The 112,825-nt window shown below is 46.0% G+C and carries 121 protein-coding genes, 1 other RNA gene and 1 pseudogene (2 of these 123 running past the window's edge); 68 read left to right on the forward strand and 55 right to left on the reverse strand.

Going from position 1 to position 112,825, the window contains the following annotated elements; translation table 11 throughout:
• The 6 genes from ICV90_RS03185 to ICV90_RS03210 form a co-directional block, all read right to left on the reverse strand.
• Positions 1-516: the 5' portion of a branched-chain amino acid ABC transporter permease gene (locus ICV90_RS03185; RefSeq protein WP_215359646.1), read on the reverse strand. It extends 444 nt beyond the left edge of the window; 516 of the gene's 960 nt are visible here — the first part of the coding sequence; it begins with the start codon at positions 514-516; the stop codon falls past the left edge of the window.
• 14 nt (positions 517-530) lie between these two features.
• Entirely contained in the window at positions 531-1,415 is an 885-nt protein-coding gene (locus tag ICV90_RS03190) for a branched-chain amino acid ABC transporter permease (protein WP_215359648.1), read from the reverse strand.
• An 87-nt stretch (positions 1,416-1,502) separates the two neighbouring features.
• Positions 1,503-2,738: an ABC transporter substrate-binding protein gene (locus ICV90_RS03195; RefSeq protein ID WP_251367780.1), complete on the reverse strand. Its 1,236-nt coding sequence runs from the start codon at positions 2,736-2,738 to the stop codon at positions 1,503-1,505.
• 75 nt (positions 2,739-2,813) lie between these two features.
• Positions 2,814-4,055, reverse strand: coding sequence for an FAD binding domain-containing protein (locus ICV90_RS03200; RefSeq protein WP_215359650.1), 1,242 nt, complete (start codon positions 4,053-4,055; stop codon positions 2,814-2,816).
• A 9-nt stretch (positions 4,056-4,064) separates the two neighbouring features.
• Complete coding sequence (locus ICV90_RS03205) at positions 4,065-4,523, reverse strand: glyoxalase (RefSeq protein WP_215359652.1); 459 nt, start codon at positions 4,521-4,523, stop codon at positions 4,065-4,067.
• Between the two features lie 14 nt (positions 4,524-4,537).
• Entirely contained in the window at positions 4,538-5,230 is a 693-nt protein-coding gene (locus ICV90_RS03210; protein WP_215359654.1) for a TetR/AcrR family transcriptional regulator, read from the reverse strand.
• Between the two features lie 112 nt (positions 5,231-5,342).
• Between ICV90_RS03210 and ICV90_RS03215 the strand changes: the two genes are divergently transcribed.
• From ICV90_RS03215 to ICV90_RS03240, 6 genes are all read left to right on the forward strand, one after another.
• On the forward strand, positions 5,343-5,819 hold the full coding sequence (locus ICV90_RS03215) for a CoxG family protein (protein ID WP_072582970.1): 477 nt from the start codon (positions 5,343-5,345) through the stop codon (positions 5,817-5,819).
• Positions 5,820-5,895: 76 nt separating this feature from the next.
• A complete protein-coding gene (locus ICV90_RS03220; RefSeq protein ID WP_215359656.1) occupies positions 5,896-6,750 on the forward strand; it encodes a xanthine dehydrogenase family protein subunit M in 855 nt (284 codons plus the stop codon).
• A gap of 42 nt (positions 6,751-6,792) precedes the next feature.
• Positions 6,793-7,302, forward strand: a complete 510-nt coding sequence (locus ICV90_RS03225) for a (2Fe-2S)-binding protein (RefSeq protein WP_215359658.1) — start codon at positions 6,793-6,795, stop codon at positions 7,300-7,302.
• A 20-nt stretch (positions 7,303-7,322) separates the two neighbouring features.
• Complete coding sequence (locus ICV90_RS03230; RefSeq protein WP_215359660.1) at positions 7,323-9,719, forward strand: xanthine dehydrogenase family protein molybdopterin-binding subunit; 2,397 nt, start codon at positions 7,323-7,325, stop codon at positions 9,717-9,719.
• Positions 9,720-9,848: 129 nt separating this feature from the next.
• Positions 9,849-10,625, forward strand: a complete 777-nt coding sequence (locus tag ICV90_RS03235; RefSeq protein ID WP_215359662.1) for a 3-hydroxybutyrate dehydrogenase — start codon at positions 9,849-9,851, stop codon at positions 10,623-10,625.
• A gap of 107 nt (positions 10,626-10,732) precedes the next feature.
• Positions 10,733-11,326 (forward strand): urate hydroxylase PuuD, encoded by a 594-nt coding sequence (locus ICV90_RS03240; RefSeq protein ID WP_215359664.1) that lies wholly within the window; start codon positions 10,733-10,735, stop codon positions 11,324-11,326.
• 76 nt (positions 11,327-11,402) lie between these two features.
• Here ICV90_RS03240 and ICV90_RS03245 read toward each other — a convergent pair whose 3' ends face one another.
• Genes ICV90_RS03245 through ICV90_RS03255 form a run of 3 tightly spaced genes read right to left on the reverse strand, consistent with a single transcriptional unit; the run spans position 11,403 to position 13,343 of the window.
• A complete protein-coding gene (locus ICV90_RS03245) occupies positions 11,403-12,572 on the reverse strand; it encodes an NAD(P)/FAD-dependent oxidoreductase (protein ID WP_215359665.1) in 1,170 nt (389 codons plus the stop codon).
• Positions 12,573-12,629: 57 nt separating this feature from the next.
• Complete coding sequence (locus ICV90_RS03250; protein WP_068321654.1) at positions 12,630-12,797, reverse strand: rubredoxin; 168 nt, start codon at positions 12,795-12,797, stop codon at positions 12,630-12,632.
• Between the two features lie 60 nt (positions 12,798-12,857).
• A complete protein-coding gene (locus ICV90_RS03255; RefSeq protein ID WP_215359667.1) occupies positions 12,858-13,343 on the reverse strand; it encodes a rubrerythrin family protein in 486 nt (161 codons plus the stop codon).
• Between the two features lie 144 nt (positions 13,344-13,487).
• Between ICV90_RS03255 and ICV90_RS03260 the strand changes: the two genes are divergently transcribed.
• Together ICV90_RS03260 and ICV90_RS03265 are read left to right on the forward strand one after the other, a co-directional pair.
• Positions 13,488-14,393 (forward strand): hydrogen peroxide-inducible genes activator, encoded by a 906-nt coding sequence (locus tag ICV90_RS03260; RefSeq protein WP_215359670.1) that lies wholly within the window; start codon positions 13,488-13,490, stop codon positions 14,391-14,393.
• A gap of 71 nt (positions 14,394-14,464) precedes the next feature.
• Positions 14,465-15,565, forward strand: coding sequence for an alkene reductase (locus ICV90_RS03265; RefSeq protein ID WP_215359672.1), 1,101 nt, complete (start codon positions 14,465-14,467; stop codon positions 15,563-15,565).
• Between the two features lie 56 nt (positions 15,566-15,621).
• Here the strand turns inward: ICV90_RS03265 and ICV90_RS03270 are convergent, their stop codons facing one another.
• From ICV90_RS03270 to ICV90_RS03290, 5 genes are all read right to left on the reverse strand, one after another.
• Positions 15,622-15,798, reverse strand: coding sequence for a hypothetical protein (locus tag ICV90_RS03270; RefSeq protein ID WP_215359674.1), 177 nt, complete (start codon positions 15,796-15,798; stop codon positions 15,622-15,624).
• A 1-nt stretch (position 15,799) separates the two neighbouring features.
• Entirely contained in the window at positions 15,800-16,336 is a 537-nt protein-coding gene (locus ICV90_RS03275; RefSeq protein WP_215359676.1) for a cytochrome b, read from the reverse strand.
• Positions 16,337-16,431: 95 nt separating this feature from the next.
• Positions 16,432-16,623, reverse strand: coding sequence for a hypothetical protein (locus ICV90_RS03280; protein ID WP_215359678.1), 192 nt, complete (start codon positions 16,621-16,623; stop codon positions 16,432-16,434).
• Positions 16,624-16,646: 23 nt separating this feature from the next.
• Positions 16,647-17,399 (reverse strand): hypothetical protein, encoded by a 753-nt coding sequence (locus tag ICV90_RS03285; RefSeq protein ID WP_251367781.1) that lies wholly within the window; start codon positions 17,397-17,399, stop codon positions 16,647-16,649.
• A gap of 48 nt (positions 17,400-17,447) precedes the next feature.
• Positions 17,448-18,593, reverse strand: a complete 1,146-nt coding sequence (locus ICV90_RS03290) for an alpha-hydroxy acid oxidase (protein ID WP_072582955.1) — start codon at positions 18,591-18,593, stop codon at positions 17,448-17,450.
• 148 nt (positions 18,594-18,741) lie between these two features.
• Between ICV90_RS03290 and ICV90_RS03295 the strand changes: the two genes are divergently transcribed.
• Positions 18,742-19,644, forward strand: a complete 903-nt coding sequence (locus ICV90_RS03295; RefSeq protein WP_215359679.1) for a DMT family transporter — start codon at positions 18,742-18,744, stop codon at positions 19,642-19,644.
• A gap of 115 nt (positions 19,645-19,759) precedes the next feature.
• Complete coding sequence (locus ICV90_RS03300) at positions 19,760-20,908, forward strand: aminotransferase class V-fold PLP-dependent enzyme (RefSeq protein WP_215359681.1); 1,149 nt, start codon at positions 19,760-19,762, stop codon at positions 20,906-20,908.
• An 85-nt stretch (positions 20,909-20,993) separates the two neighbouring features.
• Here the strand turns inward: ICV90_RS03300 and ICV90_RS03305 are convergent, their stop codons facing one another.
• The gene (locus tag ICV90_RS03305; RefSeq protein WP_215359683.1) at positions 20,994-21,623 is read right to left on the reverse strand and encodes an FABP family protein; all 630 of its coding nucleotides are present in this window, start codon (positions 21,621-21,623) and stop codon (positions 20,994-20,996) included.
• Positions 21,624-21,704: 81 nt separating this feature from the next.
• Between ICV90_RS03305 and ICV90_RS03310 the strand changes: the two genes are divergently transcribed.
• A complete protein-coding gene (locus tag ICV90_RS03310) occupies positions 21,705-21,983 on the forward strand; it encodes a protein tyrosine phosphatase (RefSeq protein ID WP_215359685.1) in 279 nt (92 codons plus the stop codon).
• Positions 21,984-22,003: 20 nt separating this feature from the next.
• Here the strand turns inward: ICV90_RS03310 and ICV90_RS03315 are convergent, their stop codons facing one another.
• Positions 22,004-22,981 carry a DMT family transporter gene (locus ICV90_RS03315; RefSeq protein WP_215359686.1) on the reverse strand — a complete coding sequence of 326 codons (978 nt, stop codon included), beginning with the start codon at positions 22,979-22,981 and terminating at the stop codon, positions 22,004-22,006.
• A 6-nt stretch (positions 22,982-22,987) separates the two neighbouring features.
• Positions 22,988-23,872, reverse strand: a complete 885-nt coding sequence (locus tag ICV90_RS03320; protein ID WP_215359688.1) for an NAD(P)H-hydrate dehydratase — start codon at positions 23,870-23,872, stop codon at positions 22,988-22,990.
• Between the two features lie 65 nt (positions 23,873-23,937).
• Between ICV90_RS03320 and ICV90_RS03325 the strand changes: the two genes are divergently transcribed.
• Positions 23,938-25,353, forward strand: coding sequence for an MBL fold metallo-hydrolase RNA specificity domain-containing protein (locus tag ICV90_RS03325; RefSeq protein WP_215359689.1), 1,416 nt, complete (start codon positions 23,938-23,940; stop codon positions 25,351-25,353).
• A 14-nt stretch (positions 25,354-25,367) separates the two neighbouring features.
• Here the strand turns inward: ICV90_RS03325 and ICV90_RS03330 are convergent, their stop codons facing one another.
• Together ICV90_RS03330 and ICV90_RS03335 are read right to left on the reverse strand one after the other, a co-directional pair.
• Positions 25,368-26,105, reverse strand: a complete 738-nt coding sequence (locus tag ICV90_RS03330; protein WP_215359691.1) for an ABC transporter substrate-binding protein — start codon at positions 26,103-26,105, stop codon at positions 25,368-25,370.
• Between the two features lie 139 nt (positions 26,106-26,244).
• On the reverse strand, positions 26,245-26,448 hold the full coding sequence (locus tag ICV90_RS03335) for a hypothetical protein (RefSeq protein WP_215359693.1): 204 nt from the start codon (positions 26,446-26,448) through the stop codon (positions 26,245-26,247).
• A gap of 166 nt (positions 26,449-26,614) precedes the next feature.
• On the opposite strand from ICV90_RS03335, the gene ICV90_RS03340 reads away from it, so the two are divergent.
• From ICV90_RS03340 to ICV90_RS03350, 3 genes are read left to right on the forward strand one after another with little or no spacing between them, the layout of a single operon-like run.
• A complete protein-coding gene (locus ICV90_RS03340; RefSeq protein WP_215359695.1) occupies positions 26,615-27,472 on the forward strand; it encodes an LOG family protein in 858 nt (285 codons plus the stop codon).
• Between the two features lie 26 nt (positions 27,473-27,498).
• Positions 27,499-28,011: a hypothetical protein gene (locus ICV90_RS03345; protein WP_215359697.1), complete on the forward strand. Its 513-nt coding sequence runs from the start codon at positions 27,499-27,501 to the stop codon at positions 28,009-28,011.
• Between the two features lie 3 nt (positions 28,012-28,014).
• A complete protein-coding gene (locus ICV90_RS03350; RefSeq protein ID WP_215359699.1) occupies positions 28,015-29,232 on the forward strand; it encodes an aminoacetone oxidase family FAD-binding enzyme in 1,218 nt (405 codons plus the stop codon).
• A 20-nt stretch (positions 29,233-29,252) separates the two neighbouring features.
• Here ICV90_RS03350 and ICV90_RS03355 read toward each other — a convergent pair whose 3' ends face one another.
• Both ICV90_RS03355 and ICV90_RS03360 read right to left on the reverse strand, forming a co-directional pair.
• Positions 29,253-30,011, reverse strand: coding sequence for a TerC family protein (locus ICV90_RS03355; RefSeq protein WP_215359701.1), 759 nt, complete (start codon positions 30,009-30,011; stop codon positions 29,253-29,255).
• Between the two features lie 80 nt (positions 30,012-30,091).
• Positions 30,092-30,481, reverse strand: a complete 390-nt coding sequence (locus ICV90_RS03360; RefSeq protein WP_215359702.1) for a group II truncated hemoglobin — start codon at positions 30,479-30,481, stop codon at positions 30,092-30,094.
• A gap of 104 nt (positions 30,482-30,585) precedes the next feature.
• Between ICV90_RS03360 and ICV90_RS03365 the strand changes: the two genes are divergently transcribed.
• The gene (locus ICV90_RS03365; protein WP_215359704.1) at positions 30,586-31,110 is read left to right on the forward strand and encodes a hypothetical protein; all 525 of its coding nucleotides are present in this window, start codon (positions 30,586-30,588) and stop codon (positions 31,108-31,110) included.
• Between the two features lie 54 nt (positions 31,111-31,164).
• On the opposite strand, the gene ICV90_RS03370 is transcribed toward ICV90_RS03365, so the two are convergent.
• Entirely contained in the window at positions 31,165-31,386 is a 222-nt protein-coding gene (locus tag ICV90_RS03370) for a TIGR02450 family Trp-rich protein (RefSeq protein ID WP_215359706.1), read from the reverse strand.
• A 22-nt stretch (positions 31,387-31,408) separates the two neighbouring features.
• Positions 31,409-31,594 carry a hypothetical protein gene (locus ICV90_RS03375; RefSeq protein WP_215359708.1) on the reverse strand — a complete coding sequence of 62 codons (186 nt, stop codon included), beginning with the start codon at positions 31,592-31,594 and terminating at the stop codon, positions 31,409-31,411.
• A 266-nt stretch (positions 31,595-31,860) separates the two neighbouring features.
• Here ICV90_RS03375 and ICV90_RS03380 point away from each other — a divergent pair, with 266 nt between their 5' ends.
• On the forward strand, positions 31,861-32,910 hold the full coding sequence (locus ICV90_RS03380; protein WP_215359710.1) for a fumarylacetoacetate hydrolase family protein: 1,050 nt from the start codon (positions 31,861-31,863) through the stop codon (positions 32,908-32,910).
• A gap of 39 nt (positions 32,911-32,949) precedes the next feature.
• Here ICV90_RS03380 and ICV90_RS03385 read toward each other — a convergent pair whose 3' ends face one another.
• Positions 32,950-34,539, reverse strand: a complete 1,590-nt coding sequence (locus ICV90_RS03385) for a rhodanese homology domain-containing protein (RefSeq protein WP_215359712.1) — start codon at positions 34,537-34,539, stop codon at positions 32,950-32,952.
• Positions 34,540-34,899: 360 nt separating this feature from the next.
• Here ICV90_RS03385 and ICV90_RS03390 point away from each other — a divergent pair, with 360 nt between their 5' ends.
• Positions 34,900-35,088, forward strand: a complete 189-nt coding sequence (locus tag ICV90_RS03390) for a hypothetical protein (RefSeq protein WP_072582937.1) — start codon at positions 34,900-34,902, stop codon at positions 35,086-35,088.
• Between the two features lie 81 nt (positions 35,089-35,169).
• Here the strand turns inward: ICV90_RS03390 and ICV90_RS03395 are convergent, their stop codons facing one another.
• Complete coding sequence (locus tag ICV90_RS03395; RefSeq protein ID WP_251367782.1) at positions 35,170-35,463, reverse strand: DUF1330 domain-containing protein; 294 nt, start codon at positions 35,461-35,463, stop codon at positions 35,170-35,172.
• Positions 35,464-35,520: 57 nt separating this feature from the next.
• Between ICV90_RS03395 and ICV90_RS03400 the strand changes: the two genes are divergently transcribed.
• Both ICV90_RS03400 and mmsB read left to right on the forward strand, forming a co-directional pair.
• Complete coding sequence (locus ICV90_RS03400) at positions 35,521-35,790, forward strand: cupin (RefSeq protein ID WP_215359714.1); 270 nt, start codon at positions 35,521-35,523, stop codon at positions 35,788-35,790.
• A 25-nt stretch (positions 35,791-35,815) separates the two neighbouring features.
• Entirely contained in the window at positions 35,816-36,694 is an 879-nt protein-coding gene (gene mmsB / locus ICV90_RS03405) for a 3-hydroxyisobutyrate dehydrogenase (protein ID WP_251367783.1), read from the forward strand.
• A 13-nt stretch (positions 36,695-36,707) separates the two neighbouring features.
• Here the strand turns inward: mmsB and selD are convergent, their stop codons facing one another.
• The 7 genes from selD to ICV90_RS03440 all read right to left on the reverse strand — a co-directional run bounded on the left by selD (position 36,708) and on the right by ICV90_RS03440 (position 42,424).
• Positions 36,708-37,778, reverse strand: coding sequence for a selenide, water dikinase SelD (selD, locus tag ICV90_RS03410; protein WP_215359717.1), 1,071 nt, complete (start codon positions 37,776-37,778; stop codon positions 36,708-36,710).
• Between the two features lie 34 nt (positions 37,779-37,812).
• A complete protein-coding gene (locus ICV90_RS03415; RefSeq protein WP_215359719.1) occupies positions 37,813-38,352 on the reverse strand; it encodes a TlpA disulfide reductase family protein in 540 nt (179 codons plus the stop codon).
• A 31-nt stretch (positions 38,353-38,383) separates the two neighbouring features.
• The gene (locus ICV90_RS03420) at positions 38,384-39,493 is read right to left on the reverse strand and encodes a transglutaminase family protein (protein WP_215359721.1); all 1,110 of its coding nucleotides are present in this window, start codon (positions 39,491-39,493) and stop codon (positions 38,384-38,386) included.
• Positions 39,494-39,546: 53 nt separating this feature from the next.
• A complete protein-coding gene (locus ICV90_RS03425; protein ID WP_215359723.1) occupies positions 39,547-40,812 on the reverse strand; it encodes a DEAD/DEAH box helicase in 1,266 nt (421 codons plus the stop codon).
• Positions 40,813-40,947: 135 nt separating this feature from the next.
• Entirely contained in the window at positions 40,948-41,526 is a 579-nt protein-coding gene (locus ICV90_RS03430) for a hypothetical protein (RefSeq protein ID WP_215359725.1), read from the reverse strand.
• A 20-nt stretch (positions 41,527-41,546) separates the two neighbouring features.
• The gene (locus ICV90_RS03435; protein WP_215359727.1) at positions 41,547-41,981 is read right to left on the reverse strand and encodes a YbgC/FadM family acyl-CoA thioesterase; all 435 of its coding nucleotides are present in this window, start codon (positions 41,979-41,981) and stop codon (positions 41,547-41,549) included.
• An 11-nt stretch (positions 41,982-41,992) separates the two neighbouring features.
• Positions 41,993-42,424, reverse strand: coding sequence for a GNAT family N-acetyltransferase (locus ICV90_RS03440; RefSeq protein WP_251367784.1), 432 nt, complete (start codon positions 42,422-42,424; stop codon positions 41,993-41,995).
• 162 nt (positions 42,425-42,586) lie between these two features.
• Here ICV90_RS03440 and ICV90_RS03445 point away from each other — a divergent pair, with 162 nt between their 5' ends.
• A complete protein-coding gene (locus tag ICV90_RS03445; protein WP_251367785.1) occupies positions 42,587-43,168 on the forward strand; it encodes a hypothetical protein in 582 nt (193 codons plus the stop codon).
• Positions 43,169-43,253: 85 nt separating this feature from the next.
• Here ICV90_RS03445 and ICV90_RS03450 read toward each other — a convergent pair whose 3' ends face one another.
• Positions 43,254-44,069, reverse strand: a complete 816-nt coding sequence (locus tag ICV90_RS03450) for a substrate-binding domain-containing protein (RefSeq protein ID WP_371743887.1) — start codon at positions 44,067-44,069, stop codon at positions 43,254-43,256.
• Positions 44,070-44,154: 85 nt separating this feature from the next.
• Here ICV90_RS03450 and ICV90_RS03455 point away from each other — a divergent pair, with 85 nt between their 5' ends.
• Positions 44,155-45,177: a substrate-binding domain-containing protein gene (locus ICV90_RS03455; protein ID WP_215359732.1), complete on the forward strand. Its 1,023-nt coding sequence runs from the start codon at positions 44,155-44,157 to the stop codon at positions 45,175-45,177.
• Between the two features lie 49 nt (positions 45,178-45,226).
• Positions 45,227-45,985 (forward strand): molybdate ABC transporter substrate-binding protein, encoded by a 759-nt coding sequence (gene modA, locus ICV90_RS03460; RefSeq protein WP_215359734.1) that lies wholly within the window; start codon positions 45,227-45,229, stop codon positions 45,983-45,985.
• Positions 45,986-45,992: 7 nt separating this feature from the next.
• Here modA and ICV90_RS03465 read toward each other — a convergent pair whose 3' ends face one another.
• The 3 genes from ICV90_RS03465 to ICV90_RS03475 form a co-directional block, all read right to left on the reverse strand.
• Positions 45,993-46,619, reverse strand: a complete 627-nt coding sequence (locus tag ICV90_RS03465) for an FMN-binding negative transcriptional regulator (protein WP_215359736.1) — start codon at positions 46,617-46,619, stop codon at positions 45,993-45,995.
• Between the two features lie 68 nt (positions 46,620-46,687).
• Entirely contained in the window at positions 46,688-47,452 is a 765-nt protein-coding gene (locus ICV90_RS03470; RefSeq protein ID WP_215359738.1) for a hypothetical protein, read from the reverse strand.
• A complete protein-coding gene (locus ICV90_RS03475) occupies positions 47,449-47,790 on the reverse strand; it encodes a cupredoxin domain-containing protein (RefSeq protein ID WP_215359740.1) in 342 nt (113 codons plus the stop codon). The genes ICV90_RS03470 and ICV90_RS03475 overlap by 4 nt, the downstream gene beginning before the upstream one ends.
• Positions 47,791-47,881: 91 nt before the next feature.
• Between ICV90_RS03475 and ICV90_RS03480 the strand changes: the two genes are divergently transcribed.
• The 3 genes from ICV90_RS03480 (at position 47,882) to ICV90_RS03490 (ending at position 51,174) form a co-directional block, all read left to right on the forward strand.
• Positions 47,882-48,127, forward strand: coding sequence for a FeoA family protein (locus tag ICV90_RS03480; protein WP_215359742.1), 246 nt, complete (start codon positions 47,882-47,884; stop codon positions 48,125-48,127).
• Complete coding sequence (locus ICV90_RS03485) at positions 48,120-50,033, forward strand: ferrous iron transporter B (protein ID WP_215359743.1); 1,914 nt, start codon at positions 48,120-48,122, stop codon at positions 50,031-50,033. The genes ICV90_RS03480 and ICV90_RS03485 overlap by 8 nt, the downstream gene beginning before the upstream one ends.
• Before the next feature lie 97 nt (positions 50,034-50,130).
• The gene (locus ICV90_RS03490; RefSeq protein ID WP_215359745.1) at positions 50,131-51,174 is read left to right on the forward strand and encodes a fumarylacetoacetate hydrolase family protein; all 1,044 of its coding nucleotides are present in this window, start codon (positions 50,131-50,133) and stop codon (positions 51,172-51,174) included.
• A gap of 52 nt (positions 51,175-51,226) precedes the next feature.
• Here ICV90_RS03490 and ICV90_RS03495 read toward each other — a convergent pair whose 3' ends face one another.
• The gene (locus ICV90_RS03495) at positions 51,227-52,114 is read right to left on the reverse strand and encodes a fumarylacetoacetate hydrolase family protein (RefSeq protein ID WP_215359747.1); all 888 of its coding nucleotides are present in this window, start codon (positions 52,112-52,114) and stop codon (positions 51,227-51,229) included.
• 113 nt (positions 52,115-52,227) lie between these two features.
• Between ICV90_RS03495 and ICV90_RS03500 the strand changes: the two genes are divergently transcribed.
• The 3 genes from ICV90_RS03500 to ICV90_RS03510 all read left to right on the forward strand — a co-directional run bounded on the left by ICV90_RS03500 (position 52,228) and on the right by ICV90_RS03510 (position 54,830).
• Positions 52,228-53,214, forward strand: coding sequence for a tripartite tricarboxylate transporter substrate binding protein (locus ICV90_RS03500; protein WP_215359749.1), 987 nt, complete (start codon positions 52,228-52,230; stop codon positions 53,212-53,214).
• On the forward strand, positions 53,214-54,011 hold the full coding sequence (locus tag ICV90_RS03505) for a class II aldolase/adducin family protein (protein WP_215359751.1): 798 nt from the start codon (positions 53,214-53,216) through the stop codon (positions 54,009-54,011). Before ICV90_RS03500 ends, ICV90_RS03505 begins: the two co-directional genes overlap by 1 nt.
• Before the next feature lie 69 nt (positions 54,012-54,080).
• Complete coding sequence (locus ICV90_RS03510; protein ID WP_215359753.1) at positions 54,081-54,830, forward strand: transporter; 750 nt, start codon at positions 54,081-54,083, stop codon at positions 54,828-54,830.
• A gap of 12 nt (positions 54,831-54,842) precedes the next feature.
• On the opposite strand, the gene ICV90_RS03515 is transcribed toward ICV90_RS03510, so the two are convergent.
• The 5 genes from ICV90_RS03515 to ICV90_RS03535 form a co-directional block, all read right to left on the reverse strand.
• Complete coding sequence (locus ICV90_RS03515; protein WP_215359755.1) at positions 54,843-55,274, reverse strand: DUF6152 family protein; 432 nt, start codon at positions 55,272-55,274, stop codon at positions 54,843-54,845.
• Positions 55,275-55,307: 33 nt separating this feature from the next.
• Positions 55,308-56,135, reverse strand: a complete 828-nt coding sequence (locus ICV90_RS03520; RefSeq protein ID WP_215359757.1) for a hypothetical protein — start codon at positions 56,133-56,135, stop codon at positions 55,308-55,310.
• Positions 56,136-56,152: 17 nt separating this feature from the next.
• Positions 56,153-56,659 (reverse strand): DUF6644 family protein, encoded by a 507-nt coding sequence (locus ICV90_RS03525; protein WP_215359759.1) that lies wholly within the window; start codon positions 56,657-56,659, stop codon positions 56,153-56,155.
• A gap of 33 nt (positions 56,660-56,692) precedes the next feature.
• A complete protein-coding gene (locus ICV90_RS03530) occupies positions 56,693-57,178 on the reverse strand; it encodes a DUF6644 family protein (RefSeq protein WP_215359761.1) in 486 nt (161 codons plus the stop codon).
• A gap of 262 nt (positions 57,179-57,440) precedes the next feature.
• Positions 57,441-58,442, reverse strand: coding sequence for a tripartite tricarboxylate transporter substrate binding protein (locus ICV90_RS03535; RefSeq protein ID WP_215359763.1), 1,002 nt, complete (start codon positions 58,440-58,442; stop codon positions 57,441-57,443).
• A 106-nt stretch (positions 58,443-58,548) separates the two neighbouring features.
• Here ICV90_RS03535 and ICV90_RS03540 point away from each other — a divergent pair, with 106 nt between their 5' ends.
• The 3 genes from ICV90_RS03540 to ICV90_RS03550 are packed head-to-tail and all read left to right on the forward strand — an operon-like array spanning position 58,549 to position 60,629.
• Positions 58,549-58,830 carry a SemiSWEET transporter gene (locus ICV90_RS03540; RefSeq protein WP_215359765.1) on the forward strand — a complete coding sequence of 94 codons (282 nt, stop codon included), beginning with the start codon at positions 58,549-58,551 and terminating at the stop codon, positions 58,828-58,830.
• A 35-nt stretch (positions 58,831-58,865) separates the two neighbouring features.
• The gene (locus tag ICV90_RS03545) at positions 58,866-59,558 is read left to right on the forward strand and encodes a fumarylacetoacetate hydrolase family protein (protein WP_215359767.1); all 693 of its coding nucleotides are present in this window, start codon (positions 58,866-58,868) and stop codon (positions 59,556-59,558) included.
• 21 nt (positions 59,559-59,579) lie between these two features.
• Positions 59,580-60,629 (forward strand): alpha/beta fold hydrolase, encoded by a 1,050-nt coding sequence (locus tag ICV90_RS03550; RefSeq protein WP_215360342.1) that lies wholly within the window; start codon positions 59,580-59,582, stop codon positions 60,627-60,629.
• Positions 60,630-60,643: 14 nt separating this feature from the next.
• Here ICV90_RS03550 and ICV90_RS03555 read toward each other — a convergent pair whose 3' ends face one another.
• On the reverse strand, positions 60,644-61,423 hold the full coding sequence (locus tag ICV90_RS03555; RefSeq protein ID WP_215359769.1) for an enoyl-CoA hydratase/isomerase family protein: 780 nt from the start codon (positions 61,421-61,423) through the stop codon (positions 60,644-60,646).
• A gap of 87 nt (positions 61,424-61,510) precedes the next feature.
• On the opposite strand from ICV90_RS03555, the gene ICV90_RS03560 reads away from it, so the two are divergent.
• The 7 genes from ICV90_RS03560 to ICV90_RS03590 all read left to right on the forward strand — a co-directional run bounded on the left by ICV90_RS03560 (position 61,511) and on the right by ICV90_RS03590 (position 67,254).
• Complete coding sequence (locus ICV90_RS03560) at positions 61,511-61,669, forward strand: DUF5993 family protein (protein ID WP_158009030.1); 159 nt, start codon at positions 61,511-61,513, stop codon at positions 61,667-61,669.
• Positions 61,670-61,675: 6 nt separating this feature from the next.
• Complete coding sequence (locus ICV90_RS03565; RefSeq protein ID WP_215359771.1) at positions 61,676-62,239, forward strand: disulfide bond formation protein B; 564 nt, start codon at positions 61,676-61,678, stop codon at positions 62,237-62,239.
• Positions 62,240-62,273: 34 nt separating this feature from the next.
• Positions 62,274-63,272 (forward strand): tripartite tricarboxylate transporter substrate binding protein, encoded by a 999-nt coding sequence (locus tag ICV90_RS03570; RefSeq protein ID WP_215359773.1) that lies wholly within the window; start codon positions 62,274-62,276, stop codon positions 63,270-63,272.
• A 92-nt stretch (positions 63,273-63,364) separates the two neighbouring features.
• A complete protein-coding gene (locus ICV90_RS03575; RefSeq protein WP_251367786.1) occupies positions 63,365-65,176 on the forward strand; it encodes a COG3014 family protein in 1,812 nt (603 codons plus the stop codon).
• A gap of 11 nt (positions 65,177-65,187) precedes the next feature.
• Entirely contained in the window at positions 65,188-65,544 is a 357-nt protein-coding gene (locus tag ICV90_RS03580) for a YcfL family protein (protein ID WP_215359777.1), read from the forward strand.
• Positions 65,545-65,596: 52 nt separating this feature from the next.
• A complete protein-coding gene (lpoB, locus tag ICV90_RS03585) occupies positions 65,597-66,181 on the forward strand; it encodes a penicillin-binding protein activator LpoB (RefSeq protein ID WP_371743868.1) in 585 nt (194 codons plus the stop codon).
• A 35-nt stretch (positions 66,182-66,216) separates the two neighbouring features.
• A complete protein-coding gene (locus tag ICV90_RS03590) occupies positions 66,217-67,254 on the forward strand; it encodes a hypothetical protein (protein WP_215359781.1) in 1,038 nt (345 codons plus the stop codon).
• 20 nt (positions 67,255-67,274) lie between these two features.
• Here ICV90_RS03590 and ICV90_RS03595 read toward each other — a convergent pair whose 3' ends face one another.
• The 5 genes from ICV90_RS03595 to trxA all read right to left on the reverse strand — a co-directional run bounded on the left by ICV90_RS03595 (position 67,275) and on the right by trxA (position 72,819).
• Positions 67,275-68,666 (reverse strand): MATE family efflux transporter, encoded by a 1,392-nt coding sequence (locus ICV90_RS03595; RefSeq protein WP_215359783.1) that lies wholly within the window; start codon positions 68,664-68,666, stop codon positions 67,275-67,277.
• Between the two features lie 3 nt (positions 68,667-68,669).
• Positions 68,670-70,388, reverse strand: a complete 1,719-nt coding sequence (locus ICV90_RS03600; protein WP_215359785.1) for a glycosyltransferase family 39 protein — start codon at positions 70,386-70,388, stop codon at positions 68,670-68,672.
• A gap of 89 nt (positions 70,389-70,477) precedes the next feature.
• Positions 70,478-70,825 carry a type B 50S ribosomal protein L31 gene (locus ICV90_RS03605; RefSeq protein ID WP_072582141.1) on the reverse strand — a complete coding sequence of 116 codons (348 nt, stop codon included), beginning with the start codon at positions 70,823-70,825 and terminating at the stop codon, positions 70,478-70,480.
• A 156-nt stretch (positions 70,826-70,981) separates the two neighbouring features.
• The gene (gene rho, locus ICV90_RS03610) at positions 70,982-72,244 is read right to left on the reverse strand and encodes a transcription termination factor Rho (RefSeq protein WP_011903147.1); all 1,263 of its coding nucleotides are present in this window, start codon (positions 72,242-72,244) and stop codon (positions 70,982-70,984) included.
• A 248-nt stretch (positions 72,245-72,492) separates the two neighbouring features.
• Entirely contained in the window at positions 72,493-72,819 is a 327-nt protein-coding gene (gene trxA, locus ICV90_RS03615) for a thioredoxin TrxA (protein WP_062309025.1), read from the reverse strand.
• 110 nt (positions 72,820-72,929) lie between these two features.
• Between trxA and ICV90_RS03620 the strand changes: the two genes are divergently transcribed.
• A complete protein-coding gene (locus ICV90_RS03620) occupies positions 72,930-75,896 on the forward strand; it encodes a PD-(D/E)XK nuclease family protein (RefSeq protein WP_215359787.1) in 2,967 nt (988 codons plus the stop codon).
• A complete protein-coding gene (locus ICV90_RS03625) occupies positions 75,893-79,426 on the forward strand; it encodes an exodeoxyribonuclease V subunit beta (protein ID WP_251367787.1) in 3,534 nt (1,177 codons plus the stop codon). Before ICV90_RS03620 ends, ICV90_RS03625 begins: the two co-directional genes overlap by 4 nt.
• A 4-nt stretch (positions 79,427-79,430) precedes the next feature.
• On the opposite strand, the gene ICV90_RS03630 is transcribed toward ICV90_RS03625, so the two are convergent.
• Positions 79,431-79,778 (reverse strand): BrnA antitoxin family protein, encoded by a 348-nt coding sequence (locus tag ICV90_RS03630; RefSeq protein WP_215359789.1) that lies wholly within the window; start codon positions 79,776-79,778, stop codon positions 79,431-79,433.
• Entirely contained in the window at positions 79,759-80,031 is a 273-nt protein-coding gene (locus ICV90_RS03635; RefSeq protein WP_215359791.1) for a BrnT family toxin, read from the reverse strand. Before ICV90_RS03635 ends, ICV90_RS03630 begins: the two co-directional genes overlap by 20 nt.
• Positions 80,032-80,126: 95 nt before the next feature.
• Here ICV90_RS03635 and ICV90_RS03640 point away from each other — a divergent pair, with 95 nt between their 5' ends.
• Positions 80,127-80,273, forward strand: a complete 147-nt coding sequence (locus tag ICV90_RS03640) for a hypothetical protein (protein ID WP_215359793.1) — start codon at positions 80,127-80,129, stop codon at positions 80,271-80,273.
• Positions 80,274-80,343: 70 nt separating this feature from the next.
• Here ICV90_RS03640 and ICV90_RS03645 read toward each other — a convergent pair whose 3' ends face one another.
• Together ICV90_RS03645 and ICV90_RS03650 are read right to left on the reverse strand one after the other, a co-directional pair.
• Positions 80,344-81,306 carry a tripartite tricarboxylate transporter substrate binding protein gene (locus tag ICV90_RS03645; protein ID WP_215359794.1) on the reverse strand — a complete coding sequence of 321 codons (963 nt, stop codon included), beginning with the start codon at positions 81,304-81,306 and terminating at the stop codon, positions 80,344-80,346.
• On the reverse strand, positions 81,303-82,370 hold the full coding sequence (locus ICV90_RS03650; protein WP_215359796.1) for a tartrate dehydrogenase: 1,068 nt from the start codon (positions 82,368-82,370) through the stop codon (positions 81,303-81,305). Before ICV90_RS03650 ends, ICV90_RS03645 begins: the two co-directional genes overlap by 4 nt.
• 252 nt (positions 82,371-82,622) lie before the next feature.
• Here ICV90_RS03650 and ICV90_RS03655 point away from each other — a divergent pair, with 252 nt between their 5' ends.
• The 3 genes from ICV90_RS03655 (at position 82,623) to ICV90_RS10325 (ending at position 84,613) form a co-directional block, all read left to right on the forward strand.
• Positions 82,623-83,096, forward strand: coding sequence for a LexA family transcriptional regulator (locus ICV90_RS03655; protein ID WP_251367788.1), 474 nt, complete (start codon positions 82,623-82,625; stop codon positions 83,094-83,096).
• 1 nt (position 83,097) lies between these two features.
• Positions 83,098-84,414, forward strand: a complete 1,317-nt coding sequence (locus ICV90_RS03660; protein ID WP_251367789.1) for a Y-family DNA polymerase — start codon at positions 83,098-83,100, stop codon at positions 84,412-84,414.
• 67 nt (positions 84,415-84,481) lie between these two features.
• Positions 84,482-84,613: a hypothetical protein gene (locus ICV90_RS10325; protein WP_255407106.1), complete on the forward strand. Its 132-nt coding sequence runs from the start codon at positions 84,482-84,484 to the stop codon at positions 84,611-84,613.
• Positions 84,614-84,680: 67 nt separating this feature from the next.
• Here ICV90_RS10325 and ICV90_RS03665 read toward each other — a convergent pair whose 3' ends face one another.
• The gene (locus tag ICV90_RS03665; RefSeq protein WP_215359802.1) at positions 84,681-85,340 is read right to left on the reverse strand and encodes a putative quorum-sensing-regulated virulence factor; all 660 of its coding nucleotides are present in this window, start codon (positions 85,338-85,340) and stop codon (positions 84,681-84,683) included.
• A gap of 185 nt (positions 85,341-85,525) precedes the next feature.
• On the opposite strand from ICV90_RS03665, the gene ICV90_RS03670 reads away from it, so the two are divergent.
• Positions 85,526-86,515, forward strand: a complete 990-nt coding sequence (locus ICV90_RS03670; protein ID WP_215359804.1) for a sulfurtransferase — start codon at positions 85,526-85,528, stop codon at positions 86,513-86,515.
• 290 nt (positions 86,516-86,805) lie between these two features.
• Here ICV90_RS03670 and ffs read toward each other — a convergent pair.
• Positions 86,806-86,904, reverse strand: an RNA gene (ffs, locus tag ICV90_RS03675) — signal recognition particle sRNA small type.
• A 32-nt stretch (positions 86,905-86,936) separates the two neighbouring features.
• On the opposite strand from ffs, the gene dnaX reads away from it, so the two are divergent.
• The 13 genes and pseudogenes from dnaX to ICV90_RS03740 all read left to right on the forward strand — a co-directional run bounded on the left by dnaX (position 86,937) and on the right by ICV90_RS03740 (position 102,457).
• Entirely contained in the window at positions 86,937-88,598 is a 1,662-nt protein-coding gene (gene dnaX, locus ICV90_RS03680; protein WP_215359806.1) for a DNA polymerase III subunit gamma/tau, read from the forward strand.
• Positions 88,599-88,649: 51 nt separating this feature from the next.
• Positions 88,650-88,973 carry a YbaB/EbfC family nucleoid-associated protein gene (locus ICV90_RS03685; RefSeq protein ID WP_215359808.1) on the forward strand — a complete coding sequence of 108 codons (324 nt, stop codon included), beginning with the start codon at positions 88,650-88,652 and terminating at the stop codon, positions 88,971-88,973.
• A gap of 33 nt (positions 88,974-89,006) precedes the next feature.
• The gene (gene recR, locus ICV90_RS03690; protein WP_215359810.1) at positions 89,007-89,621 is read left to right on the forward strand and encodes a recombination mediator RecR; all 615 of its coding nucleotides are present in this window, start codon (positions 89,007-89,009) and stop codon (positions 89,619-89,621) included.
• Positions 89,622-89,863: 242 nt separating this feature from the next.
• Positions 89,864-91,279 carry a carbohydrate porin gene (locus ICV90_RS03695; RefSeq protein WP_215359812.1) on the forward strand — a complete coding sequence of 472 codons (1,416 nt, stop codon included), beginning with the start codon at positions 89,864-89,866 and terminating at the stop codon, positions 91,277-91,279.
• 186 nt (positions 91,280-91,465) lie between these two features.
• Complete coding sequence (locus ICV90_RS03700; RefSeq protein WP_215359814.1) at positions 91,466-92,995, forward strand: TolC family protein; 1,530 nt, start codon at positions 91,466-91,468, stop codon at positions 92,993-92,995.
• 9 nt (positions 92,996-93,004) lie between these two features.
• Positions 93,005-94,264 carry an efflux RND transporter periplasmic adaptor subunit gene (locus tag ICV90_RS03705; protein ID WP_215359816.1) on the forward strand — a complete coding sequence of 420 codons (1,260 nt, stop codon included), beginning with the start codon at positions 93,005-93,007 and terminating at the stop codon, positions 94,262-94,264.
• On the forward strand, positions 94,265-97,342 hold the full coding sequence (locus ICV90_RS03710; RefSeq protein WP_215359818.1) for an efflux RND transporter permease subunit: 3,078 nt from the start codon (positions 94,265-94,267) through the stop codon (positions 97,340-97,342).
• 2 nt (positions 97,343-97,344) lie between these two features.
• Positions 97,345-98,130 carry a 5'/3'-nucleotidase SurE gene (gene surE, locus ICV90_RS03715; protein WP_215359820.1) on the forward strand — a complete coding sequence of 262 codons (786 nt, stop codon included), beginning with the start codon at positions 97,345-97,347 and terminating at the stop codon, positions 98,128-98,130.
• A 29-nt stretch (positions 98,131-98,159) separates the two neighbouring features.
• Positions 98,160-98,783, forward strand: a pseudogene (locus ICV90_RS03720) (protein-L-isoaspartate(D-aspartate) O-methyltransferase); the annotation flags it as partial.
• A 76-nt stretch (positions 98,784-98,859) separates the two neighbouring features.
• Entirely contained in the window at positions 98,860-99,582 is a 723-nt protein-coding gene (locus ICV90_RS03725) for a peptidoglycan DD-metalloendopeptidase family protein (RefSeq protein ID WP_251367790.1), read from the forward strand.
• Between the two features lie 24 nt (positions 99,583-99,606).
• The gene (locus ICV90_RS03730; RefSeq protein ID WP_215359826.1) at positions 99,607-100,428 is read left to right on the forward strand and encodes a 3'-5' exonuclease; all 822 of its coding nucleotides are present in this window, start codon (positions 99,607-99,609) and stop codon (positions 100,426-100,428) included.
• Positions 100,421-101,848: a 23S rRNA (uracil(1939)-C(5))-methyltransferase RlmD gene (gene rlmD, locus ICV90_RS03735; RefSeq protein ID WP_215360346.1), complete on the forward strand. Its 1,428-nt coding sequence runs from the start codon at positions 100,421-100,423 to the stop codon at positions 101,846-101,848. Before ICV90_RS03730 ends, rlmD begins: the two co-directional genes overlap by 8 nt.
• A gap of 54 nt (positions 101,849-101,902) precedes the next feature.
• Positions 101,903-102,457 (forward strand): outer membrane protein, encoded by a 555-nt coding sequence (locus ICV90_RS03740; protein ID WP_215359828.1) that lies wholly within the window; start codon positions 101,903-101,905, stop codon positions 102,455-102,457.
• A gap of 355 nt (positions 102,458-102,812) precedes the next feature.
• On the opposite strand, the gene ICV90_RS03745 is transcribed toward ICV90_RS03740, so the two are convergent.
• Positions 102,813-103,514, reverse strand: coding sequence for a Bax inhibitor-1 family protein (locus ICV90_RS03745; protein ID WP_215359830.1), 702 nt, complete (start codon positions 103,512-103,514; stop codon positions 102,813-102,815).
• Positions 103,515-103,775: 261 nt separating this feature from the next.
• On the opposite strand from ICV90_RS03745, the gene ndk reads away from it, so the two are divergent.
• The 9 genes from ndk to hflX all read left to right on the forward strand — a co-directional run.
• The gene (gene ndk / locus ICV90_RS03750; RefSeq protein WP_071465494.1) at positions 103,776-104,201 is read left to right on the forward strand and encodes a nucleoside-diphosphate kinase; all 426 of its coding nucleotides are present in this window, start codon (positions 103,776-103,778) and stop codon (positions 104,199-104,201) included.
• A gap of 46 nt (positions 104,202-104,247) precedes the next feature.
• Positions 104,248-105,480 carry a 23S rRNA (adenine(2503)-C(2))-methyltransferase RlmN gene (gene rlmN, locus ICV90_RS03755; protein ID WP_215359832.1) on the forward strand — a complete coding sequence of 411 codons (1,233 nt, stop codon included), beginning with the start codon at positions 104,248-104,250 and terminating at the stop codon, positions 105,478-105,480.
• Between the two features lie 29 nt (positions 105,481-105,509).
• Positions 105,510-106,778: a flavodoxin-dependent (E)-4-hydroxy-3-methylbut-2-enyl-diphosphate synthase gene (ispG, locus tag ICV90_RS03760; protein ID WP_215359834.1), complete on the forward strand. Its 1,269-nt coding sequence runs from the start codon at positions 105,510-105,512 to the stop codon at positions 106,776-106,778.
• 17 nt (positions 106,779-106,795) lie between these two features.
• Positions 106,796-108,124, forward strand: a complete 1,329-nt coding sequence (hisS, locus tag ICV90_RS03765; protein ID WP_215359836.1) for a histidine--tRNA ligase — start codon at positions 106,796-106,798, stop codon at positions 108,122-108,124.
• A gap of 48 nt (positions 108,125-108,172) precedes the next feature.
• A complete protein-coding gene (locus tag ICV90_RS03770; protein ID WP_215359838.1) occupies positions 108,173-108,832 on the forward strand; it encodes a tetratricopeptide repeat protein in 660 nt (219 codons plus the stop codon).
• Positions 108,832-109,989: an outer membrane protein assembly factor BamB gene (bamB, locus tag ICV90_RS03775; protein WP_215359840.1), complete on the forward strand. Its 1,158-nt coding sequence runs from the start codon at positions 108,832-108,834 to the stop codon at positions 109,987-109,989. Before ICV90_RS03770 ends, bamB begins: the two co-directional genes overlap by 1 nt.
• The gene (gene der / locus ICV90_RS03780; protein WP_072582172.1) at positions 109,986-111,350 is read left to right on the forward strand and encodes a ribosome biogenesis GTPase Der; all 1,365 of its coding nucleotides are present in this window, start codon (positions 109,986-109,988) and stop codon (positions 111,348-111,350) included. Before bamB ends, der begins: the two co-directional genes overlap by 4 nt.
• A gap of 181 nt (positions 111,351-111,531) precedes the next feature.
• Entirely contained in the window at positions 111,532-111,774 is a 243-nt protein-coding gene (hfq, locus tag ICV90_RS03785) for an RNA chaperone Hfq (protein ID WP_068321135.1), read from the forward strand.
• Positions 111,734-112,825 carry the 5' portion of a GTPase HflX gene (gene hflX / locus ICV90_RS03790; protein WP_256441486.1) on the forward strand. Its footprint extends 183 nt past the window's final position, so only the first 1,092 of its 1,275 coding nucleotides appear in the window; it begins with the start codon at positions 111,734-111,736; the stop codon falls past the right edge of the window. The genes hfq and hflX overlap by 41 nt, the downstream gene beginning before the upstream one ends.

A 112,825-nucleotide genomic window follows, 5' to 3' on the forward strand; every position in this document is an offset into this window, starting at 1 on the left:
CACCACAAAGAAAAGAATGATGTAGTACTTCACCAATGGATTTAAGAAGTCAACTGGGATGCCTAAGATATTGAATTCATCCACTCGGACGCCACGTAAGCCATTCTCGCCACCGGTAAGGCTCTCTGCCTTATAGAAGATGTAATACACAATTTGACCAAGCGCTAAGGTCACCATGGAGAAGTAGATGCCACGGGTACGAATAGCGAGGTAACCCATGATGAGGCCACCAATAGCGGCACCAATAATGCCAACCAAAATAGCGGCACCCCAAGGCACCCCATAGTGAACAATGGCTATGCCGGTCATGTAGCTGCCAATACCTAGAAAGGCTGCGTGACCAAAGGATAGTAGGCCCATGTAACCAAACAGTAAGTTAAAGCCCATGGCGAATAAACCAAAGATCAAAATATTGATCGCCAGGGCTTCGTACGGCATGATGAATGGGAAGATTGCTAAGAACAGCGTACTAGCTAGTACGCGATGACGTGCAATAAGTTGGAAAAATGAATTCATAAATATACGGAGCCTTAGCCCATCGCTCCTGCTTTACCAAATAAACCTTGTGGGCGAATTAACAGCACTACAGCCATCAGTACAAAAATGGAAAGCTCTGCTAAGTCGGGGAAGAAGAGGGAGGTCATGCTGTAGACCACACCCACTAACAAGCCAGCGACCACTGCGCCAACGGGTGAGCCCATGCCGCCAACAACAGTCACTACAAATGATTCTGCCAGAATGGGAATGCCCATTTCTGGATTGACTGAGCGCGTTGGTGAGGCCAGGATTCCTGAAAGACCGGCAATTGCGCAGCCCAAGCCAAAGACCAAAAGCCACACCTTGGCAATATCAACACCAAGCACTTTCACGATCTCTTGATCGGCAGCGCCAGCTTTAATGATGAGGCCGTAACGCGTCTTTTGAATGAAGAACCAAACGCCCAAAATAACGACGGCAGTTGCTGCAATGAGGAAGAGGCGATATTTAGGGAAGTAACCAATGCCTACATTGACCGTTCCGCCAAGACCCTCTGGGGTGATTGAAGGTAAGCCTTCGATGCCAAAGGTAACACGCATTACTTCAATCAGGACGTATGAAAGCCCAAAGGTAAGTAGCAAAGGGTAGTCCAAGCCGCGGCCATAGAGTGGCCTGACTAAAAAGCGCTCAGTGACAAGCCCTATGCCGCCTGTAAGCAATGGCGTTAGTACTAGGCTGAACCAAAAACTTCCAGTGATGCCTAAGAAGTACACGCCTAAAAATGCGCCCACCATAAAGAAGGCGCCATGTGCAAAGTTCACTACGTTAAGCATGCCAAAAATAAGGCATAGGCCAAGGGCTAAAAGTGCATAAATGCTGCCCAAGGCGATGCCCGTAAGCAGTTGCATGCAGAGAAGTTCGAATGAAAGACCGGTCATAAATGTACTCAGAAAAAACTCCCCTTTACCAAACGGTGCGGGGGAGTGGATCAGGGTGAATGTGTCATCCACCCTGAAATTTTAAAATTAGGCTTTGTGACCTAGTTCCGCGCATGAACGCATATTTTTCTCAGTAGTAGGTTCAATCGTCAAAATATTGAAGACGTCATACTTGTCTTTCATATTCTTAGATTTAGACTCTACGATGATGACGGTTTGCACGGCCTGATGGTCGCACTTACGATAGTACTCAGGCCCCTTGTACCAGTCGTACTTCATATTCTCCATTGCTGTAACCACTTTTAGGGTGTCAGTAGATTTTGCAATCTTCACCCCAGCCAAGACGCTCTTCACTCCAGCGTAGCCTAGTGCGCCGTAGTCAGACGGTACGGAGCCGTTATACATTTTGCGGAAAGCATCGTTAAATGTTTTTGCAGTTGGGATACGATCTTCTAGACCCCAGTAATAAGATGTGCCACCAATAATGCCTTCGAAGGCTTCAGGGCCACCAGCAAGACGAGAGGTATAGAGGAGTACTGGCGTAACAATCTTCATACTGGATTTAAGGCCAAAGTCAGTACATTGTTTTGCTGCATTGACCAAGTCGCGACCAAAGTTACAGAGCACCAAAATATCTGGATTCAAAGCTTTGATACGTGGTAAGAAGGCGGAGTAATCGGATGCGCCTAATGGGTGACGGATGTCAGCCAGAGTAGTAGCACCCATTTCTTTGCCAGCACGCTCAAACGCACGCACCATTTCATGGCCGTAAGCATAGTCAGCTGTTAAGAACACAATTTTTTTACCAAAACGGGGGATGGAGTAACGCGCTACAGCGCCAGCCGTCATCGTTGGGTTCAGGGCTTCGTGGAATGTATAGACGCTCCAGTCTTTAGCTTCGTTAATTGCATCAGATTGGCTGATGGAGTTAAAGAGAACCTTACGCTCCTTACAAACAGCATTGATCGAGAGTTGTGTCGCGGCAGAAAGTGAGCCAACTACAAAGTTCACTTTGTCTTTTTCAATTAATTCTAATGTGCGTGTTGCCGCTTCGCCAGGGTTGAGTTTGTCGTCACGTACCAAGAGTTCTGCTTTGCGTCCATTGAAGCCGCCTGCATCGTTAAATTCTTTAATGGCTAATTCAGCGGCTTTCACCTGATCCTGAGCTTCTGCTGAGAAGGGCCCTGTCAACGGCGTCGGAAAGCCGATCTTGATAGTGTCAGCCTGAGCATTTGCTACGTTTAACCAAAGTGGGGTGCTTGCTGCTGCGGCTCCACCAATCAACATCTTGCGTCTCGTTTGATTCGTTACTTTTTGTTTCATGGTTGTCTCCTCCATATAAAACTTTGTTAAATAAGAATACTTTTTATTTTTTTAAATCTTAACTGAATGCGCTTTTTAATGGGCGGATTCAGGCACTGCTTTCCCTTGAGCTAATAGATCGCTGATATCAATCGCGGTTTCCGCCATCACAGTATCGGCATTTCTTTTTAACTTCTCGTTATCCCTATTACCCTTGCTTCCTTGGGCTTGCATATAGCGACCCAAATACTGGGCTCTAGCCACTACTTGTTGACCTAGCTTTAAGCGCTCTTCACTATATGCATTGAGTGCTGCTGGAGTAGCGCCATGCGCGGCAATATGCTTGGCTATCACAATAGCTTCATCACCAGCCTTAGTGACGCCCATTCCTACGTGCGGTCTACCAACAAAAGCAGCATCACCCATGAGTGCGATTCTGCCAAAGACAATTTGTTCGGAGCGTACGTCATAAATGGCTTGTAAAAATGGGGCAGCTGTTTTTTCTAATATTTCTGCGTACTGTGGCGCCAAGATCTCCTGTGCGACTTTACGCATGTGGGCAATATGCTTCCATGACACCTTGAGGGGCGGAATGCCGGTGGGGTAATAATGGCCATCATCGTCTGTGAGAAGGCTTATTAATTCTTCATGCTCTGAAGCTGGGCGATACCAAACAAAGTTATAGCGACGCTTTCCTGGGCGCGTGTCATTGCCAGAGCCAGCAACTGGGTAACCCAGCATTTGCTCGCCATTGGGCAAACAAAAGCCAAAGCGATTAAATAGAGTGTCTAAGGTATTCCTTGATAAGCAGGCTTCATCACACACGCCACGCCAAGCTATATAGCCGGCATATTCAGGTTGAATCTGTGGTGCGACTTGCGCTCGCACTGCAGAGCGTATCCCATCGGATGCAATGAGCAATTCAGCATCATATTGGCTGCCACCTTCACAAAGCACCTGTACAGCGTTCGCATCTTGCGTAACCGACTTCACGGTCTTGCCCTGAAGGTAGCGCTCGCTTGGAAAGCTTTCTTTGAGCATGTGATACAGGCGACTCCAAGAGGTTAATACTTGAGGTAATTCCATTTCGCCCAAGCTTTGACCATCAGCACCCAAAGTGACACGCTTAGTCACAGGTACGCCGAGTGTTTCATCAACAGTCACTCCAGCAGCGCGCAGCGCTTCAGCCAAAGCATCATGGGTCACAATGCCGGCACCACGACCGTCCAAGGATCCAACAGTCTTTTCTAGCAAAGTAACGTCATGCCCTTGGCGCAGCAAAATATTTGCCACAAACAAACCACCAAGAGAGCCGCCTACAACTAGAATTTTTGCCATCAATAGCCCCTATGCCGCTTTCGCATCCAGAGCAGCTTTTTCTTCAGCCGGGTAATTGAGTTCAATAACCACTCCATTAGGATCATCCAAAAAGATTTGGTGAAGCTTTAATACGGGGACAGTGCGCTCGCGATAAGAAACATTGAGTTTCTTTAGGAGGGCAATTTTTTCTTCTAGACCAGTCGCAAAAAAAGCAATGTGATCTACTGCGCCAGATCCATGGAGTGTGCTGGGGTCGCGTTCACCTAAATATTTTTTCAGTCCGTTCGGATCATTTTTGTCGATAGCAATGAGGTGCAAGACCGCATTAGCCCAACTACTCTCATCACCGTTGTATAGCCATACGCCTGGGAAAGGGAATTCAGGTCTTGGACCAATAGTTAAGCCAAGGAACTTGCTAAAAAATTCAGTCGTTTTTTCAATCTCTAGACTGCGGATGGAGAAGTGATTCAGGCTTAGATTAGACATGGGTACCTTTTGAATTAAGCAAACAATGATTTAGCAGAATGGAGGTAAGACTGCACTCGGTCGCGAATGATTTCTTGTTCTGTATTGGGGCTTTCGGCGGCGTATATGGCTTGTCCATAGATCCAGCGTCTCATGCCGATATAGAAAACGCCACCATGCAATCCCATGAGAAATTCAAGCTCACGCTGGGTGGGCTTTGATGTATCAGGCCTACCGCAATACTTGCGAGTTTCGCGAATGAGTCTTGGTAATAAGCGCGTGCGCAAGAGCTCGAAAAAGCGATCGCTAATAGAGTGATCACTTAAGCCAGAAAAAATTAAAATGCGCACAAAGTCATAAGTTAAGACTGTGTTGGAGTAGTCCAAATAGAATGCATTGAATTTTTCTTCGGGAGTGAGGGAGTCATCATCCAGCAGCTCTTCCCACTCTGGCTTCCAGCGAGATTCAAAGACCTCTTTATAAACCTCCTGAATCAGCGCATCTTTGGTGGGGAAGTAGTGATAGAGCAGGGTATGAGTGATGCCCAACTCTTTGGATAAATTTCTTAATTGGCCATCGATACCATTTCTAGCGAAGAACTGAATGGCGCTGTCCAGTATTTGGCGTTTACGCTCGGCTGTCCCCATTCTTTTTCTAGTGGGCGCCATGGATCCTTCTGAAATTTCAGCAGTATTTGGGCTAGTAACGCTATCTTCAGTAAAACGCATGGATTCTCAGGGTTTATCCGAATTTGGACTTATTGACCAAAAGTTAAATAATGGTACATTGTTGAACAATTGGTAGATAAGACTCTATTCGTACAAACCCCAAGGAGATCAAATGGAATTAAATGGCGAGCAACTCATATCCGCTCCAATCCCTGAAGTATGGAAGGGTTTGAACGATATTGATGTGTTGGCCAAGTCCATTCCAGGCTGCGAGGAGATCAGTCGCATCTCCCCAGAAGAGATTCATGCCAAGGTGATGTTCAAAATTGGGCCGGTTAGAGCCCGTTTTGCAGGGAAATTGCTTCTAAGTGACATCATCCCGGACCAGTCTTGCTCTATGGCCTTTGAAGGGTCTGGTGGGGCGGCAGGGTTTGCCAAAGGGAAGTCACGAGTGGAGCTAAAGCAAGCCGAAGGAGGTACTTTGGTCTCTTATACGACGGAAGCTTCGATTGGTGGCAAGTTAGGTCAAATTGGCGGTCGCTTAATTAGCGCATCGGCAAAAAAGATTGCAGATGATTTTTTTCAGAAATTTGCAAAAGAATTAGGCGGGGAGACAGTGGCGTTGGAGTCAGACGCTGGTGGTAAATAAAAAAGCGGTAACAAAAAAGTAGCGCAAAAAATAAAAAGCTAGAAAAGCTTAATACATTGGTGGTGGAGGAGACTTAATGAAATCTGCAGCATTCGATTATGTAAAGCCCAAGGCCTTACAAGAGGCCTTGTCTTTGCTTGAGCAGGGCGGCGATGATGCGCAATTAATTGCGGGTGGGCAAACTTTATTGGCCACTTTGAATATGCGTTTGTCTGAGCCCACAGTGTTAATCGATATCACCGATATCGCTGAGCTCAAAGGTATTTCTGTTGTTGGCGATAGTTTGCGTATTGGCGCTCTAGTGACTCATACTGAAATTGAAGATTCAGAATTAGTCGCAAAACATGCCCCACTTTTAAAAGCAGCAGCCCCGCATATTGCCCATCGCGCCATTCGTAATCTAGGAACCTGGGGTGGCTCACTGGCATATGGTGACCCAGCGGCTGAATGGCCCGCTTGCAGCTTGACTTTACGGGCGACGATGATCATTCATGGTCCAGCGGGCGAGCGCCGAATTTCTGCAAACGATTTTTTCATTGACCTGTATACGACCTCATTAGAGCCCGATGAAATTCTCGTGGCGACTGAGATTCCATTGGCAAGCAAGCAAGAAGTTTTCTATTTTCATGAGCTGGCTAGACGTCATGGCGATTACGCAGTCGCTGGTTTAGCTGCAGTTGCACAGAAGCAAGGTGATGTTTTGACTCACTGCGCCTTTACATTCTTCTCTGTTGGTGCCACGCCAGTAATGGCAACTAAAGCGCAGGATTTAATCAACGGCCAAAAACTCAACGATGAGTTAATTGCTAAGGCCGTAGCCGAAGCGCGTAATGAAATCGAAGCTATTGCAGACATTACTAATAGCGCAGAAGCGAAACAACATTTAATTGGTGTATTGCTTGAGCGTGGACTCAAGCACATGATTGCTTAATACTCAAACAGCAAGCATAGGCAAAAGAATTCGGAGATCAAAATGAGTTTGAAGAAAAAAATTTCAATGACCGTGAATGGTCGACTCGTCAACGCAGAGATTGAGCCACGCAGACACCTGGTGGATTTTTTACGCGAAGATTTACATTTAAAAGGCCCTCACTTGGGTTGTGAGCAGGGCGCGTGTGGAGCTTGTACCGTCAAGGTGGATGGGCAAATCATTCGCGGATGCCTATTTCTGGCAGTTCAGGCCGATGGCAGCGTAGTCGAGACCGTGGAAGGTCTTACTAAAAACGGTGTTTTGACAGATCTACAAGAATCTTTCATGCGCCACAACGCTATGCAGTGTGGTTTCTGCTCCTCTGGCATGTTGTTAGCTGCAGCAGAGTTGATTGAGAAACAACCAAAAGCAACGCGCGAACAAGTGCGCGAATGGATCTCAGGTAATTACTGTCGTTGCACTGGTTACCACTCTATCGTCGATGCAATCGTCGATGTGTTAGATGCTCGTGCCAAGGGCCAAAAAATTAAGCCTGTCCTTGCTAACGCCTAAGGTATTAAGGAAAACGTATTATGAATAAGCCAAGTGATTTAAAAGGAATGGTGCTGGATCCTGTAACAAATGATCAGCGATACATAGGTCATAGCGAACCAAGACATGGAGCTCGTCGTCTGCTTGAAGGTCAGGGCACTTACATTGACGATATTCAATTGCCTCGTATGGCGCATGTGGTGTTTTGGCGCTCTCCAGTAGCACACATGAAAATCGGCAAAATTCATACAGAGTATGCTAGCAAGATGCCCGGTGTTCTTGCGGTTGTAGATGGCGTGCAAATGGCGAAAATTTGTAAGCCTTGGGTAGCCACTTTAGGTCACCTAGCTGGTATGAAGTCTGCCCCTCAACACGCCTTAGCAATTGATCGTGCTTGTTGGCAGGGTGAGCCGGTGGTGGCGGTCGTTGCAGAAACTAGAGCGCAGGCGGAAGATGCTTTGCAGCATATCGATGTTGAGTGGGAAGAGTTGCCGGCAGTCGTTTCCATGGAAACCGCGCTTGATGCAGATACTCCGGTTATTCATCCCGACCTTGGTGATAATTTATGTTTTACCCGTAGCCTCGATGTCGGTAATGTAGATGAAGTATTTGCAACTGCCGACGTAGTTGCAGAAGCCACCTTTGGATTTGGCCGTCATACCGGTGTCACGCTCGAGCCGCGCTGTCAAATTGCAGATTACAACCCAGGTGATCGTCGCCTTACTGTGTACCACTCGCAACAAGCGCCACACATGATGCAAGATTTGTATTGCCGTCAGTTTGGGCTTTCAGAATCAGATGTACATGTCATTTGCAAGGATGTGGGCGGATCTTTTGGTATTAAGGTTCACGCCTATCCAGATGATTTCGCTACCGTAGGGCTAGCCATGATGCTTGAGCGCCCCGTGAAGTTTGTTGCAGACCGTCTTGAATCATTCACTAGTGATATTCATGCGCGTGAGCATCGCATTAAAGGACGTATAGCCGCCAATAAGGCGGGCGATATCTTGGCCTTTGAGATCGATGATCTGACTGCAATTGGTCCATACTCCATGTTCCCTAGAACTAGTGCTATTGAAGGCAATCAAGTCGTGAACTTGGTCGGTGGTCCTTATAAGCATCAAAACTATCGCGCTAAGCTGAATGTCGTTTTTCAGAATAAAACACCAACCTGTCAGTATCGTGGCGTAGGCCATCCGATTGCTTGTGCTGTGACCGAAGGCTTGGTAGATTTGGCTGCGCAAAAATTGCAAATGGATCCACTCGAGTTTCGTAAGCGCAACGTGATTCCGGATGACGCTTATCCCTGCTCCGGAATTTCTGGAATTAAGTTAGAAGTTCTCTCGCATGAACAATGTTTGCGAACCATTGAAAAAATGATGGACTATTCCGCCCTGCGCAAAGAGCAGGCTGAGTTGCGCAAAAAAGGAATCTATCGCGGCATTGGATTTGCAACATTGATTGAGTTAACTAATCCAAGTCCCGCTTTTTATGGAGTGGGTGGCGCACGTATTGCCTCGCAGGATGGCGCTACTGTTCGCATGGATCCTAGCGGTGTGGTTTCGGTATTGATTGGTGTTGGTGAACAAGGTCAAGGTACTGAAGGTATCTATACCCAGATTGCTGCCGATGCTGTTGGGGTTCCAATCGATCAAGTACGTGTTATTACTGGTGATACCGATGTCACTCCTTATGGTGGAGGTACCTGGGCATCACGTGGAGCTGGTGTTGGCGGTGAAGCAGTTCTCTTGGCTTCTCAAGCCCTGCAAGAAAACATCATTAAACTTGCGGGCGCTATTTTGAATCGACCTGTTGCTGAATTAACTGCTCGTCGTGGATATATCCTTGATAAAGCGACTGGTGAGCAATTATTGCCCTTTAGTGAAGTGGGTAGAGTAGGTTATTTCCGTACAGATACTTTGCCGGCTGGATTTTCTGCTGATCTCATGGTGACGCGTCACTACACACAAAAAGAATATCCATTCATCTTTACGAATGGAGTGCAAGCGTCTTACGTTGAGGTTGATCCAGATACCGGCTTCGTGAAGCTATTGAAGCATTGGGCGGTAGAGGACTGTGGTCGCGTTATCAATCCAATGTTAGTCAACGAACAAGTGCGCGGTGCAATCGTTCAGGGTATTGGCGGCGTTCTGTTCGAAGAGTGCCTCTATGACGAAAGTGGTTTGTTGCGCAATGGCAGCATGGCGGATTACTTAGTGCCGATGGCTAATGAGATGCCGGATATTGAGGTTGCTCACGTCGAGACGCCTACCCAATCTTCCAAATTGGGTGCTAAAGGGGCGGGTGAGGCTGGTACAGCCGGAGCGCCAGGTGCAGTTCAAAACGCTATTAATGATGCCTTGGCACCATTAAATGCATCCGTCTTTGATCAGCCCATCACCTGTGAAAAGATCCTGCGGGCTCTCAAGAAAATCTAGCTTTAAATAGGCTTTGACCACCCTGGTGCATCACCTCCGGGGGTGGTTCAGCACATCCTGTAACATCAAGTTTTGGGGCCCATAAAGCAGTCTGCAGCCCTTTTTAGTTAACTTGATACGGTAAATGATATGTCCACATTAAAAGGTAAAACAGCCCTAGTTACTGGCTCTACTAGCGGTATTGGCTTAGGAATGGCTATTGCATTGGCTAAACAAGGCGTTAACATCATGGTCAATGGTTTTGGTGAGAAAGATGAAGCCATTGCTCAAATTAAAGCCTGTGGTGTAGAGGTTGATTACCATGGCGCTGATATGAGTAAGCCCGCGGAGATTGAAGACCTGATCAAGCAAACAGAGAAGCGTTTTGGCTCACTTGATATCTTGATTAATAACGCCGGCATTCAGTACACCGCGAACATTGAAGAGTTTCCAACAGATAAGTGGGATGCCATCATTGCTATTAATTTAAGTTCGGCATTTCATACAACACACCATGCCTTACCTGGTATGAAAAAACGCAACTGGGGCCGCATTATTAATATCGCCTCAGTACATGGCTTAGTAGCTTCTACTCAGAAGGCTGCCTATGTTGCTGCTAAGCATGGCATTGTTGGATTGACTAAAGTGACAGCTTTGGAAAATGCGCGCACTGGCATTACTTGCAATGCAATTTGCCCGGGTTGGGTATTAACCCCGTTAGTTCAGAAACAGGTAGATGCTCGCGCAGAACGCGAAGGCATTTCTAATGAGGCAGCAAAGATCGCCTTAGTATCTGAAAAGCAGCCCTCTGGAGAGTTTGTGAGTCCAGAGCAATTGGCAGCCTTAGCGGTTTTCCTCTGTGGGCCAGATGCCTCTGAAGTTCGTGGAGTAGCTTGGAATATGGATGGCGGTTGGACAGCTCAATAAGAGCTAAGTCATTATTTTTAGTCAGAATTCTGGATTTCGGCCCGCACAAACAAAATCAGCAGAATCGTTTATAGTTAGACCCATTATTACTCATAGGAGATCCTTTCATGGCATCAATCTTGACCTCTTTAGGACGTACCGTTTTTGCGGGTTTTGTCCTCCTCGCCCTTATTATTTTGGCTTTAGGCGGTAACTTTAGTTCTGCCGAACTCCCATTTATTTTCCGTTGGTTGCACGTGATGTTTGGTGTGATGTGGATTGGTTTGCTCTGGTACTTTAACTTTGTGCAAATTCCATCAATGCCAAAGATTCCTGATGAGCAAAAGCCAGCTATTGGAAAAGTGATTGCTCCAGCAGCATTGTTCTGGTTCCGTTACGCAGCTTTGTTTACTGTGCTAACCGGTTTGATTGTTGCCGCTTTAAATGGTTACCTACACCAAGCATTTACATTGCAAGCTCCATTCCGCGCAATTGGTTTAGGTATGTGGATTGCTTTAGTAATGGCCTTTAACGTTTGGTTCATTATTTGGCCAAATCAAAAACGCGCTCTTGGCATCGTTGCTGTTGAAGCTGACGTTAAGGCAAAATCTGCTCGCGTTGCGATGTTGACATCCCGTTTAAATACATTGTTATCCGTACCAATGTTGTTCTTGATGGTTGCTCAATCACACAACACTACATGGTTTGTAATCGTTTCTTAATCACTACCAGTTGTAAAAATAAAAGGCCCGCATCGCGGGCCTTTTTGTTTGATCAATCAAATAAATTTCAGGGGATTTAAGCCAGAATAGCTGGCAGCTCCTTGGTGAGGGCGCCACGTTGTGCGGTAGCGGTACCCATCAATACAAAGCCCAACAACTTGCCGTCAGCCGATTCAAAACGAGACTCTAGACCACCTTCAACGGAGGTTGTCGTCCAATTGCCTTCGGCACCTTTAGCTGGCGGAGAAACGATGGTAGCCAAAGCGGGGGTTTTGACCATCACCGGCATCGCTGGATAGGTGAGTGCAGTAGTTTGTCCGATTAAGGTTGGCGCCAACGCTCTTGCTGCTTGCATGATGGGCATTACGTAAGGCAGGACTAAGCCGTCCACCTCTGCGCAATCTCCAATAGCAAAGATGTTTTTAATATTGGTTTCGAGTTCGCGGTTTACCTGAATGCCGGTTCCTGTGTTAATGCCACATGCTTTAGCTAATTCAATTCTAGGCTTCAGACCAACAGCCGATAAAAATACGTCGCAAGAGATTGTGTTGCCATTAGCTAGCGTGACCTGCAAAGAGTCTCCGTGACGATCAATTGCTTGCACGGTTGTAGAAAGGTGCCAACGCACGCCAGCCGCACTGAGCTTCTCCTGCAGCTCTAGAGCTGCAGCTTCAGGTAAGAGGCGACCCAGAGCTTGTGGAGCTAAGTCAATCACATCTACTTCATAACCGCCCAGTACTAGATCGTTGGCAAATTCACAGCCAATCAGGCCTGCACCCAGAATAGCAATTTTCTTTTTTCCATTAATTGCATTGCGAAAGCGCGCATAGTCTTCCAGATCATTTACTGTGATGACTTCGTTCGCGGCACTCCCTTGAAGTGGGAGACGAATTTGATCGGCACCCAATGCCATTACTAGTTTTCCGTAAGGAACTTCACCTTTGCTGGTGTGAATAGTTTGTGCACTAGGATTAATTGCGCTTACGTCGCACTCACCCAAGACGGTCATTTCTAGTTGCGTTGCCATGCCATCAGCTGGTGTGGAGATTAATTGCGCCGCTTCTTTCTTACTCGCAAGAGCGGTGGAAAGCATGGGCTTGGAATAAAAGTAACCAGGCTCACGTGTTACCAGCGTAATTGGTACTACTTTATCCAGTTTACGAATTTCTCGAATGACAGTGTAGCCAGCCAATCCACTGCCAATGATGACAATTACGGATTGGGATTGAGGGGTAGTTTGATCCAAAGCTAGGCTCTCCAAGTGACGAATAGGTAAACAGGGTAAAGGGATGTTGAAGTGGTCTTAGCTTACCTGAACCATTTCAAAGTCTGCTTTTGCTACACCGCAATCAGGACATTCCCAATCTTCTGGCACATCAGCCCAGAGAGTTCCAGCTGGAATACCATCTTCGGGAATTCCTTTGGCTTCGTCATAAATATAGCCGCACACGATACATTGGTAAGTTTTCATTTTGATTCCTTAAATAGTCTATTGATTTTAAATTTAATTTCTAATTATTTCTGGATTCGTTTAATGAGCTGCAAAAACCTTAGCTTTTTCCAAAGCCTGCTTGTAATGGTTTGCATGACGCTCTTCAACGTTTGCTAACGCAGCGAAGCGTTTTGCTGCTTTTGCCAATACCGCCTGAAATTGCTCAGCATGCTCTTTAGATTCCGCAATTTGCTCATCGATTTCTTGTATGGCCGCAGCATTGCCTTCTTCAACTGCCGTTTTCCGAAAGGATGGGTACATCTCGGTGTATTCATAGGTTTCGCCTTCAATGGCAATCTCTAAGGCGCGTGCAGGAGTAATGGTGCCGGCAGGGTAGAGTAAGTCTAAGTGGCCAAAGGCGTGCATCACTTCTTGGTCAGCGGTAGCTTCAAAGATCTTTGCGGTTTCTTCGTCGCCAGCAGCGCGAGCCAATTTAGCAAAGTAACGATACTTAATATGAGCCATGGATTCACCGGCAAAGGCGGACTCTAAGTTTTGGATGGTTTTGATTTCTGGACGTGCCATTTTGATTCCTTTATTAAGACATACGGTTTGTTGAGTGTTCTTTGTTGCCTTCTCAACCATGAATGCAGTGTGCGCCTTATTTATTGATCAGTCTAATCAATCATTATGATAGTATTAATCTAATTATTCGATAATGGAGTAAAAATGGCTTATTTACCGTCCTTAAGGCAGCTGGGGTATTTCGTTGCATTAGCCAAAGAGCTTAATTTCACGCGCGCAGCCCAAGCCTGTTTTGTCGGTCAATCGACTTTAAGTGCGGGCCTGAAGGAGCTGGAAGAGGCATTAGGAATACATTTGGTAGAGCGTGATCGACAGAATGTATCCATTACTCCAATGGGGTTGGAGGTTCTGGAGCGTGCCAAGCTGATCTTGGCAGCATCTGAAGATTTGGTGGAGTATGCGGGCGCAACCGGCAAACCCATGACCGCCACAATTCGTTTGGGCGTCATACCAACTATTGCACCATTTTTATTACCAACAGTGCTTCCGGAAATTCGTAGTCGTTTTCCAGAACTTAAAATTACACTCAGAGAAGATCTCACTGCTAATCTGCTCTCTAGATTAGCAGAGCATAAATTGGATTTTGCTTTGATAGCACTTCCATATGATGTTGAGGGTCTTCTCGTTCAGGAATTATTTGACGACCATTTTTGGTTGGTTGCCAAGGAGGGGGATCCCGCCTTGAAGGGAAAAGAAGTGACCTTACCTGCCAAGATGGCCGAACGCCTCTTGCTGCTTGAAGAGGGGCATTGTCTACGAGAGCATAGTTTGCAAGCGTGCAAGCGCACTGACATTCGTAAGGCTGAGGGGATGGAAGCTACTAGCTTGTTGACCTTGTTGCAAATGGTGGAGTCTGGACTTGGTATTGCCCTGCTTCCTGGAATGGCCGTAAAAAGTAGTCTATTGAATAACTCTGAGTTAGTCGCAAAAGAGCTAGCCTCACCAGCACCCAAAAGAGTGATTGCTTTGGTTGCGCGACCCTCTACCGCACATACTCAAGAATTTAACGCGCTAGCAGATTGCATACGCGAACAATTTGGAACTGCATAATCACATCCTAAGCAATATTTGCTAATCCTTGTTACAGTCAACCCTCTTTTTACTTATTTAAAAGGCAGCAAATGTCAGGCAAAGAAATCATGTTCACTCCGGTAAATCTGGGGGCACTTCATTTAAAAAACCGTTTAGTGATGGCACCGCTCACGCGAATGCGTGCAGTTGATGGTGATGTTCCTAATCCATTAGCTAAAACCTATTACGCACAACGTGCGAGTGCCGGACTCATTATTACCGAGGCAACACAGATTTCTCCATTGGGTAAGGGTTACCCAGCGACGCCTGGAATCTATTCGGTGGAACAAACCGCTGCATGGAAAGAGATTATTGGGGCAGTTCATGCCAAGGGTGGTTCGATTGTTGCGCAGCTGTGGCACGTGGGCCGCATCTCCCATTCTTCCTTGCATCCAGAGCAGGGTGTACCTGAGGCGCCCTCTGCAATTGCTGCGGCTGGTCAAACGTATGGCGCAGATTGGAAGTTGCATGATTATGAGACTCCAACGGCAATGAGTTTGGAAGATATCGCTCGCTTGCTCAAAGAGTTTGAGGCGGCAGCGCAGAATGCAAAAGCTGCAGGCTTTGATGGTATTGAAATTCACTCGGCCAATGGCTACTTGCTGGATCAGTTCTTGCAAGACAAAACTAATCAACGTACGGATGAATATGGCGGCTCGATTGATAATCGCCTGCGCCTATTGGGTCAAGTGATCGAGGCTGTAAGCAAAGTATTCCCGAGCGATAAAGTGGGAGTTCGCCTGTCACCATACGGCACTTTTAACGATATGGGTGATAGCGATCCGGTAGCATTGTTCACTGCTGCAATTAAGAAGCTCAATGGCTATAACTTAGCTTACGTGCATATGATTGAGCCTCGCTCAACCAGTGCTGGCGGTGGCGATCAAGTCTTTGAAGATGCTCCTATTACCTCAGAGATGTTCCGTGCTGCTTATCAGGGAAAATTCATCACCGCTGGTGGCTACGATCAGGCAATGGGTGAGAAGGTGTTAGAAGATGATTTGGCTGATGCAGTTGCTTATGGCCGTCTCTATATTTCTAATCCAGATTTAGCGGAGAGATTTCAGCAGGGTGCCAAACTAAATCCATACAACCGCGCTACTTTTTATGGTGGTGAAGAGGTGGGCTATACAGACTATCCAACTCTGTAATAGAAACCCCAGAGTCTTGGGGTGCTGAATAAATAATCCCACCCAAAGAGGTGGGATTATTTTTTGTCTTCTGGGTCTTTAAGAAGGCCGTATTGGTTTGCTACAAGTAAAAAGGCAAGAGACGCGCAACCCATAGCAAAAAATTGCCATTGATGCAGCATCGCGGTGCCCACCACCGTCATTAAGACGGTCCAGCCTATTGCCATCTTGGCTTTTTTAGAGAGAGGTTTCATTTTAGGGATTAACTTTATTCAACATACGACGAAGTGTATCGTCCTTTACAACGTAATGTTGCCATAAGCCTGCTAAAGCATGAATACCAATCAAAAAGTAGAGCGAGTTTCCTAAAAATTCATGGATCCCTTCAACTACTTTCTTCATCTCTGGATTAGGGGTGACTAGCTGAGGCCACACCAAGCCAAAGAAGTGGATATCTTTGCCGCCATACTGAAAATATAAGATGCCAAAGATGGGCGATATCAAGAGTAGGGCATACAGCAGCCAATGCATTACCTTGGCTAATGAAATGAATAAAGCCTTTGGGTTTGTGGGCTCAGGAACGCCATAAGTCAAACGGATGATGAGGCGAAGAGCCATAGCTATAAAAATGAGCTGCCCAATAACGCCATGGATTGATTTGCATAGCTCACGAGGCTCGCTGCCTTTGGGAAACTGTCCTTTGAGCTCAATCACTACAAAAGCAGCGACCACCAGGAAGAAAACAAGCCAATGAAAGAAGATGGAGGCAGGGTGGTATTTGGTTTTCGGCATTGCATATGGATGTTAAGTGAATTCATCACAAATAATAATGAATCTCATTAACATTATTAATGCCGGGGACTTTAACCCCTAGGGGGTATTTAAATCTAGTTATTGAGTCTAACCTTGGCGCTGAGCTCATTTACTAGGCCACGCTTATCTATTTGTGAGAGCCTAAGAGCCTCAACTTCAAAATCTAGCTGACCAGGATGGAATTCCTCATCATTCTGCAGATCGATGACATAAGTCCACACCAGTTCGCGACCACGGTTTTTAAAAACATCTACTACTCGTTTCATCTGGACCGCCTTTATGGTAAAGCTTATTGATTGCCGATGGATGGATTGGCAATTTTCATCTGTTGGCTTAGGTTGTTTTTTAGCGCCACTAAGTTTCTCGCTTCAATCCGAATGACTCCACCCCTTGGGCTATCAATGTCAGCAATCAAAAAGAAAGATACCGAGATAACAAAAGGGAAGATCATGAATAGACCGACGTTCTTCTCAAAATTCCGCGCGCCAAATCCAACCAAAAGATTTGCGCAAATAGCGATTGCTGCCATCAATGCCCAAGCCGTAAGAGGGATGCGATTCCACCAAGCTGCTTGTACATAGCCTTGAGAATTCAAAACATCATTCATACCTGAGGCAACTAATGCAATAGAGGCGGTGTGTTGCGTGCGAACATTGGGCAAAATCTCATTCCAAAGGGCGGTTTGCAGTTGATCTGTTTTACTGCGAATCTCTTCAATCTTTTCGGAGGGCTGCTTGGAATAAAACAAAATACGTTGATCTACATATTGAAGTAAGAGGTCCTTCGTTGCGGCAGCCGCCTTTGGAGGCAGAAGATCAGCTCTTAAGAATTCAGTCCCAATGGCATTCGCCTCGCCTTCCTCAAAGATCTCGCGCTGATCATGGCGATTAATGGCCATTGAGAAGGTAAAGCCAATAATTAATGCCAGCAAGGTTAGGGTGGCAGTCTGAATAATGCCGAGATCTGCAGATGTCTCAGTATCTTTTGTACGGTAGCGACTCAGTGCGGCATATCCAAACCAAACAGAGAAGGCAAATACCATAAGTGAGACACCAAAGACAGCAAGAGGGTAGTTGAGGATAGGGAAAATTTAAAAGGTTCCTGGATACAAAATATCTTTAGTCACATTCTGAATATCGCGATGGCCTGTGAATGCCATGGTGATATCCAACTCATTGTGAATTAACTCTAAACACTTGGTGACACCAGCCTCACCCATGGCTCCTAAGCCATATAGGAAAGGGCGACCAATCATCGTGCCGCGTGCGCCTAAGGCCCATGCTTTTAAAACATCTTGACCTGAGCGAATACCACCATCCATCCATACTTCAATATCTTTACCAACAGCATCCACAATTCCAGGTAAAGCCTGAATGCTAGAAATCGCCCCATCTAATTGACGGCCGCCATGGTTAGAGACAATTAAAGCATCAGCGCCTGAATTTGCTGCCAAGCGCGCATCACCTTCATCTAAGATGCCTTTGATAATGAGCTTTCCACCCCAGAGTTTTTTAATCCATTCCACATCACCCCAGTTGAGGCCCGGATCAAATTGTTCTGCAGTCCAAGAGGACAGTGAAGACATATTGCCAACACCAGTAGCGTGACCGACAATATTGCGAAAGGTTCTGCGTGGCGTCATAGCCATACCCAAGCACCAGCGTGGCTTAGTCGCCATATTAATCATATTGGCAATCGTCAGTTTAGGAGGGGCGGAGAGACCATTCTTTAGATCCTTGTGACGTTGACCTAAGATTTGCAAATCCAGAGTCAAAACCAGTGCGGAACATTTGGCGGCTTTAGCGCGCTCAATCAAGCGCTCAATAAAACCGCGATCTTTCATGACGTAGAGTTGGAACCAAAATGGTTTTGTGGTGTGCTCCGCCACATCTTCAATTGAGCAAATGCTCATAGTAGATAAGCAAAATGGCACACCAAACTTTTCAGCAGCCTTGGCTGCCAAAATTTCACCATCGGCATGTTGCATGCCAGTAAGGCCTGTAGGTGCCAGCGCTACTGGCATTGCAACCTCTTGGCCAATCATGGTTGTCTTGGTGGTGCGGTTAGTCATATTGACCGCTACACGCTGACGCAATTTAATCTTTTGAAAATCGGATTCATTGGCGCGATATGTTGACTCGGTCCATGATCCAGAGTCTGCATAGTCGTAGAACATCTTAGGGGTGCGCTTTTGATGGAGGACCCGCAAGTCTTCTATATTGGTAATGATTGCCACAATGTATCCTTCTTTTTGATGCTATTTTGTAGAAGCAAAATCTTAATTTAAGCTCTATCTTAGCAATACCGGGGATTTGTTTCTACAATGCTAGGGTATCCCTTGCTTGGGGACCTCAAATAACTACTTCCCCATTAAACCCCTCTGTATGTACCAACTGAATTTCGCCACCATTGCCTACTTGCTTACAGCTACCGCCTTATGGGCAGGCAATGCAATCGCTGGGCGAGTATTGGTTGGAAGCATCTCCCCAATTACCTTAAGCGCAGTCCGCTGGGGATTGGCCGCCTTACTGTTACTTCCTTTGGGTTGGCGTGTGCTGATGCCAGGAAGTGCTTTATGGCAAAACAAGAAACGTTTCCTCCTTTTGGGTTTATTCGGGGTAGGTAGCTACAACGTACTGCTATATCTCGCTCTTCAAACATCTACCGCCATTAACGTCACCCTGATCGGTGCCAGCATGCCCATCTGGATGTTATTTATTGGCGCGGTGTTTTATCAAGTAAAGCCTAGCATCTTGCAGATGATTGGCGCAGTGGTGAGCTTGTTAGGTGTTGGTATTGTACTTACCCGTGGAGACCTATCGGCCTTGCTGTCTATGCAAATGGTAGTAGGCGATCTTTTAATCATGTTAGCCACCATCTTGTGGGCCTTTTATAGTTGGATGTTAAGTCGTCCAGGCACCAGCACAGAACGCCAATGGCCATGGGCTGAATTTTTAATGGCGCAAGTAACAGTGGGTCTATTGTGGACGGGATTTTTTGATGGTTTTGAAATTGCAGCTGGCCATGCTTTTCTGGATCTCAATTGGTGGACCGCCTCATTAATTGTCTTTGTCGCAATTGGCCCGTCCTTAATTGCTTATCGTTGCTGGGGTCTGGGTGTGAATGGGGCAGGGCCTACGGTTGCCGCTTTTTTTGCTAATTTCATACCCTTATTTACTGCGCTTTTATCAGCCGCCATGCTGGGCGAGCCTCCCCAACTATTTCATGGGCTCGCCTTTGCTCTGATTGTTGCGGGTATAGTGATCTCCTCTAAAAGGGGTAGGTAAATCTGGCAAAACAGGCAAAAATGCCCTTTTAAGCAGGGTTTTGGGTTCCAGCCCCCAAGAAAGTCTTAAATCAGTATCATTTAGGGCTAATCACAGAAATCCCTAGGAAATTACTATGCCAGGCTTACTCCCCAATGTTGATCCAGATGGTTTATTAGAGTTCTCGGTTGTTTATACCGACCGCTCCTTGAATCACATGTCTGAAGAGTTCAAGCGCGTGATGGTCGATATTTCTAGCATCCTTAAGGATGCATATAACGCTAGCTCTGCAGTCATCGTGCCGGGTAGCGGAACTTTTGGTATGGAAGCGGTAGCCCGCCAATTTGCCAACAATGAAAAATGCTTGGTCTTACGTAATGGCTGGTTTAGCTATCGCTGGACGCAAATTTTTGATTTGGCGAACATTACTAAAGACGTGACGGTTATCAAAGGCCATCAGTTAGAAGACTCAACGCAGGGTGTATTTGCACCAGCTCCAATTGAGGAAGTGGTTGCCTATATCAAGAAGGAAAAACCAGCAGTGGTATTCGCGCCGCACGTAGAAACTTCTGCCGGCATTATTCTGCCAGATGACTACCTCAAAGCAGTCGGTGAGGCAGTGCGCTCTGTAAACGGTTTGTTTGTATTGGATTGCATTGCCTCTGGTGCAATGTGGGTTGATATGAAGGCGTGTAATGTTGACGTATTAATTACCGCACCTCAAAAGGGTTGGAGCAGCTCCCCATGTTGCGCATTGATCGCTCTAGGTGATCGTGCACGTGAGCGCATTGATGCAACCCAAAGCAGTAGTTTTTCTATGGATCTTAAAAAGTGGTTGCAGATCATGGAAGCATATGAAAAGGGTGGTCATGTTTATCACACCACTATGCCTACTGATGCCTTAAAGATTTTGCGCAATGTAATGAAGGAAACTCAGTCACTTGGCTTCGCAGCATTGAAGGACAGGCAAATAGAGTTGGGCACAAAAGTTCGCAACCTATTAGTCTCTCAAGGCTATAGCTCTGTAGCCGCCAAGGGCTTTCAAGCTCCTGGCGTAGTTGTTAGCTACACGAAGGACCCTGATATTCAATCCGGCAAGAAGTTTATTGCTCTGGGTATGCAAACAGCTGCAGGCGTTCCCTTGCAGTGTGACGAGCGTGCAGATTTCCGCACCTTCCGTCTTGGATTGTTTGGTTTAGAGAAGTTGGCGAATGTTGATCGCACAGTTGGACATCTTGCTACCGCATTAGAAAAAATTACCGAGACTGAGGCGCAGCCTGCGTAATCAACTCAAGTAATTCAGCATTCAGTAATAAAGGCCATCAGATGATGGCCTTTATTACATCTAACAAATCAAATTGATCAGTTGCTTATCTGGCTAATGGATTAGGAGTGGCATCGCCAATCTTGTGAAGTACATTGTTATCAACGTGATGAAATAACTCTGCTTGATCTTTAATCTTCATCATGGTGTCTTGTTCATAAGACCAAGTACCATCATCGTGAATTGAAACCTGAATACGAAACTCAACCGTTCTGAAGGCGTAATCTAAAAATGGATTAGAGGAGATACCTGCGCAGCGATCATCTTTCTTTGCATGCAGTTCAAATTGCCTTGCATTTGCAGCAGCGTTACCAGAAGCCATCGTAATCATGCCTCGAGGAATGCTCAGTGTATGAATGATGTTGCCAGTTGCGGGCTCCCATAACCAATACCCTACTTGGTCATGATAGGTCTTTACTTGATCGGGTTTGGTGATGTGGGTGTGGTATCTCAAGCCATAAAAAAGCTGGGGGCCATTGGTTTGGGGATCAATTGGTTGGAGCTCAATTCTCTCCACATAAGCTTGCTTCTTAGGCCCCTCGGCTTTGGGTTTTACATCTAAGCCACGAACACCTTCCCAGATCCCGGCCATGCCAGTCAAGGGCCCAAGCTGTTCCAGGGTATTGACTGAGTAGCCTTGGGGCTCGGTAAAAATGTCGTTCGGAAAATCACTCATGAGCAACCTTTTAAAAATGAAGCATTTTTCTCAAATTTATGAGTATTATTAAATTATCCACAAACTCTCTTGGAGAATTACATGATTTCTCGTATCGCGCGCCTGAGCCTAGCATCCCTGATTTCTGCTGCTATCGGCATTGCTCCCATCTCTGTGATGGCTGCTGATCCAGCTCCTGCACCTGCACCGGTCGCTGCACCAGCCGCCGCTCCAGTAGCTGCACCTGCTGCTACTCCGGCTGATAAATCTGCCGAGAAAAAAGCAAAGAAAAAAGCAAAGAAAGAAAAGAAGGCTGAGAAAAAAGCAAAAAAGAAATCCAAAAAGAAAGCTAAGGCAGCAGCTGACGCCGCAGCTCAGTAATACGCTTAAATGAGTCCCCTTTAGTTGAGGGGCTCTGCACCATCGAAGTCATCAGATCCTTTGGGATTTGGTGACTTTTTTGTTGGCGCATCATTGCGCACCAACAGCCACATTGCAGCCATCACCAAAGTCATGCCGCTAATTTGCGTCCAAGTGATTGGTTCTGCCAGTATCAGATATCCCATAAAGATAGTGGAGACTGGGCCAAGTATCCCGGCTTGAGCGACTAGTGGAGATCCGATGCGGTTAATGGCGATCATAATCAGTAACATTGGAATAACGGTGCATAAGCTGGCATTCAGTAAGCTAAACCAATAAATAGGTAGGGGCTGCTCAAATATGGCTATTGGGTTGTGGATGGTTGACTGCGCGATGCTTAAGAAAGCCGAGGCTGAGCTGGCATAGACGACTAAGCGCACGCTACCAATACGCTTTACCATTTCTCCAGCACCAATCATGTAAGCCGCATAGGAGCAGGCGCTGCCGAATACGAGAGCCATGCCTAGCCAGGCATCAATGCCGGTGGAACTCGCATCTTGAATAAAGACGATAAACACTCCAATGTAGCCAACGATGAGCGAGATCCACTGTAGTTGAGATACGGGTTTCTTTAAAACAAAATAAGAGATTAATAAAACAATGGTTGGCGTGAGATAAAGAACAATTCTCTCTAGGCCAACAGAGATGTATTGAAGCCCCAAGAAATCAATATAGCTTGATAAAAAGTAACCTAAAAATCCAAGAAAGAATAATTTTGCGCGATCAAGCCAAGTGATGGGGTCCATTGCCTTGCGGCGCGACTCCCACCAAAAGATCCCCCAGAACAAAGGCAGTGCCATGAGCATACGTAAGGCTAGGAGGGTCTCCGCATTTGCACCATAACCAAAGGCCAGCTTAACCAAAATCGCTTTGCCAGAAAACAGCATGGAGCCTACTCCGGCCATCAAAATGCCATAGAGGTAACGTCGGTGATGATGTGCTGCGCTTGCTGAATGCATATCGATTTATAACAGCTTATTGAGTAGCGCTCGCATTTCTAAAATAGTCTCGGAGGGAGTTAGGCCTATGGGACCAATCCCTTTACTCACTAAGCTATCTGCCGCGCTGGCATGCAGCTCTACTGCAATCCCGGTGGCTTGCCATAGATCTAGTTGATGTCGAATTCCTTGAGCGGCGATAGCGGCAATGCTTCCCGTCAGAATATCCCCCATGCCTCCAGTGCCCATGCCGGGATTACCCGCAAGGCATTGAACTGGAGAATGTTGGGGTGAAGCAATCAGAGTGTGCCGCCCTTTAAGAACGACGATCGATTGAGTTAATTCAACTAACTTTTGAATACAGCCCACACGATCTGATTGCACTTTTTCTGTGGTGGTCATTAAAAGCTTTGCCGCTTCACCGGGGTGAGGGGTGAGGGCGGTCATTCCTGGAAGAGTGTGATTGCGCGCTTTTAATTGATCAAGTAACTCAGTGGATTCACTGATCAAATTGAGGGCATCAGCATCAATCACCACTGGAATGTTGGGATATGAAAGTGTTGCACGTAGGCATTGAATTGCTAAAGCGGATTTCCCAAGGCCTGGGCCAATAGCAATAACATCGGGCTGTGCAGCATTCAATGTTTCATGAATATTATCTGTCGCAAGGCGAATCATGAGTTCGGGGTGATCGATATCTGCGCGTGCTGAAGCAGGATCTAGAATTTCTAAGATGGTCCACCCGGCGCCAAGATGTAAACAAGCATTGCCCGCCAAAATTAGAGCGCCCGCCATTCCTGGTGCGCCACCTATTAAAACAACTTTTCCTGCATTACCTTTATGTTCTGAAGCCTCACGCTCAAGAAATTGAACCAATTTAAGGGCGTCAAGGGTCGCTGGTTTGATAGTCATATCAATAGTATCGCTCTGATTTCAGGGGCTCTTGAGCAAATTATAGGAAAGAGTATGCTGAGCATATGAAGATCCAATTTCTTGGTGCGGCAGGTGAGGTAACAGGCTCTCGCCATTTGGTTGAGGTCATGTTATCTAGCATGCCAAGGCGTTTCATGGTGGACTATGGCATGTTTCAGGGTGGCCGCGAGGCAACAAATAAGAATCTCGAGCCTTTACCATTTCCACCAAAAGATCTCGATTTTGTAGTGCTAACGCACGCGCATATTGATCACAGTGGTTTATTACCTCGTCTATGTGCACAAGGTTTTGCTGGACCGATTTACTGCACAAATGCCACCCTCGAATTATTGAAAATTCTTTTGCTCGACAGCGCGCATTTGCAGCGCACAGATGTGGAGAGGGCCGAGAGAAAGATCAAGGCAGGAAAGTGGCGTGGAGAGGTGCCCGTTGTGCTGTATTCCAGAGAAGAAGTTGAAATGACTCTAGCCCAGTTTGAGCCCTTGGAGTATGGGCAGTCATCAGAGTTGATGCCTGGAATCCAGTTGGAATTTCATAATGCTGGACATATTTTGGGTTCTGCTATTGCTGTAATCGATATTGCAGAAGATGAGCTTGAGAAAAAGCGCTGTGTATTTTCAGGTGACATCGGCATGAAGGGTAAAGTCTTAATGCCTGACCCTGATCTAATTCAAGAGGCTGATGTTGTTGTGGTTGAATCTACTTACGGAGATCGATTACACCGCAGCTTGCAAGATACCGAGGATGAGTTAGTTGAGGTGATTACCTCAACCATGACCGCACATGGCAATGTAGTAATGCCAGCTTTTGCAGTAGGCCGCACCCAAGAGATTTTATTTCTTTTAATCGACTTAGTAAGGAGAGGGCGTCTACCCCATTTGAGTATTTGGGTTGACTCACCCATGGCTACTGCAGCAACACATCTGACCCAGCACTTTTTCTCCCAATTGGATGGCCAGTCCCAGGCTACTTTTGCATGGTACAAAAATAACCCGGAGTCTGTAGATCTTCGGTTTATTGCGGATGTGGAAGAGTCAAAAGCCTTGAATAAAATTAAAGGTGGAGCAATCATTATTTCAGCAAGTGGGATGTGTGATGCTGGTCGTATTATTCATCACTTAGCCAGTAATTTGCCGCGCGAACAAAATGCCATTGTCATTACTGGATTTCAGGCATATGGAAGTCTGGGCAGGCGATTGGTGGATAAGGTGGAGAAGGTTCGACTATTTGGTGAGGAGGTTCCAGTAAAGGCCTCGATTCACACAATTGGCGGTTTGTCTGCTCACGCTGATCAGGCGGGTTTACTAGAATGGCTTAGAGGATTCAAGCGGGAACCAAGCAATGTCTTTGTTGTGCATGGTGAACCAGAATCATCATCAGTTTTAGCTCAATGCATCAGGGATGAATTGCATTGGACTAAGGTCATTATTCCTGAGCGCTTGCATTCTTATCAGTGCTAACTCAATCATCTTATTTAGTCAGCTACTTTTGCGCCTTGAATATTGTGGCGTTTCATAGCCTCTGCCACAAACCCAGACTGCTTGAGTTCTGCGATGACATTGCTTAAATAGGTGCTTGTACTTTCATAATTGACTCTAGCCTTCGGAATACCAATCCCCTGATTAATCACCATGAAGCGACCGGGTAGCATACGCAAGCCCTTATAGCGCTTGGCGTCACTCTCGAGTTGCTGTTTTACACCTGCTGCGACATTACCTGCCCCAGACATGAAGTCATCAATCACTGCCTGTGAGCTTGCAGCTCTTAGAAGGGCGGCATTTTTAATTTCACGCGTAAGGTAAAGATCATAGGCGCTGCCTTTGCCAACGACAATTTCATTGCCGGCTGCATCTACTTCATCGTTAGTCTTTAATGGAGAAGAGGCTTTCACCATATAAGCACCTTCAATTTGTATATAGGCTGGGGTATAGCTGATATCAGCCCCGCGAACTGGATCAATCGCCACAAATACCAAATCAATTTCTCCGGTTTTCACTGCATCGACTGTTGCCCCTGCTGTTTTGAAGGGGATCAATTGCACAGGTAGGGAAATACGTTTCCCAATTTCATTCGCAATATCAATGGTTACTCCATATAGGTTTTTGGAGCTTGGATCTTCATTAGCCAGAATCGGATTGCCTAAATTAATGCCAACCCGCAGAACACCTGTTGGCGCAAAAGAAGATAAGGTAGATTGATTAAGGGTATTCATGGTCTTAGATGATTGACTAATGGCAAGTTGCGATACACACAAAAGTGTAAGGGATAGGAGCGAGGGGAGTATCGGCTTCATCAAAATATAGAGATAAAAAAACCGCGGCGAACCGCGGTTTTATCAGCAAAGGAAGAAATTACTTCTTGGCATCTGCTGCTGGAGCAGCAGCGGGTGCTGCTGGAGCAGCAGCAGGAGCATCTTTCTTCGCCTCTTCCATATGAGCAGCTTCTGCACCATGCTTTTCGCCACCCATATCAACGTTGCCGTCGCCTTTGAGGAGTAAGTAGGCAGTGGCACCAATTAAGACTAGTACCATGATGATGATTGAACGGTTGCTCATTGCTTTTCCTTCGATTTAGTTGAAATTCTGGCAATCTTAACTCGGCCTAATTGCTAGGTAAATCCTGATAAGCCCTAAGCCCTCAAATCCTTTGCTAATCTAGGTGTTAATACTGATTTAGTTCGCAGAGTAAGATGGGCCTAAATAGATGTCAAAAGGATGCAACATGAGTCCAAAACTCCCCATTAATAACTCGCAGACAATTACTGAGTTTTTAAATCTACACAAGACTCAAATATCAGAAGAAGATTCTGAGGATTCTTATAAATTTGCTTTTGGTGACGAGGCTTTTTTGTCTCGCAGGGAAACGATTGGCATTCGTTTTGAATTGGAGCTATTAAAACCCGAGATCCTGCTCAAGGAGCATGGTATTGAACATACGATTACGGTTTTCGGATCAACTCGTTTTATTAGTCATGCAGAAGCATTTGCCCTGAAGGAAAAAGCTAAGACTCCAGCGGAGATAGCTATTGCTAGTAAAGCGCTCTTACATAGCAAGTACTACGAATCAGCCCGAGAGTTCGGGTCATTAGTGGCTCACTATAACGCTACTCAAGAGAGCAACTTTAATAAACTTCATATTTGTACTGGAGGCGGCCCTGGAATTATGGAGGCCGCTAATCGAGGTGCATTTGAGGCGGGTGATAAAACCATCGGTTTTAATATCAGCCTACCTAGAGAGCAGCACCCGAATCCTTATGTTAGCCCTGGCTTAAGTTTTCGCTTTCATTACTTCGCGTTGCGCAAGATGCACTTTATGTTACGTGCTAGAGCGATCGTTGCCTTTCCTGGCGGGTTTGGCTCCTGTGACGAGTTATTTGAGGTGTTGACACTGATCCAGACTAAAAAAGTCGTCCCCATTCCCGTTATTCTGGTGGGTAAAGAATATTGGAATGAAATGATTAACTTTGATCACATGGTGAAGTTTGGCGTGATTAATGAGGAGGATATGCAAACTATCCACTTCTCTGAAAGCGCCCAGGAGGCTTGGCAGGTGATTCGGGATTGGTATCAATTGGGTTAACAAGCGCTCGCCTGTAAAATCCCCTTATGAATCCTTCGCAAACTAGCATCGCCACATCTCTAGATCTTCCAGGCTATCTCTTGGGCGGCGCCATGCTCTTGTTGATCATGGTTTTTCATGGGGTAGCGTTACTGCAGATTGCCAAGCGCTATGAAGTGAAAACTTTTCTGTATTTGGCTGAGAAAAAATACTCTGCTGTAGCTCTCTGTTTTTACGTGAGCGTCTTCTGCTTATTCTTAACACATATCGCTGAAATATTAATTTGGGGTATAGCTTTGTACGCATTCAGGTTACTACCCGCTCTGGGGCAAAGTATTTTATTTAGCGGTAGCACCTATACGGCAATGGGATTTATGGAGGACATTCTTCCCGATGGCTGGAAGATGCTGGCAGTGATCATCGCTTTTTCTGGAATGTTTTCCTTCGCATGGACTGCATCAGTCATGATCTCCATGACCAAGAACTTTCGCCAGGCCTATACCAAGCTCCATATGAGAAAACTTAACATCTCATCTGACATCATTGATCGTTTTGAGTAATCGATGAGTAAAACTTGGGATGCCATCATTATCGGTGGCGGGGCAGCTGGTTTATTTTGCGCAGGAGTTGCTGGCCAGTTAGGTAAAAAAGTACTTGTGCTGGATCATGCTGAGGTATTGGGCGAGAAGATTCGTATTAGCGGCGGTGGCCGTTGCAACTTCACCAATCTCCATAGCAGCCCAGCTAACTTCTTATCTCTCAATCAGCATTTTGTAAAAAGTGCACTCGCTAGATACCCCTCAACAGAATTTATCAAACTGGTGACATCCCATGGTATTCGTTACCATGAAAAACATCAGGGCCAATTCTTTTGCGATGATTCTGCCAAACAAATCATTGAGCTATTGTTTGCAGAGTGCGCCAAAGGAAATGTGACCATACGTCATCCAGTCTCCGTGCAATCAATTGAGCAAGAGGATGATCGATGGCTCATCCAAACGAATGCTGGCACCGAAAAAACCAAGTCACTAGTCATGGCAACAGGTGGTTTACCAGTGCCCGCCATTGGAGCTACTGCTTATTCCTTGGATGTTGCAAAGCAGTTTGGATTAAATGTGGTTGATCCTAGGCCTGCTTTAGTACCACTCTCATTTACTGCAGATAACTTCGGTGATCTCAGTGAGTTGGCCGGTCTAGCTGTACCAGTCAGAATTGCCTCCGGTTCAAAGGGCCATCGTTATGGCGCCTGTAGATTCAATGAGGATTTGCTGCTAACTCACAAAGGCTTATCAGGTCCTGCGGTTCTTCAAGCAAGCAGTTATTGGGAAGAGGGCGAACCTATTCACATCGATTGGCTTGGCGCAATTGAGCGTCCTGGAGGATTTAATTGTGATGAACTCTTTAACAATAAAGAGAATCGCTTAAAGCTTACTGAAACGATTTTGGCTTCTGTTCTTCCTCAGCGCTTAGCTAAAGCATTTGCAGAGCAGCGCAATCTAATGGGTCGCAAATGGGCCGAAGTCTCTAAAAAAGACCGTCAAGCTCTTAAGGAGCTGCTAACGAACTGGTCTGTAAAGCCAGCAGGTACCTTAGGTTGGAAAAAAGCTGAGGTGATGTTGGGTGGCGTAGATACCAAAGAGCTCGATGGACAAACAATGATGTCGCGTAAATATCCGGGGCTATTCTTCATTGGTGAGTGCGTGGACGTCACTGGCCATTTGGGTGGACATAATTTCCAGTGGGCATGGGCCAGCGGCTACGCTTGTGCGCAATCCCTATAAATTTCTCATCACACCAGGGCTTACTTCAGTTTCTTCTTTTCACGCGAGCGGATATTTAAAAGCTCAACCGATAAAGAAAATGCCATAGCAACGTAGACATAGCCTTTAGGAATATGAACGCCCATTCCTTCTGCGATCAGTACTACGCCTACAACTGTTAGAAACGATAAGGCCAATACTTTGATAGAGGGATGGCGCTGAACAAAATCCCCAATAGGCTTGGCGGCAATGAGCATGATGAGGACTGAAGCAAGGACTGCTGCGATCATCACGCTAATTTGATCCACCATACCCACTGCCGTAATGACGCTATCCAGAGAAAAAATAATATCTAGTAAGCCAATCTGTAGCACAGAGCCAATAAATAAAGAGAGCATTGACTTGGCGCGGCCTTTTCCTTGGGGGTCAATTAGTTCATCGCCATGCTCACCAACCTCTACTTCAATATAAATTTCCTTAGAGGCCTTCCAGATTAGGAAGAAGCCACCGAGCAATAAGATTAAATCTCTGCCGCTAATCAGGTGGTCGGAGATACTGAAGAGGGGGGTTGTGAGACCCATTACCCACGATAGACTTAGCAATAAAAGAATGCGGGTGACAAGCGCAAACAAAAGACCGAAGCGGCGAACCTTCTCCCGAATTTCAGAAGGGAGTCTGTTGGCGATAACGCTAATAAAAATGATGTTATCAATGCCGAGAATAATCTCAAGGGCAGAGAGCGTTAGAAAGGCAATCCAAGCATTGGGATCACTCAGGAGCTGCATGGTGCTTTCGATCATTTTTTACTTTATGAGTGGAACTATTAATTAGAGTTTAGCCAATAACGCCAAATCACTATTTCCGCTTAATGACCACATCATTAGTTGGGTTGATTTCTCATCCAATCCGCAGTGTTCAGAAAAGACTCTTCAAGTTGTTTCGCGGCATCACCAGTTATTCCGCACTCTTCCATAGCCTTATACATACAAGCTAGCCATTGATCCCGTTCTTTTAAACCAATCTTGAATGGCAGATGTCGAGCCCTTAGCATGGGGTGACCATATTTGGGTGAGTAGATATCAGGACCGCCCATCCAGCCGGCGAGGAAGAACTTGAGTTTTTCCCTGGAGCCGGAAAGGTCCTGAGGGTGCATGGACCGCAGATCCTCAAAATGGGGTTCTAAGGCCATTAAATCGTAAAAACGATCTACTAATTCATCAACCTTGTCGATCCCGCCGATGGCGTCGTAAATGGATTGTCTTTCAGTCATACCCTTATTTTAGTGCCTGAATTTGGGGGAATTGGCAGTTAATCTATTTCGGTATAGAGTTAACTATCAAAGCCTTATTAACCCTTGTTCATAGGAGCGTAAAAATGGATCCAAAAGATCTTCAAAAGTGGCAACAAGAAAAAGCTAAAGAGCTATTTGATTACTCGCATAAGCTGCTAGATGCTGCCAAACAGTTGGGTGAGCATCATATTGCTGAAATGGAGTGGGGCATGAAAAATGCCCTCGATAGCGCCAAGTCTGCTGCTAAGAATGATTTTGCTAAATTAAAAGACTTGCAAGAAGAGGCAACAAAAGAGGCTGCTAAGCGCGCTGCAGTCTATCAAAAGAAGGTGAAGTCAGTCCTGAAAGATATTGGCGAAAGCGCTGCCGATGAAACTGAAAAGCATTTGGAAAAGGTTCGCAGTTCTTTAGTGGGCTGGCTGGAAGATGCTGAAAATAAATTGCCAAGTCATGCAGATAAGCTCTCTAAGGTTGTAAACGAAATGTCTTCAACAGGACAGAAGATGTTTAAAGAGGGGCGTCGTATTGTTAACCAGGTGGCCGAGACTGCGGAAAAGAATATTGACGACTTAGTTAAGAAGTCCGGTGGTAAGAAGAAGTCTGATTAGTATCGATTTCTAGTATCCCAAAACAGAAAGCCGCCTCAGATCTGGGGCGGTTTTTTATTTCCAGCCTTGTAACCATAGCTCACTATTGGTGAGATCACGCCATGCAATTTGCGTAGTTTGCTTCGAGTAGACCGCCTCAATTTCGACGAACTCAATTTTCTCGTTTGGTGGTTCTGGCAGGATTACTTTGCTCACCAAGAAATGCTTTTGTTTAGCAATCGGTTGAACTGCGGTCCATTTGGTGAGGAGTAATTTCTTAGGGCTGAGTCGATTCATCGATAGTAAATTCTGATTCTATTTATAAGGCAGTGCATTGATACTCTTGACCGTTGGTCAGGAGCAGTCCTGAGGAGCTTGTAAATACGGTCTTTGATTGATCGGTTTGGCCTGAGCATTTCTCATCAAAGTAGCTTTGGGTGCCCAAACTGCCGCAATAATCTAGCTGCGCACCCTTAAATTCCATTTGAGCCTTTCGAAGCACCATGGGAATTTTGGATTCAGAAGGGGAGTTACAGCTCCAAGTGGTATACGTCTCTCGTCCACAGGCACTAAGCCCAATAAGGATCGCAAAGCAGATTGCTAGGCGGATTGGAGGCAGGGTCTTCAAGGGATTCATTGCTAGAGGATAGCGATATTTCCAATATTTCGCCTAAGAACTGGGTTTGGTATTAATATTTACGGCAGATTGTTTAATAAACAACGTATTAGTATTAATAAAAACATTAAAAACAAAATATTGAAGGAGACGCTGTGGATACAAATCGGAGAGATGCGCTTAAATTGGTTGCAACCACTGCTATGAGCGGCGTGTTTATTTCTAATGCCATTGCTGCAACTGATGGTCAGCCGCCGATTGTGGTTGAGCCATTGACCGGTAAAGCTGGCCTTAGAATTGCCAACTATTTGCCAAAAATGGGTGCCACCTCAAGATTGGGATTGGTTACTAATGACGGTATGGTGGTTGATATTCCTGCGGAAGCGGCTCGTCAAAAAGTGCAGCTTTCATTTGATCCTACTTCAATGATTTCATTGGCCGGTTCTGGTAACAAAGGTTTGCTGGAATTGGCAACCTTGTTTAAGGGCCGTGGAAGTAATTTAGCGAATGTGAATACTGTGATTTTGCTATCACCTATTCCTAAGCCACAAAGCAATATTTATTGCGTGGGCTGGAATTACCTAGACCATTTTGAAGAGGGTCTCAAGCATCGTGCTGATACTGCTGTAAAAGAGTATCCAAAGGTTCCTGTGCTTTTTACTAAAGGCACGCAAACCATGAATGGCCCGTTCGACAACATTCCTTATGATGCTGGCATTTCCACCATGATTGACTGGGAGGCTGAGTTAGCAGTGGTGATTGGTAAAAAGGGTAAGAATATTTCTGAAGAGAATGCAATGGACTATGTCTTTGGCTATTCTGCCTATAACGACACTACGGCGCGTGATATTCAGCAAAAACGTCAGTCCGGTCAATGGTTTAAAGGCAAGAGCTTAGATGGTCACGGTCCGATGGGTCCCTGGGTTGTTACTGCAGGTGGCGTCAATTTAGATGACGCGCGCATTATTTGCCGTGTGAATGGCGTAGAAAAGCAAAACGCTAGTTACAAGCAAATGTATTTCAAGATCCCAGCAATTATTGCCGAGCTATCGCGTGGCTTAACATTACTGCCGGGCGACATTATTGCAACCGGCACTCCTTCTGGGGTTGGCGCAGGTAGAACTCCTCAGGAGTTTATGAAGCCAGGTGATGTTATGGAAACAAACATCACTGGCATCGGCATTATCCGTAACAAGATTGTTTAACCGATCAACTCGTTAAGCTTTTAGAACAACAGCAAGGACCTAGAGCACCCAGAAGTGATGGGTTCCGTCCTTGCCTAGTTGTTCCACTAAACCAAACTCCCAATCAAGATATGCCTGCATCGCTGCAGGATCTACGCTCGTGCCTTCATAGGGGCGCTTATAGCGATCCAGAGGAGGCGAGGCTAAATGACTCGGGCCTTTCTCCAGCTCAAACCCTGCTTTTACCCAGGCAGCATTGCCGCCCTCCAAAACGAGGACCTCGGCTTTAGTCAAAGCTTGCACTTCCTGAGCAGCAAAGAGGCTTAATTCAGGTGGTGTGCTGGTAATGACATAGCGATCTACCTGGGGAATTTTTTTCATTGCTTCTGCTAGTTGGGATCGAAGGGCATACCAACTTCCAGGGATGTGTCCTTTAACGTAGTTAGCATGGGTGCTGAAATCAATGGCAATCGTATTGCTATCACTCTTAAGCCAGTTGGAAACGGTCGCGGCATCTACGCTTTCAATTGTTGGAAGAGCGGGTAGGGGTGCCTTCCATATACCTTTTTCTGTGAGATCGGAGGTAATTACTCCATCAAGAACATAAATATCCCAAGCCATTTGGGCCAACCAAGATGCTGGCATATTGGCGCGTACTCCACCGCCACTGGGGTCTGCCAACACTACACGTGCACCACGAACCGGAGCAACCATCTCCGTTTCTTGTACAAGCTGTCCACCTGGTACCGATCTAAAGCCGGGAAGATGACCTGCTTCATATTCTTCCGGAGTGCGCGTATCAAAGAAATAAGTTGTTCGATCAGATTGCGCTTTCCATGTCTGTACATCGCCCAGGCTAGCGCGCTTAACCCCTGCACGATCAGCAACGCTGCGAGCGCGAATTGCCGCCTCGTTTCTTGTATCGTCACTCACTTCCTGAAACTTTCTGCTTTGCCCTTTATCCAATTCTTGACCAGCAAGCGTCCAGCCAATCGTGCCATTACGTAGTGCATTGACTTCATTTGGAATGCCAGCATTAATTAGTGACTGCGTGCCAATAATGCTACGAGTTCTGCCAGCGCAGTTCACAATCACTTTTGTCTTTGGGTTAGGCGCTAATTCTGGGAGACGCAAAACTAGCTCTGCGCCCGGAACACTAATACCGGTTGGAATACTCATGGTGTTGTATTCATCAAAGCGGCGCACATCAACAACAACGACATCTTCTTTGTTATCGATTAATTGCTTTACTTCTTGCGCTGATAAAGAGGGGGTATGGGCTTTGGATTCTACAAACTCACCAAATGATTTGCTGGGAACGTTTACATCTTTGAATACTTCACCGCCAGCTACTTTCCAACCTTGAACACCTCCCTCAAAAACTGATACATCGGTGTACCCAAGATTGATTAAACGTTGCGCAGCTAATTGAGCAAAACCTTCACCATCATCAAGAGTGACGATGGGTACGTTTTTCTTTGGTAGCTTTGCGTAAGCATCAATCTCTACTCTGGAAAGGGGGAGGTTTGCGGCAAAGAGGGGATGCTCTTGCGCATGAGGATCCTCCTCGCGCACATCTAAAAATGCAATTTCTTCTTTATTAAGAAGTTTATTGCGAACGAATGAATGATTTTTGGTTTGCATGGTCATACTGTCTCTCGGATCTTTTATGGAGTCATTATCTTTTAATCTGACCCTGCATTGAATTATTGGAGGCCAGAAGGTCTTTCCTAAAGACTGTCCGTGGAGAGCCGTAGACCAGTTAAAAGAAAGGCCAAGCGCTCATTTTGGGGTGAGCGGAGAACCCAATAAGGCGGCAAATAGGCAATAAAGGCGATTTTCCGGGGATTTTTTATCCTTTTTGGGCAATTTTGGTTCATTAAGGCTATTTTGAATTAACCCGCAAATATAAGAGTTATCCCTGATTTGGGGGGCGATTTTCTATGGTTTTTATGGGGATATACTGACTTCGCTGTCAGTATAAATATTCATTTGTTAATAGGAGACGAGATGTCACAACACGATACATTGTTGGCTGCTTTTGAAGCTTACAAAGCTGAAAACGAAAAATTTATTGAAAAAGGTATTAAGGCATCTGCTGCTCGCGCACGTAAGGCCTTGCAAGAAATCGCCGGTGCCTGCAAAGAGCGCCGCAAAGAAATCACTGCTGCTAAAGAGGCGATGGAAGCTAAGAAGTAATTCTCACTCCAGACTGATTGATAAGCCTAGCTTTTACGAGCTAGGCTTTTTTATTGGTGACTTGCACTTTCAGTGCTGTGCTTAGATAGCAATGCTAAACAAAGTGAGTTTCATTGCCTGGCTGCGGATGTGCACTAGCGTTTGGTATTCAGGGCTATTGGCCCAGGCATGAGCATCCTGTATTTCAGTAAACTCAAGCTCTACGAAAGTGCTAAAGGGTGCGATCCCCAGTTCATTCCAAAAGAGCTCTGCAACGGAACCCCGATTTTTGATGGAGCCTTTATAGAGCTCAACCGTTTGCCCAACTTGAGAGCGGTATTGTTCAAAAGCGCTTTGATCTATTAGCTCCATCAGCCCAATGACTTTCACCATCATGACTCCTTATATAAATTACCTTATGCTAAGAGAGTATATCCACGCTATAGTTAGACCATGAATACAGAGCAATTTCAACTGTTGCTTGAGAAGGAAGGATTTCCTGAGCCGGTAGAGGTTCAGCAAGTTCCTAATGGTCAACTTGGTCAGCATGAGCATCCATTTGAAGTGAAGGCTTTAGTAGTTGAGGGCAGTATCGATATCGTCTTACATGGGGAAAGCAGAACCTATAACACTGGCGATGTATTTGAACTGGGTTATAAAGAAGTGCATTCCGAGTCCTATGGGTCTGAAGGCGTCAAATATCTCGCCTCTAGAAAACAATAAACAATATTCAGAAATTTGGAGTGATATGAAAATCGGATTTATTGGGCTTGGCAACATGGGATTACCAATGGCCCTGAACTTATTAAAAGCAGGGCATCAAGTTACAGGCTTCGATTTGGTAAAAAGCCAGATTGATGCCTTTGCAGCTGCAGGAGGTAGCGTTGCAGCAAATGCAAACGACACCGCAAAAGATGTCGATGTTTTGATCAGCATGCTGCCAGCCTCTCGTCATGTGGAGGGCTTGTATCTTGGCGATGCCGGTTTGTTGGCAAGCGCGAACCATAAAACATTGCTTATTGATTGCTCAACGATTTCACCAAAGGTAGCGCAAGCCGTTGCTGCTGCCGCCAAAGCAAAAGGGTTTGCCATGATTGATGCGCCAGTCTCGGGTGGGACTGCAGGTGCGCAAGCGGGCACTTTAACGTTTATGGTCGGTGGCGAAACAAGTGCTGTTGAGTGCGCACGTCCTTTATTGGAGACGATGGGTAAGAATATCTTTCACGCTGGGGGCAATGGAGCGGGGCAGACGGTTAAAGTCTGCAACAACATGCTCCTAGGTATTCAGATGCTGGGGACGAGTGAGGCGTTGCGATTAGGTATCGCTAATGGCCTAGACCCTAAAGTTTTGTCTGACATTATGTCTAAGAGTTCGGGTCGCAACTGGGCTTTGGAGTTATATAACCCTTGTCCAGGCGTCATGGAAAACGTCCCTTCTTCAAAAGGTTATGCTGGTGGTTTTGGTATTGATCTCATGCTCAAAGACATGGGGCTGGCAGTTGAGAATGCGGAAGACCTCGATGCTAGTGTTCCTCTTGGGAAATTAGCGCAACAGCTTTACGAGAGTCATAGCAAAGCAGGTAATGGCCAACTGGATTTCTCAAGCGTCTTTAATTTAAAAAAATAAATTACTAAGCTTCCTAAGAAATAACCAGCGGCTTTCCTTGGCGCTTGCTCATTTGGCCAATGACGCGGGCACCTAGGAAATGATGTTGATTAAATATATCCAACACTTCTTTAACGCTCTCAGGACTGCAGGATACTAATAGGCCACCACTGGTTTGTGGGTCGGTCAATAAAGCGCGTTGAGCTGGTGTGAAGTCTGCGGGAGTCCCAACTTCATCGCCATAGCTAAGCCAGTTACGATCTGATGCGCCGGTAATAACGCCCTCATCAGCCAGCGTTTGTACATTAGATAGCAGGGGCACTTGGCTCCAATCAATATGCGCTGTGCAGTTGGAGGCTCGTGAGAGTTCTAAAGTATGGCCAGCCAATCCAAAGCCAGTCACATCTGTTAATGCATGTACGCCAGCTAGTTTGGCTAAATCAGGGCCGGCAGAATTCAGCTTAGTGGTATTGGAGATCATCTCTCGATAGCCATCTGGCCCCAAAAGATCTTTTTTCAGGGCGGCAGATAAAACACCAACACCTAATGGTTTTCCGAGAATCAATACATCTCCCGGTTTGGCGCTAGCATTACTCTTCACACGCTTAGGATCCACAATACCAATGGCTACCAGCCCATAAATAGGCTCTACAGAATCAATCGTATGACCACCAGCAATGGGAATACCAGCGCTACGACAAGCTTCGGCGCCACCCTCTAGAATCCGCGCAATAGTTTTATTGGATAAGATTTTAATCGGCATGCCGACTAAGGCAAGTGCGAATAGGGGCGTGCCACCCATCGCATAGATATCGCTAATGGCATTCGTGGCAGCAATTTTTCCGAAATCAAATGGATCATCCACAATCGGCATGAAAAAATCCGTTGTGGCTACGATTGCTTGAGATTCATTGATTTGATAAACGGCTGCATCATCAGAGGTTTCAATGCCAATGAGCAACTCTTTTGGAAATGGCAGCTGAGGTACGTTCTGAAGGATTTCAGAAAGAACACCGGGGGCAATTTTGCAGCCGCAGCCTCCTCCGTGAGAGAGGGAGGTAAGGCGTGGTTCGGTAGGGGAATTTGCTGTGTTCACGGTATTCATATAGCGAGAGTATCAGATGCAGAACGGAGTTTGTTTATTGGCGTAGCAGGGATTCTATTTTCCCCTTGACCTCGTTGCTATCAACGTTCTCGATAGCACCAATCCAAACCCCTTCAATCTTGCCGCTTTTACTAACAAGAAAGGTGGTGGGTAATCCACGGGCTTTCCAGGACTTATAGGCGGTGCTATTGCGATCAAACAAGATTTCTAGACTGTTTTCAGGAAAGCCATTGCCTTTTAAAAACTGCATGACACGCGGTTTCATTTCAGCAAGATTCACTGCTAAAACGACGAGGCCTTTTGAGCTGTAGTTTTCCTGTAACTGGGCAAGCTCTTCAAATTCTTCGCGGCAAGGTTCACACCAACTGGCCCAAAAGTTCACCACAACAACCTTACCCTTGAGGCTGGATAGATCTACTGATTTACCAGATAGATTATTAAGCTGTAGAGATGGAGCTATTGATGGGAGCCCAAGCTGAGCTGGCATACGCCACTCTGCTCTAGCTGAAAGGCTAAATAAGGTCAGAAAAGAAAAAACCAGCACAAGAGAAAATTCTCGGGCTGGCTTATGCATAAATAACTTCATCCAATTTCTTAATGAAACGTTAACCAATACGTCTGCTAGTAATTTTGTACTTGAAGTTATCCGGATCAAGAGAGTCAAACCGGCCTTCGTTATTTTCGGCTTGTGGGTACATTAAGAATGGAATGTCACCTTTACTGCCGAGCTTGGAGCCTGGCAATGCGATGTCATGGTCATAGTTATAGGCCATCCAGTTCATTTCCCAATTACCAAAGAGGTAATCACGAATGGCGATCACTTTTGGATCAGTCACAGCTAGACCACCAGTTTCTTCAAGGATTACTTTACGAACGTCTGCTGGATCAACGGGTACCCAGCCATAACCTGATGCATAAAACTCAGCACGGCAATGTTGCGCTTTAGTAATATCGCCTGACTTACCTAAGCTCTTATAGCCGCGCGCAGAATCGGCAATACGAATGCCGTAGACGTCACGCGCTGGTAAGCCGGCTGAACGCGCTAGCGCTACAAAAACGGCGTTGATATCAGCGCACTTGCCACCAAGGTTATTGGTTTCGAGCATGAGCTTGACATCACCTTGACCGCAACCACGTGTTTTTGGGTCACGATGGGTGTTATCTACCACCCAGTTGTAGATTGCTTTGGCTTTATCAATATCAGTAGCATTAGTTGGGAGTTTGGCAAGGGCTTCTTGCGCTTTCGCTTTCACAATGCCATCGGTGGGAAGGTATTTGGTAGGGCGGGACCAAAAGTGTTGATCTTCTTTGGAGAGTTTCAATGCTGGATTTGGTGTTGAGAGCTCTAGGTTGCGATTGCGGGTGCTTACCAAGATAGAAACTTTAACGCTATGAGTGGTTGCTGCAGCATCCCATTTTGTCCAAACCATGCGCGCTTGCTTATCTGGGGTCTCATACATTTGGGTTGTTGCTTTAGGATCGCTTGCTTCTGAGCGGATAGCGATGGTACGGAAATAATCTGCATCCAAAACGAGAGGCAATGGAACCCAACTCTGTGCGATGCCCTTAGGAGACTCTAAATTCACCTCAGTCACGATCTCGTATGTAGTCCACTCGAGTGAAGATTGAGCAAATACAGAAGCAATTGGGTTGAGCGTTGGCAATGCTAATGCGCCAACAATGGTTTTGATGGCTGAGCGGCGTGACGTAGTCATATTGGGTTGCTTAAGTGGTAATAACATAAAGAATAGATATTTTAACGAACGAATTAGCGATTAAAGCTTCTCTTGGGTGGGCTGCTGCGCTTGGCAGGGGTCCCAGCCGTCCCAGCAGGTCTTGGCTTGCGAGATTGCTGGTGTTGCTGACTGCGTAACTGAATCGGTTGCGCCACGGCATTTGGATCTGGTTCAAAACCGGCAATCACTTCTTGCGGCAACTTTTGCTTAATGAGTTTTTCAATATCTCTGAGCATTTGATGTTCATCAACGCACACCAAAGAAACTGCTACGCCATTTGAGCCTGCGCGACCAGTACGTCCAATGCGATGGACATAATCTTCAGAAACGTTTGGAAGGTCATAGTTCACTACGTGAGGGAGTTGGTCAATATCAATACCGCGTGCAGCAATATCGGTGGCAACCAATGCGGTTAACTTACCTGCCTTGAAATCAGCCAATGCTTTAGTGCGAGCAGATTGGCTTTTATTGCCATGAATGGCCATGCTGGTGATGCTATCCTTTTCCAGCTGAGTAACTAACTTATTCGCGCCATGCTTGGTACGTGTAAAAACCAGCACCTGCTTCCAGTCGTTAGTCTTAATGAGATGGGCTAGCAGAGGATGCTTCTTATTTCTATCTACTGGATGTATCAACTGGGCAATTGCTTCATTGGCGCTATTGCTACGGGCTACCTCAATCAACTCAGGCGAATTGAGCAAGCCGTCTGCCAATTGTTTAATTTCGGTAGAGAAGGTTGCTGAGAACAAAAGATTCTGACGCTTCTTAGGTAAGGCGGCCAAGATCTTTTTAATGTCTCGTAAGAAGCCCATATCGAGCATGCGATCAGCTTCATCTAAAACCAAAATCTCAATGTCGTTTAGCGATACGCAATTTTGTGACATGAGGTCAAGCAGTCGACCTGGCGTAGCTACCAATATATCGAGACCGCCAGCAATGGCTTTGATTTGGGGATTAGCGCCAACTCCGCCAAAAATCACAGTAGATTTCAGGCCAGTATATTTTCCATAAGTCACAACGGACTCTTGGACTTGAGCGGCTAACTCACGAGTAGGAGTCAAGATCAAAACTCGTAATAATCTTTTGCCACTAGATTTAGGGGTACTGCTTAAACGTTGCAGAATTGGAAGCGTGAAGCCAGCCGTTTTTCCTGTGCCGGTTTGTGCGGCAGCTAAAAGATCGCCACCTTTTAGGACGGCAGGAATCGATTTTGCTTGAATTGGGGTAGGGCTGGTGTAGCCTTCTTCAGCAATAGCGCGAAGAATGGGTTCTGATAAACCAAGATCTGTAAATAACATAGGGGCCAATAAAGTATTGACCCGTATTCAATTAAACGACTATCCCGGCCAATGGGGTGAGCTGCCACGCTAGAGCGTTTGCAGTAAGAGCCTTTATTTTAAGTCATCAACCCCAAAAGTCAGGTAATTAGAGAATTACGCCGGATTCCAGAGGTTGGGCACGACAGTATTGGCATAACCGGATACAAATGACTTTTCTGCACCAGTTGCAGGATCAAATACCGAGCGATGAATGCGGCCGATATTGCCACCATACACGTGAATGCTGATCGAAGTTTTATCACTCAAGCTGTTCTCGACTACATGAATGTCATGCGTATCGGGTGATACGGTATCAACGTGCCCAGGCAGGCTGACACATGCATGGCCTGCCTTGAAACTGGAATCTGCTTGGCGATAGTAGGGGGTGCCCGTTTCTTCACCACGTAATTGACCAATCATTCCCCAAACGGTGTGATTGTGTAGTGGTGTTTTTTGCCCTGGCCCCCACACGAAACTCACTACAGAGAATCGATCTAATGGGTCTGCATAGAGAAGATATTGCTGGTAGTACTGCGGGTGCGGTTTAGTGAACTCTTCTGGCAGCCAATCATCTGCTGCAATCAGTTTCTCTAGTATTTTCTTGCCTTTACTAAAGACGATCTCTTCACTTGGCTTTTGTTCAAGCAGCAAGCTAAGCTCTTTCACGAAGGTCAGTAATTTACTGTCAGACATTTTTTGCTCCATTACATACATTACTCGTCTTGGAATACACAATCAGGCCATGCCTTAGGCTTAAGTGTGTTCGTATCAACACAAACGATATGTAGCACGGCGCTTGCAATCACTTGGAATTCTTCGCTATCAGGGAGCTTTCTTTGCGCAGTCTGTTTAACACTCACCTGAGTGCGTCCACGATGTTCAATTACTTGATCTATGTAAAGCAAGTCATCTAGACGCCCTGGTTTATAGAAGTTCATTGTGAGTTCGCGCAACGGCATCACCATATTAAATTCATTCTCGAGTTTGGTAGGGCTTAAGCCTTTTTGGGCAAGCCATTCTGCGCGACTACGTTCAAAAATCTCGAGATAACGTCCGTGATAGACAAAACCCGCTGCATCTGTATCGGAGTAACAGACTCGATGGGTATAAGTAAATACAGCAGGGTTTGGGTTGTGGGTAGTTGTCATCGATTGGTAAGCTAGTTTGGCAATATAAGAATCATATTACGGTGGGGCATACCTACCTCATCATATATGGGGCCTTCAGGTTTAAAGCCTAGCTTTTCATAGAAGGGGATGGCAACCACTTGGGAGTGCAACACAATCGATTTTGCCCCTTGGGTTTTGGCCAGGACCACCAATTTCTCTAGAATTTGCAGTCCTATGCCCTGATTTCTGAATGGGGCCAAGATGGCCATGCGTCCAATTTGATATAGCCCGCCGCCCAGATCTACCAGTCTTCCAGTGCCAATACAACGTGCCTCTAGATAGGTTAGGGCATGTGCTGCAGAGGGGTCAAATTCGTCTAATTCAAGCTCTGCTGGAACCTTTTGCTCCCGTATGAATACCTCCTGGCGCACCAAAAAGGCGTCTACCTCAGCTTCTTTCCAGGGTTTTATCAATATTTCCAAGATTCCCAATACCTCCAAGTGCTAATTCCCATCCAATTTACCAAATAAAGGTGAGTATGAGCACGGTTCGAAGCCGTACAAAAGTGCCCCATTCCATGGTTACAATGAATCGTGGCTCTGTATTGGGCCCATCCGTAACCTTTTACTCAACTAGGAGTTATCTTGAAGAAATCTTTATTAGCTGGTTTGTTTGCTGCAGTAGGCGTTACCTTTGCAAGCTCTGTTTTTGCTCAGCTCCCTGCAAAGATGTTGCCTTTAGCCGCTGACGTTGTTGTTTTGAGCGCAACCGTTGATTCAGTAGATGCAAAGAAGCGTATCGTTGTATTGAAAGATGCTAATGGTAATTTGGCGCAGATGAACGTTGCTAAATCTATTAATGATTTGGATAAGGTTAAAAAGGGCGACGTGTTCTTGGTTGAGCATGCACAGGCAGTTGCTGTTGGCTTAACTGCTGTTGGTAAAGATCAAAAACCAGGTGTTTCAGGCGTACGCTCTGTAGTGATCGCTGGCAAAGGCGCTGCTAAGCCATTTGAAGAGACAACAGAAACTGTTTATGCAACTGTAAAGATTTCAACCATTGATCAAAAGACACGTATCGTGACTTTCACATTGCCAAGCGGCGAGAAGCAAAAAGTTAAAGTAGATCCGGCTGTTCTTGGTCTTGAGAAGTTCAAAGCTGGTGATGACGTGATGGTTGAGTTTGTTGACGACACAGCAATTGGCTTTGTAACACCTAAGAAGTAAGTATGAAATAAGCAGTAAATAACTAGGCTTTACGCTAGTTGTAAAAAAGCCCGCAGATGCGGGCTTTTTGCTTAATGGGGCTAGATTATTTTTTAGCGTTCGGAAAGAATAGTTGCTCGCCATCAATCCTGTAGCTAGCAATGACGTCCTGCCCATTCTTGGAGATGAGCCAATCAATAAATTCTTGACCCTGCACCTTTTTCACATGAGGGAACTTGGCTGGATTAACCAACATCACACCATATTGGTTAAATAGCTTTGGGTCGCCTTGCACAAGGATCACAAGATCGCCACGATTCTTAAAGCTGAGCCAGGTGCCGCGGTCAGCCAATATATAGCCATTCATAGCAGAGGCGGTATTGAGGGCAGGGCCCATACCTGAGCCTGTTTCTTTGTACCAAGACTGACTTGAAGAAGGTGTGATGCCCGCACCTTTCCAGTAGCGAAGCTCTGCAGCATGTGTGCCACTTTTATCTGCGCGTGATACAAAAGGAGCTTGTGCAGTAGCAATTTTTTGGAGTGCAACTTGAATATCTTTGCCACCACTGATTTTTGCGGGATCTGATTTAGGTCCGATGAGAATGAAGTCGTTGTACATCACTTCGTAACGCTTAGTAGAAAAGCCTTCTTCAACAAACTTCTCTTCAGCTGGCTTGTCATGAACAAAAACAACATCTGCATCACCACGGCGGCCAATATCTAATGCCTGCCCAGTTCCAACGGCTACAACCTTAACCTCAATACCAGTCTTTATTTTAAAGATGGGGAGCATGTAATTGAACAGGCCAGATTGCTCAGTAGAGGTAGTGGAGGAGACCACAATGCTTTTTTCTTGGGCGCAAACCTGGGTGGCGAATATGGAGAGGGCTATTGAAATAGCGGGGAGAAGTCTGCGAATCATTTTATTCATGGTCAAGCTCAAAGGGGTTGATTAAAGTCGTATGATCGCATACATTAATACTTATTGAATATGCAAAAGATTACATATGCAAATTGAAGTGCGACCAACCCTCATCGTTAAAACCAGGGCTGATGGAAAAAGCTCCATTGACCTGATATGGCTATCTCAGTTGTTAAAAGATATTGGTCGGGGCAGCTCCTTGGTGGTTGCCAGCAAAAAATCAGGCACCTCATATAGGGGTGCCTGGGGCAAGCTGAATCAAGCCGAAGAAACTTTGGGTATGCCACTGATTGTTAGGACCAAGGGACATGGATCAATATTGACTAAGTTTGGTGAATTTTTGATTCAGTTTATTGAGGATATGCAAGCAGGATATTTAAAGCATGATGCTCAATACCATGACATGTTGCTGAAAGAAATTAAGAAAATACAAAAGTCAGAAAGTCTTCGCTGGAAATTCTTCTCCAGTAGTGATTCAGTGATTCAAAAAGCAGTTAGTGAAGTAAGCGGGATAGACCTAAAAATTGCTGGCTCAGGAGAATCTTTAGAGAGGCTGCTGAATAATGAAGCACACATTGCTGGATATCATGTCTCAGATCAGAAGAGTTCCAAAGCAATTTATCAGCGCTTATCAAAAAATGACATTGAGATCTATCCTGTGATGAAGCGAACTCAGGGATTGATTGTGAAGAAGGGAAATCCTCTGCATATTCGATCTATAGAAGATTTGGTTGGCAAAAAAATACGTTTTATTAATCGCCAGATTGGTTCTGGTACCAGACTCCTATTAGATACCCTGCTCATGGAGGAGGGTATTGACCCCACTCAGATTAATGGATACCTGGCTGAAGAATTTACTCACTCTGCTGTCGCCAATGCCATTTTGGCTGGGAAGGCAGATGTAGGTTTGGGGGTAAAGAATATCGCCCTAGAAAATGGCCTGGGTTTTGTGCCACTCAAGGATGAAATTTTCTTTATCGCTATGAATAAAGAGATGGCGGCGCAATCAGAATCCTCCAGGTTAATCCGGAAAATACGAAGCACTTCTGGAGAGACCCCGGGATACAAGGCGGTAAGTTTAAATAGACAAATTCAGGATTGGCTATAGCCTTCTTTTTAAACCATCAAGCAAGTGCGAATCCACTAGAATGGATTTCATGAGCACCATGCGCCTACTGGCTTTAGTTTCAGCATTCTTATTTTCCATTGGCACTGCCTTTGCGCAGACATCCACTATTGCCGTGGCTGCCAATATGAAAGATGCTTTCAACGAGATTGCGATTGTTTTTAAGGCTGGTGGTAAACCAGAGATAAGAGTGGTCTATGGTTCATCGGGCAACTTCGCCACACAAATCATGAATGGGGCACCATTTAATTTATTTATTGCCGCTGATGAGCAATTTCCGCTTGAGCTTTTTAGAAGCGGCAGAACAATAGATGAGGGGGCAATTTATGCTATTGGTAAGTTGGCCGTCATCACTAAGAACTCTTCCGGGATTTTCTTGCTTGATGGCAAAGCAAATATAGCTAAGGCTATTATTAAGGCGAATAAGATAGCTATCGCAAAGCCTGAGCTTGCGCCCTATGGTAGGGCGGCAGTCCAGTATTTAAAGGCAGAGGGGCTTTGGGATCTCGCTAAAGATAAGCTTGTTTATGCCGACAATATTGGGGGTGCTACAACTTATGTAATGAGCGGCGCAGCGGATATTGGTTTTACTGCACTTTCTCTGGCGAAGTCGCCTGAGGTGACAAAGCAAACGAGCTTCTTATTGGTTGATACAAAACTATATGAACCCATTAAACAGCGCATGGTGTTAATCAAGGGCGCGCCTCAAGAGTCAGTGGACTTGTATCGCTTTATGCAGGGGCCTCAGGCTAAATCCATTCTGCAAAAGTATGGATACACCACGCCTTAGTTGCTAATTACTTGGGTGCTCTCATGAACTTCAGCATCTCTTGTAAAGCTTCTTGCGGCGACTTCTCTAGTTGCTCTACTACAGCTTCATAGTCTTCGGCCGGGCGGTTCTGGCTTAGCTTAAATTTACCAACCAAGCTACTGATCTCAATCTCGATACCAATAATAGCCTTGAGCATCATTTGCACGTACTCTTCTGGGGCATCGTCTAACTTCCAGTTAGATTGATAGGTTGGTTCGTGAATATTGGTCATTTGCGATACATGACTTCTTAGCCACTGTGCATCCTCAATCAACTTAATGCTACCTTCGGCATGAACCGCAGCATAGTTCCACGTAGGCACCACTTTTCCACTCTCTTGTTTTGATGGATACCAAGAAGGGGTCACATACGCATTTGGTCCATTAAAGATTGCTGTAACAGATGTATTGTTACCGCTCGCAACTTTAACGAGTGGATTCATTCTGGCGACATGTCCGTAAAGCTTGGTTTTGTCGGAGCTCAGCATGAGCGGTAGGTGGTTGATTTCAAAACGACCATCCAGATTTGCAACAATAGTCGCTAGCGGGTATTCAGAAATCAGCTGGGCTAATACTGCTTGATCTTCAACTAAAAAATGTTTTGGTAGGTACATAAGAGGCTAAGCAGAATGGGTAAATGGTTGTATTTAATAAGAACATAGCAGAGATTGAGCTCTTGTTCTTAAAATTCGTACTCCACCTGCATTCTGATGGTGTTTTTTGGTGATGCGGTGGTGGTTCCCCAGAGGTAGGCTACGTTGTATTTCAAAGCTTCCTTGCGGCCCAGTTTGGTTTTTCCAAAAATGGCTGGCCCCGCACTAGATTGTTGTTGTTCATTGGTGTTCCAGTGATTAACCTGTCCTAGCCATGAGTAGATCTGGGCTCCAAGTTCCAGCTCTGGCTGAAGGCGATATTTAACCTGACCTTGATAGCCAAAATAAGTACCCTGATTTTCAGTGCCCGTGTAATGTCCTTGCATCAAGACGTTGAGATTGGCAACCCACTTTTTCCATTCACTTTGAAATAAGAATCCATATTTGGCTTCATATCCTTCATTGCGATTTTGAGGACGTTCTAACTCAAGCAAGAAGCCGATATCAACTGGATATTTTCCAGTTTCCGTTAGTTGAAATTTATTTTCCCATTCCACTGCATCAAATTGGGAGTTGGTGCCATCCCAAATAACTTTTCCATAAATCTCAGTGAACCACCAGGAGTTCACGCCATAACCGAAACCAATAGAGGCGCCTGATTGTCTATTGTCTTCACCGCTCCTGGGTGTCTGGGTTCCAAACTTAGTATCTATCTCCCTTTCGCCTTCTTCCACTCTTGGGGTGTAGATGTAATCTGCTGGCCCACTTAAGTACTCACCAGCATGAATCAAGGGGCTAGCAGAGAGAAGGGCGAGGCAACACAAGCCTTGCATTAAATTATTCCTCATCATCATTTAACCCTCACTACACCTTGAGCAGTTTCCGGACTAAATTCACCTTCAAATTTATAGACACCAGGACTTAAAGGTCCGATGTAGAAAGAGGCCTTGCTTTTGGCTTTAATTAATACCTCTCTGTTGAGGTCGTAACTTTCAAATTCCTCTGCAGTGTCATCTAGGTTTTCAATCGTAAGTTTTACTTTGGTATCGGCCGGGATATCAATTTCTGATGGTAAAAATCGCCCATTTTTAATTGAAATCTGGATATCGTTGCTTGCTCCGTGGGCAATATTTATCAAATTTAACAACAAGAAAATGCTGATAAGTAACTGTTTTGTATAAGTATTATTCATAAATGAGTGTATATGTAAATGAGAACTATTCTCAAGTATAAGGTATATAATGAGAATCGTTCCTATTTATTGATAAAAGTGACAATCCTCCATGCATTTGGACCAGGTTGATTTGGAAGTTCTTTACCGAGTGAGCGCGGTTAACGCGCCTAAGGGCGCCCCTCAAATTAAAGGGCAGCTGGAAGACATTGGGTTTTTACCTGGTGAGCAGGTGACTGTTCTGCGTAAAGGTTTGCTTGGTAAGGGTCCGTATATGGTTCGCGTCGGAGCCTCCACATTCGCATTGCGTCAAGCCGAAGCTCGCATGATCACGGTCGATGCCATTTCACATGTCTGAATCTAAAGTTCACTTTTTCTCGAGTGAGCCACTCGTCGCCTTATTGGGTAATCCCAATTGTGGCAAAACGGCATTATTCAATTTGCTGACTGGCAGTCGTCAAAAGGTAGCGAACTATTCAGGCGTTACTGTAGAGCGCAAAGAAGGGCGCCTATCTCTTGAGTCTGGCAAAAATATCCGCATACTAGATTTGCCTGGAGCCTATAGCTTGTATCCAAGATCCTTGGATGAGCGTGTTACCTGCAATGTACTGCTTGGTCGAGCTGAAGGTGAAAAACGTCCTGACCTAGTAATTTGCGTATTGAGTGCCATGAATTTGCGTCGTAACTTGCGTTTAGTACTGGCTGCAAAGCGCTTGGGGCTGCCTTGTATCGTAGTACTCAACATGCTTGATATTGCTAAGCGTCAAGGCCTGCATATAGACACTGCCGCACTTTCAAGTGAATTGGGTTTGCCGGTCCTCACTAGCATTGGTATTCAGTCTAATGGCGCTGATGAAATCAAGCAGTTCTTATCGAATTTAGACTGGCGCAATCTCAATGGGTTGCGCACAGGTACTAGTGATGCGACCCTAGAGAATGTTGCCTCTCATATTGCCCATACTGAATCTGACAATATTCAAGTTCAACGAATTCTGCAAAACCTCAAGCTAGATCAAATCATTCCCGATCAATTAAGCGATCGCTTAGATGCCGTATTACTTCATCCAGTTTTTGGCCCCATCATTTTGGTGGCCTTACTCTTTTGTATTTTTCAGGCCGTGTTCAGTTGGGCTACGGTACCCATGGACCTGATTAAATCTGCAGTGGACTTTCTGGGTGCGCAGATCGTCGAAGTATTGCCCAATGGATGGCTGCGTAGTTTATTGATCAATGGAATTTTGGCAGGTTTAGGTGGTGTGGTGATTTTCTTGCCGCAAATTCTGATTTTGTTTTTCTTCATCCTTTTATTGGAAGAGTCTGGCTATCTTCCAAGGGCTGCCTATTTATTAGATAGGGTGATGGGCTCTGTTGGCTTATCGGGTAGATCCTTCATTCCACTCCTCTCCAGCTTTGCTTGTGCCATTCCTGGAATTATGGCCACCAGAAGCATCTCTAATGCGCGTGATCGCATGGTGACGATTCTGATTGCACCCATGATGACTTGTTCTGCACGTCTGCCGGTATATGCCTTATTGATATCAGCATTCATTCCAGAGCAAAAGCTATGGGCGGGCATCGATTTACAAGGCCTGGTTTTATTCTTGCTGTATCTCGCTGGAATTTTGGGCGCGATGGCGGTGGCCTGGATTCTGAAGCGCTTTACGAGTGAGCAATTTAGGATGAACGCGCTCATGATGGAGTTGCCAAGTTATCACTTGCCTCGCCTAGGTAATTTAGCAATTAGCTTGTGGCAAAGAGCAGAAATCTTTTTGCGCCGTGTTGGCGGAATTATTTTGCTGATGACTATTGGTTTGTGGGTGTTATCTAGCTTTCCGTTTCCACCCGAGGGCGCAACAGGATCACCGATTCAATATAGTTTTGCTGGAATGATGGGGCAGGCCTTGGCTCATGTGTTTTCACCAATTGGATTTAACTGGCAAATCAGTATTGCTCTAGTGCCAGGTATGGCAGCTCGTGAGGTTGTGGTGAGCTCACTGGCAACGGTTTATGCTCTATCTAGCTCGAGTGTCGACGCAGCTGATGCGCTGATTCCCTTAATCTCAAATGGCTGGTCTTTAGCTACGGCTTTATCCCTGTTGGCCTGGTTTGTATTTGCCCCCCAGTGCCTATCTACCATTGCTGCAGTAAAGCGCGAGACAGGTGGCTGGAAGATTCCGATCATCATGCTGAGTTACTTATTCGGCTTGGCCTATATCGCCTCCTTTATTACCTATCACTTAGCCATTTATCTAGGTCTAGGTTAAATCTACTGACATCTATATTTGCTGCGGCACCGCATAAAAGGGTGCGGTAGTATTCCCTTTGTAGTTAAAAAATAGATAACAACACAAGGAGATATAGATGAGTTCACGTCGCCAATTTATGAAGACTGCTTCAGCTGCTGGAGCCGGTTTAGTAGCTGCCTCTACTATGGGTGTAATGAAGGAGGCTTCAGCTCATCCCACCTCAGTATGGGGAGGGGAGGTTTACACCGGTCCACGTGAGATGGTGAAAAACAGCAAAATTCTCTCGATCCAAAATGCGGATGGAACAGAAACCTTGGGTGTGGTTACCCCAAAAGGTGTTATCGATATTCGTGCTGTAGCTAAGAAAATGAAGATTGCAGCACCGACTACCTTGGATCAATTATTGCAGGAGGGTAATGCTGCGGGATTTAATAAGGTTGTGGCAAGCGCCGATAAATCTGGCGTGCCTTACTTAAAGGAATCGGACATTACTTTCGGGCGCCTGTTTAAAAACCCTGGAAAGATTGTTTGCGTGGGATTAAATTACCGTGCGCATGCGGATGAAGTTGGTATGGCTCATCCACGAGTACCGCCGCTATTCAATAAGTACAACAATAGTCTTGCGGCCCATAACTGTTTATTGCAAATTCCACCGCCATCAGTTTCTTATAAACTAGATTATGAAACTGAGCTGTTGATTGTTGTCGGCAAGCAGATGCGCAATGTTCCCGAATCGGCTGCTTTGGATTATGTGGCAGGTTATTGCACCTCAAATGATTTCTCATCACGTGATTTGCAGCTGGAATTGCCGAGTGGGCAATGGATGATTGGCAAGACCTTGGATCAATACGCCCCAATTGGACCTTACTTTGTTACTTCTGACTTAGTAGGTGACCCCAATAAGCTTCAGGTAAAGACTTGGGTAAATGGTGAGTTGCGTCAGAACTCCAATACTGCAGACTTCATTCATAACACTCAAAAAATGTTGTCTTACATCAGCACCTACTGGACATTAGAACCGGGAGATATTGTTTTCACTGGCACACCACAAGGTGTTATTGCTGGTATGCCGAAGGATCAGCAGGTGTGGTTGAAGAAGGGCGATAAGATTGTGAGCTCAGTCGAAAAACTCGGAGAATTGAAGTTCACTTTAGCTTGATCATTTCTCAAATGAGTTTCAAAAAGAAAGCCACCCTAGGGTGGCTTTTCTTCTATTGAGCAATAAAAGTGTTTTCTAACTTGCCAATGCCACCCATCTCTACAACGACTACATCGCCATTGACTAAATACTTGGGGGGCTTAAAGCCAATGCCAACACCAACTGGAGTGCCGGTAGCAATCAGATCACCCGGGTAGAGTGTGATGCCTGCAGAGACCGTGGCGATCATATTGGGGATGTCAAAAATCAGATCTTTGGTATTAGAGTTTTGGCGTAATTCGCCATTGACCCAGCACTTAACCGCGATATCTTCGGCATCGACTTCATCTGCCGTAACGACCCATGGGCCCATAGGGCAGAAGGTATCAAAGCTTTTTCCTAAGAACCATTGCTTATGTCTTTGCTGCCAATCGCGTGCGGTTACATCATTGATAGCGGTGTAGCCCCAGACATGTTTCATGGCATCCGCTTCGCTAATGCCTTTACCGCCTTTGCCAATCACAATTGTGAGTTCCGCTTCGTAATCAATGCAGGTTGATACAGCAGTAGGAATAATGACGTTAGTGTTGGGTCCAGTTACAGACTCAGGTGGCTTTGTAAAGAAGATCGCATGACTCGGAATATCTTCACCAGGTTTAGCGCTGCCATCAAATCCGCTATTGGAAAATTCTTTAGCATGCTCATGGTAATTTTTTCCAACACAGAAAATATTGCGGCGCGGTCTAGGTACTGGGGCAAGTAAGCGAATGTCGCCAAATGCATGCGTAGAAGTAGGTTTTGGTAACTTACCCGCCAGGTCAGATTTAAGGATGGCAACAATGCCATCTTCACTAACATCCACACCTAAATCAAGCTCTTGAACTGTCGTGCCATCAGCAGACACAATTCCGACGCGAGTTTTGGCGGGTTCTTTGGCTAAAACAAATGCGGCATATCTCATGATTACTATCTCCGGCTGGGGTTTTGTCTACGCTAGCCCCTGTTTATTGTGATGAATCTTGTAGTAGGATAAAGAGCATAAATAATAACTAATTTACGTATTCGAGACAAAAAATGAGACAAAAATATTCATTTGTTGCAGCCTTGGGCCTTCTATGCGCTTGCTTGGTCTCTACGGGTGCTTTTGCGCAGACGCCAGAAGCCTGGCCCACGAAACCCATCACCATGGTTGTGCCATTTCCACCGGGTGGTGTGGCTGATACGGTAGGTAGACCGGTTGCAGAGGCCCTTTCCCGTAGCTTGGGTCAGTCAGTCATCGTAGAAAACAAAGCTGGGGCTGGTGGTGGCATTGGCATGGCAGCAGTAGCTAGAGCCAAACCTGATGGCTACACCATTTTGATGGCTTTATCGTCTATTTCAATTATTCCAGAGGCAGATAAAGTGGTGGGAAGAGAGCAATCTTTTCAACTCAATCAACTCAAGCCCATTGCACGTTTTACTGCGGATCCAACAGTTTTAGTGGTCAGGGCGGATAGCCCATGGAAAGATTACAAAGCTTTTGTTGCAGCAATGCGCGCTAATCCGGGTAAATACAATTTTGGTTCATCAGGAAACTATGGAACGATGCATGTGCCGATGGAGATGCTCAAGTCTTCCGAGAAGTTCTATATGGTTCACATTCCGTATACGGGTGCAGGACCGGCGATTGTAGGTTTATTAGGAGGGCAGGTAGATGCGATTGCTACAGGACCTTCCTCTATCGTTCAGCAAATTAAGGCGGGCAAAGTGCGCGCCTTGGCTCATTGGGGTGATGGTAGGTTGGCCAGCATGCCTGAGGTGCCTAGCTTTAAAGAAATGGGCGTCAAGATCGAGTTCTCTCAATGGGCTGGATTATTTGTACCCAGCGCAACCCCTGATTACATCACCAATAAGTTACGTGAGGCTGCTAAACAGGCTGCCAATGATGAGCGAGTGCGGGCTGTGATCAATGGGGCAGGAAGTCCAATTCAATATATGGATGCGCCTGAATTTAAGGCTTACTGGGATAAGGAATCGGCTCAGATGGGCGAGGTTGTTAAAAAGATTGGCAAGGTTGAATAATGAAAAAACAATTACTTTCCCCTTTGTTTGCATTGCTTTTTACTCAGGCACATGCTGCAACCGTTCAGGAGCAGATGGATCAAAATATGGCAGTCAAGACAGCTGTTGAAGAACTTGTTCTTGCGAATCATATTTTGTATGACCAAAATGCTGTTGATGGCTATGGCCATATTAGTGTTCGTAACCCAGCCAATCCTAATACATTCTTTCTGGCAAGAAGTGTCGCGCCATCAGTTGTCAAAATTGAAGACATCATGGAATTCGATATGAATGGCAAAGCTTTAAATGGCGATACACGAGTGGCTTATGGTGAGAGATATATTCATAGTGGTGTTCTAAAAAATCGCCCCGATATTAATTCGGTAATCCATGGTCATGCTGCACCCATACTGCCATATGGACTTACAGGTACCACTCTCAAACCTGTGTATCACATGAGTGCATTCTTAGGGGATGGCGCGCCTATTTTTGAGATCCGCAATTTTGCTAAGCCCAATCCAGATACGGATATGTTTATTAGTAATGTTGAGCTAGGTGATGCCCTATCTAAAACTATGGGTTTGCAGTATTTTGTTTTGATGCGGGGCCATGGATATGCTTCAGGGGCAGACTCCATTAAGAAGGCAGTCTTTAGAACGGTGTATGCAATTCAAAATGCAAGCATTCAGTCTGAGGCAATGAAGATGGGTCAGGTGCAATACCTTACCCCCGGCGAAGCTGTTACTGCGCAGGAAACCATTGAGAAGACCATTGGACGCCCATGGCAGCTTTGGAGTGAGCGCGTCAAAAAACCGTAATCATTGTTAAACTCTTGCCTCATGCAGATGCAAGCCCACTCCCTCGCCAAAGCCTTTTTACAGGGATTAGTGTCAGTATCCTTACTGCTGCTGCCATCGGTCAGCATGGCGGTCCTGCAGGATGAAATTCAGGTTTACGATGACGAAATTAATGCCAAGGGTGAAGCCAGTCTTGAGGTGCATTTAAACAGTACTCCCCGAGGCATTCAAAGCCCCTCCTATCCGGGTGAGGTGATGAACAATAACGGTGTACGAGTGACTCCTGAGTTTGCCTATGGCTTAGGCCATGATCTCGAAGCAGGTTTGTATATCTCTTATGTGAACTATGACAACAAGTTTCAGTATGCGGCAACCAAAGTGCGTATGAAATGGTTGCCAATTCGCGAAGATAAAGGCGACTCCTTTTTCGCAGGCGCAAATCTAGAGTTATCCAACGTACAACCCCAGTTTGATGAGTCTAGATACAACGGTGAAATGCGTTTTATTATTGGCAAGCATTTTGATGAGTGGCTTTTCTCATTTAACCCTATTGTGGATATGCCACTCTCCCAGCCTTACGTGCATCAGTCACCATATTTTTCTACGGCTACTCGCTTATCTAGGGAAGTAACACCTGAGCTGGCGCTCGGGGTGGAGTATTACTCCAACCTGAATCAACTTGGTCAGCCTATCAACTATCAAAACACCCAACAGTTGGGTTTCTTAATGATGTACTACGATGGCAAACCACTTTCTTTTCAGGCTGGGGTAGGTAAGGGCTTCTCTAACAGTACGGACTCATTAACGCTTAAAGCGATTTTTTCCATTCCATTAAATTAAATTTAAAACAAACTATTTCTGCTCGCGTTCTTCTAGGTTAGGGCTTTCTTGAGCGCGAATATCAGCAGTGTAGAACTTTCCGGTATCAGTTAGCGTTACTTTCTTAAGGTATCCACCTTTATTGCCGTTGCGTAATGGCCAAAATTCCACTGATACTTTATCTCCTGCTTTTACAGCGTTTCTAGTCCAGCCGCCTGCACGAGTCAGATTTCCCGGACTTGAAACTTCGAGTATCCAAAGGGCAGGTGCATCGCCATCCTTGAGTGTGCCAGTTACAAATATGCCAACGTGTGGGTTGGTCCACTGAACTTCTTTAACTACCCCAGTGATAGTAAATACTTTATCTCTATCAAACATGGTGGTGGCATGGTGTGCAAACGCTAGGGCTGACACTGATAATGCAATAGCGAATGAGGCTACTCTTGTGAATGTGGTGAGTTTCAAAATACTATCTCCTTGATGTGACCTAGATATAAATTATTGGGGTGGAATGCGATTGCCGCCCACATCGTATTGAACGGGAACGTAAATATCATTACCGCGATTATCTTTTCCTGGAGCAAAAGAGCCCTCTAAACAAACTCCTTCGACAATATCGAATTTACGAGCGCGTTGACGGAAATAAATACGGGTTGTTTTCCAGGGCTTGGTTAGCACATTGGGGGCAATGATCTCAATATCGTCATGCAATTCATCTTTACCCGCTAAATGAATTCGTTCGATGATGCGCATATCACCATTATTGGGAACGCCGGCAGCTTCGCTGATAGCAATATAAGCCTGAGGCACTACGCCTACCGTATCCACCACAAGCGTATCGCCCTCCCACTTACCAATAGAGTGGCCATGAAAAGTCGGGTCTGGATCTTCCGGATGGGGGCGACCATCGGTATAGATACGTCGCAAACGATTGCCATCAGACTCACCAAGCAAGGTCACTCTGCCTGGCGTAAAAAGGATTTCCATTGCGTTATGGGTAACCAACATCCACGCAGGCATCGCTTCAGGCAGGCAATTCACGAAGAGTGGAGGGGGTCTCCCAGCCTTTTCCTCAGCTAGTTGAAATTGAATGAGTTCGTTGGCGGCGGGGGTCCAAGGTGGCATATTGGTTTTGGCTTGTTTATCTTGATCCGAGATTTTAGGATTCCACACGCCACTCCAATCAGGCAGCTTAGCAAGGTTGCCCCAGTCTTTAGCCGTAGGTGGGGGATTGATGATAGGCTTGGTTGATTGGGCCACTGTATTTTGTGCAAGGCCTATTCCTAAACCCGCAGCCATTAATAGACAGATTAGTTTTCTTTTCATATCCCCTCTTTTTTTATTCATGATGTTGCTGATACTAGTTCGAGCGTAAAGCCAATCCAGCGACCGCAAAAAATAATACTTATCCAAAGCGTTAGTGAAATGGCTCCGGCACTTCGGGCCGCTATTGGCAATTGTTGGTAGTGATTCCAGCTATCAAGATTTTTGCCAATAATAAATTGAAAGCACATCATATTGATGCCTGCCAAGCCAAGTAAAATAATTTTAGAGATGAAGTAAAAATTTTGACTATAACTTAGCGCATTCGAGGTGAAAAGAATCGCGCCTGTAATAGCGGCAGCTAAAAAAGCCATCCAGGTAATCGGCAGAAGCTCTTTGCTGATATTACTAATTGCTCGATTTAACGCGCGTACCCCAATCAAGCGCAGATCCACCAATGCAATTGAGCCAATGACCAATGTGACTGCAAGAACATGGATGGCTTCAATCCAGGGAAATAGTAATTCATTTTCGCGAATCGTTTGCGCTAGGGGATTGCTATAAATGAAAATCAGAATGTCGTTCATATCTTTTTGTAATTAATTGTTATGAATTTTTGATTAGGCGTAGGCAATCCAGCGGCCAGCAGCAACAATGCCAACCCACAAAGCTAGCGACAAAATTGCCAGCAAACGGTTTGCAGTATTTACTGGAGTAAAAGAGTTATTGCTATGCCACTTTTTCTGAAACAGTAGGGTGATCATGATCACCACAAGCAACATCAGCATTTTTAGTTGAAAGGCTGGATTGGTTAAAGATCTTGCGGGTTCTCCTACGATCATGATGCAGCCGGTAATCAGTAGCACTGGAAGTGCAAGCCAGATTAAAGACTGATATCGATTAATTACAGCTGCAATTGGTTCACTTTGCCCGTGAATACCTAAGATTCTGAGATTGATCAGAAGGGCGCCTACCAGAATGGACGCTATAGCTAGAATATGGATGCTCTGCAAAAAGGGCACTACCCAGAAATTATTTTGTATTGCTGCATTGAGAGGAGTGCTCTCCAGGTAATAGCAGAATTGGAGTAATGCAGAATTTTGCATAGTTTTAGTAATAACTGAGTATTGGTGGGAAGAGTTTATATGAATTAAATCATTCAAAAAACGAGCTTAGCAAGTTATGGCGATTCAAGTTCTTTATGGCGGGTATTTGAGAATTTTTGCTGCAGTTGCAGCATTTTTATTGCCTCCCAAAACGAATTAGATCATCGCAAGGAAAGAGTCCGAAATAATTGAATGAGGTAAGGTCATTAAGAAATAAGGGGTCTCAAAGAAACCCCTTATCGCATTTGAGAGTGGTAAGCGTTCAATCTGCTTTTACGTTTGCATCTTTAATGACTTTGCTCCACATAGTCATTTCACGTGAAATTCGCTTGCTAGAATCCGCGGGCGAAAGGTAGTTCACATAAACGCCAGCTGCCAACATGCGTTCCTGTACTTCAGGGCGCTGCAAAATAATTTTGATGTCACCACTGAGTTTGTCGATGATCGGCTTAGGTGTTCCTGCTGGAGCCAAAATACCAAACATGCTTACTACATCAAAGTTAGGCAGGCCGGTGGCTTCGGTTATGGTAGGAACATCTGGTAGTTGACTAATGCGTTTAGCGGTTGTTACAGCTAGAGGTCTTAATTGACCTGCTTGAATAAATTGCAGGGCTGCTGGAACTGTTTCAGACATCGTGAGCACTTGACCGCCTACTAGATCAGTCATAGCGGGGCCGCTACCTTTATAAGGTACATGCAATAGATCTAAACCAAGTTGATAGCGAAACATTTCCATTGCAAGGCGTTGTGGGGCGCCAGCTCCAGATGAGGCGAAAGTAAGTTTGCCTGGATTCGCTTTTGCGTAAGCAATGAACTCTTTCATATTCTTTACAGGGACTGAAGGATTCACTACAAATACCAGAGGCACTACTCCTACCACGTCAACTGGTGTGAAATCTTTTTCAAGGTTGTATCTAATCTTATCTTTATCAAGATTGGCATTGATCGAGTGAGATGTGAGGGCGCCCATTAAGAGGGTGTAGCCATCCGCAGGGGACTTTGCAACCATGTCCGCACCAATATTGCCGCTATCGCCTGCGCGATTATCAGGAACTACTTGCTGATTTAGCGACTTAGATAACTCTTGCGCCATGATGCGCCCAATCACATCGGTAGCACCGCCAGGTGGGTATGGAATAACAAGCCTAATAGGCTTGTCAGGATAGTTTTTAATAGCGGAGCTACTGGTTTGCGCCAACAGTGGAGCGGTGATCAGGCTACTGCAAAGGAGCAGGCCAAAGCCTCGAATTAGATGTTGTCTCATTTTGTATTTTTAATGGTGGGTTGAGTTACGATTTTCTATTATCTACAGATTAAAAATTCATGCGCTGCGTCAATGAACTGCAAATTTCTCTTATTACAATGAATAAATGAACCTTGAGCCCCATCAAATCGAGATTATTGGATATTGCGCCGCATTCTTGACTACCATTGCCTTTTTACCGCAGGCGATACAGTCTTGGCGCACCAGGGACCTATCGGGCATCTCCTTGGGGATGTACTCCTTATTTACTGCGGGGGTGGGTTTGTGGCTGGTTTATGGCCTCATTATTGAAAAGTGGCCTCTCATTTTGGCCAACGCCCTCACCTTTGCCCTGGCGCTCAGCATCTTATTGTTGAAATTGCGTCATACTTCTAAACATCAGAAATAAAGCACTTATTCATTAAAATTCTTAGAAAGGTTTTTATGTCTTCAGCATTCGTGATTGATCCCCCAGCAGTAATTTCATTGCCTGTGACTGGCGATACTCGTCGCTTCGCCGTGAATCGTATTTACTGCGTTGGTAGAAACTATGCCGATCATGCACGCGAGATGGGTAATGATCCTGATCGAGAGCCACCATTCTTCTTTATGAAGCCTGCTAACTCGATTGTGACTGATGGTAAAGATATGGCTTACCCAAATTTATCAAAGGATGTTCACCACGAAATTGAAATGGTGGTCGCTATTGGTAAAGGCGGCGCAAATATTTCTGCAGAAAAAGCCTTAGAGTATGTCTATGGTTACGGAGTTGGTCTGGATATGACTCGGCGCGATCTTCAAGGTGAGGCTAAGAAGATGGGGCGTCCTTGGGATACCGGTAAAGCATTTGATCAATCTGCCCCTTGCGGTGAGATCACGCCAGCTAGTCAGTGTGGTCATCCTGCCAAGGGCGCCGTTAAGCTCTTAGTGAATGGTGAAGTTCGTCAAGAGGGCGATCTTAACCAGTTGATTTGGAATGTTCCTGACACGATTGCTTATCTATCTACCTTATTTACCTTGGAACCAGGTGACTTAATTTTCTCCGGTACGCCAGCAGGTGTTGGCCCAGTTAAAAAAGGGGATGTGCTTGAAGGTAGTGTTGCCGGTTTACCAAACTTAAAAACAAAAATTCTCTAAATCAAAAAGAAGGTCAGATTGATGACAAGTGTTCTCAAGAAAGTATTGCTGATTGGTACAACGTTAGTTGCACCTGTTTTTTTGGTTTCATGCGCCAATACTGAGAAGACCTCATCAACTCCACCTGTCAGTCTTTATGCTGATGCAGCCCCTTTAGATTTGCGAATCAGCAAATGGCCTTACCCATACCCACTCAAGGAATTTAAAACTTCTTTACAGGGGCAAGCAGCAAGCATGATGTATATGGATGTTGGGGCCTTAGGCAAGCAAAAGGGTGTGGTGGTGTTATTTCATGGCAAGAATTTCTCCAGTGATTATTGGTCCTTCACTATTGCAGGCCTTTCAAAGGCCGGCTATCGTGTGATTGCTCCTGATCAGATTGGCTTCGGAAAGTCTTCTAAGCCAGATGTGGCATACCACTTTGATGATTTAGCTGCCAATACGCAAGACTTACTGAAGTCTCTCAATATCAAGCAGGTTTCAGTCATAGCGAACTCCATGGGCGGCATGGTGGGCATTCGTTTTGCGCGCTTATACCCACAAACCGTCAAAAAGCTAGTATTGGAGAACCCTTTAGGACTTGAGGATTACAGCAAAGACATCCCTCCGCAACAGAATGACGATTTGCTCAAGCTAGAGATGGCTCAGACGGAAGTGAGCTATCGCCGCTTTCTGCAAAGTTATTTTCCAAACTGGCAACCCGCTTATGAAAAGTTTGTAGAGGTCTATGTGCGCGTACAAAAAGGTCCGGACTATCCAGCCTATGCGAAGACTTCAGTGCTGACATACCAAATGATTGCTGAAAAACCAGTGGTCAATGATTTGCCACAATTAAAGATGCCGGTGTTATTGGTGATTGGTCAAAAGGACCGTACGGTATTTGGTAGACGTTTTGCACCGCCAGAGGCAGTGAAGTCTTTAGGTAACTTTCCGGAGTTAGGCAAGAAGGCGCAAGCAGCCATTCCGAATGCAAAGCTAGTACCAGTTGAAAATGTGGGACACGTACCTCACGTTGAGGTGCCCGATCAGTTTTTGAAAATCGTGGTGGAGTTTTTAAACTCAAAAGGCTAGCCTAACAGCCTTACTTATTCGCCATTCCACTGGGGTGGACGACCTTCTAAGAAGGCGTTCACACCCTCTCTAAAGTCCTTACTGTTATAGGTTTCTCGCATCAGATCCGTGCAGTCTGGAAGATTGTTTTGGAGTAAGCGTGCCAATGTCAGCTTGCTGGCTTTTTGCGTGATGGGAGCAAGGGTCGCTAATTTTTGAGCGAGCACATTGGTAACAGATTCGATTTCTGCGGACTCTGCCGTTTGATAGAGGTAGCCTGAAGCTAATAATTCTGGTGCCTTAATAAGTTCCGCAGTCAGAAGCATTTTCTTCACTGTTGGAGTTCCTAGGTGAGCCGCAAGCCAAGACAAATTACTTGGCGATAAACAATTTCCTAAGGTCTTGGCTACCGGTATACCGAAACGCGCATCTGGCGTCGAGATACGAAAGTCACAGAAAGTGGCCATCAACAGACCGCTGCCGACTGCTAAGCCTTCAATCATGGCAATAGTCGGCATCGGTAGTTGTTGCAGTGAGGAGAAAATATGATCAACCACAACTTCATATGCTTCATTTTCTTTGAGTGCAAAAAACTGTTGAATGTCGCTTCCTGAAACAAATGCTTTATCTCCTGCCCCTCGCAAGATGACTACTCGAATTTCAGGATTGTTAGCTAAGGAGTCGCAAATCCTTTTGAGCTCTTCATACATTGGCCAAGTGAGGGCATTGCGAGCGGCGGGGTGATTAAAAATAACCCGTGCCATATTCCCATCAATCTGTAGATCTAAGCAGGGAGGAGAGGGGCTGGTAGTCATAAGCCCATTCTAAACAAAAGCCCTTTCCAAAAGCCCTGAATTTATAGAATTACCCCCACTCTAAGAGTCCTGCGCTAGAATTCCCTTATGTATATGTTTCTACCTTTTCTGACGGCTTTTATCGGACTTGTTTTAGTCTGGTTTGAGAAGCGTCTTGCAGGTTTGACAGTTTTGGCGATTACCGTTGCCATCCTTCTGGTTTGGTTCCGTTTTCATGCAACTGATCATCTCAATATCAGTCTGTAATTGATTGTGAGTAAACATTCTCTACCCTCCCTAGCCGCGCTTGGTAATCAGCTTGCATTGCTAGCTGTTGTCGGTATGTTGTCATATGCCTTTGTAGATCAACTCTACTTTGGTGAGCTGCCTTGTCCTTTGTGCTTAATGCAGCGCGTTGGATTTGTGATTATTGGTTTTGCTTTGGTGCTCAATATTCGTTGTGGTGCTTATTCATCTCACTACGGATGGGGCATCATTGGTGGCCTGGTCGGAATGATGGTTTCTCTTCGTCAGGTGTTCTTGCATATTCTGCCGGGTGACACAGGATTCGGAAAAACATTTTTAGAGTTGCATTTCTATACCTGGGCATATGTTGGGTATACCGGTTTGTTAATGGGTCTTGCAGTGCTATTAATGCTACCTAACCGTGAAGTTCGCTCTCGCTCATGGTTTGCTAATGCCCTTGTCATTGCATTCGTTCTCTTGGTTTTGGGTAATCTCGTATCTACACTCTTGGAATGCGGTATCGGCCCCTGCGCTGATGACCCAGTGAAGTATGAGGGCTGGTTATGGCTACGCTCTCGCTTTGGTTTTTAACTTAGACCTTCCGGTCTAGTTCTACATTTTGAGCATGTCATTCTCTAAAGTTCTGAAGAACTTTCTCTTTATGTCTGTGTTGTGGGCCATTGGCTTTAGTGTTCATGCGCAAAGTACATCCCAGAAAATCGCTACCTGGCCAAAACAAGCCATTCGCATCGTTGTAACCTTTACCCCCGGTGGGGCTCCAGATATATTGGCGCGCGTTTTAGCGGAAGATTGGCAGCAAAACTTGGGTGTACCAGTACTAGTCGAGAATCGCCCAGGCTATGGCGGCAATATTGGCGCTGATCTTGTTGCTAAGAGCGATCCAGATGGCTATACCTTATTAATTGGTACGGTAGGCATTCATGCGATTAATGGCGCGCTGTATGAAAAGATTTCATACGATCCTGTGAAAGATTTCACACCCATTAGTTTTTTAGCAAGCACACCAAATGTATTAATTGTGAATAAGAAATTAGGCGTTAACAATCTTCATGAGTTAATTGAATTGGCAAAAGCAAAACCAGATCAACTCACTTTTGGTTCATCAGGTGTTGGCACTTCTTTGCACATGTCAGGTGAATTGTTTAAGCAAATAGCCGGTGTTCAAATCCGTCACATTCCTTATAAGGGACGAGCACAATCTTTGCCTGACTTACTCAGTGGTCGTATCTCCATGCTCTTTGATAACCTTTCTTCATCCTTAGCTTTGATTAAGGCGGGAGAGGTTCAAGCCTTAGGGGTGACTACGCTGAAGCGCTCACATGCCGCCCCCGAGATTCCCACTCTAGCCGAGCAAGGTTTGGCCGGTTTTGAGGCTGTATCTTGGTTTTCATTGATGGCACCGGCAAACCTTCCGCCTGATATTCAAAAACGCCTAAATCAAATGGTGCGCCAAACTTTGAACAACCCCGATGTCAAATCCAAGCTCTTGGCTGGTGGCCTGGACCCCGCTCCAGGTAGCCCAAAAGACCTTTCTAAGTTGATTGCCTCCGAAGCAAGCAAATGGGGTAAGGTAGTACAGCAATCAGGTGCAAAATTAGAGTAACAAACCCTTATTTTCTTGTCAGCCCAAGCCTATTTTTAAGCGTTAAAGGTATGTGGCCTTCATTTTTCCCTCTTTTTCGTAAACCCCTCAATTTGCCTAAATTTTCAGCATTAGACATTTCTAAATTCGGCGTGACTTTGGCTGTCTGTTTGTTGGTGGGTTGCGCTACGCAGACTCAGCAAATCAAGATGAATGAGTCCAAAGAGCAGTTTAAAAATGGTGATCTGCAAAATACGACTGCGGCTATTCAGGGTGCCTTCAAGGATAAAAATACCCTGTATTACATGGAGCTGGGCGAGGTACAAAGACTGCAAGGCCCCACCCAGATTCCCAATAGCACCCAAAACCTATTAGCTGCAGATCAATTAGTCAGTCGTTGGGAGGTGACTACCAGCGACAAACTCAGACGCTCTTTTTCAGGAGCAAGTGGCTACGTTTTGTCTGAAGGTTTCAGTAGTGAGTATGACCCTAAACCTTATGAAGTGAGTCTATTAAGTCAGACCATCGCCTTAAACCACATCTCTCAAGGGCACTGGAATGATGCCATGGTGGAAGCCAAAAAGATGGCACAGCGTGAGAAGGTGATTGAGGAGTTGATACAGAGTAGGGTGGCCGCAGTCTCCAAGGTGGAGCAGGAGCAGCAAAATAATCCCAATACTCAAGGCGCATCTAGCCGTATTGAAAGTATCAGCGGTTACCCAATCAATCTATTGGATGACGAGGAAACGCGTAGCCTCAAGAACTCGTATCAGAACCCGGCAGCGTATTACCTATCTGGTTTTATTCATGAGTCACAAGGAGAGGCAAGTCTAGCTGCGCCAGGTTATCGCTTGGCAATTGAGTTGCGTCCCCAAGTTAACTTTTTTAAAACCAGTATCGCTAAGTTGGACTCCAATATTGCCAACCAAGGCAAAAAGGCGTTTGCTGATACCTTGATCATTATTGATACGGGTTACATGCCTAAAATTATTCCTTATCAAATCAGCCAGTCTTTTAATCTGGGAGGCAACCCAAAATTAGTGACCTTAACTTTTCCGGTAATCGAAAAGTCTACCGAGCGTTTCAGGCCAACTATGGTTCAGTTGGGCGATAAAGTGGCTAATCCAGAGTTGGTTGCCAATATTGATGCTATGGCTCGCAAGAACTTGCGTGATGAGATGCCGGCCTATGTTTTAAGAGCATCCTCTAGAGCGCTAGTCTCTCTGGCTGCGCAATATGCAGCGGATCGAGCTGCACAGCAAGCGGCTAACAAGCGAAGCCAGAACAATCAAAACAATCAGAACAATGGTAGCGCTGCTCTGATTGGCGCGATTGCAGGAATGATTACGGGTTATGGCTTGCAAGCAATCAATGTGACTGATGTGCGTCATTGGTCAACTTTGCCCGCGCAAACATACATGGCCAGAATGGGTTTGCCGATTGGACCAACTGTTCTGAAATACACTTTGCCATCTGGCGTAACCGCATCTCAAACGGTTAACTTAGTAGGCGGGTACAACGTGGTTTATATCCGCATGTTTAGAAATAGGGCAACTGTATTGACCTCGAATGACCCTACTGCGCTTCCTCCCAAAGATCCTGTTGTTGGTACTCCAATAGTCGCATCTCCAGCCGCCATCTCGCCAGCAAGCCCACAACCTGCTCTCGTTGAACCTAAACCATCTGAGGGTGCATTTGCAGGTTTTAAGAAACTATGGGGAGGCTTTCAGGATCCGCTGCCCGAAGAGTCTGCCTCAGCCGTGGTAACAACTACCCCAGTAGCACAAACTAGCCCTGTGCTTCCTGCCCCTATTTCAACCCCCAATCCCACCCCCAACAATATCCCTGCTAGCGGTAATATGGAAGGGGTGAGGCCTTATGAGCCACCCAATCTGTTGAATAGCTTTCAGCAGCTTTTTAATTAGGAAAGACCCAGATGAAAAAATACCTTGCAATCCTGATGACAGCACTTGCTCTTGTTGCATGTAGCTCAACGCCATCCATGAAGGACATGACGGTACGCATGGGTGATACGGATAGCATTCAAATTACTGATATGCGTAGTTTGATGCGCAATGGCGTATTAACAGCGCAGGTAACCATACAGAATGACAGCAAATCCAATCTCGTATCTTATCGATTTAAATGGATTGGTAAAAACGGTATGGCTGTAACAGATGAAGAGCCATGGAAGCCTGTAACGGTAGGTAAGGGGCAGTCGACCGTTATCATGGGAATCGCCCCAACGCCGGATGCTACTGACTTTCGTTTTGAATTAAATCAATACAAATAAAAATCAATTAACTATTTAATATTAAAAAGATTTAGGCTTATTAAGGATGATCATGAACACTAAAACTATTCGCTTATCTGCTATTGCATTATCAGTAGCAGCACTTGCTGCATGCTCAGGACCACAGGTTCGTTACGGTGATGCGAAGGCGGTAGAGACCGTTAATGCAAACTACGGATCAACTGATCTACAGATGATTGCCGAGGCAATGACAAGATCACTGCTTCAGTCTAAGGCTATCTCTGGAAGCAAAGATGCGCCTATTGTGACGCTTGCAGATGTGAAGAATAAGACTTCTGAATATATCGATACGCGTGTGATTACCGATAAGATCCGTACGCAGTTAATGAAGAGCGGTCAAGTGCGATTTGCAGTGAGCGTTTCTGAAATGCAAAATCAGACCGAAGAGCTCAAGCGTCAGAATCAGTCAGGTTTATATAAGAACGGCACGATTGCCAAGACCGGCAATATGCAGGGCGCTCAGTATCGTATCGAAGGATCGATTGCTTCTATTATCAAAAACACCAAGGATGTGAAAGACGTTTATTACGTATTTAATCTCAATCTCATTAATAACGAATCCGGTTTGCTCGAGTGGGCTGATGAAAAAGAGATTCGTAAGACTGCTACGCGCTAATACGCAACTCAACACCATAAAGAATTGAGCAACACATGAAAAAAATATTATTAGCTTGTACGGGGATGAGTCTGATTTTTTTAGCCGGCTGTGCTAGCAAGCCGCCTGCTCCCGTGGAATCTGCGTATATTGGCCAAGTGCCAGCGGACCCACCCAAAAATCCCGTCATCAGTGCTGAGGCTTTAAAGGCGGATTCCAAGTCAATTGCGGTCACGGATATCTACTTTAAGAAAGAAGGAAAAAACTTCACGTTTGTCGAAGAAACTAGGACGACAACAGATAACAATATTACCTCTACGATTGTGCCCAAGACTATTGAGGTAGATGCGGATAAAGCGAATGCATCTGCTATTACTGGTGGGGCGAATTCATCCGCGTTCCCAGTGAAGTTCACTAATTTGGCCGATCCTATAGCTACTAGTCCAGGAGCAGCGACAGCGCCTGTGACGGATGCAGCAGCTCCAAGCAACAGCTCTTCAAGCGCTAATACCCAAAGCATGAAGAAGTCGGGATATCAAGCCAATAATGAGTATGGAGAATTGCGTTACTTGGCCAATCCCATTCGTGGCCTGTTGATAAAGTCTGGCTATAAAGTGGTTCAAGCCAAGGCTACCGTAGCCGCTCCTAATCAAGGTGACGAGTACTTCGATATTGTGAAACGTATTAAGGCTGGGGATTTCGGTGATGCAGACTATGTTTTATATGGTGTGTTGGCAGAAGTCTCTAGCACGGATAATGTATCTGATATTCCTGGAACCAAATCTACCTCGCAACAGATGACGCTTGAAGTAACGGTGGACTTTAATATTGTCGACACCAAGACAACGCAAATCGTTGCATCGTTTGTAGCTTCTGGTGAAGGTAAGGACGTCCAAATCGATGGCAGAGACACTGGATATAAACCGAGTAATGCCAAGTTAATGAAGTTGGCTTCATTGGATTTGGCTGAAGATGTACGCAAGCATTTGGCTGATCAAAACTTTATTACTAACAACCCTGGTTCGGCAGGGCAGTTGCGTAACCTCAAAACCCGTTTAAATGACGATGCTTCTACTTTGAAGGTTTATAAGTAAGAGACTCAAAGTAGTTTGTCTTAAACCTGTACCGGCGGATGCGTCTTCTCATAGCGCTCCGCCGTTCTTCTAAAGAGATAGAGCAAAAAGCACGCAGCTAAGCCCAGACTTAAGCTGTTGCCAGCCCAAAAGCCATTGGCGCCTTGTAGGAATTCTGGCGTATTGCCAAATACATTAAAACCCATGAGGTAGCCGCCACCAAGGCCTACGCCCCAAAGTGAGCCTGCATAAATCACCATCGGTAAAAAAGCAATGCGATAGGCCCGCAGAATAAATGCTGCGGTAACTTGAAGGGCATCAAATACTTGATAGAAGGCTATAAATAAGAAGAGGGGGATAGAGAACACCTTCACCTCTGCTGGTGGATCGTATAAATCCAATAGCTGTATTCTGAAAATCCAAACCGCGATACCAATAATGATGCACAGCGTGGTGGTAAAAAAGACGGATGACCAACCGATCTCTTCGGCACGCTCGGGTTTGTTAGCACCAATAGATTGTGACACTAAGGTCATGGTCGCAATGGAGAGGGATAGCGGCACCATGTAGATGACAGTTCCCATATTGGCCACGATTTGATGGCCTGCTAATGCCGTGGTTCCAAGGCGGGCAATAAATAGCGACATAAATGTGAAAGAAGTTACTTCAATCAAGTAACTAAAGCCAATAGGTGCGCCAAGTTTTAATAATGTCCAGATACGATGCCAATCGGGCATGCTAAAGCGAGCAAAGATCTTAAATGGTTTATAAAAGCGATCAAATAAAACAAAGCCCAGAGTCATGAGTAGCCAGGACCAGTTAATGATGACGGTAGCTACAGCGCAGCCTGGCCCGCCCATGCCCTCTATACCTAAGCCTCCATAAATAAAGAGTAGGTTTAAGGGTAGCTTGAGTCCTAAACCGATAATTTGTACAACAGTGATGACGGTGGGGCGTGAGACTGCATTGTGGAGGGCCATCAATACGCGCATGGCCATGCTGGCTGGTAAGCCAATTGCCAGAATGCTCAGATATAGCTTCGCTTTACCTTCAATAGCATCATTGACTCGGGAAATAGCTAGCAAGTGATCTGCATTGAGCAAAATGAAGCAGCCCAAAATCGTGAGGCCTAAAGCAAGCCAAGCCGCTTGCCGCACTTCTTCACCGATTTCACCAAAACGTTTGGCGCCAAAGAGTTGTCCTGCAATTGGTGCAAGCGCTGAGATCACTCCGGTGAGTCCTACATAAATGCTGATGAAGATAGCTGATGCCATTGCCAGTGCTGCTAAATCATCAGCTGAATAACGAGCAGTCATTGCTGTATCAAGTACGCCAAATGAAATCACAGCAAGCTGACCAACCAATAGAGGTCCAGCTAGTTTTAGTAAAGAGGGGATGTCCTCGCGAAGACGCGATAGCTTAAAGTGCAGCACGAATTATTCCGGGATAACTTCGTAGAGACGTAGGCGTTCATCGCGGTCAGCAGCACGACGATCTTCCCAAAGCAGTGTGAGCTTTTTATTATTCAGTTGCGCGTACGCCTTTGCTTCGGATTGGCTGTGGGTCAGCATCCATGGGCAATTAGGATCATCTCGCAAATTGAGCTTGGAGAAATATTCAAAAGAGGCGAGCTGTGCAGGCCCTAGATTGCTAGTGTCTATGCAGCCACCACCAGCGGGGATCACTTGGGCCAATCGCGCAGAAACCTGACGATAGGTTTTAGCGTAGTTAATCGTTGGCAGCCATAAAGACATCAGTAGTACCCACATTAAAGTGGTGCCGGATGCTGAGATGATGAGGCAGCGCCAGATTTCTTTCGGGGCCCGAGAAGTTCTCCAACGCACTACCGCAAGCCATAAGCCTGTAATAGCAAGTGCAACAATAAATGCCAAGACATTAAATTGTCCCGTAAATCCAGGAAGTAGGCGTGCGATATTGGCAGCTGTAGATTCTGGATAGCCAGTCACTTTGGCGAGCCAAATAATCCAAATGGCCAGCGCGATCAGCGTAAAGCTAAACATTGCAAACCAGTCAATAAAGCTAATGACGCTTCGCTTGAGAACGGGCAGACTAAATGCGGCAATAATCGAAAGACTTGGAATTAAGATCATTAAGTCATGTTCGTTAGCTTCGAGGCGGAACAAAACATAAATTAAGCTACCGATGAATAAGCTCAGAGGAATGCAAAGATGGGGCGCGCGCCATGTGCCTGATTCTTTAATGCGACCCCAGTGCGCAAGGGAAACGATTGCGAGCGGCCAGACAGGCCAAGCGTAAGCCCAGAAGTTCACACTCAAGAAACCCAGTGATTCAATTGATGGAGTAGCGCGCATTTCCGGTACATTGCGCCAGCCCTCTTCAGCGATGTGACGCCATTGCACTGGCAGATCAGCTAGATACCAAATCAGAGGCCAAATCGCAAAACCGATCAAACCTAAAACGGTACTAGTCAGCGTCCAGCGAAAGCGCAACTTCGCATTGCTAGCAATGACCGCAATGATGGTGGAGGTAACAATGATTAAGCTGAGTGTGAGATTGCTTGATAGGGCGACGATGGCAATACCAAGGCCAGTCCAGAAACCACCTTGCCAAGGTTTATCTAAGCCGCGCACTGTGCCATATAGCACGATGCTAATACCCATGAGCTGCGCCATCATTGGTGTTGTTTCATGAGCGCGTTGCGCTAGACCTACGCATGCCAAGAAAATGAGTAGCGCACCATCAGCCAAGGTCATGCCGTAGCTCTTTAAATCAGGCTGACCACCAACGGCCAATGCCATCGGCTGAACTTCACGACGACGACCTAATAAATAGGTGGCATACCAAATTGCTAGTGCAGCAGAGAAGAAGCAGATGGCGGCGTATAAGCGTGCAGCATTAGCGGCGCCAATGAATGGACCAAACCACTCAATGAGTGTGGCGCCCATCCAATAAGGTAAGGGTGCGCCTAGAGAGATGTCGCGTCCAGCTAAGTGAGGAACTATCCAGTCTAAGGAGTTACCGCGAAAGAGTGTCCACATGCCACCAAACCCAATGGCATCCTCATTCTTCCAGGGATCCCTAAAGAAGAGACCGGCGAAACCATAAACTAAGGTCAGCGCAAAAATAATAATGCGCGGAATTGATTTAGTGGCGGCGGCAGTAAGTTTGACCATGGGTGAAGTTCAAAATAAAAAAGGCAGCAAACGCTGCCTTGATTATCTCGCAGAGCAGGTATTTAACATACCCCGCGAATAGAAGTGGTTTAAGCCTTCTTCTTAGCTGGCTTTTCAGCAGCTTTAGCTTCTGCAGCAGCAGCTTTTTTCTCAGCTGTTTTAGCAGCGCCATCACCGGTAGCTTTAGCAACAGCTTTAGTACCGAATTTCTGACGGAATTTCTCAACACGACCAGCGGTATCCATAATTTTCTGGGTACCAGTGTAGAAAGGGTGTGATTCAGATGAAGTCTCGATCTTGGCTAATGGATATTCATTGCCATCTTCCCACTTGATTGTCTCTCTAGTAGACATAGTGGAGCGAGTCTTGAAGCTGAAGTTATTGGAAACGTCTACAAAGACGATTTCACGATATTCGGGGTGAATGCCAGGTTTCATGTTGAGTCCTATGAGCGGGGAGCCGTTTGAGCCAAATTGGCTGAAATACTTTCCCAGGTTTTAAAAGCGGTAAAGGCGAAATTATGCCATGAAATCAACAACAAAGCGCTGTTTAGGTGTCCAAAAAGGGCTGAAACAGCCCTCTAGACCCCTAAATTAGCCTCCGCGACGCATTAAGTCGAAGAATTCACCATTATTTTTGGTCGATTTGAGCTTATCTACGATGAAGTTCATCGCCTCGATATCGTCCATATCGGCCAGCAATTTACGCAATACCCAGATCTTCTGGAGGTTCTCAGCTTTAACCAAGAGCTCCTCACGGCGGGTGCCAGACTTATTGAGGTTAATCGATGGGTAAACACGACGCTCAGCCAAACGACGCTCAAGGTGAACTTCCATATTGCCGGTGCCTTTGAACTCCTCATAGATGAGGTCATCCATACGGCTACCAGTTTCAATCAGAGCGGTTGCGATGATCGTCAGTGAGCCACCTTCTTCAATATTACGGGCTGCACCAAAGAAACGTTTTGGACGTTGCAATGCATTGGCATCCACACCACCAGAGAGTACTTTGCCTGATGAAGGAACAACAGTGTTGTATGCGCGTGCAAGACGAGTAATCGAATCAAGCAAGATGATCACATCTTTACCCATCTCAACCAAGCGCTTGGCTTTTTCAATCACCATCTCGGCAACTTGAACGTGACGTACTGCTGGCTCATCAAAGGTAGAGGCAACGACTTCACCGCGAACGGAGCGTTGCATCTCAGTTACTTCTTCAGGGCGCTCGTCAACGAGCAAAACGATCAAGATAGCTTCGGGATTATTGGCGGCAATCGCGTGAGCAATGTGCTGCATCATCACAGTCTTACCGGATTTTGGTGAGGCCACGATCAAGCCACGTTGGCCGTAACCAATCGGGGAGATCATGTCGATGATGCGGCCAGTAAGGTTCTCTTCGGCCTTGATATCACGCTCTAAGCTGATCACGCGATTCGGGTGTAACGGCGTTAAGTTCTCGAACATGATGCGGTTCTTGAGGGCTTCAGGAGCCAAACCGTTGATCTTGTCTACCTTTACCAAGGCAAAGTAACGCTCACCATCTTTAGGTGTGCGTACTTCACCTTCAACGCTGTCACCAGTGTGTAAGTTAAAACGACGGATCTGTGCAGGAGAGATATAAATATCATCAGGAGAAGCCATGTAAGAGGCTTCAGGAGAGCGCAAGAAACCAAAGCCATCAGGCAGCACTTCCAAAGTGCCATCGCCGAAAACAGTTTCGCCAGCTTTCGCACGTTTTTTTAGAATGGCAAACATTAATTCTTGTTTGCGCATCCGTTGTGTATTTTCAATCTCCAAGCTAGCTGCCATTTCAAGCAGAGCGGATACGTGGAGGACTTTGAGTTCAGTTAATTGCATGTGGTTCTCGGGTGTTGATGAATTTGAATTTGGGAATTTGTTTTGGGGTATCGCTGCGCAGATTTAGATCACGCAGATGTGGAAAAACAGAATTTTGGAATTTGCTAAAAGAAGGGGGAGGTAAATTGCTGAAAATCGGAGCACTGATTAGTGCGTTTGAGTAATACTACACCAAAAAATGCGTCTGACAAGCGTTTAAAGCGGTAAAAGCCACAGGCTCAGCTGGTGAACCTGTGGTCTGAGACTATTTACAGATGACTATCAATAAATGCAGTCAACTGGGATTTGGCCAAAGCGCCTACTTTTTGAGCAGCCACGGTGCCATTTTTGAAGAGGATTAGGGTAGGAATGCCGCGAATATTGAACTGGGCAGGAACGCCTTGGTTCTCATCCACGTTCATTTTTGCGATCTGTATCTTGTCGCCATACTCGCCAGCGAGCTCTTCCAGGATCGGACCAATCATTTTGCAAGGACCGCACCACTCAGCCCAGAAGTCGAGCAGAACAGGTTTATCGGACTTGAGGACGTCTTGTTCGAAAGAGGCGTCAGTTACATATTTAATGCCGGCACTCATGAAAATTCCTTATTTAGACTTATTTAGCGAGTTATTTAATTATGTCGTTACAACGCTTATATTAGCAATAAGCGGAACGTTCTGCTCAAAATAGATAAATTACCCAATTAATGTCCCAGCCTTTCCCAGTTCTTTCTGACCAAAAGCAAGTGCAACAATGGGCAATTACGCCCAATGCTGGTGCGCTTACCCAATTGGCAAAAGGCATCTGGGATTGTGCAGTGCAAACCAATCAGCGCCCCCTAGTGGTTCTGAGTACTGCGGGACCCTTAATCGGGGTTAGGGCAGCTCTTGAATTAAACCGACCCAAAGATCTTCGAGGCAACATCGCATTCTTACCTCAAGTCATCAGCTTTACAGATTGGCTGGAAGCTGCGCCAGGCGCATGGAAATTTCCAAAGAAGCAAAGTGATTTAGAGAGATGGTTGGGGGTATATGCCACTTTGCGCAAACACAAAGATCTGCAGTCATGGTTTAAAGCCGAAACAGAATCTGGTGCGTGGGGTCTAGCGCAGGCAATCGTTGAAGCATGTGACACCTTATCAACTGCAGTGAGTCCACAACTGCAAAAACAAATTCATGAATTCATTCAAAATAATCGGAATGAGAAAAGTACTCTCGGCGAGATCTGTCTGAGTCGGGCGCAGGATTTACTCGACAGTACTGTTGCTAAAGTCTACTCAGGAATGGCACGTAAGGTTGTTGATCAAGAGACTAAGGTCTTGCTCACATTTTGGCGCTACACCGCGAGTGTGAGCGATCCAGCATTTCGTGATCATTTTGCAATGGCGGCTCATCTCGAGGCTGCTAAGAATGCAAATCCCGCAAGACCTCTAATATGGGTAGAGACTGCTGATCCGACTCCCATCGATCAAGAGATCATCGGAACTCTGCTGGCCGAGTATGCCCAATATGCCCCTGTGGTAGAGGCAAGGATGAGCTGGAGTGATGTGGGCTTATGGGCAGAGACAATTGGTATTAGTGATGCGCAGGCAGAGGCGCTCAGGAATGTTAAGCAAGCCCATAGCAAGGGTTGGCGGCTGATTGCAGCTAAACGCTTCGAGGAGCTGGCGTGGGCTGCTGCCAAAACAATAGAGCAACATCTGATTGATGGAAAAACTCAGTTGGCACTGGTTGCGCAAGATCGCTTGGTGGCCAGAAGGGTGCGTGCCCTGCTTTCAAGATTAGGCCCAGCACTCAACATTCGAGACGAAACTGGTTGGAAGTTATCCACTACGCGTGCCGCAGCTGCACTCAATAGTTGGTTAGAACTCATTAAAGTGCCAAAAGATGGGCCTAGTGCAAAAGCCTTGCTTGAGTTTTTACAGAATCCTTTTTTAGATCTTGGAAAGATTTTGAATCGAGATGCAGAGGTCTGCATCGGACTCATTGCAGAGCTTGAAGATATCCTGGTAGGCAGTAAGGCAGAGTCTGGTTGGAAAACCTTTCACCTAGCTATAGAGGGCGCGCAAGAGAACGCAGTAAAAACATCTAGCGCATTACCTAGTGCTGCATTATTTGAGTTATTACAGTTTGTCAGAGAGCGCCATCATGAGTGGTTAACACTCAAGTTTGATTGCAGTAAAGCGTACGCTCACCTGCAGGCCAATCTCCAGGCGACTGGCATGGTTCAAAGCCTTGAGAAAGATTCGGCTGGTAAGCAATTACTAGATGTCCTCAAGACATTCGATTTAAGTAAGACGCAGTATCAGGAGGCGCCTATTCGCCTGAGCGAGTGGCTCAGTTTGCTTAAAACCGTCATTGAGGGTGCTAGTTATCAAGAGGCTGGCAAAGAGGCTAAAGCGACGCTGAGTATTTTGCCGCTGAGTTCTACGCGTATGCGTAACTTCGAAGCGGTAGTGGTAGTGGGTTGCGATGAACAACAGTTACCAGCGTATTCCGAGGCACCATTATTTTTTTCAGATGCACTAAATCAACTATTAAAGACCTCGACGATAGCAATGCAGTTTGTACAGCAGGCCAGGGATCTCTCACAACTTCTGGTGTCATGCACCAATGTCGATTTACTCTGGCAAAGTAAAAGCAATAATGGTGAGCCGCTGAGACCTTCCGCTTGGATACAGCGTTTGCAAAATCAAATTGAGTGGGAAGCGAAAACAACTCAATTAAGCAAGCGCGCTTTTGAAGCTGCACCTATGAAGATGGCGGTTGCGCATTTTGAAGAAGATCTACCCATGCCGCTATCGATGAGTCCCAGCGCCTATAAGGCTCTGCGGGATTGCCCATATCGATATTACGTCCGCAGCCTGCTAGGCTTGCGTAAGAATAAAGAGTTTGATGAGGGCTTTGACGCTTCGTTAGCAGGACAGACATTGCATAAACTGCTCAAGCGTTTTTACCAGGCACTCAAAACCCAAGAGCATACCAATCCCGCTCTAAAAACCAATTCAGATCAAAGACGTGCTTGGATGGAACAAGTCTTAAGCGTTTATTCAGAGCAAGAGTTTGCTTCTTTGATTGAGGGTGATGCAAGAGTGATGGGTGCGTTAAGGGATTGGCAAAAACAAATTCCTAGTTTTGTAGATTGGCAGTTGCAACGTGAGTTAGCAGGTTGGCAATATTTCGATGGCGAAGTCAAAGTTGGCTTTGATTTGCCATTTAAAGATGTAGATGGCAATCCCAAGATCATTCGTATTGAAGGTTATGCCGATCGTTACGACGTCAATGTAGATAACAACAAGTTTGCCTCAGTGATCGACTATAAAAATCAACGTTTTGAGAGAGTCAAAGTAAGGGCTGAGCATATTCTGGATGATCCACAGCTATTGATCTACGCTCAGGCTGCCAATGAGGGTCAAGAAAGCCATAAGCTGAGTGGACATCAGGTACAGCAAGCCGAATGGGTGGCCTTGAAGGCGGATATCTCTAAAGGCGAGCAAAAAGCGCTGCGCAGCCAAGAGGTAGTTGATATGCCAGAAATGATGCAACAGTTTTCTGAGCAAATTACAGAAGATGTAGAGCAGCTTTGGGCTAAAAAGCCCATGCAAGCATTTGCTCCAGATGGGGTGTGCCAATACTGCGAAGCAAGAGGCATTTGCAGGAAGGGGATTTGGTGAGCGATCAGATTAACGCGTTGCCAGAGAAGCAGCCTTATTCAGAGAGGCTTGCTTGTGATCCACAGCGTTCGGTCGTTGTGTCGGCTTGCGCAGGCAGTGGCAAGACTTGGTTATTGGTGGCCCGGATGGTGCGGCTGTTGCTCGATGATGTGAAGCCACAAGAGATACTCGCACTCACGTTTACACGCAAAGCGGCGCAAGAAATGCGTGACCGCCTATATGGATTGCTCGAACAATTTTCAAAAAGTGATGATGTCTCTTTGATGAAAGAGCTAACCACTCGGGGTATAGAAAAAGAGCAGACTGAAAAATACCTGCCCAAGGCTAAAGCACTTTATGAACAGGTGCTGGCAAACCCACAACCAATTGTGATTGATACCTTTCATGGTTGGTTTGGCAGGTTGCTGGGCGCAGCTCCAGTATCAATGGGCATTCAGCCAGGGTTTAAGTTGCGTGAAGATGCTAAGCGACTGCAAGAGGAGTGTCTTGATGATTGGTGGGGTGATCTCACTCCAGAATTGAAAGCGCATTACGACGTTTTGCTGAATCATTTGGGCTCACATGAAACCCAAAAACTCTTAATGGGTAAAAGTAGTCTCTTTAAACAAAGAGGTGCATGGACTTTTTTTGCAAAGCAATGCGAGCAAGCGGGTATCACCCCAATAGGGCATCTAAAGCAATCCCTAAATAAACTGAATTTACCTAATCCATTGCTAGCTCAGTGGAATGCGCCTAATGCGCTGGCAGACTTACAGTTTTTAGCACGCTGTTTTGAGAATAGCAGCGTAAAAGATAGTGATCTTCTGAAATACTTGCTTCCCGCAATTGCCTGTAAAGAGAATTCTGGCGACGTGTCTGAGGTCGCAGTTAATTTTCAAACTACCTTCTTAACCAAGGAGCCAAAATACCGTAGCAATAACGACAAGGCTTTAGGTGAAGCGAAGAAATATCTTGAGAAGATGGGTGAGGCTCATCGTATTGATGAGCACATCGCCATTAAGCAAAATTGGGGCCATGCTTTTGAGGAATATCTGCTATGGCAAGCAGAGCGGGATATCTTTGCAATCAATGAAGCCTGGTTTGCTCTAAATCAATCCATGATGGCGCACGCCAACGCTCAAAAAGAAAATATGCGCGTGCGTGATTTCGATGACCTAGAGCTTGGTGTCAGTTTGCTGATGGGCGATGCCGCTAATGCTGCCTACCTTCAATCTCGCTTGGATGCTAAATACAAGCAAATATTGGTTGATGAGTTTCAGGATACCAATCCGCTGCAATGGCAAATTCTGCGAGCTTGGTTGGCGGGTTATAGCGAGGGTGATGAGAGACCAAAAGTCTTTATTGTGGGTGATCCCAAACAGTCGATTTATCGCTTCCGTCGCGCTGATCCGAGGTTATTTGTAAGTGCAGCCCAGTTTTTGCATCAACACCATGCTGCCGCTTACATTGAACAGGATAAAACGCGCCGTAATGCAGGTGAAATCAATAAAGCAGTAAATGCAATCTTTCAGGGTGAGCAAGTTCCCCCCGATTACCCATACTCAGAACAGCAAACGCTTTGGACTGCTCCTGTTGAGGACAAGCCCACCGACGTTTATGCTCAACAAGGCGAGATTTATTTACTACCGCTGATTCCTTATGTGGAACAGACTCAAGAGTTGCGAGAAGGTAGCGCTTTTGATGGTGCCATTGCGGATTCAAGTGAAACTGTTGGAGTGATTCAGCGTCAGCATGAGGGTGAGTTAGTAGCGCGTCTCATTCAAGAAGTGATTGCAACCCGAAAAGTTGCCGATAAAGAGGGTGGCAATGAAATATGGCGAGACGCCAGAGCAAGTGATTTTTTATTACTCGTCAAGCGGCGTAAATATCTACCCCAATACGAAAGGGCTTTGCGTGATGTGAAGCTTGCCTATGAGAGTCCTCGCCTAGGCGGTCTACTCAATACTCTTGAGATAGACGACCTGATTGCTTTGCTGACTGTACTAGTAACCCCTCGCCATGACTTGCCATTGGCGCAGGTGCTCAGAACCCCGATTTTTGGTTTTACAGAAAAACAAATGCAGCAATTGGCAGTGGCGATGACTTCTGGCCATTACCGCTCCTGGTGGGATGCATTGCAAGACAGTAGGGATGCCAAGCTACAAGTGGCTGCGCGTTACTTAAAGCATTGGCATCTTTTAGGTGAGCGCTTGCCAGTGCATGACCTGCTTGATCGTATTTACCAAGAGGGAGATGTGCGCCTGAAATACGCTGCGGTCTGTCAGGACCTCGATCGACCTCAGGTCTTGGCAAATTTAGATGCATTCTTAGAGGTGGCACTCAATCAAGATGGAGGTCAGTACCCAAGCTTGAGTCGCTTTATTCAGGAAATGAACATTAAGCGCCGCGGGGACGATGATGAAACTCCCGATGAAGGTGATGTAGATGCGGCAAGTGATGAGAACTTGGCTGATGTGAATGAAGAGAGTGAGATGTCAGAAGAGGATCGTCATAAGCGTGTGCGCTTGATGACTATTCATGGTGCCAAGGGCTTGGAATCACCTTTTGTCATCATTCTCGATGCAAACAATACCGATACTAATGTGGATTACAGCGGAGTATTGATAGACTGGTCTCCGCAAGAAGAGGGGCCATCACATCTATCGTTGTTTACGTCTAAAACATTGACTAGCCCTCGCGCTGAGATCAATGAGGCTGAGAAACAAATTGGTGAAAAAGAAAACTGGAACTTGCTTTATGTTGCAATGACCCGTGCACGCCAGGGTTTATGGATTGGTGGTGATGCTCAAAAACCAACTGCCAATAATCCTAGCGGCTTAGATAAAGCCTCTTGGTATGGCAAGGCGAGCAATGCAGGGTTGACTGTATATCAGGTCAACCACCAGGTTGCAGCTACAGAAGAGGCTGAGGCTATAAAACCTAGTCAAGAAAACGTGGTCGAGGATTTTGTCTTGGACTGGAATCCCGCACAAGAAAGTCATATGCAAATGCTGTCTGATATTGAAAGCGGCGTCACAGTTGAAGTATTTGCGGGCGAGGGCGAGTGGGTAGAAGAGCTCGATCCAGAAATCTTAGAAGACGGCACGAACCTCCATAAGTTACTTGAGTTCCTTACTCCAGACTCCAGTAATCAAATAAAGCCACCCATGCCAAGCGAGCAAGAGCTGATGAATTGGCTAGGGGTAGATGAGGAGCATGCAAAAACGCTGATCGCTCGCACAAAAACAGTACTAGAGGCTCCCGAACTTAAGCGCTATCTTGCCTCGCGTGAATGGCTACAAGCGTGGAATGAACTAGATATCTCTAGCAAGGATGGCAAGAGCTATCGCATGGATCGCTTGGTGGAGTTTGGCGACCATTTGGCCATCATCGATTACAAGCTCACTATCCCAGAGCTGGGTAGCGAGAAATATGAAAAGTACCGCAAGCAGTTACAGGGCTACCAGGCTGAGTTAACCCGAATTAGAAAAGACAAGCCAAACAAGGCTTACTTGATTTCGTCCAAGGGTGAGATAGTCGAAGTAAGGTAAATCCTTAAGCTGCAGCCTTGAATTTGTTGGTCATTAAAGCGCCTTTGCTCAACTTCTTTTCAACAGTAGATATTGATTTGGATTCTCTTTTCACTTCACCAAGCACTTGATTGATAAAAGTTTGCCAGCCTTCCCCCTTGGATTTATAAAAATCTAAAGTTTCCTTATCAATTCTTAGGGTAACCTGCTCTTTAGCTCCACTGCCTAAGGGTCTCCCTCTGCCCCGAACCGCTCGGTGTTTAATTTCATTCCACTCTTCTTCTGTGATGGGCAGGTTGTCAGGATCGGATAGGGCTGCCTTGGTAATTGCAGCATCCTCTTTGGCACTCGGTCTAATTAGTTTTTTCTTCATAAAAATTTACCTCACGGGCGTTTGCTTTTCTTAGGCTAATAATTCTGATTACTATTTTTGATTCAACATAAACCACGCAATACACGCGTTGATTATTTGGAATCAGGGCAATGCGCCTTTCTTCACCATAATCTTTTCTTTGGTCGACCCAGCTATAGGCGGCATTCCAATCAAGTAGCTTTGCATCTGAAAGGGGTAGGCCATGTTTTGAAAGGTTTGAATCATTTTTTGCCGAATCATAAGTGAATTTCATCGGAAATATTGTAGTTACGTTAAATCATAACATCAATGAATTAATATAACTACAAAAATTATGGGAATTCCAATAAAGGAGTGGTTAGGAAGGGCATGAAGCACTATCATTGGAATATGGAACGTTTCCCCTTCATTCTCGAGCTAGTAGAAGTTGCGCAGCCCTGGTTCTTCCGAGCCAGTGTTTACCTATCCAATGCTTTTCTGGATGATCCCGCAATTTTGGCATTTGCTTTTTGCTAAAACAGAAAGCAAGCAGCCAATAAAAAACCACCGAACATGCGGTGGTTTTTTATTTAAGGAAGTTAAAGCCTTACTTAATCATCCCAGCATTCTTAGCATCATCCATGGCTTGAGCTGTTTTCTCTTTCATGAATGCCGGCATCTTTGCTAGAGGAACATCCACAATCACAAAGCCAGCATCTTCCAATTTCTTTTTAGTCTCGGGATCGGCATTGAGCTGTGCGAAGTAATCAGACATTTTTTGCTGCAATATCAGCGGGGTTGCTTTGGGCACGGCAACGCCACGATAAGCGCCGTCTACCCAGTTCAACCCCAGCTCTTTAAAGGTCGGTACGTCTGGTAGAGCGGGATTACGTTTCTCAGTAGCAATTGCTAGCGTACGCACTTTCCCTTTTTGCTGAATAGCTAAAGGTAGATAACCCATCGCGCCATCAACATGCATTCCAATCAAGGCAGTAATCAAATCACCCGTGCCTTTAAAGGGAACGTAAGTAATTTTGACGCCAGCCAGTTTATTGAGGCGCTCGACTGCCATGTGGTTGGCTGAGAACTGTGCGGATCCAGCAAGCGTCATCTTGCCAGGATCTTTTTTGGCAGCCGCAATAAATTCTTGATAGGTCTTGTAAGGACTATCCGCGGAAACCATCAAAGCATCAGGGGTGAAGTGGTAGTAGTAGATCGCATTAATATCTTCCGTCTTGTACTGAATCCCCTCCTGTAGCGGCTGCAAGATAGTGTGGGGGATATTCACGCCCACTACCGTTGTACCGTCAGCGGGATAGGTATTCATGGTGCTCCATACCAATGCACCACCAGCACCAGCACGGTTCATAACTACCATCGGCTGTTTGAATTTCTTAGCTGAGATGTCGGCTTGATAGCGCGCTACCAGGTCAGACTCACCAGCAGGTGGGAAGGGGATGATGTACTGAATGGTTCTATCGGGGAAAGGTTGAGCATGCGCGCCGGATAGCAAGCCAAGTGAGACTAGGCCAATACTCAGCAATCTACTTAGTAATTTAAACGGCTTCATTTAGAAATCTCCTCAATGACTGCATTAGTAACATCACTCATCATGGCTGTGCCGCCTAAATCACGAGTATGTAACTTTGGATTGACTGTCACTTTTTCAATGGCTGCCATTAACTTTGCACCGAGCGCTTTTTCACCCAGGAAGTCGAGCATCATCACCGCTGACCAGAAGGTGCCAATTGGATTGGCAAGACCTTTACCCATAATGTCAAAAGCAGAGCCATGAATCGGTTCAAACATGGATGGATAGCGACGCTCTGGATCGAGGTTTCCAGTAGGTGCAATGCCTAAGCTACCGGCTAATGCAGCTGCCAAATCACTGAGTACGTCTGCATGTAAGTTGGTGGCAACAATGGTGTCTAAAGATTCTGGGCGATTGACCATGCGCGCAGTAGCAGCATCAACCAACTCCTTGTCCCAAGTGACATCCGGAAAATCTTTGGCAACGATATTGGCTATCTCGTCCCACATCACCATGCCATGGCGCTGTGCATTGGATTTGGTAATCACGGTGAGGTGTTTGCGAGGGCGTGACTGCGCTAACTTAAAGGCGAAGCGCTGTACGCGTTCTACTCCAACGCGAGTCATGATGCTCATATCTGAAGCTACTTCGATGGGGTGACCCTGGTGTGCTCGGCCGCCTACACCAGAGTATTCGCCTTCAGAGTTCTCGCGCACGATCACCCAATCCAGCTGATCTGGTTTGCAATTACGTAGTGGCGTTTCAATGCCAGGAAGAATGCGCGTAGGGCGCACGTTTGCATATTGATCAAAGCCCTGACAAATTTTGAGACGCAAGCCCCACAAAGTAATGTGATCTGGAATCTTAGGGTCGCCAGCTGAGCCGAACAAAATCGCATCTTTAGAGCGCAAAGGTTCAAGACCATCCTCGGGCATCATGATGCCGTGCTTGCGGTAGTAATCGCCACCCCAATCAAAGTGCTCGAATTGGAAAGCGACTTCAGGATGTTTTTTGCTTAAGGCATTCAATACCTTCTCGCATTCTGGGATGACTTCTTTGCCAATGCCGTCACCTGGAATGGATGCGATCTTATACGTCTTCATATGTCTCCTACTGTTCTTTTTATATGAGCTATTTCAGGGATAACTTCCTGAATAACTTCTAGGATCATTATGCAATTCCTAGGTCCCAATACAACCATGGGGTACTCGGGGTTTATGGCTAGGGAGGTCGAGAAAAAGGAGGGGGGGGTGGGAGGGGGCTCATAGCCCCAAAACAACAAAAATAAGGCCATTTTTGCGGTTTTTACATATACTGTATAAACATACAGTATATTAATGACTATGACGCAAGTAATGAACCCCGCAAAAGTAACCCTAAGCCAGGCACCACAAGCCTTGGCAGGCCATTTTGCCGCCTATGAGCTCAAGCTCCTAAGTCACCGGATGTCAGCTGGATTCCCTAGTCCAGCGGCAGATTACGCCGAAGACGGCCTCGATCTGAACCATTACCTCGTCCAGAACAAGCCAGCTACTTTCATGTTCACCGTGAAGGGGGATTCCATGCTGGGCGCGGGGATTTGTGATGGCGACAAGGTCGTCGTTGATAAAGCCCTTAAGCCAAAACATAAAGACATCGTGGTTGCCGTAGTGGATAGCGAGTACACCATCAAGCGCCTTTATCAGTTGCGCGGTCGTATTGAGCTCCAACCAGAAAACCCAAACTATCAGCCTATTACCTTTAACGAAGGCAGCGAGCTGCAAATCTGGGGTGTAGTGGTTGGGGTAGTGCGTAAGTACAGCAATGCCAGTGGCAGAAATGGGAAGTGAGATGAACTCCAATTCACAAACCATATCAACTCCACTTTTTGCACTTGTGGATGTAAACAACTTCTACGTTTCTTGTGAGCGTGTATTTCAGCCGAAGTTGGAAGAAGTGCCGATGGTGGTGCTCTCCAATAACGATGGCTGCGCTGTAGCACGTAGTGCTGAAGTCAAAGCGCTTGGCGTGAAGATGGGAACGCCTTGGTTTCAAATGAAGGACTTGGCCAAGCAGCATGGCATTCAGGCTTACTCGTCTAATTACACCTTGTATGGCGACATGAGTAGTCGTGTAGTTCAGGTGCTGAGAGCGTTCACGCCAAACCTAGAGGTTTACAGCATCGACGAGAGCTTTTTACAAATCGAGACAGTCTTAAGGCAATATCAAGACACGATTGAATTAGGTCAAAAGATTAAACAGGAAGTGAAAGATGCCACCGGCTTACCAGTCTGTGTGGGCATTGGTGCCAGCAAGACTTTGGCTAAGCTAGCCAATCACTTGGCGAAGAAACATAAGCAGTTTGTTGGTGTGTGCGATGTCAACGCCATGGCCAAAGAAGAGCTCTATCAGTGGATGAGCGAGACTGAAGTGGGTGAGGTTTGGGGGGTTGGTAAACAAATCGCCAAGAAACTCAAAGCCCAAAACATTCAGAGCGTATTGGATCTTTTGCAAGCCTCACCACAAGCGATGCGTCAACAGTTTGGCGTGGTGATGGAGCGCCTCTGTTATGAGCTGCGTGGCACATCTTGCTTGCAGCTAGAAGAAGTAGCGCCAGCCAAACAACAAATTATCGCCTCGCGCAGTTTTGGTAAGTTGGTGACTAGCCAGGTAGAGCTTGCAGAATCGGTTGCTACCCATGTAGCGCGTGCAGCTGAAAAGCTCAGAACCCAAAATAGCACTACGGGCGCGCTCACCGTATTTATTCAGACCAATCCGTTTAAGCAAAACGAGCCACAGTATCACCAAAGCGTCACTATTCCGCTGGCTGACCCAACAGATAACACATTGACCTTAACCAATGCCGCGCTGGCAGGCCTCAAGCAAATCTATCAAGCGAACTTCCGTTACAAGAAGGCGGGCGTCATTCTGAATCTGATTAGCGATAAGCCAACAGCTCAGCAATCCTTGTTTGAGGATATCGAGACTAAAGGTAAGTCTGCTCATTTGATGAAAGCGGTAGATGAGATCAACACGCGCTTTGGTAATGCATTCATCAGATCTGCAGCCGCAGGAACCAATGGCACTAAAGAAGAGTGGCAGATGAGATCAAACAATCGGTCGCCGAACTACACCACGAGGTGGGATGAGTTACCGGTAGCTAGATAAAGAATTTAGCAGCAAACAAAGCAATTAATTAGTCAATAACACGTAATAACGCATAAAGGAGAAGCAAATGGACTTACTAAACAACTTCAACGGAATTTCTCTCGTAGCCATCATGGTTTTGTCTTACTGCGCAGTATTGAAAAATACTAAGCGTCATGAAAGCGCAACAAAACAAGTCTTTAATCGCAAATATCAGTAAAGAACAAGCAGTAGGCCTGGAAGGGGAATAAGGAAATCACGGATTCCTTATTCCCTAGTAAAGGCTGTTACTTGGCTTCTAAAGCTTTGCGTAAATAACCAGAGACATTGTCTTGGCGTAGTAGCCATTGCTTGTAATCACTGGGCACTTGGCTAATGAGCTCACCCTTATGTTTACCATAAGGCATGGTCTTTGGAATTCTGGCTTTCTCGGACATCTCCCATAAAGCATCCAAAGAAACGGGGTGTAACTTATCGATAATCTGAGCAACAATTTTTGAGCAGATCCATACATCGGCTAAGGCGCTATGCGCATTGCGCAGTTGATCTCTAGCAGTATCGCGTTCAAAGTAATAGAGCAGAGCGCTTTGCGTGTGACTATCTAAATCAGGCCATAGACTACGCGCAAGCGCCAAAGTGCAAATGCGCTTGACTTCAGGGCTGCCAATTGCAACCCAATCAAAATCAATATTGTGGCCAATGAGATATTTAGTTCCGGCCGGCAATCTAAAAGAGCTGCTTGCGGGACAGTTGATCAATTCCTCATCCATGATGTGATGGGTAGCAAGAGCACCCAAGCTAATAGGCTTACCTGGGTTGTAACGTTGCACCCAAGGATTGCCCACTTCAAATGGATTGAGGGAGGTGACATCTAATGAAGCAGCTTCAATAATGACGGCATCGTTTTTATCGGTTGCTTCTACATCAAAAATAATGGCTTGGGGCATAGGAGTCTATTGGGATTGAATCATCCTATTGTGCCTCGAATTAAGTGGCTCAATTGATATTGAATAAAACCTACATACCCAAAACCATATCAATTGCTCGTTTTCTACGGAGATCGCTGATGGGTAGGCGTTGGTTTATCATCAATTTATCGCTTATTCACTCATATTTAATCCAAGGAAGTATCGTGAAATCACTATTGGCAATCGTATTGGCATCCATTTTTTCTATGGCATTTGCTCAGCAAAAAACATCCATTATTCAAACAGATCAGATGCAGCAGGCAATTGCTCGCGGTGCGATTATTTGGGATGTACGCGATGAAAAAAGTTACTTAGATGGCCACATCCCAGGTGCAATCAATATTGGTGAGATCGGTAATGTACTGCGTGACCCGAATAAAGAAGACTACATCCCTACAGAACAAATTCAAAAGATTTTTAACGCTGCTGGTTTAGATGTGAATAAAGATGTTGTGGTTTATGGTGCACGCGGCAATCCATATACTTATTTTGGTCTGTACACCATTAATTATTTTGGTGGAAAAGATGCGCAGATTTACCATGATGGTATTGATGGCTGGAAACAAGCTGGCCTGCCAATTCAAAAAGAGCGCCAAACCTTAGCATCAGTATCGGTAGTGCTAGTACCGCAGCCTCAATTGGTTGTTAGTAATGAGGAGATGCTCAAGCTTGCCCAGTCGAAATCCGTGCAAATCATTGATGCCAGAACGCCCGACGAGTTCTCAGGTAAGGATGTGCGTACGATTCGGGGTGGCCACATTCCCAATGCAACCAATATCCCCTTCGAAGACAATTGGCAAGACCCAGCAACTGCGATCAAGCTAGGTAAGAAGCAAGCTGCTGATAACTCTGGCATGGCACTAAAAAATCAAACAGATTTAAAAAAACTGTATGCCAATCTCGATCCTGATAAAGAAACCGTGGTCTATTGCCAAAGTGGTGTGCGGGCCTCTGAGACTGCCACAGTGCTGAAGTCTTTGGGCTTTAAGAAGGTCAAGGTATATGACTCGTCGTGGCTGGGCTGGGGTAACAACCTCAAAGCGCCAGTTGCTGATGAGACTTTCTTAAACGTTGGTGCGCTTAATGCAAAAATGACTGCAATGCAAAATAAAATCAATCAGCTAGAAGAAGCTTTAAAAAATAAAAATAACTAATGTAATTTAAATAGAGGCCCAATTCTTGGTGGAGGTAATGCTGCACCAAGATTGCTCTCTTCTTACGCTTAAATCATCCGGACTCCCTATTCATCGTCATCCAAAACCTCTACGCTGAATCTTTCTACATAGAGGGGATCAGCTTTGCGAGTGTCTATTGAGTGTTCCCATAAACAGCTGCAGTTATTTAGAATCTCTCTGGATGCGCGAACTGTTCTGGTTTTGCTGATTATTTGGATAATTTGGGGACTTTTCAGGATTCTGAAGATCTTCTGAATTCCAGGGGAGGGGTGGATGAGCCAAACCCCCGGCACTGGCAGAAATTGGGTTTGGCTGCTTCGTTCCCGACCTGACCAGGTTATCCAACCCACCATGCGGGGAGGCCCATCCAATTCCATTTTAGCTTGTTAGAATGTAAGACATGACAGCATTGGCATTAGCCCGTTCGTGGCGCCCCAAAACCTTCTCTGAATTAGTCGGCCAAGACCATGTGGTTAAGGCCTTAACCCATGCTTTGGATCAGGGTCGCTTGCACCACGCATGGCTCTTTACGGGTACTCGTGGAGTAGGTAAGACCACAATTGCCCGGATTATGGCTAAGGCCCTCAATTGCACGGGATCTGATGGTTCCGGCAAGATGACTTCAGAGCCTTGCGGAAAATGCCCAGCCTGTATGGAAATCGATGCCGGTCGCTTTGTTGACTATATAGAGATGGATGCTGCAAGTAATCGTGGTGTGGACGATATTGCCGCTCTCCTAGAAAAAGCAGCTTACGCACCCAGCAATGCGCGTTATAAGGTCTACATGATTGACGAGGTGCACATGCTCACCAATCACGCCTTTAATGCCATGCTCAAAACTTTGGAAGAGCCTCCAGAGCACGTCAAATTTATTCTAGCTACTACCGATCCTCAAAAGATCCCAGTAACTATCTTGTCTCGTTGCTTGCAGTTCAATCTCAAGCAAATGCCAGTACCACTCATTGTTGAACATTTAGAAAAAGTGCTCGCTGCCGAGAAGGTGGAGTGCGAAGTCAATGCCTTGCGTGTTCTTGCCAAGGCAGCTCAAGGTTCAATGCGCGATGCTTTATCGCTAACTGATCAGGCTATTGCCTATGCGGCTGGCAAAGTTAGCGAAGAATCCGTGCGCGGCATGCTTGGCACATTAGATGATGCTTATCTCATCCGTATTTTGGATTGCTTGATCGCTAAAGATGGTGCTAGCCTACTCGCAGTCGCAAACGAAATGGGTGAGCGCAGTATGTCTTTCTCATTGGCGTTGCAAGATCTCTCCAGCCTGTTGCAAAAAATTGCAGCAGCGCAAGTTGTTCCGGAATCCGTTTTAGAAGATTGGCCAGAAGCAGGCGAGATTCGTCGCTTGGCAGGTCAGCTCACAAAAGAAGAAGCGCAACTCTTCTATCAAATTACGATTACAAGTCGTCCAGATTTATCGCTGGCACCGGATGAGCAAACTGGTTTTGCCATGACGCTATTACGTATGTTGGCTTTTCGTCCAGGCAATGGTGGAGGAGGCAATTCTTCTTCAGCGCCATCATCACCCTCGGCTCCCCCAGTAAACACTGCTCGACCAGTAGCACCAGCTCCTAAATCATCTGCACCAGCACCTGCTGCAAGAGCAGCTACACCTGCCGCTCCGGTATCGACACCGTCAGCACCAGCTCCCGCAGCCAGTTCTGCCGAGCGTCCTGATTGGCATGCCTTGATGCGACAGTTACCCGTTAAAGGGATGGTGCAGCAGTTAGCATTTCAGACAGAGTTGCAAGATTGGAATGATTCACCTGCTGGAGTACGCGCAACCATCGTTACGCCGATGCCGCAGTTAGCTTCTGACGCTTCTGTTGGTCGTTTGGCTGATGCGCTTACAGCTCACTTTGGCAAGCCCGTCAAGATCGTGATTGAAAAGGGCGAAGTAGAAGGTAAGACAGTGGCTAAGGTGGATGCCCAGATTCATCAAGAGAAAAGAATGAATGCGGAGCAAATGATTGCGGCCGATCCATTTATTCAGCAATTAGAAAAAGAGTTTGGCGCCAAGGTAGTTGGCGGTTCTGTGAAACCTCTTTAATTCATATCAATATTCATAAATCATAAGTAATACCACTAAGGAAATAAAGCGATGATGAAAGGTGGACTTGCGGGCCTCATGAAACAGGCTCAGCAGATGCAAGAGAAGATGAAGACTGCGCAAGCCGAGTTGGCTGCGTTGGAAGTAACTGGCCAAGCTGCCGGTGGCTTGGTAAAAGTAACTGTCTCTGGCAAATACGAACTCAAGCGTGTGCAGATTGATCCAGGTGCCATGGATGATCGTGAGATGTTGGAAGACCTCATCGTGACTGCCTACACAGAAGCATTCAAGCAAGTGGAAGCAGCAAGTGCGCAGATGATGTCTGGCGCCACTGCTGGTATGCCAATGCCCCCGGGCTTTAAGTTGCCGTTCTAATTCAATCTTTCTAAATACGAACCTGAATATTTAATGGCGCGCATAGAAGCACCTCAAGATGCACTCGGTCGATTGATCGAGGCATTACGCGTTCTGCCTGGAGTAGGCCCCAAGTCAGCGCAGCGCATGGCATTCTATCTACTGCAGCATGATCGTAATGGTGCAGCAGTACTTGCTCAATCATTAGGTGAGGCAGTTGAGACTGTTGGTCACTGCGCTCGTTGCAATACTTTCTCAGAAACGCAGGTTTGTAGTACTTGTTCCGATGGTCGCCGTGATCCTTCTTTGCTTTGCATAGTAGAAACGCCTGCTGACCAGGTGATGGTGGAACAGACGCTCAGTTTTAAAGGTAATTACTTTGTATTGATGGGTCGTCTCTCGCCACTCGACGGCATGGGTCCAAACGAAATCGGCTTTGATCGATTGCTCAATCGCATTGAGACTCCCGATACCGGTATACCGATTCGTGAAGTGGTCCTTGCAACTAATTTCACGAGTGAAGGTGAGGCTACTGCCCACTATATTGGTGAAGTACTTAAAGCCAAGGGCATCAAAGTTACTCGTATAGCAAGAGGCATCCCAGTAGGTGGAGAGCTTGAGTATGTGGATGCTGGCACCTTAGCTCGCGCTTTAATGGATCGCCGTTAATTCTTCTGTTTGCTCATTGAGTTGTTTTCAGGGCACACCCAAAGACTAATGCGAGCCCAATCTATCAGGGATTCTTCCCTGATCTGTCATCTCTAGGACATAAAGACTAGGTAAATTGCCTCTTTTTGGGGATAATTCGGTCTGCACCACCCTTGAGCTTCAATCTCACGCTGTGTTTGCCTAGTTTTCTCCATCGGCATGTTGTCATTGCATAGCAGTGGCATCCCAATTAGAAATTGTGAATGACCCGCAAGATTTATCTACTCCTCCTGTTGAGCATTATTTGCACAGTCTTCGGAGCAACTGCGTTCGCGCAGAGGGCAGGTTCTGGCGCCGACCAAATTGAAAGCTTTGCAGCCCCGATTGATGGCTTGCCTACCGAAGGAAGTATTTGGGGTTTGCCAGTGAACGTTCATGGCCAAACTACATATATTAATCAGCGATATAACAATTTCACCTCATCATATTCAGGGCAAAATAGTTTGTCTGAATCCAAGTCAATGAGCTACACCTGGTCTGGTACTTTATTTATGGGTGCTCGCTTAGCACCCAACACGGATATCTATTTCAATCCAGAAGTCGTTTCTGGTGTGCCATTTTCAGGTTTGGTGGGTTTAGGTGGATTTACTAATGGAGAGGCTACTAAAGCTGCTGGTGCGCAGGCGAAATTTTATTCGGCGCGTGCATTTGTGCGGCAAACCATTAATCAAGAGGGTGAGAAAGTTGTTCTTGAAAACGAAGCCAATCAAATCACGCAAACAGTCAGTAGTAATCGTGTTGTACTCACAGGTGGCCAGTTCTCAACCTTAGATATTTTTGACGATAGTCGTTACGCTAAAGATCCTCGTATTCAGTTTATGAACTGGGGCAATATGACTTACCTGGCCTACGACTACTCCGCTGATGCGCGCGGCTACAGTTGGGGCCTGGCAGGGGAGTGGTACTTGGATAACTGGGTCATGCGCGCCTCTCGCATGCTGGCACCAAAATCACCAAACGGCAAAGATTTGAACTGGCAAATTTTTAATACTTATGGTGACCAAGTGGAGGTTGAGCGGCAACACAATATTGGCGACTTGCCAGGTAAGGTAAGTGTCTTGGCTTATCGTAACCGCATGATCTTGGCGCGCTTTCAGGATGCGACAAATTATGTAGTGGCTAATAATGCACAAGGCACACAAGCCATTAACAATGTACGCAATAACTACCAATATAAAACTGGTATTGGTATTAATGGTGAGCAAGCGTTAACCAAGGATCTTGGCATCTATGGACGCGCATTTACCTCTGATGGCCATACAGAAACCATGTCGTTTACAGAAGCCGATAATTCTGTTTCGGTTGGCATGGGCTTAAATGGGACAAGCTGGAAGCGTCCCAACGACACCATCGGCGTATCGATGATGCAAAATGGTCTTTCCAGTTTTAGAAGGGGTTACTTGCAAGCTGGAGGAGTGTCTTATTTCATTGGCGACTATGCAAGCCCCAGCCAAACCATCTCCTATCGTCCTGAGCGTATTGGAGAAATCTATTACAACGCGATGGTGGTTAAAAATGTGCTCGCTGGCGTGAACTTTCAGCGCATCAATAATCCGGCCTATAACTCAGCTCGGGGCCCGGTAAACATCATGTCTTTTAGGATCCATGCCGAGTTTTAAAGACTTTACAGGCTCTAACCATAATTATTATCTTTAGAATCAATAAGATAGCAATTGTCAATAATTAGACTTTTGGCTTTTGTACCCTATAATCCTTAAAACCCCCAGAAATGGCTTTTGACTGGTTCAAAATCCACATTTGGGGCTATAAAAACAGCATTTTTATTGATTTAGAGGCAGCCGCTTTTGTTGATTCTCGGCAAACACAAAACTAGCGTAGCGACACCGCTCAAAAGAGTGACTCCATTTGCAATGGCAGCCTTTGTTGTTTGCGCCTCCACTCTTTCTGTTTCAACGTTTGCTCAGTCATCCATGGATAACACTTCCGGAAGCGTTACTGTTCAGACTGGTGATACTTCATTGGCGGCGCCACCATCAATCGGAGCGCAACTTGGCGCTAGCTCTAAGGCGGCCGAAATGTTTGCCCCAGTAACCAAAGTAAACACACCAAAAATTTATACCAAGCCTATTTCATCCGGGCCAACCGAGATGGATTTGCGCCAGCTTTGGAATGAGCTCAAAGTGAACAATCCGCAATTATCTTCATTGCGTGAGTCTTACTTATCTGCCAAGGCAACTGTTCCACAAATTAATGCACCAGCTAATCCACAGGTCGGATTGGTGTGGTCAGGCATGCCGGTGAATTCTCCACTTGCTTTAGGTGGGGCAAATGCACCATCACAGCAATATCCTGGAGGTATCAGTAGTAACAATGCCATTTCGATTGCACAACCTTTTCAGTTTCCAGGCAAAAAAAGCTTAGCAGCGAATATTGCCGATACAAATGCAGAGGCTTTATTGGCCCAGTCAGAGGCGACCTATTTGCAGTTAGGCGCACAGCTTTCCAGTCTTTACTACAGCGCACTCGCCTCACAAAAGCAACTACAGGTTCTTAAAGAATCTGTCATCCGCCTAGAGATGATCAAGAATGTGGCTAAGGCTCGTTATGCGAATAATGCTGCAGCTTATGTTGAGTATCTTAATGCGCAGGTGGCACAAAGCGCTGCTGAGGCTGATCAATTTAATGTTGACCGTCAACTTCAAGTTGCACTCAATAATATTAATACTTTAGTAGGTCGACACTCCCGTGAGAAGCTAGTGCTCCGTGGTGATGTGCGCCGTGCTATGAACGGTGTACCTACATTAGTTGAGCTTGAAGACTATGCTGAAAGTAGTCATCCCGCTTTAAAGAGCTCTGCGCTGCAATTAGATGCTGCACGTAAAGGCGTGGATCTTGCAAAGAAAGCTTATTTGCCAGACTTCCAAGTGATTGGTTCATCCTACACGCCGCGTGGCCCATTTTCCGCAAACAATGGCGCACTGTTCTACCAGTTGGAGCTGGACCTCATCATTCCTTTGTATTTCTTTACCAAGGAAAAGTACGGGGTAGAGCAGGCACAGCGCAATCAAGCGGCTGCTGAGGCAGGTAATATCTCTAATCGTCAGCAAATCGTGCTCGCTGTGAATACTGCTTATGCTGCTTATGAGCAAGCTAAGAATCAAACCCAGTTTTTGAAAGATCGCCAAGTACCACAAGCAGATGCTGCTTACAAGGTAGGATTAATTCAGTATTCCAATAACGGTCAAGGCTTTAATGATTTATTGACGGCACAGACGCAGTTGCGTAATTTAGAGGTGCAACTGGCTTTGGCGGAAGCAAATTTGATGCAATCCCAGGCAGTCTTGCTGGTTTCTGCTGGCAAAGAACCTTTTTAAGGAGTTGTTTTGAAGGACAAGTTAACCAATATCCTCAAGCGAGCTTCCGAAGAGATTCAGAAGCTAAGGGATAAATTCACTGCTCGCATCGCCGCCAATACCAATGAGATTCACCGCTCATACTGGGCGCTTCCACCAGAGACGCGTGCGCGCCTCCGCTTAGTCATAATTTGTGTTTCTATTTTGATGCTGGGTATTGTGATTGGTTTATTCGTTAACGTGAACCGTCCGGTTAAGCTCGAAAAAACAGCTAAGACTTTATCGATTGAAAACACCGGTGCAATGGAGTTAAAGCTCCCAGGTGTAGATCTCAATCCCAACATTTATATTTTCCAAGATGCAGTTAAAACTCAAGTACCTGTTGAATTAAATGTTCCGGGTCGCCTTGCATTTAATGCTGAAAAATCTAAAGTGCTCTCCGCTAGAGCCCCGGGTAGGGTTGAGCGTATCTATGCTTTTGATGGTGCACCAGTTGAAGTCGGCTCTCCAGTAGTAGAGCTCTATAGCCCTGAGTTTCTCTCTGCGCAACAAGAATATTTATTGTCCTCTAAGACCGCTAAAGTGCTTGAGGCGAACAAGACAATGAGTGATCTGTTGGGCGATGCTCAAATTACTCAGCAAGCTGCAGCTAACCGGATGCGTAATCTTGGGGCAAGCGATGGAGATATTAAGACTTTAGATAAGAGTGGAAAAACCCAATATAACCTGGTGATGCGCTCTCCTTTACAGGGAGTGGTGGTAAAGCGTTCTATCGAGCCAGGATCGATAGTGAATGCTGGCGATGTCTTGGTGACCTTGGCAAACCCTAAAGAGTTATGGTTCTTAGGTAATGTGTACGAGCAGGATATTCGGAAGATTCAAAAAGGGCAGACCATGGTGCTACGTTCCGAGTCCTATCCTGATAAAGAATTTATTGCTAAAGCTAATTACATTGCGCCAGCAATGGATCCAGAGACACATGCTTTGCTCATACGCTGTGATGTTGAAAATACCGATGGTTTCTTACGTCCTGATATGTATGTCAGTGCAAAACTTAAGACAGGCGAGGCAGAGGCTGTTGTGGTTCCTCAGTCAGCGATTGTGAGAGTGCGCGAGATGCGTTATGTCATCATCAAAACATCTAAAGACACCTTCCGCCGTTTTTCTGTGAAAGGCTACGATCTTGATGGTAAGCGTTTCGCAGTAACTGAGGGTCTAGATCCTGGAATGTTAGTCTTAACTGATGGCGCGGTTCTATTGAACGACCGTTTTGCCAAGCAGGAGGAATAATTGAGTTTTGTAACCTCCTTCATTCGGGGAGTTTTAGATAAGCGCGTCATTATTTTATTTGCCGCTGCTGTGCTGTTGGTGCTTGGCACATTTAGCTTAAAACAATTACCGATTCAGCCATACCCAGGAGTGGCGCCGCTGACGATTCAGGCGATTTCCCAATGGCCAGGGAGAAGTACAACTGAGGTCGAGCAACAAGTCACTATTCCAGTTGAGAATGCCTTAGCTGGTATTCCGGGGGTCAAAGCGTTTCGCTCGGTATCTCTGTTTGGTTTGTCCGTTGTTACGTTGAAGTTCAATGACAATGCCGACCCCTTTAAAGTTCGCCAAATCTTCATCACCAATTTAGGCAATGTGGCGTTTCCGGCAGGGGTAAGTTCCAGTGTTAGTCCAGATTCAGATGCGACTGGTGAAATCTTGCGTTACCAGGTGACTTCTGATTACGCGTCACCTACACGTCTTAAGACCTTACAAAATTACGAGATCTATAAAGAGCTCAAGCAAACTCCAGGGGTAGCTGACGTTTCTTCCTTTGGTGGCAAAGTTCGCCAATATCAAGTCATTGTTAGCCCAGAAAGTCTTCAGTCCAAGGGCGTGACTGTGCCTCAGGTGATCGATGCACTAACGAAAGCGAATGACAACACTGGTGGTGGCATATTGCCAAGTGGCGAGCAACAGTTTGTCGTGCGCGGTGTGGGCCTACTGAAGAATATTGCTGATATTAAACAAGTAGTTGTTGCAGTCAATAAGGGAGTACCAGTTCGAATTGGCGATATTGCAACTGTTCTTATTGGTAATGCACCCCGCTTGGGCCTGTTTCAGTTCGATAGCAATCCAGACTCTGTTGAAGGGATCGTCTATCTACGTCGCGGTGAAAATGCCTCAGAAGTCTTGGCTCGCGTGCGTGAAAAAATTGATAACGTCAATAATCACATCTTGCCACCCGGTATTCAGGTGAGACCTTTTTATGACCGACAGGTGTTGCTGGACATCACTGTAGGCACTGTGAAGCACACCATGTTCTTTGGTATCACCATGGTTCTGGTATTGCTCTATGTATTTTTGGGTAACTTCCGTGCTGCTGCAGTAGTTGCTGCAGTGATACCGCTGGCGCTATGTTTCTCTTTCATCATGATGTATATATTTAATGTGCCAGCGAATTTGATCTCGCTAGGAGCAATTGACTTCGGTGTGATTGTGGATGCGGCTGTGATCATTACGGAAAACGTGATGCGCCATATGGAAGAGGGTGGTAAGCGGGTCAATCAAAGCATTATTTTGGCCACTAGCGAAGTCCAGCGTGCCATGATTTATTCCACCAGCATCATCATTGTGGCTTATTCACCGTTGTTTTTAATGGGCGGTGTTGAAGGTATTATCTTTAAGCCAATGGCCTTCACTATGGGCTTTGCTTTGGTGGCCTCGATTATTCTGAGTTTGACCTTCCTACCCGCATCGATGTCGTATGTCTTTGGGGATAATTTTCATCATGAGCCACCGAAATTTATTACGTGGATGTTGGAGCGTTATCGCCCAATATTACGTAATTGGATGGATCATCCACGTCACGTGATTGCAATTTCTATTTTCATTTTGGGTGTAACTTTATTAAGTGCCACTCGATTGGGAACAGCATTTTTACCAACCCTAGAAGAAAATAATATTTGGTTGCGCGTAACACTTCCCAATACGGTGGATCTTGATTACTCCATTAAAGTCGCCAATCAGTTGCGCGAGACTTTCTTAAAGCAGCCAGAATTAGAAAAGGTTGCCGTTCAGATTGGTCGCCCTGATGATGGTACAGATTCAACAGGGGTATTTAATCAAGAGTATGGCCTGTATTTAAAGTCTCCTGAGGAGATGCCAAAAGGCACAAGCAAGCATATTCTATTGCAACATCTGCAGGCTGAGCTTGATAAGATCCCAGGCATTAATTACAGCTTCTCTCAGTACATCCAAGATAACGTGAATGAAGCCTTATCCGGAGTTAAAGGGGAAAATTCTGTCAAGATCTTTGGCTCTGATTTAGAAGTTCTTGCACAAAAAGCGCATGAGGTGGTGACTCAGCTCAAAAAAGTACGCGGTATTGAAGATGAGAATATTCTCAAGGAATTGGGTCAGCCCACTTTGAATATTCAGATCGATCGTGATATGGCCGCACGTTACGGTGTGAATGTCAGTGATATTCAAACGGTTGTTGCAAATTCGATTGGCGGTGCACCAGTTTCAAACTTCTTAGAAGATGAAAAAACCTTTGGCATAGCTGTTCGTTTAAATGAGGCTAGTCGCAACGATATTCCGGATGTCACCAATTTATTGATTGATACTCCTAATGGTCAAAAGGTTCCTTTAGGCATGGTGGCCAATATTCGTTTAAGCGATGGCCCATTCTTTATCTATCGTGAAGCCGGTAAACGCTACATCGCTGTGATCTTTAGTGTGCGCGGTCGAGACTTGGGCAGTGCTGTAGAGGATGCCAAGTATTTAGTTGAAAAGAATGTAGCCTTGCCAACGAATTACACCATTGCTTGGGACGGTCAATTTAACCAAATGAAGGCTGCACAACAAAAGCTCATGGTTATCATTCCATTGACGCTCGTTGCCATTTTCTTATTGCTTGTAACTGCCTTGGGTAATTTCCGCGATGCAGTGATTGTTTTGATTAACGTTCCTTTCGCTGCCATTGGCGGCATCATTGCTTTGCATCTTGGTGGTGAGACCTTGAGTATTTCCGCTTTATTTGGATTTCTATCGCTCTTTGGCATTGCGATTCAAGATGGTGTGATTTTGATCTCGTATATTAATAAAACCGTAGCTGAAGAGCATGGCGCCATGAAAGATGCGATGGTAGATGGTGCTGCATTGCGCGTTCGCCCTGTATTGATGACAGCAATGTTGGCTGGATTAGGTCTCCTACCTGCAGCTTTGTCACATTCGATCGGTTCCGAGGCACAGCGTCCGTTGGCTCTTGTGATTGTGGGCGGAATGGTAACTACTACGATTTTGACTTTACTAGTATTGCCAGTGATCTACGCAGCAATGAGAGCGCGTGGCAAACGTAAACAGGGACTTGTTTAATCATGTCAAAACAACCGCATATCTTGGTTTCAAATGATGATGGCTATTTGGCTCCTGGCCTGTTGGCTTTAGTGAGTGCGGTGCGTCCCTTGGGCCGTATTACCGTGATTGCTCCTGAGCAGAACCATAGCGGTGCCTCGAATTCACTCACATTATCTAGACCATTGTCGATTCATCGCGTTGCAGGTGGCGAGCGGGATGGCTTTTTCTTTGTCAATGGCACGCCAACCGATTGTGTGCACGTTGCCATGACCGGATTTTTGGATGAGAAACCTGACCTAGTGATCTCTGGCATCAATCAAGGCGAGAACATGGGCGAAGATACGCTTTACTCTGGCACGGTCGCTGCCGCAGTTGAGGGCGTGATGTTTGGTGTGCCAGGTATTGCTTTCTCACAAATTGATCGTGGCTGGAATCGCATTGAAGATGCCGCTAAAGCAGCGCATGATGTAGTGGCCCAAATGTTGGTTTCTGCCTTGGCTCGTACTGAGGGTACAGCAACGCTATTGAACGTCAACATCCCTAATCGTCCTTATGCTGATTTATATCGCTGGCGTGTAACGCGTCTTGGCAATCGTCATCACTCTCAACCAGTAGTGGTGCAAGACAGTCCACGTGGTGAGAAGATCTACTGGATCGGCGCTGCGGGCGATGTGAAAGAGGGTTCGGAGGGTACGGACTTTCATGCGATTGCTGAAGGATGTATTTCGATTACGCCAATGCAACTCGATTTAACGCACCATGCTCGTTTAGCAGCGATGCGCGCAAATGGTTGGGATCGCGGTTGAAAGCTCCAACCGAACGCTTTGCTGCTTATCGGCAGGCCCTTGCAGCAAAAGTACATGCTGGCGGAGTAAAGCACGGTAAAACATTAGAGGCGATTGCTACTGTTCCTCGGCACGCTTTTATGGATGCTGGATTGCATGCACAAGCCTACGAAGATACTGCTCTACCAATTGGGCATGAGCAGACTATCTCTAAGCCATCAGTAGTAGCACGCATGATTGAGTTGCTTCATAAACCCAAACATAAACTTGGCAAAGTATTAGAGATTGGCACTGGTTGTGGTTACCAAGCGGCGGTACTGAGTTTATTGGCGGATGAGGTTTACTCCATAGAGCGTATTCGTCCGCTGCATGACATGGCAAGAGCTAAGTTGCGCCCATTTCGCATTAACAACCTTCGTTTGATCTATGGCGACGGTATTTTAGGTTTGCCTCAGGCCGCTCCATTTGATGGGATTATTTTGGCTGCAGCTGGCTTGGGTATTCCGGATGCCTTACTTGACCAATTAGCAATTGGAGGGCGCTTAGTTGCCCCAGTCGCCAAAAATGACAAAGAGCAGCAACTGGTGATGGTTGAAAGAATGAGTTCCCAGCGCTATCAAAGAACTGTACTGGACGGGGTCTTTTTTGTACCCTTACAATCAGGGGTAGTATGAGATTTATGATGAATTCACCAATTCAGATCCCTTTTTGATGCTATCCACTTTATTGAAACTTTTCCTCGCCGCGCTCATGTCCTCATCCTTGATGTTGATGGTTGGATGTTCTACACCTCGCACTAAGCCTGCTAGCGTGACTGATCGTAGTGGTGGCTCAAGTGAGCCTGCGCCCCCTGGTTACTATCGCGTTAAAAAAGGTGACACCTTGGCGCGCATTGCTTTGGACCATGGTCAGGCACCACGTGATGTGGTGCAGTGGAACAAGGCAGCTAATCCTAGCTTTAATCCGAATGTGATTGAAGTGGGTGACTTGATTATGGTTAAAGCACCAGCAGGAACTAAGCCTGCAAAAGTGGCTGAGAAAAAACCATCTTCTGAAAAATCAGATTCAGTAGCTTCTACTCCTGAGCCAGCAAAAAACGAGGTAGTTGCTGAGCCAGGTATTCGTTTATCTTGGCCTGCAAAAGGCAAGGTTACTGGTGAGTTCAGTGAAACTAACAAAGGTATCGATATTGCCGGCAAGGTCGGCGAGCCAGTTCTTGCCGCCTCTGATGGCAAAGTAGTCTACGCAGGTAATAGTTTGCGTGGCTATGGCAACCTGGTGATTGTTAAGCACGACAACACCTATCTCACTGCTTATGCCCACAACAGTAAGCTCTTGGTAAAAGAGGGTGATACCGTTCGTAAGGGTCAGAAGATTGCTGAGATGGGTGATACAGACACTACTGCAGCTAAGCTCCACTTCGAGTTACGCGTTAACGGCAAACCAGTTAATCCAACGCCGTACTTGCAGTAATGTTGTCGGTCTAAGGTAGGGGCTATGGCCACCGTTCTTGTATTCGATATAGAAACCATTCCAGATGTCACTGGATTGCGTCGTCTGGAGGATTTTCCAGACTCCATGAGCGATGCCGAGGTTGCTAGCAAAGTGATGGCGGAGCGCGCAGAAAAGACCGGTAGTGAATTTCTACCCTTGTTTCTGCAAAAAATTGTTGCTATCTCTTGTGTGATCCGCAGGACTACTAAAGAAGGTTTGCCACAAATTAAAGTGGGCACTCTAGGGACTCCGCAGGATGATGAGAGAGTCTTAATACAAGCTTTCTTTGATCTCATCGAAAAATACACCCCTCAACTCGTTTCTTGGAATGGCAGCGGGTTTGATTTGCCCGTGCTGCACTATCGCGCCTTAGCCAATCATGTGCAAGCTCCGCGCTACTGGGAGATGGGTGAGAGCCAGGATTCTGATAGCCGAGAATTTAAGTGGAATAACTACATCAGTCGTTATCACATGCGCCATCTCGACATGATGGATCTATTGGCTAAATTCAATGGTCGTGCAAATGCCCCTTTAGATGGATTGGCAAAGCTATGTGGTTTCCCAGGCAAGATGGGTATGGACGGCAGCCAAGTATGGCCCGCGTATCAGGATGGCAAGATTAATGACATCCGCCGTTACTGCGAGACCGATGTGGTCAATACTTATCTCATGTACTGTCGTTTTCAATTGCTGCGTGGCGGCTTTTCTGATGCTGAATATCAAGAAGAAATTGATTTCGTGAAGGCTTATTTAGAAAAAGAATCTAAAGAGCCTAATGGCAGTCAGTGGCAAGAATATCTCCAAGGTTTTTCTGCGGATGCGTAGAGGGGATAAGCCAGTCAATATTGAGGTGACTGAGCCAATTAAAGTCGAAGCACTGGATTTGGATGCCCAGGGGATTGCACGCCTGGCACCCAATGAGGAGGAGGCCGCCCAAAGTCAAAGCGGTAAGGTGATCTTTATTAAAGGCGCGCTGCCAACCGAGTTGGTTACTTACACCATCACCAGTAATAAAGCGCGCTTTAGCAAAGCCAAAGTACGTGACATTCTGAAACCCGCCGTGTTTAGGGCGGAACCTAAGTGCAAAGCCTTTGGTGTGTGTGGTGGCTGCACCATGCAGCATCTAGATATCAGGGCGCAAGTAGCGATGAAGCAGCGTGTACTTGAAGATGACTTGCAACATATTGCCAAAGTAAGGCCGCAAGAAATTCTGCGCCCGATGGGTGGGCCTACTTGGGAATATCGTCACCGAGCACGTCTAAGCGCTGTCAATCGCTCCATTAAAAAAGGTACGGTACTCATTGGCTTTCATGAGGGTAAGAGTGGCTATGTAGCTGACATGCTAGCTTGTGAAATTTTGCCTAAGCACGTATCAGACTTATTACCCGAGATGCGCAAGTTGGTGATGGGGTTATCGATCGTTGACCGTATGCCACAGATTGAGATTGCGGTTGGTGAACCGGAAGATGTTTTCTCGGATGATCCCAAGAAATTAAAACCAGTCACTGCTTTAGTGTTTCGAAATCTCAAACCTTTAACTGTTGAAGATGAGCAACTTCTCCGACAGTTTGCTGATCAGCACCAGGTTTGGATATGGCTCCAACCCAAAGGCATTGAGACTGTGGCACCGTTTTATCCCGAGACCGGCAAGCTTTGTTATCGCCTGCCTGAGTTTGAGATCGAGATGCCATTTAAGCCTGCGGATTTCACACAGGTGAATCACATGATGAACCGTGCATTGGTGAGCAGGGCGATTCGATTGCTTGAAGTCAAAGAAACAGATCGAGTATTGGATCTCTTTTGCGGTATTGGCAACTTCACATTACCTCTTGCCAGAAAAGCAAAACAGGTTTTAGGGATCGAGGGTTTAGAGAGTTTGACGACTCGAGCTAAAGCTAATGCAGAACATAATCGACTCATAGATAAAGCCAGCTTTATGCAAAGCGACTTATTTCAAGTCACAACAGAAACAATTGCATCGTGGGGCAAAGCAGAGCGCTGGTTAATGGATCCCCCGCGCGAGGGTGCGATGGAGATTTGTAAAGCGCTTGAAGAGTTGCAAATTGCGCAAAGTGAATTGTTACCACAACGCATTGTTTACGTATCGTGCAATCCTAAAACTTTGGCGAGGGATGTGGAAATCTTGTGTCATCAAGCGGGCTACACCTTAAGCAGTGCGGGCATTATTAATATGTTCCCCCATACCTCCCATGTGGAGTCTATGGCAGTTTTTGATAAAGCCTAGCCTTTTGATATAGTAGTCAGTAATAAATAAAAATAAGTATCAAGGGGTAGTTACATGAAAAAAATAGCAATTTTGCTATGGGCTCTTTCTGCGCCTATTGCTTACGGTCAATCGCAAAACTTTGAAGGTTTTGGTTTGTCTGTGGACTATGCATTAAATTCTATTACTGATGTTTCAACACCCGGCGGCTCACAAACTAGTCGAAGCGGAATTCCCAGTATTACTGCTGACGCATACAAGGCTATAAATAATCAATGGCTAGTTGGCGCCTATGGTAGTTATGATTTGGCTACAACGGATACTGCGGGCTCTGATCCTGACGCACAGCACCCCATCGAAGCAGGCGGAAAAGTGGCTTATGCGTTTACTGAAAATTTATTAGGCTATATTAAGCTCGGATGGTCTTGGTCCAAATACTCATCACCTGGCTACTATCAATGGATGAATGGACCTAGTTACGGCATTGGTGCGGAATACCTGCTCACCAAACATCTCTTTACTAGAGTAGAGGTAGCACAGCAAAACTATAAAACCGTTCAGTGGAGTGATGGCTCAACCGACAAGGTTAATATCAATTCCTATGGTGTTTCTTTGGGTTGGCGCTTCTAAACTTTCATTCTCGAGTGTTCCTGATGCTTAATAATTGCACCAGAAGGGCGCTAATTTAGTGCATTTAGCCTGATGCTGGTGCGGCGCCCTAAAAATCATGTCTTATAGAAGAGTAGATTGGGCTTGTGCAGTGATGTGTTGCTGCTCAACTTTTTATCTTCGGGAGAGTGTCATGAAGGCCTCAGATAGTTTTGCAATCTTATTGATTTTGGTTGCGCTATCCTATGCTGTCAGTATGTTTGTAGCGACTTAATTATTTAGCTAAACAAACAGACTAAATAGCAGCAGTAAAAAAGGCGCCCGCAGGCGCCTGATGAGAACAACACACTAAAGTTTTAGCGTGTCTTAATCTCCCTTAATCTCGATTGCCACCAACAATACCCAAGAGGGCAAGTAAGTTGGTGAAGACGTTATACACATCTAAATAAATAGCTAAAGTAGCCATGATGTAATTAGTCTCGCCGCCATTGATAACGCGTTGCACGTCAACCAAGATGAAGGCTGAGAAGATGGCGATGGCTAACACCATCACAGTCAACATCAAAGCTGGCAATTGCAGCCAGATATTTGCCAATGAGGCAACGATCAAGAGAAGTACGCCTACCATCAAGAATTTGCCTAGGCCAGAGAAATCACTCTTGCTCACTGTTGCAATAGTTGCCATGGTAGCGAAGATTGCAGCCGTGCCGCCAAATGACAACATGATCAATGTCGCACCATTGCTATAGCTATTGAGGGTGAAGCCAATCAAACGGGACATCATGATGCCCATGAAGAAGGTAAAGCCCAGGAGCAGGAGAACGCCGACGCCTGTATCTTTATTCTTTTCAATTGCCCAGAAGAAGCCAAAAGCTACGGCCATGAAGACGATGAAGCCAATAAATGGGCTGCCAGAGAACAGGCTTAGACCCATTGCTACACCAAGCCAAGCACCAATCACAGTTGGAACCATGGAGAGCGCTAAAAGGGCGTAGGTGTTGCGAAGCACGCGGTTGCGTACCTGGACGGTGCTAATTGAGCCGGTTTGGCCAAAGCCGTAAGAGTTCAGATCACTCATATTGACTCCTTCTTTTTCATAGTGAATACAAGAGCCCATGAAGGGCTGTTGAGGATAAGTATAGACAAAACACCCTAATTTCAAGCCCCGACAGAAAAGACCTACAAATTAAAGGCTTATGCCCTGTAAATTCAAGGGCTTAGCCCTACAGACATAGGGGTAAATACGGTCAGGCAATGTATAATTCGGGGGTCGCTGGAGTGGGGTGGCTTTATTGGCCTCACCTAGCAAATACCTTTGAAATCACTATTGGAGTCTTGCATGGCAATTGAACGCACCCTTTCTATTATCAAACCTGATGCTGTCGCTAAAAACGTCATCGGCAAAATCTATGACCGTTTTGAATCCGCTGGTTTGAAGATCATTGCTTCCAGAATGGCGCATTTGTCACAAAATGAAGCTGAGCAGTTCTATGGCGTTCATAAAGACCGTCCTTTCTTCAAAGATTTGGTGAGCTTCATGATTTCTGGTCCTGTGATGATTCAAGTATTGCAAGGCGAAGGTGCTATTGCTAAGAATCGTGACTTGATGGGCGCGACTGATCCGAAGAAAGCAGAAAAAGGCACAATCCGTGCTGACTTTGCTGACAGCATTGATGCAAATGCGGTTCACGGTTCTGATGCTCCTGAAACAGCTGCTGTGGAAGTTGCATTCTTCTTCCCTGGCATGAATGTTTTCAATCGTTAATCAACGATTGCTAACGAACAACCTATTTAATTTATAAGTAGGCGCATTGACCTCCCCGCGCGTAAATCTCTTGGATTTTGACGCTGACCAAATGGCAGCGTATGTCGCGGGGTTGAATGAAAAGCCCTTTAGGGCAAAGCAACTCATGCAGTGGATACACCAACGCGGTGTAGCTGACATTAATGATATGAGTGATTTAGCAAAAAGCTTTAGAGCAACTTTGTTAGATAAAGCGGAAGTACTTTCCCTCCCCGTTATCAAAGATGAGCACGCCAATGACGGTACACGCAAGTGGCTATTGGACGTGGGCGCTGGTAATGCAGTCGAGTCTGTGTTTATTCCTGAGGATGATCGAGGCACCTTGTGTATCTCTTCTCAGGCGGGCTGCGCAGTCAATTGCCGTTTTTGCTCAACTGGGCATCAAGGTTTTTCACGCAATCTGACTTCCGGCGAAATCATTGGTCAACTCTGGTTTGCTGAACATCTTTTGCGCAATGACCCAGAGGCTATTCGCAGAATAGAAAAGTTTCCAACGCCAGGCTGGGAACACACTGGTCGTGTGATTTCTAATGTGGTGATGATGGGCATGGGTGAGCCCTTGCTCAACTATGACAACGTGGTATCTGCGTTGCGCTTGATGCTGGATGACAGAGCGTACGGTTTATCGCGCCGTCGTGTGACCGTTTCTACATCGGGTGTAGTGCCGATGATTGATCGTCTCGCACAAGATTGCCCTGTAGCATTGGCAGTTTCATTACATGCGCCCAATGACGCATTACGCGATCAATTGGTACCACTCAATCAAAAATATCCTCTACGTGAATTGCTTGATGCGTGCGAACGTTACTTGCCATTTGCACCAAGAGATTTCTTGACCTTTGAATATTGCATGCTCGATGGCGTGAATGACTCCGACATCCAGGCAAAAGAATTAGTACGCTTACTCAGAAACATTAAGTGCAAAATTAATCTCATTCCATTTAACCCTTTCCCAGAGTCCGGCCTCAAGCGCTCATCAGCGCAACGCGTCAATGCTTTTGCCGGCATCCTTTTAGATGCGGGCATGGTGGCTACTGTACGAAAGACCCGCGGTGATGACATTGCAGCCGCCTGCGGTCAGTTGGCAGGAGATGTTGTGGATCGCACCCGTGTGCGTGAACGCGCTGTTCACAATGCTGAGATTGAACTCGCCGAGGTTGAGCCGGATGAAGAGTTTGATCAAGATACCAATCTGGGACCAAACGAGCATCCCATTGAGTGGCTCAAAAAGCTTAAGTAAAAAAATTAGAACCCAATCCATAGATCCTAATGAGCTCTAATCAATCGTTGCCATCACTTCCGCTAGGCCCATCCCCTAAGCGTGCAACGCGTCAAGCAACCGTTGCCTGGAAAACCAACATCATTACCGTTGGTGGAGATGCACCAGTGCGTGTGCAGTCAATGACAAATACCGATACTGCGGATGCAGTGGGTACTGCAATTCAGGTAAAGGAATTGGCCCGCGCTGGTTCGGAGATGGTGCGTATCACTGTCAATACTCCAGAGGCGGCTGCCGCAGTTCCCTATATTCGTGAGCAGTTAGACAAGATGGATGTTTTGGTGCCGTTGATTGGCGACTTCCATTACAACGGCCATACTTTATTAAACGATTTTCCGGAGTGCGCTAAAGCGCTCTCGAAGTACCGCATCAACCCAGGCAATGTGGGCAAGGGCGCCAAGCGCGATCCACAATTTGCACAAATGATTGAAGCTGCTTGCAAATACGACAAGCCTATTCGAATTGGTGTGAACTGGGGCAGCTTGGATCAAGAGCTTCTGGCTTCGATCATGGATAGCAATGCAGCCCTAACAAATCCAAAAACTGCTCAAGAAGTGATGATTGAGGCGTTGATTCAGTCGGCTTTGCAGTCGGCCGAAAAAGCAGTTGAGTTTGGTATGAACCCCGATCAAATTTTGCTTTCTTGCAAAGTCAGCAATGTCCAAGATTTGGTTGCTGTGTATCGTGATCTGTCTCGTCGCTCCGACTATCCGCTGCACTTAGGTCTAACTGAAGCAGGCATGGGCAGTAAAGGTATCGTGTCTTCAACAGCAGCAATGGGTATTTTGTTGCAAGAAGGTATTGGCGATACGATCCGCGTTTCATTGACGCCTGATCCAGGCGCTCCTCGTGAAAATGAAGTTATCGTTGCCCAAGAAATATTGCAAACCATGGGCTTGCGTAATTTCACACCGATGGTGATTGCATGCCCAGGTTGCGGAAGAACTACTAGCACTACCTTCCAGGAGTTGGCAGCGAATATCCAGTCTTATTTGCGTCAACAAATGCCTGTATGGAAGAAAACCCATCCTGGCGTAGAGAATATGAACGTCGCCGTGATGGGCTGTATCGTGAATGGCCCAGGCGAGAGTAAGCATGCCAATATTGGTATTTCATTGCCTGGAACAGGTGAAACCCCTGCTGCCCCAGTGTTTGTCGATGGAATTAAAGTCAAAACGCTGCGTGGTGAGAAAATTGCCGAAGAGTTTCAGGTGATCGTAGATGACTATGTCAAACAAAACTACGCTGCCAAGCTTTAACAAGAAGAATAATAAAAATGACTGACGAGAACAAGCAAACCAAAGTCCAGAAAATGCAAAAGATAAATGGCGTGCGCGGTATGAATGATTTACTGCCAGCAGATGCTGCGCAGTGGGCTCATCTTGAACATGTTTTACGTGATTTGACTCGTGCTTACGGCTATGAGTTTTTGCGAACACCAATCGTTGAGGCTACTGCAGTATTTCAGCGTGGCATCGGTGAGGTTACCGATATTGTTGAAAAAGAAATGTACTCCTTTGAGGATCGTTTAAACGGCGAGCAACTCACCTTACGTCCCGAGGGTACTGCCGCATTGGTGCGCTCTGTCATTGAAAACAATTTGTTGTACGAAGGGCCTAAGCGTCTTTGGTACACCGGACCTATGTTCCGTCATGAGCGCCCACAGCGTGGCCGCTATCGCCAGTTCCACCAGTTTGGTATTGAGGCCTTAGGCTTTGCCGGACCTGATATTGATGCTGAAATCATTCTGATGGGTCAGCGCTTATGGGATGAGTTAGGGTTGAAGGGCGTTCGTTTAGAAATAAACTCCCTAGGCCAGGCTCCTGAGCGTGCCGAGCACCGCGCCGCATTGGTAACTTACTTTGAGAAAAATCAAGCGCAGCTCGATGAAGATTCACAGCGCCGTCTCATTACCAATCCTTTGCGTATATTGGATTCTAAAAATCCAGAGATGCAAGCATTGATTGAGGGCGCACCAAAATTATTGGATTTTCTGGGCGAGGAGTCGCTGAAGCATTTCGATGCGGTACAGGCATTAATTAAAGCGAATAACATCCCCTGCAAAATTAATCCTCGTCTAGTTCGTGGCCTCGATTACTACAACCTCACCGTATTTGAGTGGGTGACTGATGAATTAGGTGCTCAAGGCACTATTGCTGGCGGTGGACGCTATGACCCATTAATTGAGCGTATGGGTGGCAAAGCTGCGCCAGCTTGTGGTTGGGCCATGGGTATGGAGCGGGTTCTAGAATTAATGAAGGTTTCCGGATCATTGCCAGAAGCTCAGGCTCAATGCGATATTTTTGTATTGCATCAAGGTGGCGAGACTTTGACTGCCGCCATGATCATCGCTGAACGCTTGCGGAGCGCTGGAATCGATACCATCCTATTCTGTCCTCCTGACGGTCAATCGGCCAGCTTTAAGTCCCAAATGAAGAAGGCTGATAGTAGTGGGGCTGCCTTTGCGGTCATTATTGGGCCTGATGAATTAGCCAAGAATGAGGCGCAACTCAAGGACTTGCGCGGTACGGGTGAGCAGAAGTCCGTGCCTCTGGATGATGTCTTAGGGGCGGCAATTGATGCCCTAGTAGGCGCCTCCGAATAGAATTAAGCTAATACACACTAATTACCTATTAAATGAGTTTGGATTGACATGCCTTTAGATCTAGAAGAACAAGAACAATTAGACCAATTCAAAGAGTTTTGGCAAAAGTACCGCAACCTTATTACTGGGGTCGTTACCGTTGCCTTGTTTGCTTATGCTGCATACAGTGGCTATCAATGGTGGCGCAATAGTCAGGCACTTGAAGCGTCTAAGCTTTATGAAACGATGGTTGGTGCCATTGCTAAAGGCGATAAAGATCAGACCCTGCGCGCAACAGATGACTTGCAAAAAGATTTTGGCCGTACACCATACGCAGCAATGTCTAGTTTGATCGCTGCACGAATTGCATCGGATGCAGGCGATAGCGCAAAAGCTTTGGAGTATTTGCGTTGGGCGGCAAAAAATGCATCTAATGATGGTTATCTTGGGTTGGCGAAATTACGCTTAGTAACTCAATTAATTGAGCAGGGCAGTGAAAAAGATTTTGCAGAGGCAGATCAAATCTTGAATGAGAAACCGATTGCTGGTTTTGAATCTTTATGGCTTGAGCGTCGTGGGGATTGGTATTTAGCGCAAAAGAAAAATGAGCAAGCTAAAGTAAGCTATCAAGATGCCTGGAAAAAATTAGACCAAGCAAAAGAATTCCCTGAAGAGGCGCGTCGTCTTCTCAAGGTTAAATTAGATGCTGTTGGAGGAGTTGCTCAGTGATGACTAAAGAATTGAAGCATTTACCGATGCGCTTAGGAGCCGCCTTGGTATTGGGTGCCGTGGTAATTGCTTTAGCCGCATGCTCTGGTAGCTCCAGAGTAAGGAAACCCGCTGATTTAGTGACTGTTACCAATCAATTTGATTTGCAGCCTGTATGGTCAACTAGCATTGGTTCATCTGAATCCTTTAACTTTCATCCTATTGTTGCTGGCGATGCGGTGTACGCCGCTTCTCATGGCGGGAACTTAGCGAAGATTGATTTAGCAACCGGCAATAAGCTCTGGTCTGTTTCTGTTCCTGAGCGTTTGTCTATTGGCCCCGGATCTGATGGCCGCACTACTGTAGCTGTGAGCACCAAAGGCATGGTCTACGCCTATGACGATACTGGCAAGCCGATGTGGAATGTCAGCGTTGGTAGCGAGGTATTAAGTGAGCCGGTGGTAGCCGGTGGCGTTGTCGTAGTGCGTGCGCTAGACAATCGCTTCATTGGGCTGGATGCGCTAACGGGCGCTAAAAAATGGACTTATCAGCGTCAACAGGCTGCATTGTCATTGCGTGTTGGCTACGGCATGCTGGCTATTGGCAACGAAGTCATTGTTACTGGCTTCACTGGTGGCCGCTTTGGCATGATTGCTATTGCTAATGGCGGCTTAGTGTGGGAGACACCCGTTTCTTTTCCTAAGGGCTTCTCAGAGATTGAGCGCTTAAATGATGTCACCGCTAAGCCAAGTATGGAAGGCGATATCCTCTGCGCAGTCTCTTATCAAGGACGCATTGGTTGCGGGCAGGCTCGTACAGGCAACCTTTTATGGTTCAAAGACTATTCAAGTTATACCGGCACCTCTCAAAGCACTGACATGGTTTTTTCAGCAAACGATAAGTCTTATGTCACCGCCTTTGCAACTAAAGATGGCACTCAAGTTTGGGAAAACACGCAGCTGACATTCCGTGATGTTGGTGAGTCGCTTGCGGTGGGCAGAGTGCTGCTCATGGGTGATGCTCAAGGTTATATCCATGCATTTTCACAGGCGAATGGCGAGATGGTAGCGCGTATTCGTCACGATAGTAGTCCAATCTCGGCTGCCCCCATTGCGGTAGGTGGCCTCATCTTGGTTCAATCTCAAGGTGGAAAAATAGCGGCGTACAGTCCAAAATGAATCCAGTCATCACTATCGTTGGCCGTCCCAATGTGGGAAAGTCGACTCTCTTTAATCGCTTAACGCGTTCACGTGATGCATTGGTGGCGGACTTTTCTGGCTTAACCAGAGATCGACACTACGGCAAAGGTCGTATTGGTGAGCGTGCTTTTATTTGCGTAGATACCGGTGGTTTTGAGCCAGTAGCTAAGACCGGCATTGTTGCTGAGATGGCAAAGCAGACTAAGCAAGCCGTTGCTGAATCTGACATTGTGATTTTCTTAGTTGACGGTCGTCTCGGTATGGCGCCACAAGATCGCGTCATTGCTGATTTCTTACGTAAGACTGGCCGACCAGTCATCCTCGCGGTTAACAAAACAGAAGGCATGCAGGCTGGCGTTGTCACAGCTGATTTCCATGAGCTTGGTTTAGGCGAGCCGTTCCCAATTTCTTCAGCGCATGGTGATGGTGTGCGTGGCTTGATTGACGACGCATTAGATTCCCTTGGTATTGCAGAGCCAGATGAAGATGAATTGGCTAACGATCCAAATCGTCCAATGAAGATCGCCGTAGTAGGGCGCCCTAACGTTGGCAAGTCAACATTGATTAACAAATTAATCGGTGAAGAGCGCGTCATTGCATTTGATATGCCAGGTACCACTCGTGATGCGATCGAAGTTCCGTTTGAACGCAATGGCAAGCCTTACATCTTGGTTGACACTGCAGGTTTACGTCGCCGTGGAAAAGTTTTTGAAGCGATTGAAAAGTTCTCTGTTGTTAAAACATTGCAAGCGATTGCTGACTGTAATGTGGTGATCTTGATGTTAGATGCTCAGCAAGATATTTCTGAGCAAGATGCGCACATCGCTGGATTTATTGTGGAAGCTGGCCGCGCTTTAGTGGTTGCAGTGAACAAGTGGGATGGCTTGGATGCGTATGTAAAAGAGCGTGCTCGATTGGAGATTGCACAAAAGCTCCGCTTCCTCGATTTTGCAAATGTGCACCCAATCTCCGCTAAAAAGGGTACAGGCCTTAAGGAACTCTTTAAGGATGTGGATTCTGCATATGCAGCAGCAATGGCAAAACTACCAACCCCACGCTTAACCCGTATTTTGCAAGAGGCAATTGAGCATCAACAGCCTAAACGCGTTGGTATGGGCCGTCCTAAATTGCGTTATGCCCACCAAGGGGGCATGAATCCTCCAATTGTGGTCATTCATGGCACATCCTTGAGTGGGGTGACTGATAGCTACAAGCGATACTTAGAAGGTCGCTTTAGGGATGTCTTTAAATTACGCGGTACTCCTCTGCGCATTCAGATGAATACCGCTAAAAACCCCTACGTAGAAGCGGATAAGGGTAAAAAAGGTAAAAAGCGTTAATTTGAGCTGAGTTTTATCCATCATTCGAAATGGGCTTGATTTTTTCGAAAATCAGCCCAATATAGAGGACTGATTGAGTAGTTCGTAATAAATGGTTTGTAGTGACGGTTTGCAGTGAACTGGTATTTAAAAAAGCAAGACTCCCAAAAAAGTAGCTAACAAAAGATAAATAAGGGGCAGTATGAATAACAAACAAATTCAATTACTTCAGGATCCTTTCCTCAATGCTTTGCGCAAAGAGCATGTTCCTGTTTCGATCTATCTTGTAAACGGTATTAAGTTGCAAGGCAATATTGAATCTTTTGATCAATATGTTGTCCTCTTGCGTAATACCGTGACACAGATGGTTTACAAACATGCAATCTCCACGATCGTTCCCGCTCGTGCGATTGATTTCCGTTTGGAAGAAGCTAGCCCTGTATAAAACTGGAGTAGATGCGGCACGCGCCGTTCTGGTTGGAGTAGATACAGGACGCGAGGATTTTGCGGATAGCATGGCTGAGCTCAGTCTTTTGGCTGACAGCGCCGGCTCTATCCCTGCAGCCAGCGTTATTGCACGTAAAGGCAAGACCGACCCTGCCTTGTTTATTGGTTCGGGCAAGGCTAACGAACTTAAGAGGGTGATGGAGGAGCAAGGCGCAGAGCTCGCCATCTTTAATCACCCGCTTTCCCCAACTCAGCAACGTAATCTAGAGCGCCACATTGGCTTTCATGTGATGGATCGCACGGGCTTGATTTTGGATATCTTTAGTCAAAGAGCGCAAAGTCATATTGGTAAGACTCAAGTTGAGCTTGCACAAGTCCGCTATCGCATGTCACGCTTAGTAAGAGCTTGGAGTCACTTGGAGCGTCAACGTGGCGGTATTGGTGTGCGTGGCGGTCCTGGTGAAACGCAGATGGAGTTGGATCGCCGGATGTTGGCCACTAAAGCGAAGCGCTTGGAAAATGAGCTTGAAAAGCTGCAGCGTCAGCAAAGAACCCAAAGACGTTCCCGAAATCGTCGGGATGTGTTTTCAGTCTCTTTAGTTGGATATACCAATGCCGGTAAATCGACATTATTTAATGCCCTAACCAAAGCTGGAACTTATGCAGCTGACCAGTTATTTGCCACCCTGGATACCACCTCTAGAAGGGTCCATTTGGAGGGGGTTGGTTCCATTGTCGTCTCTGACACGGTTGGATTTATCCGGGATTTGCCTCACCAGTTAGTGGAGGCTTTTAGGGCTACTTTGGATGAAACCATCCATGCCGACCTGATTTTGCATGTTATTGATGCCTGTAGCCCTGTGGCCAGGGAGCAAAAAGCGGAAGTTGAGGCGGTTTTGGAGGAAATCGGGGCAGATGACATCCCCCGTATCGAGGTCATGAATAAGATCGACCAGATGCCTCAAACCTTTACCCGTGGGGCTGTTTTAGAGCGGGATGGGGAGGGCATTCCGAGCCAGGTTTTCCTGTCAGCCAAGACGGGCTTGGGC

Source organism: Polynucleobacter sp. JS-JIR-II-b4 (genome assembly GCF_018687815.1).
Lineage (GTDB): Bacteria > Pseudomonadota > Gammaproteobacteria > Burkholderiales > Burkholderiaceae > Polynucleobacter.

Bases quoted from the DNA above. Each gene is read 5' to 3' on its own strand.
- ICV90_RS03190 (WP_215359648.1), bottom strand. From the start codon at position 1,415: ATGACCGGTCTTTCATTCGAACTTCTCTGCATGCAACTGCTTACGGGC.
- ICV90_RS03195 (WP_251367780.1), bottom strand. From the start codon at position 2,738: ATGAAACAAAAAGTAACGAATCAAACGAGACGCAAGATGTTGATTGGT.
- ICV90_RS03200 (WP_215359650.1), bottom strand. From the start codon at position 4,055: ATGGCAAAAATTCTAGTTGTAGGCGGCTCTCTTGGTGGTTTGTTTGTG.
- ICV90_RS03205 (WP_215359652.1), bottom strand. From the start codon at position 4,523: ATGTCTAATCTAAGCCTGAATCACTTCTCCATCCGCAGTCTAGAGATT.
- ICV90_RS03210 (WP_215359654.1), bottom strand. From the start codon at position 5,230: ATGCGTTTTACTGAAGATAGCGTTACTAGCCCAAATACTGCTGAAATT.
- ICV90_RS03215 (WP_072582970.1), top strand. From the start codon at position 5,343: ATGGAATTAAATGGCGAGCAACTCATATCCGCTCCAATCCCTGAAGTA.
- ICV90_RS03220 (WP_215359656.1), top strand. From the start codon at position 5,896: ATGAAATCTGCAGCATTCGATTATGTAAAGCCCAAGGCCTTACAAGAG.
- ICV90_RS03225 (WP_215359658.1), top strand. From the start codon at position 6,793: ATGAGTTTGAAGAAAAAAATTTCAATGACCGTGAATGGTCGACTCGTC.
- ICV90_RS03230 (WP_215359660.1), top strand. From the start codon at position 7,323: ATGAATAAGCCAAGTGATTTAAAAGGAATGGTGCTGGATCCTGTAACA.
- ICV90_RS03235 (WP_215359662.1), top strand. From the start codon at position 9,849: ATGTCCACATTAAAAGGTAAAACAGCCCTAGTTACTGGCTCTACTAGC.
- ICV90_RS03240 (WP_215359664.1), top strand. From the start codon at position 10,733: ATGGCATCAATCTTGACCTCTTTAGGACGTACCGTTTTTGCGGGTTTT.
- ICV90_RS03250 (WP_068321654.1), bottom strand. From the start codon at position 12,797: ATGAAAACTTACCAATGTATCGTGTGCGGCTATATTTATGACGAAGCC.
- ICV90_RS03255 (WP_215359667.1), bottom strand. From the start codon at position 13,343: ATGGCACGTCCAGAAATCAAAACCATCCAAAACTTAGAGTCCGCCTTT.
- ICV90_RS03260 (WP_215359670.1), top strand. From the start codon at position 13,488: ATGGCTTATTTACCGTCCTTAAGGCAGCTGGGGTATTTCGTTGCATTA.
- ICV90_RS03265 (WP_215359672.1), top strand. From the start codon at position 14,465: ATGTCAGGCAAAGAAATCATGTTCACTCCGGTAAATCTGGGGGCACTT.
- ICV90_RS03270 (WP_215359674.1), bottom strand. From the start codon at position 15,798: ATGAAACCTCTCTCTAAAAAAGCCAAGATGGCAATAGGCTGGACCGTC.
- ICV90_RS03275 (WP_215359676.1), bottom strand. From the start codon at position 16,336: ATGCCGAAAACCAAATACCACCCTGCCTCCATCTTCTTTCATTGGCTT.
- ICV90_RS03280 (WP_215359678.1), bottom strand. From the start codon at position 16,623: ATGAAACGAGTAGTAGATGTTTTTAAAAACCGTGGTCGCGAACTGGTG.
- ICV90_RS03285 (WP_251367781.1), bottom strand. From the start codon at position 17,399: ATGGTATTTGCCTTCTCTGTTTGGTTTGGATATGCCGCACTGAGTCGC.
- ICV90_RS03295 (WP_215359679.1), top strand. From the start codon at position 18,742: ATGTACCAACTGAATTTCGCCACCATTGCCTACTTGCTTACAGCTACC.
- ICV90_RS03300 (WP_215359681.1), top strand. From the start codon at position 19,760: ATGCCAGGCTTACTCCCCAATGTTGATCCAGATGGTTTATTAGAGTTC.
- ICV90_RS03305 (WP_215359683.1), bottom strand. From the start codon at position 21,623: ATGAGTGATTTTCCGAACGACATTTTTACCGAGCCCCAAGGCTACTCA.
- ICV90_RS03310 (WP_215359685.1), top strand. From the start codon at position 21,705: ATGATTTCTCGTATCGCGCGCCTGAGCCTAGCATCCCTGATTTCTGCT.
- ICV90_RS03315 (WP_215359686.1), bottom strand. From the start codon at position 22,981: ATGCATTCAGCAAGCGCAGCACATCATCACCGACGTTACCTCTATGGC.
- ICV90_RS03320 (WP_215359688.1), bottom strand. From the start codon at position 23,872: ATGACTATCAAACCAGCGACCCTTGACGCCCTTAAATTGGTTCAATTT.
- ICV90_RS03325 (WP_215359689.1), top strand. From the start codon at position 23,938: ATGAAGATCCAATTTCTTGGTGCGGCAGGTGAGGTAACAGGCTCTCGC.
- ICV90_RS03330 (WP_215359691.1), bottom strand. From the start codon at position 26,105: ATGAATACCCTTAATCAATCTACCTTATCTTCTTTTGCGCCAACAGGT.
- ICV90_RS03335 (WP_215359693.1), bottom strand. From the start codon at position 26,448: ATGAGCAACCGTTCAATCATCATCATGGTACTAGTCTTAATTGGTGCC.
- ICV90_RS03340 (WP_215359695.1), top strand. From the start codon at position 26,615: ATGAGTCCAAAACTCCCCATTAATAACTCGCAGACAATTACTGAGTTT.
- ICV90_RS03345 (WP_215359697.1), top strand. From the start codon at position 27,499: ATGAATCCTTCGCAAACTAGCATCGCCACATCTCTAGATCTTCCAGGC.
- ICV90_RS03350 (WP_215359699.1), top strand. From the start codon at position 28,015: ATGAGTAAAACTTGGGATGCCATCATTATCGGTGGCGGGGCAGCTGGT.
- ICV90_RS03355 (WP_215359701.1), bottom strand. From the start codon at position 30,011: ATGATCGAAAGCACCATGCAGCTCCTGAGTGATCCCAATGCTTGGATT.
- ICV90_RS03360 (WP_215359702.1), bottom strand. From the start codon at position 30,481: ATGACTGAAAGACAATCCATTTACGACGCCATCGGCGGGATCGACAAG.
- ICV90_RS03365 (WP_215359704.1), top strand. From the start codon at position 30,586: ATGGATCCAAAAGATCTTCAAAAGTGGCAACAAGAAAAAGCTAAAGAG.
- ICV90_RS03370 (WP_215359706.1), bottom strand. From the start codon at position 31,386: ATGAATCGACTCAGCCCTAAGAAATTACTCCTCACCAAATGGACCGCA.
- ICV90_RS03375 (WP_215359708.1), bottom strand. From the start codon at position 31,594: ATGGTGCTTCGAAAGGCTCAAATGGAATTTAAGGGTGCGCAGCTAGAT.
- ICV90_RS03385 (WP_215359712.1), bottom strand. From the start codon at position 34,539: ATGACCATGCAAACCAAAAATCATTCATTCGTTCGCAATAAACTTCTT.
- ICV90_RS03390 (WP_072582937.1), top strand. From the start codon at position 34,900: ATGTCACAACACGATACATTGTTGGCTGCTTTTGAAGCTTACAAAGCT.
- ICV90_RS03395 (WP_251367782.1), bottom strand. From the start codon at position 35,463: ATGATGGTGAAAGTCATTGGGCTGATGGAGCTAATAGATCAAAGCGCT.
- ICV90_RS03400 (WP_215359714.1), top strand. From the start codon at position 35,521: ATGAATACAGAGCAATTTCAACTGTTGCTTGAGAAGGAAGGATTTCCT.
- mmsB (WP_251367783.1), top strand. From the start codon at position 35,816: ATGAAAATCGGATTTATTGGGCTTGGCAACATGGGATTACCAATGGCC.
- selD (WP_215359717.1), bottom strand. From the start codon at position 37,778: ATGAATACCGTGAACACAGCAAATTCCCCTACCGAACCACGCCTTACC.
- ICV90_RS03415 (WP_215359719.1), bottom strand. From the start codon at position 38,352: ATGCATAAGCCAGCCCGAGAATTTTCTCTTGTGCTGGTTTTTTCTTTT.
- ICV90_RS03420 (WP_215359721.1), bottom strand. From the start codon at position 39,493: ATGACTACGTCACGCCGCTCAGCCATCAAAACCATTGTTGGCGCATTA.
- ICV90_RS03425 (WP_215359723.1), bottom strand. From the start codon at position 40,812: ATGTTATTTACAGATCTTGGTTTATCAGAACCCATTCTTCGCGCTATT.
- ICV90_RS03430 (WP_215359725.1), bottom strand. From the start codon at position 41,526: ATGTCTGACAGTAAATTACTGACCTTCGTGAAAGAGCTTAGCTTGCTG.
- ICV90_RS03435 (WP_215359727.1), bottom strand. From the start codon at position 41,981: ATGACAACTACCCACAACCCAAACCCTGCTGTATTTACTTATACCCAT.
- ICV90_RS03450 (WP_371743887.1), bottom strand. From the start codon at position 44,069: ATGATTCGCAGACTTCTCCCCGCTATTTCAATAGCCCTCTCCATATTC.
- ICV90_RS03455 (WP_215359732.1), top strand. From the start codon at position 44,155: ATGCAAATTGAAGTGCGACCAACCCTCATCGTTAAAACCAGGGCTGAT.
- modA (WP_215359734.1), top strand. From the start codon at position 45,227: ATGAGCACCATGCGCCTACTGGCTTTAGTTTCAGCATTCTTATTTTCC.
- ICV90_RS03465 (WP_215359736.1), bottom strand. From the start codon at position 46,619: ATGTACCTACCAAAACATTTTTTAGTTGAAGATCAAGCAGTATTAGCC.
- ICV90_RS03470 (WP_215359738.1), bottom strand. From the start codon at position 47,452: ATGATGATGAGGAATAATTTAATGCAAGGCTTGTGTTGCCTCGCCCTT.
- ICV90_RS03475 (WP_215359740.1), bottom strand. From the start codon at position 47,790: ATGAATAATACTTATACAAAACAGTTACTTATCAGCATTTTCTTGTTG.
- ICV90_RS03480 (WP_215359742.1), top strand. From the start codon at position 47,882: ATGCATTTGGACCAGGTTGATTTGGAAGTTCTTTACCGAGTGAGCGCG.
- ICV90_RS03485 (WP_215359743.1), top strand. From the start codon at position 48,120: ATGTCTGAATCTAAAGTTCACTTTTTCTCGAGTGAGCCACTCGTCGCC.
- ICV90_RS03490 (WP_215359745.1), top strand. From the start codon at position 50,131: ATGAGTTCACGTCGCCAATTTATGAAGACTGCTTCAGCTGCTGGAGCC.
- ICV90_RS03495 (WP_215359747.1), bottom strand. From the start codon at position 52,114: ATGAGATATGCCGCATTTGTTTTAGCCAAAGAACCCGCCAAAACTCGC.
- ICV90_RS03500 (WP_215359749.1), top strand. From the start codon at position 52,228: ATGAGACAAAAATATTCATTTGTTGCAGCCTTGGGCCTTCTATGCGCT.
- ICV90_RS03505 (WP_215359751.1), top strand. From the start codon at position 53,214: ATGAAAAAACAATTACTTTCCCCTTTGTTTGCATTGCTTTTTACTCAG.
- ICV90_RS03520 (WP_215359757.1), bottom strand. From the start codon at position 56,135: ATGAAAAGAAAACTAATCTGTCTATTAATGGCTGCGGGTTTAGGAATA.
- ICV90_RS03525 (WP_215359759.1), bottom strand. From the start codon at position 56,659: ATGAACGACATTCTGATTTTCATTTATAGCAATCCCCTAGCGCAAACG.
- ICV90_RS03530 (WP_215359761.1), bottom strand. From the start codon at position 57,178: ATGCAAAATTCTGCATTACTCCAATTCTGCTATTACCTGGAGAGCACT.
- ICV90_RS03535 (WP_215359763.1), bottom strand. From the start codon at position 58,442: ATGAGACAACATCTAATTCGAGGCTTTGGCCTGCTCCTTTGCAGTAGC.
- ICV90_RS03540 (WP_215359765.1), top strand. From the start codon at position 58,549: ATGAACCTTGAGCCCCATCAAATCGAGATTATTGGATATTGCGCCGCA.
- ICV90_RS03545 (WP_215359767.1), top strand. From the start codon at position 58,866: ATGTCTTCAGCATTCGTGATTGATCCCCCAGCAGTAATTTCATTGCCT.
- ICV90_RS03550 (WP_215360342.1), top strand. From the start codon at position 59,580: ATGACAAGTGTTCTCAAGAAAGTATTGCTGATTGGTACAACGTTAGTT.
- ICV90_RS03555 (WP_215359769.1), bottom strand. From the start codon at position 61,423: ATGACTACCAGCCCCTCTCCTCCCTGCTTAGATCTACAGATTGATGGG.
- ICV90_RS03560 (WP_158009030.1), top strand. From the start codon at position 61,511: ATGTATATGTTTCTACCTTTTCTGACGGCTTTTATCGGACTTGTTTTA.
- ICV90_RS03570 (WP_215359773.1), top strand. From the start codon at position 62,274: ATGTCATTCTCTAAAGTTCTGAAGAACTTTCTCTTTATGTCTGTGTTG.
- ICV90_RS03580 (WP_215359777.1), top strand. From the start codon at position 65,188: ATGAAAAAATACCTTGCAATCCTGATGACAGCACTTGCTCTTGTTGCA.
- lpoB (WP_371743868.1), top strand. From the start codon at position 65,597: ATGAACACTAAAACTATTCGCTTATCTGCTATTGCATTATCAGTAGCA.
- ICV90_RS03590 (WP_215359781.1), top strand. From the start codon at position 66,217: ATGAAAAAAATATTATTAGCTTGTACGGGGATGAGTCTGATTTTTTTA.
- ICV90_RS03600 (WP_215359785.1), bottom strand. From the start codon at position 70,388: ATGGTCAAACTTACTGCCGCCGCCACTAAATCAATTCCGCGCATTATT.
- ICV90_RS03605 (WP_072582141.1), bottom strand. From the start codon at position 70,825: ATGAAACCTGGCATTCACCCCGAATATCGTGAAATCGTCTTTGTAGAC.
- rho (WP_011903147.1), bottom strand. From the start codon at position 72,244: ATGCAATTAACTGAACTCAAAGTCCTCCACGTATCCGCTCTGCTTGAA.
- trxA (WP_062309025.1), bottom strand. From the start codon at position 72,819: ATGAGTGCCGGCATTAAATATGTAACTGACGCCTCTTTCGAACAAGAC.
- ICV90_RS03620 (WP_215359787.1), top strand. From the start codon at position 72,930: ATGTCCCAGCCTTTCCCAGTTCTTTCTGACCAAAAGCAAGTGCAACAA.
- ICV90_RS03630 (WP_215359789.1), bottom strand. From the start codon at position 79,778: ATGAAGAAAAAACTAATTAGACCGAGTGCCAAAGAGGATGCTGCAATT.
- ICV90_RS03635 (WP_215359791.1), bottom strand. From the start codon at position 80,031: ATGAAATTCACTTATGATTCGGCAAAAAATGATTCAAACCTTTCAAAA.
- ICV90_RS03640 (WP_215359793.1), top strand. From the start codon at position 80,127: ATGAAGCACTATCATTGGAATATGGAACGTTTCCCCTTCATTCTCGAG.
- ICV90_RS03645 (WP_215359794.1), bottom strand. From the start codon at position 81,306: ATGAAGCCGTTTAAATTACTAAGTAGATTGCTGAGTATTGGCCTAGTC.
- ICV90_RS03650 (WP_215359796.1), bottom strand. From the start codon at position 82,370: ATGAAGACGTATAAGATCGCATCCATTCCAGGTGACGGCATTGGCAAA.
- ICV90_RS03655 (WP_251367788.1), top strand. From the start codon at position 82,623: ATGAACCCCGCAAAAGTAACCCTAAGCCAGGCACCACAAGCCTTGGCA.
- ICV90_RS03660 (WP_251367789.1), top strand. From the start codon at position 83,098: ATGAACTCCAATTCACAAACCATATCAACTCCACTTTTTGCACTTGTG.
- ICV90_RS10325 (WP_255407106.1), top strand. From the start codon at position 84,482: ATGGACTTACTAAACAACTTCAACGGAATTTCTCTCGTAGCCATCATG.
- ICV90_RS03665 (WP_215359802.1), bottom strand. From the start codon at position 85,340: ATGCCCCAAGCCATTATTTTTGATGTAGAAGCAACCGATAAAAACGAT.
- dnaX (WP_215359806.1), top strand. From the start codon at position 86,937: ATGACAGCATTGGCATTAGCCCGTTCGTGGCGCCCCAAAACCTTCTCT.
- ICV90_RS03685 (WP_215359808.1), top strand. From the start codon at position 88,650: ATGATGAAAGGTGGACTTGCGGGCCTCATGAAACAGGCTCAGCAGATG.
- recR (WP_215359810.1), top strand. From the start codon at position 89,007: ATGGCGCGCATAGAAGCACCTCAAGATGCACTCGGTCGATTGATCGAG.
- ICV90_RS03695 (WP_215359812.1), top strand. From the start codon at position 89,864: ATGACCCGCAAGATTTATCTACTCCTCCTGTTGAGCATTATTTGCACA.
- surE (WP_215359820.1), top strand. From the start codon at position 97,345: ATGTCAAAACAACCGCATATCTTGGTTTCAAATGATGATGGCTATTTG.
- ICV90_RS03725 (WP_251367790.1), top strand. From the start codon at position 98,860: ATGTCCTCATCCTTGATGTTGATGGTTGGATGTTCTACACCTCGCACT.
- ICV90_RS03730 (WP_215359826.1), top strand. From the start codon at position 99,607: ATGGCCACCGTTCTTGTATTCGATATAGAAACCATTCCAGATGTCACT.
- rlmD (WP_215360346.1), top strand. From the start codon at position 100,421: ATGCGTAGAGGGGATAAGCCAGTCAATATTGAGGTGACTGAGCCAATT.
- ICV90_RS03740 (WP_215359828.1), top strand. From the start codon at position 101,903: ATGAAAAAAATAGCAATTTTGCTATGGGCTCTTTCTGCGCCTATTGCT.
- ICV90_RS03745 (WP_215359830.1), bottom strand. From the start codon at position 103,514: ATGAGTGATCTGAACTCTTACGGCTTTGGCCAAACCGGCTCAATTAGC.
- ndk (WP_071465494.1), top strand. From the start codon at position 103,776: ATGGCAATTGAACGCACCCTTTCTATTATCAAACCTGATGCTGTCGCT.
- ispG (WP_215359834.1), top strand. From the start codon at position 105,510: ATGAGCTCTAATCAATCGTTGCCATCACTTCCGCTAGGCCCATCCCCT.
- hisS (WP_215359836.1), top strand. From the start codon at position 106,796: ATGACTGACGAGAACAAGCAAACCAAAGTCCAGAAAATGCAAAAGATA.
- ICV90_RS03770 (WP_215359838.1), top strand. From the start codon at position 108,173: ATGCCTTTAGATCTAGAAGAACAAGAACAATTAGACCAATTCAAAGAG.
- bamB (WP_215359840.1), top strand. From the start codon at position 108,832: ATGACTAAAGAATTGAAGCATTTACCGATGCGCTTAGGAGCCGCCTTG.
- der (WP_072582172.1), top strand. From the start codon at position 109,986: ATGAATCCAGTCATCACTATCGTTGGCCGTCCCAATGTGGGAAAGTCG.
- hfq (WP_068321135.1), top strand. From the start codon at position 111,532: ATGAATAACAAACAAATTCAATTACTTCAGGATCCTTTCCTCAATGCT.